The 115,343-nt window shown below is 64.0% G+C and carries 106 protein-coding genes (2 of these 106 running past the window's edge); 48 read left to right on the top strand and 58 right to left on the bottom strand.

Features of this window, described 5'->3' with window-relative positions:
- On the bottom strand, positions 1-530 hold the 5' portion of the coding sequence (locus FFS45_RS01260) for a glycogen/starch/alpha-glucan phosphorylase (RefSeq protein WP_137952855.1). 1,924 nt of this gene lie to the left of the window's left edge; only the first 530 of its 2,454 coding nucleotides appear in the window; it begins with the start codon at positions 528-530; its stop codon lies off the left edge, out of view.
- A gap of 341 nt (positions 531-871) precedes the next feature.
- Here FFS45_RS01260 and FFS45_RS01265 point away from each other — a divergent pair, with 341 nt between their 5' ends.
- Both FFS45_RS01265 and FFS45_RS01270 read left to right on the top strand, forming a co-directional pair.
- Entirely contained in the window at positions 872-1,099 is a 228-nt protein-coding gene (locus FFS45_RS01265; RefSeq protein ID WP_137952856.1) for a hypothetical protein, read from the top strand.
- 418 nt (positions 1,100-1,517) lie between these two features.
- On the top strand, positions 1,518-2,879 hold the full coding sequence (locus FFS45_RS01270) for an MFS transporter (protein ID WP_137953089.1): 1,362 nt from the start codon (positions 1,518-1,520) through the stop codon (positions 2,877-2,879).
- A gap of 20 nt (positions 2,880-2,899) precedes the next feature.
- Here FFS45_RS01270 and ltaE read toward each other — a convergent pair whose 3' ends face one another.
- Positions 2,900-3,907: a low-specificity L-threonine aldolase gene (gene ltaE, locus FFS45_RS01275; protein WP_137952857.1), complete on the bottom strand. Its 1,008-nt coding sequence runs from the start codon at positions 3,905-3,907 to the stop codon at positions 2,900-2,902.
- 213 nt (positions 3,908-4,120) lie between these two features.
- Positions 4,121-4,882, bottom strand: coding sequence for a peptidoglycan DD-metalloendopeptidase family protein (locus tag FFS45_RS01280; protein WP_137952858.1), 762 nt, complete (start codon positions 4,880-4,882; stop codon positions 4,121-4,123).
- A 314-nt stretch (positions 4,883-5,196) separates the two neighbouring features.
- Between FFS45_RS01280 and FFS45_RS01285 the strand changes: the two genes are divergently transcribed.
- Positions 5,197-5,517: a hypothetical protein gene (locus FFS45_RS01285; protein ID WP_137952859.1), complete on the top strand. Its 321-nt coding sequence runs from the start codon at positions 5,197-5,199 to the stop codon at positions 5,515-5,517.
- A 136-nt stretch (positions 5,518-5,653) separates the two neighbouring features.
- Complete coding sequence (locus tag FFS45_RS01290) at positions 5,654-6,397, top strand: DUF2968 domain-containing protein (protein WP_137952860.1); 744 nt, start codon at positions 5,654-5,656, stop codon at positions 6,395-6,397.
- A 182-nt stretch (positions 6,398-6,579) separates the two neighbouring features.
- Here FFS45_RS01290 and gndA read toward each other — a convergent pair whose 3' ends face one another.
- The 7 genes from gndA to FFS45_RS01325 all read right to left on the bottom strand — a co-directional run bounded on the left by gndA (position 6,580) and on the right by FFS45_RS01325 (position 13,432).
- Positions 6,580-7,989, bottom strand: a complete 1,410-nt coding sequence (gene gndA, locus FFS45_RS01295; protein ID WP_137952861.1) for an NADP-dependent phosphogluconate dehydrogenase — start codon at positions 7,987-7,989, stop codon at positions 6,580-6,582.
- 183 nt (positions 7,990-8,172) lie between these two features.
- Entirely contained in the window at positions 8,173-8,790 is a 618-nt protein-coding gene (locus tag FFS45_RS01300; protein ID WP_137952862.1) for a DUF938 domain-containing protein, read from the bottom strand.
- On the bottom strand, positions 8,791-9,396 hold the full coding sequence (locus tag FFS45_RS01305) for a pyridoxamine 5'-phosphate oxidase family protein (RefSeq protein WP_137952863.1): 606 nt from the start codon (positions 9,394-9,396) through the stop codon (positions 8,791-8,793).
- Between the two features lie 18 nt (positions 9,397-9,414).
- Positions 9,415-10,272 carry an NAD-dependent protein deacetylase gene (locus FFS45_RS01310; RefSeq protein WP_137952864.1) on the bottom strand — a complete coding sequence of 286 codons (858 nt, stop codon included), beginning with the start codon at positions 10,270-10,272 and terminating at the stop codon, positions 9,415-9,417.
- Positions 10,269-10,478: an oxidoreductase-like domain-containing protein gene (locus tag FFS45_RS01315; protein ID WP_249362524.1), complete on the bottom strand. Its 210-nt coding sequence runs from the start codon at positions 10,476-10,478 to the stop codon at positions 10,269-10,271. Before FFS45_RS01315 ends, FFS45_RS01310 begins: the two co-directional genes overlap by 4 nt.
- A 109-nt stretch (positions 10,479-10,587) precedes the next feature.
- A complete protein-coding gene (locus FFS45_RS01320; RefSeq protein WP_137952865.1) occupies positions 10,588-11,346 on the bottom strand; it encodes an SDR family oxidoreductase in 759 nt (252 codons plus the stop codon).
- Between the two features lie 109 nt (positions 11,347-11,455).
- Positions 11,456-13,432, bottom strand: a complete 1,977-nt coding sequence (locus FFS45_RS01325; protein ID WP_137952866.1) for an APC family permease — start codon at positions 13,430-13,432, stop codon at positions 11,456-11,458.
- Between the two features lie 367 nt (positions 13,433-13,799).
- Here FFS45_RS01325 and FFS45_RS01330 point away from each other — a divergent pair, with 367 nt between their 5' ends.
- The 4 genes from FFS45_RS01330 to FFS45_RS01345 are packed head-to-tail and all read left to right on the top strand — an operon-like array spanning position 13,800 to position 17,961.
- Positions 13,800-16,151, top strand: coding sequence for a TonB-dependent receptor (locus FFS45_RS01330; RefSeq protein WP_137952867.1), 2,352 nt, complete (start codon positions 13,800-13,802; stop codon positions 16,149-16,151).
- A gap of 37 nt (positions 16,152-16,188) precedes the next feature.
- A complete protein-coding gene (locus tag FFS45_RS01335) occupies positions 16,189-16,794 on the top strand; it encodes a MotA/TolQ/ExbB proton channel family protein (protein WP_137952868.1) in 606 nt (201 codons plus the stop codon).
- On the top strand, positions 16,791-17,189 hold the full coding sequence (locus FFS45_RS01340) for a biopolymer transporter ExbD (protein ID WP_137952869.1): 399 nt from the start codon (positions 16,791-16,793) through the stop codon (positions 17,187-17,189). The genes FFS45_RS01335 and FFS45_RS01340 overlap by 4 nt, the downstream gene beginning before the upstream one ends.
- Entirely contained in the window at positions 17,167-17,961 is a 795-nt protein-coding gene (locus FFS45_RS01345; protein WP_249362525.1) for an energy transducer TonB, read from the top strand. The genes FFS45_RS01340 and FFS45_RS01345 overlap by 23 nt, the downstream gene beginning before the upstream one ends.
- A 74-nt stretch (positions 17,962-18,035) precedes the next feature.
- On the opposite strand, the gene FFS45_RS01350 is transcribed toward FFS45_RS01345, so the two are convergent.
- Positions 18,036-19,445, bottom strand: coding sequence for a DUF2252 domain-containing protein (locus FFS45_RS01350; RefSeq protein WP_137952871.1), 1,410 nt, complete (start codon positions 19,443-19,445; stop codon positions 18,036-18,038).
- 443 nt (positions 19,446-19,888) lie between these two features.
- Between FFS45_RS01350 and gltS the strand changes: the two genes are divergently transcribed.
- Entirely contained in the window at positions 19,889-21,151 is a 1,263-nt protein-coding gene (gene gltS, locus FFS45_RS01355; protein WP_137952872.1) for a sodium/glutamate symporter, read from the top strand.
- 307 nt (positions 21,152-21,458) lie between these two features.
- Complete coding sequence (locus FFS45_RS01360) at positions 21,459-22,436, top strand: 2-dehydropantoate 2-reductase (RefSeq protein WP_137952873.1); 978 nt, start codon at positions 21,459-21,461, stop codon at positions 22,434-22,436.
- A 95-nt stretch (positions 22,437-22,531) separates the two neighbouring features.
- On the opposite strand, the gene FFS45_RS01365 is transcribed toward FFS45_RS01360, so the two are convergent.
- On the bottom strand, positions 22,532-23,983 hold the full coding sequence (locus FFS45_RS01365) for an aldehyde dehydrogenase family protein (protein ID WP_137953091.1): 1,452 nt from the start codon (positions 23,981-23,983) through the stop codon (positions 22,532-22,534).
- Entirely contained in the window at positions 23,983-25,314 is a 1,332-nt protein-coding gene (gene oxlT / locus FFS45_RS01370) for an oxalate/formate MFS antiporter (protein WP_137952874.1), read from the bottom strand. The genes FFS45_RS01365 and oxlT overlap by 1 nt, the downstream gene beginning before the upstream one ends.
- A 357-nt stretch (positions 25,315-25,671) precedes the next feature.
- On the opposite strand from oxlT, the gene FFS45_RS01375 reads away from it, so the two are divergent.
- Positions 25,672-26,619, top strand: a complete 948-nt coding sequence (locus FFS45_RS01375; RefSeq protein WP_137952875.1) for a LysR family transcriptional regulator — start codon at positions 25,672-25,674, stop codon at positions 26,617-26,619.
- Positions 26,620-26,715: 96 nt separating this feature from the next.
- The gene (locus FFS45_RS01380) at positions 26,716-27,027 is read left to right on the top strand and encodes a hypothetical protein (protein WP_137952876.1); all 312 of its coding nucleotides are present in this window, start codon (positions 26,716-26,718) and stop codon (positions 27,025-27,027) included.
- A gap of 70 nt (positions 27,028-27,097) precedes the next feature.
- Here the strand turns inward: FFS45_RS01380 and FFS45_RS01385 are convergent, their stop codons facing one another.
- From FFS45_RS01385 to FFS45_RS01410, 6 genes are all read right to left on the bottom strand, one after another.
- Positions 27,098-27,910, bottom strand: coding sequence for an NAD(P)(+) transhydrogenase (Re/Si-specific) subunit beta (locus FFS45_RS01385; RefSeq protein ID WP_137952877.1), 813 nt, complete (start codon positions 27,908-27,910; stop codon positions 27,098-27,100).
- Between the two features lie 36 nt (positions 27,911-27,946).
- Entirely contained in the window at positions 27,947-28,756 is an 810-nt protein-coding gene (locus FFS45_RS01390; protein ID WP_137952878.1) for a fumarylacetoacetate hydrolase family protein, read from the bottom strand.
- Between the two features lie 76 nt (positions 28,757-28,832).
- The gene (gene frc, locus FFS45_RS01395; RefSeq protein ID WP_137952879.1) at positions 28,833-30,080 is read right to left on the bottom strand and encodes a formyl-CoA transferase; all 1,248 of its coding nucleotides are present in this window, start codon (positions 30,078-30,080) and stop codon (positions 28,833-28,835) included.
- 24 nt (positions 30,081-30,104) lie between these two features.
- A complete protein-coding gene (locus FFS45_RS01400) occupies positions 30,105-31,868 on the bottom strand; it encodes a thiamine pyrophosphate-binding protein (protein ID WP_137952880.1) in 1,764 nt (587 codons plus the stop codon).
- Between the two features lie 402 nt (positions 31,869-32,270).
- The gene (locus FFS45_RS01405) at positions 32,271-32,990 is read right to left on the bottom strand and encodes a GntR family transcriptional regulator (protein WP_137952881.1); all 720 of its coding nucleotides are present in this window, start codon (positions 32,988-32,990) and stop codon (positions 32,271-32,273) included.
- Complete coding sequence (locus FFS45_RS01410) at positions 32,968-33,207, bottom strand: hypothetical protein (RefSeq protein ID WP_137952882.1); 240 nt, start codon at positions 33,205-33,207, stop codon at positions 32,968-32,970. Before FFS45_RS01410 ends, FFS45_RS01405 begins: the two co-directional genes overlap by 23 nt.
- Positions 33,208-33,682: 475 nt before the next feature.
- Here FFS45_RS01410 and shiA point away from each other — a divergent pair, with 475 nt between their 5' ends.
- Positions 33,683-35,002, top strand: a complete 1,320-nt coding sequence (shiA, locus tag FFS45_RS01415) for a shikimate transporter (protein ID WP_137952883.1) — start codon at positions 33,683-33,685, stop codon at positions 35,000-35,002.
- Between the two features lie 24 nt (positions 35,003-35,026).
- Here the strand turns inward: shiA and FFS45_RS01420 are convergent, their stop codons facing one another.
- Complete coding sequence (locus FFS45_RS01420; RefSeq protein WP_137952884.1) at positions 35,027-36,244, bottom strand: sensor histidine kinase; 1,218 nt, start codon at positions 36,242-36,244, stop codon at positions 35,027-35,029.
- Between the two features lie 332 nt (positions 36,245-36,576).
- Positions 36,577-37,272, bottom strand: coding sequence for a class I SAM-dependent methyltransferase (locus tag FFS45_RS01425; RefSeq protein ID WP_249362527.1), 696 nt, complete (start codon positions 37,270-37,272; stop codon positions 36,577-36,579).
- Between the two features lie 66 nt (positions 37,273-37,338).
- Between FFS45_RS01425 and FFS45_RS01430 the strand changes: the two genes are divergently transcribed.
- A complete protein-coding gene (locus FFS45_RS01430; protein ID WP_171029533.1) occupies positions 37,339-38,178 on the top strand; it encodes a helix-turn-helix domain-containing protein in 840 nt (279 codons plus the stop codon).
- Here FFS45_RS01430 and FFS45_RS01435 read toward each other — a convergent pair whose 3' ends face one another.
- The 11 genes from FFS45_RS01435 to FFS45_RS42195 all read right to left on the bottom strand — a co-directional run bounded on the left by FFS45_RS01435 (position 38,179) and on the right by FFS45_RS42195 (position 47,673).
- Positions 38,179-38,604, bottom strand: a complete 426-nt coding sequence (locus FFS45_RS01435) for a DUF3830 family protein (RefSeq protein ID WP_137952886.1) — start codon at positions 38,602-38,604, stop codon at positions 38,179-38,181.
- 115 nt (positions 38,605-38,719) lie between these two features.
- A complete protein-coding gene (locus FFS45_RS01440; RefSeq protein ID WP_137952887.1) occupies positions 38,720-39,481 on the bottom strand; it encodes an ABC transporter permease in 762 nt (253 codons plus the stop codon).
- Positions 39,478-40,407 carry an ABC transporter ATP-binding protein gene (locus FFS45_RS01445; protein ID WP_137952888.1) on the bottom strand — a complete coding sequence of 310 codons (930 nt, stop codon included), beginning with the start codon at positions 40,405-40,407 and terminating at the stop codon, positions 39,478-39,480. The genes FFS45_RS01440 and FFS45_RS01445 overlap by 4 nt, the downstream gene beginning before the upstream one ends.
- Before the next feature lie 171 nt (positions 40,408-40,578).
- Entirely contained in the window at positions 40,579-41,103 is a 525-nt protein-coding gene (locus FFS45_RS01450) for a PaaI family thioesterase (protein ID WP_137953093.1), read from the bottom strand.
- 103 nt (positions 41,104-41,206) lie between these two features.
- Entirely contained in the window at positions 41,207-41,812 is a 606-nt protein-coding gene (locus tag FFS45_RS01455; protein WP_137952889.1) for a GNAT family protein, read from the bottom strand.
- 146 nt (positions 41,813-41,958) lie between these two features.
- Complete coding sequence (locus FFS45_RS01460) at positions 41,959-42,324, bottom strand: response regulator (RefSeq protein WP_137952890.1); 366 nt, start codon at positions 42,322-42,324, stop codon at positions 41,959-41,961.
- 21 nt (positions 42,325-42,345) lie between these two features.
- Positions 42,346-43,305 (bottom strand): chemotaxis protein CheX, encoded by a 960-nt coding sequence (locus FFS45_RS01465; RefSeq protein WP_137952891.1) that lies wholly within the window; start codon positions 43,303-43,305, stop codon positions 42,346-42,348.
- 25 nt (positions 43,306-43,330) lie between these two features.
- Positions 43,331-43,870, bottom strand: a complete 540-nt coding sequence (locus tag FFS45_RS01470) for a hypothetical protein (RefSeq protein ID WP_137952892.1) — start codon at positions 43,868-43,870, stop codon at positions 43,331-43,333.
- Between the two features lie 11 nt (positions 43,871-43,881).
- Complete coding sequence (locus FFS45_RS01475; protein ID WP_137952893.1) at positions 43,882-44,604, bottom strand: methyl-accepting chemotaxis protein; 723 nt, start codon at positions 44,602-44,604, stop codon at positions 43,882-43,884.
- A 50-nt stretch (positions 44,605-44,654) separates the two neighbouring features.
- A complete protein-coding gene (locus FFS45_RS01480; protein ID WP_137952894.1) occupies positions 44,655-47,039 on the bottom strand; it encodes an ATP-binding protein in 2,385 nt (794 codons plus the stop codon).
- A 295-nt stretch (positions 47,040-47,334) separates the two neighbouring features.
- Positions 47,335-47,673, bottom strand: coding sequence for a hypothetical protein (locus FFS45_RS42195; protein WP_249362529.1), 339 nt, complete (start codon positions 47,671-47,673; stop codon positions 47,335-47,337).
- 135 nt (positions 47,674-47,808) lie between these two features.
- Here FFS45_RS42195 and FFS45_RS01490 point away from each other — a divergent pair, with 135 nt between their 5' ends.
- Together FFS45_RS01490 and FFS45_RS01495 are read left to right on the top strand one after the other, a co-directional pair.
- Positions 47,809-48,324 carry an arsenate reductase ArsC gene (locus tag FFS45_RS01490; RefSeq protein ID WP_171029534.1) on the top strand — a complete coding sequence of 172 codons (516 nt, stop codon included), beginning with the start codon at positions 47,809-47,811 and terminating at the stop codon, positions 48,322-48,324.
- Between the two features lie 200 nt (positions 48,325-48,524).
- Positions 48,525-49,532 (top strand): flippase-like domain-containing protein, encoded by a 1,008-nt coding sequence (locus FFS45_RS01495; protein WP_137952896.1) that lies wholly within the window; start codon positions 48,525-48,527, stop codon positions 49,530-49,532.
- A gap of 7 nt (positions 49,533-49,539) precedes the next feature.
- Here the strand turns inward: FFS45_RS01495 and FFS45_RS01500 are convergent, their stop codons facing one another.
- The 3 genes from FFS45_RS01500 to FFS45_RS01510 all read right to left on the bottom strand — a co-directional run bounded on the left by FFS45_RS01500 (position 49,540) and on the right by FFS45_RS01510 (position 52,397).
- Entirely contained in the window at positions 49,540-50,289 is a 750-nt protein-coding gene (locus tag FFS45_RS01500; RefSeq protein ID WP_137952897.1) for a glycosyltransferase, read from the bottom strand.
- 217 nt (positions 50,290-50,506) lie between these two features.
- Positions 50,507-50,998: a GNAT family N-acetyltransferase gene (locus FFS45_RS01505; protein ID WP_171029535.1), complete on the bottom strand. Its 492-nt coding sequence runs from the start codon at positions 50,996-50,998 to the stop codon at positions 50,507-50,509.
- Between the two features lie 79 nt (positions 50,999-51,077).
- On the bottom strand, positions 51,078-52,397 hold the full coding sequence (locus tag FFS45_RS01510; protein ID WP_137952899.1) for an Nramp family divalent metal transporter: 1,320 nt from the start codon (positions 52,395-52,397) through the stop codon (positions 51,078-51,080).
- Between the two features lie 204 nt (positions 52,398-52,601).
- Here FFS45_RS01510 and FFS45_RS01515 point away from each other — a divergent pair, with 204 nt between their 5' ends.
- From FFS45_RS01515 to FFS45_RS01525, 3 genes are all read left to right on the top strand, one after another.
- Complete coding sequence (locus FFS45_RS01515) at positions 52,602-53,615, top strand: beta-propeller fold lactonase family protein (RefSeq protein WP_137952900.1); 1,014 nt, start codon at positions 52,602-52,604, stop codon at positions 53,613-53,615.
- A gap of 52 nt (positions 53,616-53,667) precedes the next feature.
- Complete coding sequence (locus FFS45_RS01520) at positions 53,668-54,684, top strand: sterol desaturase family protein (RefSeq protein WP_137952901.1); 1,017 nt, start codon at positions 53,668-53,670, stop codon at positions 54,682-54,684.
- Positions 54,685-55,053: 369 nt separating this feature from the next.
- A complete protein-coding gene (locus FFS45_RS01525) occupies positions 55,054-57,246 on the top strand; it encodes a DUF6600 domain-containing protein (RefSeq protein ID WP_137952902.1) in 2,193 nt (730 codons plus the stop codon).
- 159 nt (positions 57,247-57,405) lie between these two features.
- Here the strand turns inward: FFS45_RS01525 and FFS45_RS01530 are convergent, their stop codons facing one another.
- From FFS45_RS01530 to FFS45_RS01540, 3 genes are read right to left on the bottom strand one after another with little or no spacing between them, the layout of a single operon-like run.
- Positions 57,406-58,161 carry a hypothetical protein gene (locus tag FFS45_RS01530; protein WP_349292306.1) on the bottom strand — a complete coding sequence of 252 codons (756 nt, stop codon included), beginning with the start codon at positions 58,159-58,161 and terminating at the stop codon, positions 57,406-57,408.
- Between the two features lie 45 nt (positions 58,162-58,206).
- The gene (locus tag FFS45_RS01535; RefSeq protein ID WP_137952904.1) at positions 58,207-59,118 is read right to left on the bottom strand and encodes a hypothetical protein; all 912 of its coding nucleotides are present in this window, start codon (positions 59,116-59,118) and stop codon (positions 58,207-58,209) included.
- A gap of 18 nt (positions 59,119-59,136) precedes the next feature.
- A complete protein-coding gene (locus FFS45_RS01540) occupies positions 59,137-60,111 on the bottom strand; it encodes a LysR family transcriptional regulator (protein ID WP_137952905.1) in 975 nt (324 codons plus the stop codon).
- A gap of 116 nt (positions 60,112-60,227) precedes the next feature.
- On the opposite strand from FFS45_RS01540, the gene FFS45_RS01545 reads away from it, so the two are divergent.
- Entirely contained in the window at positions 60,228-61,295 is a 1,068-nt protein-coding gene (locus tag FFS45_RS01545) for a tartrate dehydrogenase (RefSeq protein ID WP_137952906.1), read from the top strand.
- Here FFS45_RS01545 and ftrA read toward each other — a convergent pair.
- On the bottom strand, positions 61,292-62,242 hold the full coding sequence (gene ftrA / locus FFS45_RS01550; RefSeq protein ID WP_137952907.1) for a transcriptional regulator FtrA: 951 nt from the start codon (positions 62,240-62,242) through the stop codon (positions 61,292-61,294). The two genes, FFS45_RS01545 and ftrA, sit on opposite strands and share 4 nt — an antisense overlap.
- A gap of 97 nt (positions 62,243-62,339) precedes the next feature.
- On the opposite strand from ftrA, the gene FFS45_RS01555 reads away from it, so the two are divergent.
- From FFS45_RS01555 to FFS45_RS01565, 3 genes are all read left to right on the top strand, one after another.
- Positions 62,340-62,801: a rhodanese-like domain-containing protein gene (locus tag FFS45_RS01555; protein WP_137952908.1), complete on the top strand. Its 462-nt coding sequence runs from the start codon at positions 62,340-62,342 to the stop codon at positions 62,799-62,801.
- 71 nt (positions 62,802-62,872) lie between these two features.
- On the top strand, positions 62,873-64,942 hold the full coding sequence (locus tag FFS45_RS01560; protein ID WP_137952909.1) for an EAL domain-containing protein: 2,070 nt from the start codon (positions 62,873-62,875) through the stop codon (positions 64,940-64,942).
- A gap of 109 nt (positions 64,943-65,051) precedes the next feature.
- A complete protein-coding gene (locus FFS45_RS01565; protein WP_137952910.1) occupies positions 65,052-65,852 on the top strand; it encodes a hypothetical protein in 801 nt (266 codons plus the stop codon).
- A gap of 54 nt (positions 65,853-65,906) precedes the next feature.
- Here FFS45_RS01565 and FFS45_RS01570 read toward each other — a convergent pair whose 3' ends face one another.
- The 4 genes from FFS45_RS01570 to dapA all read right to left on the bottom strand — a co-directional run bounded on the left by FFS45_RS01570 (position 65,907) and on the right by dapA (position 69,037).
- Positions 65,907-66,335: a polymer-forming cytoskeletal protein gene (locus FFS45_RS01570; protein WP_137952911.1), complete on the bottom strand. Its 429-nt coding sequence runs from the start codon at positions 66,333-66,335 to the stop codon at positions 65,907-65,909.
- A 157-nt stretch (positions 66,336-66,492) separates the two neighbouring features.
- Positions 66,493-66,861 (bottom strand): hypothetical protein, encoded by a 369-nt coding sequence (locus FFS45_RS01575; protein WP_137952912.1) that lies wholly within the window; start codon positions 66,859-66,861, stop codon positions 66,493-66,495.
- On the bottom strand, positions 66,854-67,819 hold the full coding sequence (locus tag FFS45_RS01580) for a M23 family metallopeptidase (protein WP_137952913.1): 966 nt from the start codon (positions 67,817-67,819) through the stop codon (positions 66,854-66,856). Before FFS45_RS01580 ends, FFS45_RS01575 begins: the two co-directional genes overlap by 8 nt.
- A 360-nt stretch (positions 67,820-68,179) precedes the next feature.
- Entirely contained in the window at positions 68,180-69,037 is an 858-nt protein-coding gene (gene dapA, locus FFS45_RS01585) for a 4-hydroxy-tetrahydrodipicolinate synthase (RefSeq protein WP_137952914.1), read from the bottom strand.
- A 338-nt stretch (positions 69,038-69,375) separates the two neighbouring features.
- On the opposite strand from dapA, the gene FFS45_RS01590 reads away from it, so the two are divergent.
- The 3 genes from FFS45_RS01590 (at position 69,376) to FFS45_RS01600 (ending at position 72,840) form a co-directional block, all read left to right on the top strand.
- On the top strand, positions 69,376-70,668 hold the full coding sequence (locus tag FFS45_RS01590) for an aspartate carbamoyltransferase (RefSeq protein ID WP_137952915.1): 1,293 nt from the start codon (positions 69,376-69,378) through the stop codon (positions 70,666-70,668).
- A 379-nt stretch (positions 70,669-71,047) separates the two neighbouring features.
- On the top strand, positions 71,048-71,506 hold the full coding sequence (locus FFS45_RS01595; protein ID WP_171029536.1) for a helix-turn-helix transcriptional regulator: 459 nt from the start codon (positions 71,048-71,050) through the stop codon (positions 71,504-71,506).
- A 2-nt stretch (positions 71,507-71,508) separates the two neighbouring features.
- Positions 71,509-72,840: a type II toxin-antitoxin system HipA family toxin gene (locus tag FFS45_RS01600; protein ID WP_137952916.1), complete on the top strand. Its 1,332-nt coding sequence runs from the start codon at positions 71,509-71,511 to the stop codon at positions 72,838-72,840.
- A 6-nt stretch (positions 72,841-72,846) separates the two neighbouring features.
- Here FFS45_RS01600 and FFS45_RS01605 read toward each other — a convergent pair whose 3' ends face one another.
- Positions 72,847-73,938, bottom strand: coding sequence for a zinc-binding dehydrogenase (locus FFS45_RS01605; protein WP_137952917.1), 1,092 nt, complete (start codon positions 73,936-73,938; stop codon positions 72,847-72,849).
- Between the two features lie 93 nt (positions 73,939-74,031).
- Between FFS45_RS01605 and FFS45_RS01610 the strand changes: the two genes are divergently transcribed.
- From FFS45_RS01610 to FFS45_RS41540, 7 genes are all read left to right on the top strand, one after another.
- Positions 74,032-74,943 (top strand): LysR family transcriptional regulator, encoded by a 912-nt coding sequence (locus FFS45_RS01610; protein WP_137952918.1) that lies wholly within the window; start codon positions 74,032-74,034, stop codon positions 74,941-74,943.
- Between the two features lie 394 nt (positions 74,944-75,337).
- On the top strand, positions 75,338-76,039 hold the full coding sequence (locus FFS45_RS01615; RefSeq protein WP_137952919.1) for a 2Fe-2S iron-sulfur cluster-binding protein: 702 nt from the start codon (positions 75,338-75,340) through the stop codon (positions 76,037-76,039).
- A gap of 10 nt (positions 76,040-76,049) precedes the next feature.
- The gene (locus tag FFS45_RS01620; RefSeq protein ID WP_137952920.1) at positions 76,050-77,051 is read left to right on the top strand and encodes a xanthine dehydrogenase family protein subunit M; all 1,002 of its coding nucleotides are present in this window, start codon (positions 76,050-76,052) and stop codon (positions 77,049-77,051) included.
- Positions 77,048-79,306: a xanthine dehydrogenase family protein molybdopterin-binding subunit gene (locus tag FFS45_RS01625; protein ID WP_249362530.1), complete on the top strand. Its 2,259-nt coding sequence runs from the start codon at positions 77,048-77,050 to the stop codon at positions 79,304-79,306. Before FFS45_RS01620 ends, FFS45_RS01625 begins: the two co-directional genes overlap by 4 nt.
- Positions 79,307-79,488: 182 nt before the next feature.
- Positions 79,489-80,076, top strand: a complete 588-nt coding sequence (locus FFS45_RS01630) for a nucleotidyltransferase family protein (protein WP_137952921.1) — start codon at positions 79,489-79,491, stop codon at positions 80,074-80,076.
- A gap of 252 nt (positions 80,077-80,328) precedes the next feature.
- Complete coding sequence (locus FFS45_RS01635; RefSeq protein ID WP_137952922.1) at positions 80,329-81,051, top strand: PIG-L family deacetylase; 723 nt, start codon at positions 80,329-80,331, stop codon at positions 81,049-81,051.
- A gap of 16 nt (positions 81,052-81,067) precedes the next feature.
- A complete protein-coding gene (locus FFS45_RS41540) occupies positions 81,068-81,208 on the top strand; it encodes a hypothetical protein (protein WP_171029522.1) in 141 nt (46 codons plus the stop codon).
- A gap of 84 nt (positions 81,209-81,292) precedes the next feature.
- On the opposite strand, the gene FFS45_RS01640 is transcribed toward FFS45_RS41540, so the two are convergent.
- From FFS45_RS01640 to FFS45_RS01655, 4 genes are all read right to left on the bottom strand, one after another.
- Positions 81,293-82,360 (bottom strand): 2-aminoethylphosphonate aminotransferase, encoded by a 1,068-nt coding sequence (locus FFS45_RS01640; RefSeq protein ID WP_137953097.1) that lies wholly within the window; start codon positions 82,358-82,360, stop codon positions 81,293-81,295.
- Positions 82,360-83,535 (bottom strand): phosphonopyruvate decarboxylase, encoded by a 1,176-nt coding sequence (aepY, locus tag FFS45_RS01645; RefSeq protein ID WP_137952923.1) that lies wholly within the window; start codon positions 83,533-83,535, stop codon positions 82,360-82,362. Before aepY ends, FFS45_RS01640 begins: the two co-directional genes overlap by 1 nt.
- Positions 83,532-85,235 (bottom strand): phosphoenolpyruvate mutase, encoded by a 1,704-nt coding sequence (gene aepX / locus FFS45_RS01650; RefSeq protein ID WP_137952924.1) that lies wholly within the window; start codon positions 85,233-85,235, stop codon positions 83,532-83,534. Before aepX ends, aepY begins: the two co-directional genes overlap by 4 nt.
- A 146-nt stretch (positions 85,236-85,381) precedes the next feature.
- Positions 85,382-85,699 carry a hypothetical protein gene (locus FFS45_RS01655; protein ID WP_137952925.1) on the bottom strand — a complete coding sequence of 106 codons (318 nt, stop codon included), beginning with the start codon at positions 85,697-85,699 and terminating at the stop codon, positions 85,382-85,384.
- A gap of 751 nt (positions 85,700-86,450) precedes the next feature.
- On the opposite strand from FFS45_RS01655, the gene FFS45_RS01660 reads away from it, so the two are divergent.
- From FFS45_RS01660 to FFS45_RS01670, 3 genes are all read left to right on the top strand, one after another.
- The gene (locus FFS45_RS01660) at positions 86,451-87,992 is read left to right on the top strand and encodes a methyl-accepting chemotaxis protein (protein ID WP_137953098.1); all 1,542 of its coding nucleotides are present in this window, start codon (positions 86,451-86,453) and stop codon (positions 87,990-87,992) included.
- A gap of 228 nt (positions 87,993-88,220) precedes the next feature.
- Complete coding sequence (locus FFS45_RS01665) at positions 88,221-88,844, top strand: trimeric intracellular cation channel family protein (protein ID WP_137952926.1); 624 nt, start codon at positions 88,221-88,223, stop codon at positions 88,842-88,844.
- 138 nt (positions 88,845-88,982) lie between these two features.
- Positions 88,983-90,743: a penicillin-binding protein 2 gene (locus FFS45_RS01670; RefSeq protein WP_137952927.1), complete on the top strand. Its 1,761-nt coding sequence runs from the start codon at positions 88,983-88,985 to the stop codon at positions 90,741-90,743.
- Between the two features lie 91 nt (positions 90,744-90,834).
- On the opposite strand, the gene FFS45_RS01675 is transcribed toward FFS45_RS01670, so the two are convergent.
- Positions 90,835-91,611, bottom strand: coding sequence for a hypothetical protein (locus FFS45_RS01675; protein WP_137952928.1), 777 nt, complete (start codon positions 91,609-91,611; stop codon positions 90,835-90,837).
- A gap of 148 nt (positions 91,612-91,759) precedes the next feature.
- On the opposite strand from FFS45_RS01675, the gene gcvA reads away from it, so the two are divergent.
- On the top strand, positions 91,760-92,716 hold the full coding sequence (gcvA, locus tag FFS45_RS01680) for a transcriptional regulator GcvA (protein WP_137952929.1): 957 nt from the start codon (positions 91,760-91,762) through the stop codon (positions 92,714-92,716).
- A gap of 56 nt (positions 92,717-92,772) precedes the next feature.
- On the opposite strand, the gene FFS45_RS01685 is transcribed toward gcvA, so the two are convergent.
- Positions 92,773-93,873, bottom strand: a complete 1,101-nt coding sequence (locus FFS45_RS01685; protein ID WP_137952930.1) for a DUF484 family protein — start codon at positions 93,871-93,873, stop codon at positions 92,773-92,775.
- 546 nt (positions 93,874-94,419) lie between these two features.
- Here FFS45_RS01685 and FFS45_RS01690 point away from each other — a divergent pair.
- The 4 genes from FFS45_RS01690 (at position 94,420) to FFS45_RS01705 (ending at position 99,653) form a co-directional block, all read left to right on the top strand.
- Complete coding sequence (locus FFS45_RS01690) at positions 94,420-96,087, top strand: alkaline phosphatase family protein (RefSeq protein WP_137952931.1); 1,668 nt, start codon at positions 94,420-94,422, stop codon at positions 96,085-96,087.
- Between the two features lie 133 nt (positions 96,088-96,220).
- Positions 96,221-97,651: a cytochrome c peroxidase gene (locus FFS45_RS01695; protein WP_137952932.1), complete on the top strand. Its 1,431-nt coding sequence runs from the start codon at positions 96,221-96,223 to the stop codon at positions 97,649-97,651.
- A gap of 178 nt (positions 97,652-97,829) precedes the next feature.
- Entirely contained in the window at positions 97,830-98,087 is a 258-nt protein-coding gene (locus FFS45_RS01700; RefSeq protein WP_137952933.1) for a DUF2866 domain-containing protein, read from the top strand.
- A 132-nt stretch (positions 98,088-98,219) separates the two neighbouring features.
- Complete coding sequence (locus FFS45_RS01705; RefSeq protein WP_249362532.1) at positions 98,220-99,653, top strand: metallophosphoesterase; 1,434 nt, start codon at positions 98,220-98,222, stop codon at positions 99,651-99,653.
- On the opposite strand, the gene FFS45_RS01710 is transcribed toward FFS45_RS01705, so the two are convergent.
- Positions 99,650-100,288 (bottom strand): glutathione binding-like protein, encoded by a 639-nt coding sequence (locus tag FFS45_RS01710; protein ID WP_249362534.1) that lies wholly within the window; start codon positions 100,286-100,288, stop codon positions 99,650-99,652. The two genes, FFS45_RS01705 and FFS45_RS01710, sit on opposite strands and share 4 nt — an antisense overlap.
- Positions 100,282-100,662, bottom strand: coding sequence for a GFA family protein (locus tag FFS45_RS01715; protein ID WP_137952934.1), 381 nt, complete (start codon positions 100,660-100,662; stop codon positions 100,282-100,284). The genes FFS45_RS01710 and FFS45_RS01715 overlap by 7 nt, the downstream gene beginning before the upstream one ends.
- Positions 100,663-100,840: 178 nt before the next feature.
- Between FFS45_RS01715 and FFS45_RS01720 the strand changes: the two genes are divergently transcribed.
- Positions 100,841-101,752 (top strand): LysR substrate-binding domain-containing protein, encoded by a 912-nt coding sequence (locus FFS45_RS01720; protein WP_137952935.1) that lies wholly within the window; start codon positions 100,841-100,843, stop codon positions 101,750-101,752.
- Here the strand turns inward: FFS45_RS01720 and FFS45_RS01725 are convergent.
- Both FFS45_RS01725 and FFS45_RS01730 read right to left on the bottom strand, forming a co-directional pair.
- Entirely contained in the window at positions 101,749-102,375 is a 627-nt protein-coding gene (locus FFS45_RS01725; protein WP_249362535.1) for a 2-hydroxychromene-2-carboxylate isomerase, read from the bottom strand. The genes FFS45_RS01720 and FFS45_RS01725 overlap by 4 nt on opposite strands.
- Before the next feature lie 13 nt (positions 102,376-102,388).
- Positions 102,389-103,312, bottom strand: a complete 924-nt coding sequence (locus FFS45_RS01730; protein WP_249362536.1) for a CmcJ/NvfI family oxidoreductase — start codon at positions 103,310-103,312, stop codon at positions 102,389-102,391.
- Positions 103,313-103,998: 686 nt separating this feature from the next.
- On the opposite strand from FFS45_RS01730, the gene FFS45_RS01735 reads away from it, so the two are divergent.
- Positions 103,999-104,871, top strand: a complete 873-nt coding sequence (locus FFS45_RS01735; RefSeq protein WP_137952937.1) for an oxidoreductase — start codon at positions 103,999-104,001, stop codon at positions 104,869-104,871.
- Positions 104,872-104,881: 10 nt separating this feature from the next.
- Here FFS45_RS01735 and FFS45_RS01740 read toward each other — a convergent pair whose 3' ends face one another.
- The gene (locus FFS45_RS01740; protein WP_137952938.1) at positions 104,882-106,360 is read right to left on the bottom strand and encodes an HD domain-containing phosphohydrolase; all 1,479 of its coding nucleotides are present in this window, start codon (positions 106,358-106,360) and stop codon (positions 104,882-104,884) included.
- A 163-nt stretch (positions 106,361-106,523) separates the two neighbouring features.
- On the opposite strand from FFS45_RS01740, the gene FFS45_RS01745 reads away from it, so the two are divergent.
- Positions 106,524-107,312, top strand: a complete 789-nt coding sequence (locus FFS45_RS01745) for an alpha/beta hydrolase (RefSeq protein WP_137952939.1) — start codon at positions 106,524-106,526, stop codon at positions 107,310-107,312.
- Here FFS45_RS01745 and FFS45_RS01750 read toward each other — a convergent pair whose 3' ends face one another.
- A complete protein-coding gene (locus tag FFS45_RS01750) occupies positions 107,313-108,329 on the bottom strand; it encodes a LacI family DNA-binding transcriptional regulator (RefSeq protein ID WP_137952940.1) in 1,017 nt (338 codons plus the stop codon).
- A 224-nt stretch (positions 108,330-108,553) separates the two neighbouring features.
- On the opposite strand from FFS45_RS01750, the gene ptsP reads away from it, so the two are divergent.
- From ptsP to FFS45_RS01770, 4 genes are read left to right on the top strand one after another with little or no spacing between them, the layout of a single operon-like run.
- A complete protein-coding gene (gene ptsP, locus FFS45_RS01755) occupies positions 108,554-111,058 on the top strand; it encodes a phosphoenolpyruvate--protein phosphotransferase (RefSeq protein WP_137952941.1) in 2,505 nt (834 codons plus the stop codon).
- Positions 111,055-112,137, top strand: a complete 1,083-nt coding sequence (locus FFS45_RS01760; RefSeq protein WP_137952942.1) for a 1-phosphofructokinase family hexose kinase — start codon at positions 111,055-111,057, stop codon at positions 112,135-112,137. Before ptsP ends, FFS45_RS01760 begins: the two co-directional genes overlap by 4 nt.
- A gap of 7 nt (positions 112,138-112,144) precedes the next feature.
- A complete protein-coding gene (locus FFS45_RS01765) occupies positions 112,145-113,968 on the top strand; it encodes a PTS fructose-like transporter subunit IIB (RefSeq protein WP_137952943.1) in 1,824 nt (607 codons plus the stop codon).
- 55 nt (positions 113,969-114,023) lie between these two features.
- Positions 114,024-114,278, top strand: a complete 255-nt coding sequence (locus FFS45_RS01770; protein ID WP_137952944.1) for a DNA-binding protein — start codon at positions 114,024-114,026, stop codon at positions 114,276-114,278.
- A 61-nt stretch (positions 114,279-114,339) separates the two neighbouring features.
- Here the strand turns inward: FFS45_RS01770 and FFS45_RS01775 are convergent, their stop codons facing one another.
- Entirely contained in the window at positions 114,340-114,930 is a 591-nt protein-coding gene (locus FFS45_RS01775; RefSeq protein WP_137952945.1) for a YSC84-related protein, read from the bottom strand.
- Positions 114,931-115,276: 346 nt separating this feature from the next.
- Positions 115,277-115,343, bottom strand: partial view of a hypothetical protein gene (locus FFS45_RS41545; RefSeq protein WP_171029537.1) — the final stretch only. Its footprint extends 110 nt past the window's final position; only the last 67 of its 177 coding nucleotides appear in the window; the start codon falls outside the window, past its right edge — the gene reads right to left on this strand; it ends in the stop codon at positions 115,277-115,279.

Below are 115,343 nucleotides of genomic sequence, written 5' to 3' on the forward strand. Positions count from 1 at the left end.
CCGGCGCGCAGCCAGTAGTCCGGCGCCTCCACCTGCTCGCCATTCACGATCTGCTGGCGGAACATGCCGTACTCGTAGCGAATGCCGTAGCCGAAACCCGGAATGCCGAGTGTCGCCATTGAATCGAGAAAGCATGCCGCGAGGCGGCCGAGACCGCCGTTGCCGAGCGCGGCATCCGGCTCCATATCGGTCAACGCTTCCATATCCACGCCAAGGCTCGCTAACGCTTCGCGCATCGGCTCGTAGATGCCAAGCGCGAGCAGCGCGTTGGTAAACGTGCGGCCGATCAGGAATTCCATCGACAGGTAGTACACGCGCTTCACGTCCTGCTCGTACTGCAGGCGCGTGGTCGTCATCCAGCGCGCGACCAACCGGTCGCGTACCGCGAGCGCGGCAGCGTGCAGCCAGTCATGGGGACGGGCAGTGACGGCATCCTTACCGACGCCGTACATCATGCGGTTGGAAATAGAGCGCCGTAGCGCATCGACAGTACTGTTGAGCTGGTCGAACTCCAGATCCACGGCTGTCATCGAAGCCTCCGGTAAGAGCGACACAGCACACGCAAACCGCACAGTTGACGGACGGGAGGCGCGTGCCGGTCAGGCGGGTAAATATGCAGAGTAGGACATTTCCGATCTCCCGTCACCGGGACACCGGACCACCCACGCTGCGCGCAGAGTGGCTCGTATGGCCGCTCGCGGTCGCGCAAGCTGCCTCATGCCTCAATCAGGCACAGATACGGTGCAAGCACGCCTCAGGCGACCGGCTTGCCTGCACTAGTATGGAGGAAGAAGAAGGCATCTCCACGACCGTGCCAGCCGCATGCATAGGGCGCGCCAGCCTTCTTCATCGTGCCCCGACGGAGGTCGAGATGAACGCACAATCCATGCTTGGGATGTTCCACGCCCAGGAACTGCTGCTGGTCTCGCTGATTCGCGCGCTACCGCCGGAAGCGCGGCGCAGGATTGCCGACGAATTCCAGGAGCAGGTCGAGCTGGCCGAGGCGCCGCATCTGAGCGCCGCGCAGGAGCGCGAAACGACTGAGGCGTTCAAGGCGCACATTCGGAAGCTGTCCATTTTGCTCGCGTCTTTTAGCTGATCGGGCTGAATCCGGTTGACGGATCGGGCGTGGCAGACGAAGCTCGCGGCCCTCGTCGTGAGGGCTGGTTGACCCGCTGCGCATGATTTGCGCCCACTGCGGCGGGTGCATGGGGGTGGCGGGCGGGCTTGACCGTTAGTTGCGTTTTTGCGGCCCAAACCTGTACCCCAGAAGTACCGTGGCCTGCTCGGCCGCCAGCAGAATTCTGCCGGGTCTGTAACAATCACTCCATTCGCAGCGCGTCGGGGCGTCATGCCGGTCAATCGCCCACGCGTGTCCCTCAATCCGCGCGTTGGCAATCGATCCCGCGAGGCGCTAGTCAGCCCTCTCGCGCCGGAATGCACGCCAGCCGACGAGCAAGGCCTTGCCCGTGAACACCCCGCTTTCCCCCGACTACGCACCGCCTGACGACGGCCCCATGTCCGCCAGCAACCGCCGCGCGATGGCCGCCATCATGCTGGCCGTCGCACTCGCCACGCTCGACACCGCCATCGCCAATACCGCCCTGCCGGCCATCGCGGCCGATCTGCACGCCGCACCGGCGGCGTCGGTCTGGATCATCAACGCGTATCAGCTCGCGATGGTCGCCACCCTGCTGCCGCTCGCGGCGCTCGGCGATATCGTGGGACACCGGCGCATCTATATCAGCGGCATTGCCGTGTTTACCGTGGCATCGCTCGCCTGCTCGCTATCCGGGACGCTGCCGCTGCTGGCCGCGGCGCGCGTGCTGCAAGGCCTGGGCGCGAGCGCGATCATGAGCGTCAACACCGCCTTGATCCGCTACTTATACCCGCCGCACCGGCTCGGACGCGGGGTCGGTCTGAACGCGCTGGTGGTGGGCGTGTCGTTCGCGGTCGGCCCGACGGTGGCTTCGCTGATCCTCTCGCTCGGCACCTGGCCGTGGCTGTTCGCCGTCAACGTACCGCTCGGCGTGCTGGCGCTCGCCTTCGCGCTACCCGCCCTGCCGCAGACGGCACGCGGCACGCATCACTTCGACCGGGTCGCCGCGCTTCTCAACGTGATTACGTTCGCGGCGCTGATCTTCGCGCTAGGCGAAGCCGCCCAGCGCGAACCGGCGCAGTACGTATTGTGTGCAGCGGCGGTCGCCATTGTGTTCGGGATCCTGCTGATGCGCCGCGAAGCCGGGCACCCGGCGCCGATGCTGCCGGTCGATCTGTTCAAGTTGCCGGTGTTCGCGCTGTCGGCAGTGACCGCTGTGTGCTCGTTCGCCGCGCAGGGGCTGGCGTTCGTCTCGCTGCCGTTTTACTTCGAGGATGTGCTGCATCGCACCCAGGTGGAGACGGGCTTCCTGATGACGCCGTGGCCTGTGATCGTCGCGCTGGCGGCGCCGTTCGCCGGGCGGCTGTCGGACCGCTATCCGCCGGGCTTGCTAGGGGCGATCGGCCTGGCGGTGCTGTCTGCGGGGATGGCCTCGCTGGCGCTCTTGCCGGCGCATCCCCACGTGCTCGACATTGGCATCCGGATGGCGGTGTGCGGGGCAGGCTTCGGCTTTTTCCAGTCGCCGAACCTGAAAGCGCTGATGGCCAGTGCGCCACCCGAGCGCAGTGGCGGCGCGAGCGGCATTATCGCCACCGCGCGGCTGCTCGGCCAGACAACCGGCGCGGCGCTGGTGGCGCTGAGCTTCGGGATTGCCGGCCGGCATGGCCCGACGCTGGCGCTGACAGCGGGCGCGGTGTTCGCCGGGGCCGCCAGCATCGCCAGCGGCTTGAGGCTGTTCGCGCCTTCGCATCGCACGCCGGTGAGCGCGCAGGCGAAGTAAGGAAGCTGCGCGCCGCGCCGTCAGTGCGTGGCGAAGTAGCCTTTCACGGCCGCGACAAACGTGTCGATATCGGCACGCGAGACGTCCCTATGCGTGACGAAGCGTGATGCGTACAGCATCTGCGTCAGGATTCCGCGCTCCTTGAGCCACGCTTCCAGCGCTGCGCAGTGTTCGCGCGGAAACTGCACAAACACCATGTTGGTGGCGTGCGAGAGCACCTTGACCTGCTCGATCTGCCCGAGACCGGTGGCCAGATGCGCGGCGTTGGCGTGATCCTCGGCGAGGCGCTCGACGTTGTGATCGAGCGCGTACAGGCACGCCGCCGCCAGCACGCCGGCCTGGCGCATGCCGCCGCCCAGCACCTTGCGCCAGCGGTGCGCGCGCTGCAGCAGGTCTTTGCTGCCGACCAGCACCGAGCCCACCGGCGCGCCCAGTCCCTTCGAAAAACAGATGGAAACGGAATCGAACGGCACGCAAAGCGCCTCCACCGGCTGCCCCGAGGCGACCGCGGCATTGCAGACGCGCGCGCCGTCAAGATGCGTTGCCAGCCCGTACTCGCGCGCAAGGCGTACCGCTTCGGTCACGTAACCGGCCAGCAGCACCTTGCCGCCGATCGTATTTTCCAGCGCCAGCAAGCGCGTGCGCGCGAAGTGGTCGTCGATCGGCTTGATGGCTGCCTCGATCTTGTCGAGCGGCAGAGAGCCGTCGGCGGCGTTCTCGATCGGCTGCGGCTGGATGCTGCCCAGCACCGCCGCGCCGCCGCCTTCGTATTTGTAGGTGTGCGCCAGCTGGCCGACGATATATTCGTCGCCACGCGCGCAATGCGCCATCAAGGCAGCCAGGTTGCTTTGCGTGCCGCTCGGGAAAAACAGGCCTGCTTCCTTGCCGGCGCGCTCGGCCACGGCGGCTTGCAGGCGTAACACGGTCGGGTCGTCGCCCCACACGTCGTCGCCCACTTCGGCGGACGCCATGGCGGCCAGCATGGGCTGGCTAGGACGGGTGACGGTATCGCTGCGCAAATCGATCATCGGAACATCCTGTATGAGAACGCCTTGGCCGGAGAGCCGTTGTCGCCCGTCTCCGGTAAGGCTGGCGGTGCGGAAACCGACCAGTTTATTCAATTCCGATGCCGCTGAAAACCGGCCGAAATAAGGCCGCCGCCCTCGGTTCCGGTCGTCCGCCGTTGGTCGTCCGCCGTTGGCGGTGCGTCGCGTTGGCGCTGCGACCTTAGCCTTGCGCCCTCAGCCACCCACCTTCGGCAACCACGCCAACGGATCGACCGGATGTCCGTCCTGGCGCACCTCGAACTGGATCGAGCCGACCCCGCGGCTATCCGCGCCCACCTCGCCAATCGTCTGGCCTTGCGCGACCGCGTCGCCCTCCTTGACGAGCAAGGTGCTGTTCTGGCCATACGCCGTGATCAGCGAGTCGTTGTGTTTGATGATGATGAGCGGGCCATAGGCCTCGATCCCGCTGCCGGCGTACACGACGCGCCCGGCTGCCGCGGCCTTGACCGGATCGCCGATCCGCCCGCCGATCACGATGCCCTTGGTGCTGCCCGCCACGAAGGGTTTGAGCACGGGACCGCGCAGCGGCCACATCAATGCGCCCTGTTGCGCAACCGCGCCCGCGCCAGGCGTACCGGGAGCGCCAGGCGTACCGGGCGCTCCCGGCGCGCCGGCCACGGCCGGCGGCGGCGCCACCCGCAGCACCTGCCCCACCGTCACGCTGGCGTTCGGCGTAAGGCCGTTCCAGCGCGCCACATCCTGCGGGCGCTGGCCGTAAGCAGCCGCGATACCCGGCAAGGTGTCACCGGGGTTGACGCGGTAGTAGCCGGCCGCCACCGGCCCCGTCGCCGCGGCGTTCGTCTGATAGCCGCCCGGCGCATTGGAATAGGATTCGGGGGTCGAGCTCCACGGCGTAAGCGTGCAACCGCTGAACGCGGCCGCGAACAACACGGCCATCAGAACCTGCGAAGCGACACGATAGGACTTTTTTGTCATCTGATAATCCTCGACACGTGAGTCAATCAATCTTCAAGCGTCTGAAATAAGTCAGCCTTTACGCCAGCAGAAAGCGGGCCTGCGAGGCGGCACTTGTGCAGCGCAGCAACCCAACCCGCCCGGCCAATCCGCTCGCGCCATTATAGGGGGCGATGCCTGCCGGACACGCCGCCCGGGGGTGCGGGCGGCGGCTATCGCCATTAGTGTGACCATTGATTGCAACCGGCATCGCCTCGCCTATACTGGGTCTTGCTGACGCAAGGTACAGCAGGCGAACCGCTCGCCGCCATGGACTGTCCGTGAGGAGCTCGGGGATGAACAAAGCCACGTTTCTGGCCGTGCAGTTAAACGTTGAAGATGTCACCGCATCCCCGGGTTTGGTCGAGCTGCTCAATACCCACCTTGTGTTCGCAGCGGACGTCGCCGAAGCCGCCGACGCCCTGGTTCAGCTTGCCAGCATTGCCCGGCTGGCGAGCGGTGTTGAGGCGAGCGTGGAGATTCCCGCGCTGGCCCTCGAGCGCTTGCGCGAAGCGCTCGACAACCTGAGCGGCTACGACGAGTCGTGGCTGCTTGCGCTCGAACCGAGCAGCGAACTGTTCGACGACATCGCGCGTCGGCATCGCACGTTGCACTAGCTGCACTGCTGCGGGTTGGCGGCGCTGCCGCCTCACCCCTTCGCTTTCGTTCACCGCACGCACCGCCTTGCGGCCCGGCATGCTCCACCGTCGGCGCCGCCTGGCGGTACCGGGCGAGTCACTCTGAGGAACTGCCGTGAAAAGTCTCCTGAACCGACGCAGTGCATTGCTTGCCAATGGCCCCTCCCACCTCGTCCAGGTGGCCCACGACAATACAGCCTCGCCGCAGGATGAGCCACCCGCCCAGCTTGCCGCGGCACAGGCCAGCGCCGCCGTGCATGCGGAGCCGGCCGAACCCGCCCGGCCCGTCACCACCTTGCGGCCGGTACCGGTGGTGCCCTCGCAAGTGAGCGGGCGGGCCGTGCAGATGGCCGACACCACGGAAGTGGAATGGCTGGCCGAGGAAGAAGCCTTGACGCCGTTCCGCGTATTCCGAACTTTCGACTACTCGGTGAGCCTGTTGTTCCACGCGCGTGAACTGACGTATTACGTGGCGCTGTATCAGGACGGCACGCTGTGGCGCGCCCTGAAAGCGGCGGATCTGGACGCCGCCGAGGCCGCTTTCCATCACTTCGAGGAGCAGGCCACGCGCCTGTCCGAGGGTGAGACGCGCCGCGCCCAACTGGCGGCGCAAAACGAGCAACTGGCGCGGATGATCGCGCAGTCGGAGTCCCAGGCGGAGCGCCTGCGCTGCGACCTGCAACGCAACGCGACCCAGGAGCAGGCAGTGAGCGGCCGGCAGCATCAGGTGCGCAAGGAAGTCGCGCAACTGGAGGCGCAGCGCGTGGCGGCGCAAGCGCAATTGAACAAGGCGCACCGGCAGATTCATCAGCTCAACCTGACGAGCAATGAAGGCGTGCCGCATCTTCCGGGGCGCTGAGTTGACCTGAGTCGACCTGAGCTGAGCCGGATTGATCCGAGCTGAGCTGAACACCGGCCTCAGGCAACGCTTCGCCGTGCAAAAAACAGCCCGGTCCACCCCTCTGAGAGGTGGACCGGGCTGTCTGTCTGGCGAAACGGGCTTACTGCGCCCTGAAGCTTCAGCCTTCTGCGGTGCGGCGCTTAGGACCAGTTGGCGTGGAAGCTACCCGGCTTGTCGGTACGCTCGAACGTATGCGCACCGAAGAAATCGCGCTGCGCCTGCACGAGGTTGGCGGGCAGACGCTCGGAGCGATACGCGTCGAAATACGCCACCGCCGATGCGAACGCCGGCACCGGCACACCGGCCTTGACCGCGGCGATCACCACATCGCGCAGCGCCGCCTGATAGTTCGAGGCGATGTCATTGAAGTACGGATCGAGCAGCAGGTTGGCGATCGCCTTGTCCTTGGTGTAGGCGTCGGTAATCTTCTGCAGGAAGCGGGCGCGGATAATGCAGCCGGCCCGGAAGATCTTCGCGATCGTGCCGAAATCGAGGTCCCATTTGTACTCGGCAGAAGCGGCCCGCAACTGCGCGAAGCCCTGTGCGTACGAGATCACCTTGCTGAAGTACAGCGCGCGGCGCACCGACTCGATAAAGGCGGCCCGCTCGCCCTCGAACGCCTTGACGGCCGGCCCCTGGATGACCTTGCTCGCGGCGACGCGCTCGGTTTTCAGCGACGAGAGCACGCGCGCAAACACCGACTCGGTAATCAGCGGCAGCGGCACGCCGAGATCGAGCGCGTTCTGGCTGGTCCACTTGCCGGTGCCCTTTTGCGCTGCGCGGTCGAGGATCACATCCACCAGATCCTTGCCGGTCTCGTCGTCCTTCTTGCTGAAAATCTTCGAGGTAATTTCGATCAGATAGCTGTCGAGTTCGCCCTTGTTCCACTCTGTATAAACCGCGCCAAGTTCCTCGTTCGAGAGACCCACCACCTGCTTGAGCACCGAATAGCTTTCGGCGATCAGTTGCATGTCGCCGTACTCGATGCCGTTATGCACCATTTTCACGAAGTGGCCGGCGCCATCCGGGCCCATATAGGCCACACAGGGCTCGCCGTCCGGCGCCTTGGCGGCGATTTCCGTGAGGATCGGCGCCACCAGGTCGTATGCGTCGCGCTGGCCGCCGGGCATGATCGACGGGCCTTTCAGCGCGCCTTCCTCACCGCCCGAGACACCCGTGCCGATGAAATGCAGGCCGGCCTTGGCCAGTTCCTGGTTGCGGCGGATCGTGTCGGTGAAATGCGTGTTGCCGCCGTCGATCAGGATGTCGCCCTTGTCCAGCAAGGGTTTGAGCGAAGCGATGGTGGCGTCGGTCGGCTCGCCGGCCTTGACCATCATGAGAATGCGGCGCGGCTTTTCCAGCGACTCGACGAACTCTTCGAGCGTGAAGGTCGGCACCAGCTTACGGTCAGGAAACTCTGCGATCAGTTCATCGGTTTTCTCGCGGCTGCGGTTGTACACAGACACCGCATGGCCGCGGCTCTCGATGTTGAGTGCCAGATTGCGGCCCATGACCGCTAGCCCCACTACGCCGATTGTCTGTTTGCCCATTTGAATTCTCCAGATTCCGAAATGTCGAGACGCCGCGCCGCAAAAACCGTTGGCGGGGCGTCGAGGATGAAAGCATAAAAGAAATGTCTGATTGCCGCTTGTTTGCGCGCGGCCCGAATGGCCGGCACGCGCCTGCTGTCTGCCCGCCCGGCGTGCGAATACCCTTGAGACCCGCCCGGCGCGCTAGCGTTTCGTCAGCACCAGGCTGAAATTATTAGCGGGCATCGCGACCGGCTCGCCGAACCCGAAACCATGCGCCTCGCCCAGGGCCACCACGGTCTCCATGTCGCGCACGCCCCATGCGGGATTGCGGCTGCGCAACTGCTGGTCGAACGCTTCGTTGCTCGGCGCCGTGTGCGCCCCGTGACGCCGGTACGGCCCGTACAGATACAGTACACCCCCGCTGCCCAGCAGGCGCTGCGCACCGGCGAATAATGCCTGTGTGGCGCTCCAGGGGGAAATATGAATCATGTTGATGCAGACCAGCGCTTGCGCTGCATCAATGCCCCACGGCGTGCGCTCGACGTCCAGTTCGAGCGGCGCCCGCACGTTGGCAAGGCCGGCGTGAGCCGTCCATGCGGCAATCGAGGCGCGCGCCTCGGCGTCGGGGTCGCTCGGCTGCCAGCTCAGTTCAGGCAGCGCCGCCGCGAAGTGGATAACGTGCTGGCCGGTGCCGCTGGCAATTTCGAGCACGAGGCCGCTGGCCGGCAGCACGCCGCGCAGCACTTCGAGAATCAGCGCGCGATTGCGTTCGGCGGCGGGGGCGTGCTGGCGCAGCGCGGGATTAGAGGGATGGGGCATTTAGTAGAGGCTCGTGCGCATTCTCTCGACCAGCTCGATATCGTACGCGACGGCGTCGAAGGTCTCGCCGTTCAGGCGCCTGTGGATGGCCCCGGCGCTCGGCAGACGCGAGCGTTCTACGTGGCGCGTGGGATCCCACAATCTGGAGCGGGCCAGCGCCTTCGAGCAGTGGAAATACACCGCGTCGACGTCGACCAGCAGCACCGTGCGCGGCAGCTTGCCGTCGACGGCGAAGCTTTCCAGCAGCGCCGCGTCGGCGGAAATCCGGCCGCGGCCATTGACCCGCAGCGTTTCGCCGACGCCCGGCACCACGAACAGCAGCGCCAGATGCGGGTTGGCGATGATGTTGCGCAGGCTGTCGATGCGGTTGTTGCCGACCCGGTCGGGAAGCGCCAGCGTGCGCTCGTCGATGATGCGCACGAAACCCGGCGCGTCGCCGCGCGGCGAGCAATCGAGCCCTTCCGGCCCCGACGTGGCCAGCACGACGAACGGCGCGAATTCGATAAACGCGCGGTAGTCCTCGTTGACGTACGGAATTTCCTTGCGCAGCGAGCGTTCGTGCGGCTCGCCGTAGAGCTTCTCGAGTTGTTCGATGGTGGTCAGCATAGATATTCCTGGGTTGTCTCAGTCAGGCGCAAGACGCGCGGCCAGTCCGGTCAAGGTTTCGGCGCACGGCGCCGCCACTTTCAGCGCCAGCAGCGGATCGGCGCGCGTGCGGCCGAGATTGATCGCGGCCACGGGCTTGCCCATCTTTTGCGCCCACACGCAGAAACGGTAGCCCGAATACACCATCAGCGACGAACCAACCACCAGCATCGCATCCGCCGCTTCCAGCGCGCGGCTGGCGTCGTCGACGGTCGTGCGCGGCACGTTTTCGCCGAAGAACACCACCGCAGGCTTCAGCAAGCCGCCGCACGCCGGACAGGCCGGAATGCGAAAGCCGCCCAGATCGTGCCATTCGAGGTGGGCGTCGCCATCGGCGGCGGGCTCGGCGGCCACCTCGAGCAAGGCGGGGTTGTCGGCTTCGAGGATCTGCTGGATCGTGGCGCGGGCATGCCGCGTGCCGCAATCGAGACAGGTCACGGCGCCGATACTGCCGTGCAGTTCGATCACGTTGCCGCTGCCGGCACGCTGATGCAGGCCGTCGACATTCTGCGTCACGAGCGCCGGCACATGCCGGGCGGCCTCGAGCCGCGCCAGCGCCCGGTGCGCGGCGTTCGGCTGAGCCTGCGCAACCACCGGCCAGCCGATCATGCTGCGCGCCCAGTAGCGTTGACGCGACGCCAGCGAGCCGAGGAACTCCTGCAGGGTGATCGGCGGCGAGCGCTTCCACTCGCCGTTTTCGTCGCGATAGCCGGGAATGCCGGAGTCCGTGCTGATCCCGGCGCCGGACAGCACGAACAGATGCGGATGGCGCTGCACAAAGTCATGCAGTGCCTCCAATGCGGGCGTTTCAACGAGGGCGGGCTGAAGATCGGTCATGGGCGGGGGCGGCGCGCCTGCCATTCGGCGAGCGCCACATGATAGCGCTCGAGCGCTTCATCGTAGAGATCGAACACACAGGGATGGCAGCCGCTATGACAGCAGTCGTCCAGACCGGGCCGCACTGGCGGCACCGGGGCGGGGTCGTCGAGCAGGTCGGGCTGCGGTTTGGCGCGCAGTTTGCCCTTCGGCAAAGCTTGAGGCACGGCTACATCCGGGTGACATGGGCCAATCAGTATAAGTTGATCCGGCCCGCCGCGCGCAGCGCGAACGGTGAGCCCCCGTTTCGCGACGCGACACCGCGCTCCCCTCCCCTCAGCCGCGCCCCACAAACGGCATCTTGCTCGCCATGATGGTCATGAACTGCACATTGGCCGAGAGCGGCAGATCCGCCATATGCAAGACAGCGTCCGCGACCAGTTCGACATCCATCAGCGGCTCGACCGCGATCTCACCGTTGGCCTGCGGCACGCCACGCGCCATCCGCGCGGCCATTTCGGTGGCGGCGTTGCCGATGTCGATCTGGCCACAGCAGATATCGTAAGGGCGGCCATCGAGCGAGACCGATTTGGTCAGCCCGGTGATGGCGTGCTTGGTCGACGTGTACGCGATGCTGTTGGGCCGCGGCGCGTGCGCCGAGATCGAGCCGTTGTTGATGATGCGGCCGCCGCGCGGCGTCTGCGTTTTCATCAAGCCGAAGGCCGCGCGGGTGCAGAGAAACACCCCGGTCAGGTTGGTGTCGACCACCGCGCGCCAGTCTTCGACGCTGAGCTCGTCGATCTCGACGGGCGGAGCATTGCGGCCGGCGTTGTTGAACAGCACATCGAGGCGGCCGTAACGCTCGCGGATTGCCTCGAACAGAGCGGCGACGCTCGCGGCATCGCTCACGTCACACGCGTGCGCGAGCGCTTCTTCGCCGCGCTGCCGCGCCTCGTCGGCGAGCGCATCGAGCGGCGCCTGGCGGCGCCCTGTGAGCACCACGGTATAGCCATGCGCGAGCAGCCTGCGCGCCGTCGCGAGCCCGATGCCGCTGCCCGCGCCGGTTACCAGCGCGATCTTGTTGATTGCCGTCACAACGTGTCTCCTTGCGGATAAGCAGTACGTCCGCAACGTACCACGTCTGCGTTCCGGCGGCAGCGAAGCGCACCGGCCCGTTGCGCGCCGGCAAACACGGCAGACACGCTCAGCCCACGTTCATCGGCAACAGCACCATCTGCCTGCCCTGCTGATGCAGACGGGTCTGGATTTCGACGGGCGTCTGGTTATGCAGCCACGCGGTCAGGAAGTTGACCCGCTTGAAGATCAGCTTGCTGGCAAAGCAGACGCTGTTCGGAAACTCGTCCATGGTCGCGTCGGCAAGCTTCATAAACTCGATCACCGGGTGCGTGCCGAAGGCGATCCGCGAATCGGCTGCAATGCCATGCTGGCGGCAGAAACCGACGTAGTACGCAAGCGATGCCCCAATGGTCTGCTGCAAGCGCTGCAGGTGCTCTTCACCTTCGTAGCTCTTGGCATCCACCTCACCGACGGCGAGAAAGATGATGCTCTTGAAGTGGCCGGGAAACAGCCGGTTGACCCACAGCAGCGCATGCATGCTGGCACCGCGGTGCTTGCCCACCAGCAGGATGGCGGTTGGCCGCGAGGGATCGGGCTTGAGCAGCGCCGCGTCCTCCTGCGCCGCCACCGGCGGCGCGCCGGCAAACAATGCATCCTCCTTGGCGAGCTGCGCACGCGTATCGCTGTAATGCCGCTTGATAAGAAAGCACAGTGCAATCACAGCGCTCGTCACCAGCACGGTCAGCCAGCCGCCTTCAGTGAATTTCTCGATCAAGGTAATCACGAGCACCGCGCTGGTCACTGACAGCCCGAATGCGGACAGCACGAAGTGCCGCACCCATCCCGGCCCATCCTTGCGATGCTTCCACCAGTAGGTGCACAAACCCAGCAACGACATGCTGAATGTCAGAAACACGTTGATGCTGTACAGCACCACGAGGACGTCCACGTTGCCATGCGTCCAGATCAGGATGGCGAGACTGGAGACCCCCATCACGACAATGCCGTTCTGCCGCACGAGGCGCGTCGACAGATCGCGGAAATGCCGCGGCACCCAGGAATCGCCGGCCATGTTCGAGAGCACCGCCGGACCGTCGAGAAAGCCGGTCTGCGCACCGACCAGCAGCAGACCCGCTTCGAAGGCGAGTACGGCGGCCAGCAGTGCATGACGCGCGAACGCCGAGCCGAGACCGAGATGGTCGATCACACTGCCGAACACCACGGCGTTGAGCGTCTGCCCTTCGACCGGCGTGGCATGCCAGAGCATGTAGAGCAGGATGATGCCACCAGCGGTAAACGCCAGCGACGAGGCCATGTAGAACATCGTGGTCTTGCCGGCCGGCACGCGCGGTTCGGCCAGCATGTTGACGTTGTTCGACACCGCCTCGAGACCGGTATAGGTCCCGCCGCCCAGCGAGAACGCGCGCATCAGGAGCGCGACGACCACCACCGGCCCGAACGCATGCGACATGCTATGCGCTTCGCCAACGGCGTTGGGGACCACATGGACCAGATTGCTGCCATGCACGGCCACGCCATAGACGATCAGCCCCAGGTGCAGAACGACAAAGCCCATGAAAATCGGCAGCAGGACGATGATGGATTCCCGCATGCCGCGAAAGTTGAGACCGGTCATCAGCACGATCAGGATCAGTTCGGTCGCGAGCTTGAATTCCTGCGCACTCACCGGCAACAGGCTGAAGAACGCATCGACACCACTTGCGAGCGAGGTCGCTACCGTCAGCACATAGTCGACCAGCAATGCCGCGCCGGACACGAGGCCCGGACGTGGCCCAAGCAGCGCCGTCGCCACCCGGTAGCCCCCGCCGCCGGTCGGAAACAGCTCGATCACCTGGTTGTAGCCGAGCGCAATGATGAACACGGTCGCCGCGGTGGCAATGGCGAGGAACAGCGCCAGCTGGGTGTGCTGGCCGAGCGCGAGAAACGCCTCTTCCGGCCCGTAGCACGAGGAAGACAAACCATCGGCGCCGAGTCCCACCCACGCGAGTATCGGCGTGACCGCAATGGCATGGCGAGTACGGGGATCGAGCGGGTCGAGAGGCTTGCCGAAGAGTAGTTGCCACATCCTGTTCACTGCTGTCATGGCGTCTCCAGGCGAGAGTGATCGTCGGTGTTCTTCGCACTCGAAATGTAGGGCAGTTATCGGCCGTGTGCCAGTCGGCGTTACCCCAAACGCTTAAAAAGCCGCTATGCCGCCCGCCCAGACATGAGATTGCGTTGCGTCGAGCGCACGAGCCTTTCAACTCAATTTCAATTCGCCCTCCCAGGCGTACCCAAGCATGTCCAGTTGTGCCGCCGCGCGTGTGACTTCGCCACACAGGCAGTAATCCGTCATTGCGGAAACAATTTGTTATGTTATAACATCTCACAATTCACGCGCCGGGCCGGCCTCCACGACGAAGCCCACTGTCCGGCCCGGCAAGAGGATCTACCACCCGCACAACAAAAACATGAAACATCACACACTCATCTCGCGTGCTGCGTTACTGCTGTTTGCGCAGACGATTTCCCTGCATGTCCTGGCCGCCTCGGCAGGTGCGCCGATCACCGGCACCGTGACCGATACCCAGGGCCATGCAGTGGAAAATGCAGCCGTATCGATCCAGGATGCCGACGGCCATACGCTTGCGCAAACGCAAACCGGTCACGACGGCAGCTTCGCGCTCCCTGACGTTCAGCCGGGCACCTATGCGGTGACGGTGGGCGCGAAGGGCTTCGGCGCCAATACCAGCATCGCCACAGTCGGCGACAGCGCACCGGCGCCGCTGAAGGTGGCGCTCGAAAAAGGCAGTGCGATGGATGTCAACGTTCAGGCGCAGCGGCTCAATGTGGCCCGCAACGGGCTGCAGCCGGAAGTCGGTGCGAGCGTCTACCGCTTCACGCAAGCGGACATCCAGGCGCTGCCGCAAGGCGACAACACGCCGATCAACCAGGTCCTGCTGCAGGCGCCGGGCGTGGCCAACGATTCGTATGGTCAGCTCCATGTGCGCGGCGACCACGCCGATCTGCAATACCGCATCAACGGCATCATCATTCCCGAGCCGATCAGCGGCTTCGGGCAGTCGCTCGATACGAACATCGTCGATCAGGTCAACCTCATCACCGGCGCGCTGCCGGCCCAGTACGGCTACAAGACGGCAGGGATTGTCGACATCACCACCCGGTCCGGCGACCTCGGCAACGGCGGCGCGATCGACGTGTACGGCGGCAGCCACCAGACACTGCAAAGCAGCGCCGACGTCTACGGCTCGCAGGGACCGCTCAGCTACTTCTTCACCGGCACGCTCGGCGTGAACAACCTCGGCATCGAAGCGCCGACCTCCGACGGCAGTCCGCTGCACGACCATACGCGTCAGGGCAACGGCTTCGGCTACCTGTCGTACATCATCAACCCGCTGACCCGCGTGACGTTGATGGCCGGTACCGCCGCGAATCAGTTCGAACTGCCGAATACTCCGGGCCTGCCGACCAACTACACGCTGGCCGGGCAGACGACGTTCAATTCCGCCAATCTCAACGAGACCCAATCGGAGCTGAACAACTTCGGCGTGCTGGCCTTGCAGGGCACCAACGGCGGCGCGCTCGACTACCAGGTGGCGCTGTTCACGCGCTATACGCGCACCCAGTTCAATCCCGACCCGATCGGCGACCTGATGTTCAACGGGGTGGCTTCGAACGACTTCCGCAGCAACCAGGCAGAGGGCGTGCAGGCCGATACGACCTACCGGCTCAACGATGCGCACACGCTGCGCGGCGGGCTGTGGGTCGAGCAGGAGCACGCCGTCTTCAACGACAGCGTCGCGGTATTCCCGGCTGACGCCAACGGCAACCAGCTTTCGGATGTCCCGTTCAACATCAACGACTCGGGCGCCAGCACCGGCTATCTTTATAGTGCTTATCTGCAGGACGAATGGAAGCTCAACAGCAAGCTGACGTTGAACTATGGCTTGCGTTACGACGGCATGGACGAGTACGTGCATGCGAGCCAGCTAAGCCCGCGCATCGGCCTCGTGTTCCAGCCGACCAACGCCACCACGCTGCACGCCGGCTATGCGCGCTACTTCACGCCGCCGGACTTCGAGCTGGTCTCGGCGTCGACCGTCACGCGCTTTAACAACACCACCAACGCGAGCCAGGTGACCCAGGACAGCCCGGTGCAGCCCGAGCGCAGCCACTATTTCGACATCGGTATCACACAGCGCCTGACACCCGCGTTGACCGTCGGCCTGGACGCGTACTACAAGATCGCCTCGAATCTGCTCGATGAAGGCCAGTTCGGCACGGCGCTGATCTATACGCCGTTCAACTACCAGTACGGCCACGTCTACGGGCTCGAATTCACCACCAACTACAAACAGGGCAACGTTTCCGCCTATCTGAATCTCGCGTACAGCCGCGCCCAGGGCAAGAACGTCGATTCGGCACAGTTCAACTTCAGCGCGGCCGAACTCTCGTATATCGCCAGCAACTGGGTGTACCTCGATCACGATCAGCGCGTGACCGCTTCGCTTGGCGCGGCCTACGAACTCGGCAAGACCACCTTCACCGCGGACGCGATTGTGGGCAGCGGCCTGCGCAGCGGCTTTGCCAACACCGACAAGCTGCCGTGGTACGGACAGCTCAATCTCGCCGTGATCCAGCATTTCAACGAGCCCATTGTCGGCAAGTTCGAAGCGCGGGTCGTGCTGATCAACGCAATCAACAGCGTGTACGAACTGCGCGACGGTTCGGGCATCGGCGTCGAAGCCCCCCAATATGGTCCGCAGCGCGCCATTTACGCCGGCCTCACCAAGCGCTTCTGATAGCGCCGGCGCCGGAGCAACAGGAAGGAGTCTGAGCATGAACGACTGGACCAATCTCACCGACGCAGCGCGTCTGGGCGGCTGGGTGATCTATCCGCTGAGCGTGCTGGCTGTCATCGCGCTCGCCATCACGCTCGACCGCATCTATGCGCTCTGGCGGTTTGCGCGCATGCCTGCCGCAACGCAGGGCGCGCAGCTTCCCGGCAGCTTGCCGCAGCAGCACGCGTTCAGCCGGATTGGCCGCCTGTTCGACGACGCGCGCGCGCCGCTCTGGCGTATCGAAACGCGGGTTGAAGCCACCGCAGCGCAAATCGAGCGCGACATGAGCCGGGGTTTGTGGCTGCTCGAAACCATTGTCACGGCAGCGCCGCTGCTGGGTCTGCTCGGCACGATTGTCGGCATGATGCATTCGTTCAAGCTGATCGGCGGCGATGGTCTCGTGAATCCGTCCGGCGTCACCGGCGGCGTCGCCCAGGCGCTGATCGCCACCGCGATCGGTCTGGTGATCGCTCTCGTTGCGCTGTTTGCGTTCAACTTCTTTTCGCGCCGCATCGACCGTCTGATGGACGAACTCGAGTCGTTTGCCAACGAAGCGCTCAGCGACCTGCGTCTTGCCGGCGAACAGAGCGGACAGCCGTCATGAAACTGCGGCGCTCACGCCGCTCGAAACGCGGCCGCATCGAGATCATTCCGATGATCGATGTGATGTTCTTCCTGCTGGCGACCTTCATGCTGACTTCGCTCGCCATGCAGCGGCTCGACGCGGTACGGATCAACCTGCCGAATGGCCACGCCCAACCGATGTCGCAAGACAGGCCGCTAACGCTCTCCGTGAACCAGGCCAATCAGGTGTTTATCGATCAACAGCCGGTGAGGCTCGATCAGGTGGCGCCGACGATCGCCCGCCTGCTGCGCCCCGACGCCAACGTGGTGGTAGCCGCCGACGATCACGCCGCGCATGGCGTCGTCGTGCAGGCCATGCTGGCGGCCCGCCAGGCGGGCGCCGAGCACTTCCTTGTTGCCGTACATCGTGAGTAGCGGTTTGCAAAGGGTGTTGTCGCTCGCCGACCGGGAGCGGGTCAGGTTCGCGCTCGCGCTCGCTCTGGCTGGCGTGGTGTGCCTCGGGCTGCTGGCGCATTCGGTGGGCTGGCTGACGAGCCGCGAGTCTGCGCCGCCTGTGCCGAAGCCGATGGAAATGCAACTGGTCGAACTTGCGCCTGTTGTGCCGCCCGCCGCGCCACCCACGGCACCCACGGCACCCACGCCGCCCGCACCTGCCACGCCAGTCATGCATGCAGCGGCGGGGCCGGCCGCTACGAGACCCACATCGCGTCAGGCGCCGCTCACGCATGCGGTCCCGCCGCCTCGCGCACCCGCGCCGCAACCACACGAAGCAACCCAGGCCCCGGCCCCGGAGCCTGCCGCACACAACCCACCCGCGGCGCCTTCGACGCCGGCGCCCGCCGCCGTCGCGCAGGCCGCTTCGAGCACCTCAGCACCGTCGAGCGGCGCGAACTCCTCCGCGCCACCCGCGCCTTCCGGCAGCAGCCAGGCGCGCGCCATCTCCCAACCGGTGCCGGTGCTGCCCGACGATCTGCGCGAGCAGGGCTATCAGGTGACGGCAGTCGCGCATTTCAAGGTGCACGCCGACGGGACGTTCGAGGTGGAACTGGTCAAACCCACGCAAAATCCGCGGCTCAACCAGATCCTGCTGGAGACCTTGCACCGCTGGCGCTTCTTCCCGGCGATGGAAAACGGCCGCCCCGTTGAAAGCGACCAGGAAGTGCGGGTGCACTTCTCCGTAAGCTGAACGGCCGCGCGCAGCCGCTTCCGGCAGACTGCCTGGCAGACTGCTCCGCAAACTGCGCGGCAAACTGGTCAGGCCTACATGCGGAAATCCGCAGCCATGTCTTCGTCGCTGCGTGCTTCAAGCTCACCGTTGCGGCAGGCCTTCATGAATGCATCGTAGTCTTTCTCAACCAGGTCCGCGCAGGCGAACGCATAGTCGGTCAGCGCTTCGGCAAACTGGTCGCCACGGCCAATATAGGCGCTGATCTCAATCGCTTTGCCGCTCGCCTTGGCATGCGCACGCGCCATCACCCAGCCGCACAGTTTCGCGTAACCTTCGAGCAGGTCGTTGTCGAACAGCTCGATATTGGCGGAGAGCTTCATGTCGCGCAGTTGCCGGAAATAGAAATGACGGCCGGAAGGCCCGGTCGCCCAGCCGAGAAAAATATCGCTGGCCGCCTGCAGGACCCGCTGCCCACGCACCACGCGCTCGCCGTCGTGCTGCAAAGACGGTCCCCGGAAGTACTGCGCGATTACCGACTGGCGCGCTTCCTTGATCTGCAGGAAGAGCGGCTTGCCCATATGGTCGGTGCTCAGCAGCACCAGGCAGCGCGTGCCCACGCTGCCGACGCCCACCACCTTGAACACCAGATCCTGCGCCGAAAAATGGCTGAGCAGTTCACGCCGGTCGTGGTTGAGCGTTTTCAGATATTCGCCGTACATCGGGCCAATCAGCTTGCGCCAGTCGCCCAGCGTAAACCAGTCGTCTTCGGCTTCGAACATCGTGTTCGCGCCGTGTACGTGGAAGAGGCCCGGCGGCGCGTCACGAATCACCAGGTGATCGCCATCGTGCTCGCACATCTTGTCGAGCATGCTTTCCTGGGTGCGCCCAGCGGCCTTTTCCATCCCACGCCTGACCGCGCGGCGGCGTTCCGGCGTCAGCGCGGTTTCGGCCATGAGATCGAAGGTAATGCGCTCGTACCACAGTTCGAGGGCGCCGCACTGCGCGTAGCGCGTCATGCGATCGCGGTATTCGCTCATCGCCGTCATCACCAGATCGGCCGCGAAGCCGCGGCTCAGGCGCATATGCCGCGCCGCGACCACCAGGCTGGCGCTCAGACGTTTGAGATCCCACTCGAACGGCCCGAGCGCGACTTCGTCGAAGTCGTTCAGATCGAACACCAGTTGGCGTTCCGGCGTAGCAAAACCGCCGAAGTTCATCAGATGACCGTCGCCGCAGATCGGCAGCACGATGCCGGTGTCGGCAATCCGGCTCAGGTCGTGGGCCTGCAGGATCGCGCTACCGCGAAAGAACGTGAAAGGCGACACAGCCATGCGCCCGTAACGCAAGGGCACCAGTTTCTGCACCCGGCCTTCGCTGCTTTGCCTGAGCAGATCGATCGGGTTGCGATGGATCTCGCCGAGCGTCCGATGGCTCGAACGCTTGGAATGCTCGCGGGCCGCCCGGCCCCGGGCCTCCCGTTCCGCGATGCTGCTGGCTTTCATGCCCTTCTCCGTTATGGTGACTCGCCGTAGCCGGCATGGGCCGCAACCCTCGCCGATACCGTGCCGATGCGCCCTGGGTACAGGCACGCCGGATTGCACTGTTTGTTATATTTTCGAAGACTGCCTAACTGCCACGCTGGCAAGCGCCATCGCGTTGCCGTATTAAATCCTGTGAAGAAGGCGGGCGCAAGTGCCTGCGGGGCAGTACCCGCGCGCCGCGACGGAGCGGGCGGCAGAGGCGGCAGGTGAGAGAGCCGCTCCCGGCGGCGCAGTCCGAGCCGACAGCGTTTCCGCCAGGGCCGGGCGCCTCTTGCATGGCGGCGTGAGAATGTTCAAGATGGAGACCGCCCGCCCTGAGGCTGCCCGCGGGACATCGATCGCTCTGCGTCTGAACCAGTGTTGCACACGCGCTGTCACCCGCCAACCGCTTCACGAGGTCGCACATGAACATCGGTACCTACGGCACACTCGTCGCCGCCTCACTGGTCCTCCTGCTCGGCAACCGGCTGGTGACATGGATACCGCTCCTGCGCGCTTATACGATTCCCGAGCCGGTGGCCGGCGGTCTTGTAGCGGCGATCTTCCTGCTGGTGCTGCGGCTCGCCGGCAACGTGGAGGTGCGCTTCGATACGAACCTGCAGTCGCCCATGATGCTGGCGTTCTTCGCCACCATCGGCCTGAATGCCAATCTCTCCAGCCTCAAGCGCGGCGGCCCGCTGCTGCTGCGCTTTCTGGCCATCGTGATCGGCTTGCTGATTCTGCAGAACGCCGTCGGCATCGGCCTCGCCTACGTGCTCGGCGTCGACCCGCTGTTAGGCCTGCTGGGCGGCTCGGTCACACTGTCCGGGGGCCACGGTACAGGCGCGGCGTGGAGCAAGGTGTTCGCCGAACACCACGGCCTGCAATCGGCCACCGAGGCTGCGATTGCCTGCGCAACCTTCGGCCTCGTGATGGGCGGTATCCTCGGCGGTCCGGTTGCCAGGCGGTTGATGCGCCATGTCGTGGCTCCGAGCCTCACGGCCGATGCAACGTCCCCGCGCTCCGGGAATGATTCGCCTGTGGCCGCAGCCACGACTACAGTTGCCGCCACAGATACGCAGTCGCCATTGGCCTTCGAAGAGCCGAAAGCCGAGCAGGCAACCACGCCCGCCGCGTTCATCGCCACACTGGCTCTGATCGCCATCAGCCTCGCCGCTGGCGAGACGTTTGCGAAACTGCTTGCAGGCACAACCTTCGAGTTGCCGAGCTTCGTCTGTGTGCTGTTTGTCGGCGTGCTGCTGAGCAATGGTCTTGCGCTGGCCGGCAAGCCCGTGATCGAGCATGCCGTGGCGCTGCTTGGCAACGTAAGTCTTGCGCTGTTTCTCGCCATGGCGTTGATGACGCTCAGGCTCTGGGACCTGGCGGCGCTGGCGTTGCCCGTCATCTCGCTGCTGGCCGCACAGACTGTCTTGATGGTGCTCTATGCGAGCTTCGTCACCTTTCGCGTGATGGGCCGCAACTACGACGCAGTCGTGCTGGCCGCGGGCCACTGTGGCTTCGGGCTGGGAGCGACACCCACCGCGATCGCCAACATGCAGGCGGTCACGAATCGCTTTGGACATTCGCACGTGGCGTTTCTTGTCGTGCCGATGGTGGGAGCTTTCTTCATCGACATTGCCAACGCGATCGTCATCAAGGGCTATCTTGCACTGCCGCTTTTTCACTGAGCAACGCTGGCCGGTTTTTCATCATGGCGGACTACGCAAGGTCAACGCTGTGATGCTGGTTTCAAGGCGATCCATAACTCATTCCTAATAGATCGCCGCAGAAACTTTAACTATCTGAAATCCTGTCGGTCCCCTATGCTCGACCCATGATGCTATCCGGCTGCGTAATCGCGCATCCGGATGGCCACCAACGCAAGCCGCACGTGCGAGCCTGACGTACCAACCGGCAACCCGCCTTTCACTACCTTCACTACCTTCACCACCTTTACCACCTTTACCACCTTTACCACCATTAGGGACGAAAATCATGAAGATCTGTATCTTCGGAGCAGGCGCTATCGGCGTGCTGATGGGAGTTGAACTTGCACGTGCAGGCGCCGACGTAAGCTTCGTCGCACGCGGGGCCCATCTGGCCGCCATGCGTGAGCGTGGCGCGCGTTTGCTGATCGACGGCGAGGAGCACAGCGCGCGGGTACGTTGCACAGACGACCCGCGCGAGCTCGGCGTACAAGACTACGTCATCGTGACACTCAAGGCCCATTCACTGCCTGGCGTGGTGGAATCGATGCAGCCACTGCTCGGCAAACACACGGCGATCGTCACCGGCGTCAACGGCATTCCCTACTGGTACTTCTATCGGCACGGCGGCAAGTTCGCGGGCACTCGCCTCGCCAGCATCGATCCTGACGGCAGTCAATGGACCCGGCTCGGTCCCGAGCGCGCCATAGGCTGCGTACTCTACCCTGCGGCAGAGATCGTCGAGCCGGGACTCGTCAAGCATGTGTACGGCAAGAAATTCCCAATCGGCGAGCCGAGCGGCGAGCGCACGCCGCGCATCCAGCAACTTCACGAAGTCCTGCAGGCCGCTGGGTTCGACGCGCTGATCCGCGACAACATTCGCGATGAAATCTGGCTTAAATTATGGGGCAATCTGTGTTTCAACCCGATCAGCGCGCTGACTCACGCCACGCTCGACGTGCTCACCAGCGACCCCGGCACACGCGCGGTATCGCGCACCATGATGCTGGAAGCAAAGCAGATTGCCGATCACTTCGGCGTGCACTTCCGGGTCGACGTGGAAAGGCGGATCGACGGCGCCGGCGCGGTGGGGGCGCACAAGACTTCGACGCTGGTCGATCTGGAGAATCGTCGTCCGATGGAAATCGATCCGTTGCTCACCGTCGTGCAGGAGATGGGGCGTCTGGTCGGTGAGCCTACACCGACCATCGACGTCGTACTGGCGTTGGTGAAGTTGCGCGAACGTATCGCGCTACAGGGTGGATGATTTGCGCGTAGCCGATTCACTCCTGATTGCGAGCCGCCACTTGAAACCACAAAGCCGGACCCGGCGGGCCCGGCTGCCTCCCCTTCAGCCATGCCTTATTGATCGATCGAGAGCCACACCGCCTTGGGTTCGGTGAAGTTCTCGATCGCCACATCCCCATGCTCGCGGCCGAAGCCGGAGTCGCCGGCCCCACCCCACGGCAAGCGCACATCGGTGTACCCATAGGTGTTGATCCAGACGGTACCCGCCTTCAGCGCATGTGCCACCCGATGCACGCGGCCAATATCCGCACTCCACACACCTGCGGCCAGGCTGTAGAGCGTTCCGTTAGCAATCCGAATCGCGTCTTCCTCATCTTCGAAACGGATCACGCTCGCCACAGGACCAAAAATTTCCTCCTGGGAGATGCGCATTTCATGTTCGACGTTGGCAAACACCGTGGGCTCGACGAAAAATCCCCGCTGACCCAGTCGCGCGCCGCCGGTCACGAGTGTGGCGCCTTCGCCCTTGCCCACCTCCACATAGTCCAGCACCGTTTTCAACTGTGCGGCCGAGACCACCGGACCCATCGAGGTCTCGCGCGCCGCCGGGTCGCCCACCTTGATCGATTTCGCCCGTGCAGCGAGCCGCTCGACCACCTCGTCATAGACAGCGCGATGCGCCAGAATGCGCGAGCCTGCCGAGCACACCTGTCCTGTGTTGAAGAAAATGCCTGACGCGGCGGCCCGCACCGCGTTGTCGAGATTGGCGTCGGCGAAGATCACATTGGCCGACTTGCCGCCCAGTTCAAGCGTCACCCGCTTGAAGTTGCCCGCCGCCCCTTGCAGGATGCCGCGCCCCACCGAGGGCGAGCCGGTGAATGTCACCTTGTCGACCCCCGGATGAGCCACGAGCGCATCGCCGACCACGCGCCCTTTGCCGGTGACGATATTCAGCACCCCCGGCGGCACCCCGGCTTCCAGTGCAAGTTCGCCCACCCGAAGCGCAGTAAGCGGCGTAATCTCGGCGGGCTTGACGATCATGGTGCAGCCGCACGCGAGCGCCGGCGCGATTTTCCACATGCCGATCATCAACGGGAAATTCCACGGCACGATGGCCGCGACCACGCCGACCGGCTCACGTATCGTGTAGGTCAGCGCATCGGGCCGTACCGGGACCACCTGGCCTGTGATCTTGTCGCACCAGCCCGCATAGTAAGCAAGCGTGTCGATGGCGGCGGGCAGATCCTGGCGCTGCACGGCGGCAATCGGCTTGCCGCCGTCGAGACTCTCGAGCGTCGCCAGCTCCTCCTGGTGTGTGCGCAACAGATCCGTGAACCTCGCGAGGATACGGCCGCGTTCGGCAGCGCGCAGGGCATTCCACACTTTCAGCGCAGCGCGGGCCGCGCGCACTGCCGTGTCGACGTCAGCCACACTGCCCTGAGCGACGAGCGCAATCGGCTCTTCAGTTGCCGGGTTGATATCGACAGAGTATTCGCCGCTGCCGGGCGCGACGTGTTTGCCGTCGATCAGCAGGTCGTAGCGCTTGAGCTCGATATTCGTGTCCATCATGGTGCTCCTTGCTTTGAGGGATTAAGTTCAGCCGGACTGGCGGCAGCGGCAGCAGCGGCCGGTCGATTGCGCAAGCCGATCCAGCGGGCTCGCATGGGGGCAAGAATGAACCTGGCGGAAATGGCCGCGGCGATTGTCACCACGGCGGAGACGATAAACACCAGATTCCAGCCGCCCATCGTGGAAAGCACCGAGGCGAGCGGCACAAGTAACGAGGCCGTGCCTTTCGCCGTGTACAGCGTCCCGGCATTGGCCGCCGCGTACTTGCTGCCGAAGGTGTCCGCACAGATTGCAGGGAAGATCGAGAAAATCTCGCCCCAAAACAGAAAGATCAAGGCGGCGAAGGTCATGAACGCATACGGGTTGCTGCCGTATTCCATCAGCCCGAGCAAGGCCAGCCCTTCACCGGTGAAGATCATGAACATGGTGTTCTCGCGGCCCAGCTTGTCGGAGATAAAGCCGCATAGCGGACGCGTGAAACCGTTGCAGACGTTGTCGATCGAGAGCGTCATTGTCAGCAGCGGCAAGGTCATGCCGAAGAAGTTCATGGGTATGCGCGCGAGTCCCCAGTCCTTGGCGATGGGGCCTAGCTGCGCGGTCGCCATCAAGCCACCCGCCGCGACAGCAACAAACGACACGTAGATCACCCAGAACAGCGGAGTCTTGATCATTTGCCCCGGCGTGTAGTCGACCTTGGTGACGACGAGCTTCTTGCCTGGCGCGCGTGCCTCGCGCGCATTCGGTTTCTTCAGCAGCATCGCGAGGCCGAGCATGCAAACGCCCTGCAGAATGCCGAAGAAGAAAAAGGCGTGCTCATAGCCGGAGCGCACGATCATGCCGGCAATCGGGATCACGGTCACGGCGGCACCGGCGCCGAAGCCGGCGGCAGTCAGGCCCGCCGCGAGACCGCGCCGGTCCGGGAACCACTTCAGCGCATTGCCGACGCAGGTGCCGTAGACGCAGCCCGCCCCCACCCCGCCGACGACAGCCGCGACATAGAGTTGCGGCAAGACCGTCGCATACGAATCGATCACCCACGCGAGACCGGCGCACACCGCGCCACCGGCCACCACCGGACGCGGACCGAATTTGTCGACCAGCCAGCCCTCGATCGGCACCAGCCACGTCTCGGTCAAGATGAAGATCGAGAACGCCAGTTGAATGGAGGCGTCGCCCCAGTGGTGTCGCGAATTCATCGGCGTGACAAAGAGTGTCCACGCGTACTGCAGATTCGCGACCAGCGCCATGCACAGCATGCCAATGACAAGCTGGCACCACCGGTTGCCGCCGACACTGCGCACTGGCGTCTGCCGAGTGATTTCGTCCATGTGCCTTGTCTCCGCTATCTATTTAGAGCAGCCGGCCTTTTCACCGTGCTGTATGCAGCCCACCTTTTGGTTTCGACCCGAAAACGCACCACGGGTATATTTAATAATTACACTGCTTATTTCTCAGATTTAAATCAGGCAGCGTATCGTTATGAATTATTGCTTAATCAATGAGCGAACGAATCCCCGCCTTGTCAAATAGGCCATCCGCACACTTTTTTAAATCAGAACATATCAACCCGATAGCCACTCCTATCCAATCTGCCTCTTTATTCCAACCCATGCTAGGGTGATTGCCGAATTACGAATAATAAAAATTTGTTATTATGTCGATTCATCTTCGTTTATACATTGGCCATGACGATGAGAAACGCGACACTGCGGCAACTGAAGGTCTTCGAGACGGTGGCGCGTCATCTGAGTTTTTCGCGTGCGGCGGAAGAACTGCATCTGACCCAGCCTGCGGTTTCCACCCAGGTGCGCCAACTCGAGGAGCATGCGGGCCTGCCGCTCTTCGAGCAGCTCGGCAAGAAGATCTACCTGACGCCGGCCGGCACCGAGATGCTTCACTACAGCCGCGCAATCATCCAGCAGTTCCACGAAGTGGATGAGGCGATGAGTCAGTTGAAGGGCGTCTCGGGAGGCAAGCTGAATGTTGCCGTCATCAGCGCAGGCGATTACTTCTTCCCACGTCTGCTGGCCGAATTCACCCGGCGCTACGCCGGTGTCGTGCTCAACCTGGCGGTACATAACCGCGAAGAACTGCTGCATCGGCTCTCCACCAATCAGACCGACCTTGCCGTCATGGTGCGTCCTCCGCACGAGATGGACTCGACCAACGAGCCGTTCGCGCCGCATCCCTATGTGATTGTCGCCGCGCCGAACCATCCGCTCGCGCACAAGCGCAACATCAAGCTGAGCCAACTCGCGAACGAAGCCTTTATTGTTCGCGAGCGCGGCTCGGACACGTGGAATTCGATGCAAGAAGGTTTTGCGGGCCGGCTCGCCAGTCTGAAGATTGCCATGGAAATCAGCAGCACCGAGACGATCAAGCAGGCTGTGATCGCCGGCATGGGCATTGCGTTTCTTTCCGCGCACACCATCAGCCTGGAATTGCAGGTGGGGCACCTCGTGGTGCTCGACGTCGAAACCTTTCCGGTAATGCTCAACTGGTACGTCGTGCATCGGCGCAACAAACGTCTGCCGCCGGTAGCGGTCGCCTTCAAGCGCTTTCTGATGGACGAAGGGGCCGCTCTCATCGAGAAAATCACGCGTGTCACGGAACTGAGTGCGCATAAGCGATAGGTTATGGAAATCCAACAAAACTTTAACTATTGAGAATCCATCGTCGGTTCTATGCTTGGATCGAGTCATTTCACTCATTTGCATAGGAGTCCGATCATGAATCACACTTCGTTTGCCTCGCGTGCCGCCACCCGTACCGGCCACGTTGCTCCGGGCAGTTCCGACGACGCCCATCTGAGCGCCTATAACGCAGCCTTCAGCGACCTGGAGTTGGGGTTTCGCTGGGACCGCGACACGCTCAACGCGCTTCGTGAATTCGAAAGCGAAATTGCGCGTATCACCGCCTACGTCGCCCGGCACCACGCTCATCTTCACAAGGCTTATGACGCGGAGTTCCTTGCTCAACTCATCCTGCGCAAGAAAACCCAGTACTACTGCGAGTTCGCCCCCTTCGGCGAAAACTTCTAGCGTTTCGTCCTCGGCCCGGCCTTGCTACAGGCCGGGTACTATGCTGCTCCACGTACTGCGCGAACCCGGCTCACAACACAGAGCAGCGCCTCGTACGGTCTTTCATGCGCCCTTCCTCGCGCCGACGGCACCGGCCGCGCTGACACCCTATAGAACTGTGGGTGCCTCTGCGCCCTTGGCGGAACGCGCCGAAGCGCGGAGTGCCAGGCACGCCGTGCGTCTCGTCAAGCGGCGACCAGGATTGGGCGAAATCATCGTCGAACAGTGCGGGCATCTGATCGGCCGGCCAGTCGAAGTCTTCAAGCACGCACAGCACGGCGCTGCGGCGTACGATGCCGCAGCGAACCGTGGATCGCTGGCCGGACGCCGCAGCAAATCCGTAGCGACCGCGTGCGACGCCGGCGTTGATCATCAGATGCGCACCCAACGCGGCAGCAAGCAGGCTCATCGCCAACAGAACAGCCAGGCCGAACGATTGCGTATGCTCGATGACGAAGCCGTAACCCATCCAGATACAGAGAACGAACGCCGCCAGATTGACCACGCCGCCGCCCGGATGCAAAACGACGCGCGCAGTGAACCTGCCGCGCAATGCAAACCAGGCGATCGCCGACGCAGCAAAGATCAATGCGCCGGCAAACACGGTGAGATACAACTCGACGCGCGCCAGGTCCTCGCAGTACGCCGACGACAAATAGCGCACAAATCCCCCCGCCATTGCCGCCAACCCCACGGCACAACCGAGCAATGCAGCGCATTGCGGCCGGGCCAGAACGCTACGCCACTTCAATCGCTGCGTGAGACCGGTCAGCACGGCAGCGAGCAAAACCAGCAGCAGAACAGCGCTCCCCGCCCAAACGGTATTGCCTGATAACTCCGGCATGCGCGTTTCTCCTCGTGCGTTATGCCGCGGCCGCGCTCAGGCGGCGCTCGCTGTGCTCACTGCCGCAGCGGCATCCTGCGTTCCGGTCAGCCTGTTGCTTAAGGCGCCAATGCCCGCGATCGTCACCACCACGGTCGCACCCTCCTTGATCGAGCCGACACCCAGCGATGTGCCGCAAGCAATCACGTCTCCCGGTTCCAGCGTGAGATCGTGCGAGATCAGGCTGACCTGCTCGGCCGGCGAAAACACCATATCGGCCAACGGGTAGTTCTGCCGCTCCACACCGTCCAGTGTCGTCACCACCCTGCCCGACTGCCAGTCGAAGTCGGATACGATCGCCGGCCCAAGGCAGCAAAACGTGTCGAACCCTTTGGCCCGGCACCATTGCGGAAAATGCGGATTTTCGTTGAGCAGGTCGGCCGCCGTTACGTCATTGACGACGGTGTAGCCAAAGATGGACGCTGCCGCTTCGGCGAGACTCGCGTGACGGCAGCGCCGTCCAATCACGATACCGAGTTCGCCTTCGTAGACAATCTTGCCCGCGTAACTTGCCGGCCGCCGTATCGCTTCGCCCGCACCCACAACCGAACCGGCAGGCTTGAGCAGGAACAGAGGGTGCGCCGGCACCGGTTTATCGAGTTTCGCGGCGAGCGCGTGATAGTTGTTCCAGAGCGCGACGATCTTGCCCGGCGCACACGGTGCAAGCTGTGTCATGGCCCGCGTCGACAGCACTGCGCCGGTCGGCACACACTGATCGAGGCTTTCGTATTCGTGCAGATAGCCACCCTCGACACGGCCGAACACGATACCGCCGTCGCTCGACATGAAACGCATCCACGTATCCACAGCCCGCTCCTCAGTACATCCGGCGCCACCTGCCTTTCGCAAAAGCGGCGCCGTCCGCACAGGCAGAAAACATCGCTCAGATCGCGCCAGCCTCGCGCAGTGCGCCAATCTGCTCGCGCGAATAGCCGAGTTCGGTCATCACTTCGTCGGTATGTTCACCGAGCAGCGGTGAGCGTTTTACCTCGGTCGGGCTGTCCGATAACTTGATAGGATTGCCAACCGTCAAATATTTCCCGCGAACCGGATGATCGACCTCGACGATCGTGCCGGTCTTGCGCAGCGACGGTTCTTCAGCCAGCTCTTTCATCGACAGGATCGGACCGCACGGAATATCGTACTGGTTGAGAATCTGCATGGCCTCGAACTTGGTTCGCGTCATGGTCCAGCGTTCGATCTCCGCGAAGATATCCTTCAGACGCGGCAAGCGTGCGGCAGGCGTCGCGTAGTCGGGATCGGTGGTCCATTCTTCCTTGCCGATCACATGGCAGATCTTTGTCCACACCGGCGCCTGGGCGATGAAATAGATGTACGCGTTCGGGTCCGCTTCCCAGCCCTTGCACTTCAGGATCCATCCAGGCTGGCCGCCGCCCGACGCATTGCCGGCGCGCGGCACCGCTTCGCCAAACGTGCCATTTGGATACTGCGGGTACTCCTTCATCACGCCCGTGCGGTCGAGCCGCTGCTGGTCGCGCAGCTTCACGCGGCACAGGTTCAGCACGCCGTCCTGCATGGCTGCGAGCACCTTTTGACCACGCCCTGTCTGGGTACGCTGGTAAAGCGCCGTGACAATGCCAAGCGCCAGATGCAGGCCCGTGCCACTATCGCCAATCTGCGCGCCGGTCACGATTGGCGGCCCGTCGTCGAAGCCGGTGGTGGACGCCGCACCGCCGGCGCACTGCGCGACGTTCTCGTACACCTTGCAGTCTTCGTAGGGTCCCGGGCCGAAGCCTTTCACGGACGCCACGATCATCCTCGGGTTCAGCTCCTGAATGCGTTCCCACGTAAAACCCATCCGGTCGAGTGCGCCTGGCGCGAAGTTCTCCACCAGCACGTCGCACTTCTGGATCAGCGCTTCGAGCACCTGCTTGCCTTCCGGGTTCTTCGTATCGATAGTGACCGAGCGCTTGTTGTGGTTGAGCATTGTGAAGTAGAGGCTGTCCGCGTCGGGAATGTCGCGCAACTGCTCGCGCGTGATATCGCCTGCCCCTGCCCGCTCCACCTTGATGACGTCGGCGCCGAACCACGCCAGCAACTGCGTGCAGGTCGGGCCCGATTGCACATGCGTGAAATCGAGAATGCGCACACCGTCGAGTGCTTTAGCCATGCCGTATCTCCTTGTCCGCGAGGCTTACTTGTACATGGTCTGGTTCCTGGTACCCGGGGCATACTCACGCGGGTCCACCCAGATGTTCACCACGGCCGAGCGGCCCGTGCGATGGATCGCTTCCCGGGCGCGTTGCAGCGCCCCGGCGATGGCAGCCGGATCGCGAACTTCCTCACCGTAGCCGCCCAGCATTTCTGCAAACTTGCTGAACGGCACATCGCTCAGCAGGTTGCCGACGTTGCCGCGCTCGTCACCGTACTTGGCGAGTTGCCCATAGCGGATCTGGTTCATCGCCGAGTTGTTGCCGATCACGGCAAGGTACGGCGCGCCGAAGCGATTCGCGGTTTCCATGTCGAAGGCGGTCATGCCGAACGAGCCGTCGCCGTAATAGCAGAGCACTTCCTTGTGCGGATGTGCGAGCTTCGCAGCCAGCGCAAAACCAGTGCCGACACCCAGCGAGCCGAGCGCGCCGGGGTCCATCCATTGACCCGGGCGGCGCGGCCGCACGGCTTGCGCGGAGATGGTCACCACATCGCCGCCATCGCCGATATAAACCGTGTCGTCCGCAAGAAATGCGTTCAGTTCGTAGGCGACGCGATAAGGGTGGATTGGCGTGTTGGTGGATTTGAACAGCGGCATCAGCTTTTCGGTCGCGCTCGCTTCTGCGTCTTGCAGTTGCGCCATCCATTTGCGGCGCGCCTGGCGCTTGTCGTCCTTGAGACGCCCGCCTGCCGCCTGCAACACCGCGGCGAGAATCGCGCCCGGATCGCCGACCAGACCGAGATCGATGTCGCGGTTCTTGCCCACGGTCCGGTAGTCCATGTCGATCTGCACCAGCGTTAGCTCCTTGCTGATGCGCTTGCCATAACCCATGCGGAAATCGAAAGGAGTCCCAACGACAATCAGCACATCCGCGTTCGCAAACGCCTGCGACCGGGTCCGGTCGAAGTGATGCGGATCGCCCGGCGGCAGCAGACCTCGGCTCGCGCCGTTGAAGTAACCGGGAATATCCAGGCCGCGCAACAGCGCCACGGCTTCCTCATGACCGCGTGCAGTCCAGACCTGCTGGCCGTAGAGAATCGCGGGGCGCTCCGAATCGACCAGAATGTCGGCCAGTTTCTCGATGTCTTGCGGGTCGCCGACCGATTTCGTCGAGGCACGGTAGTGACCCGGTTGCGGCACCACAGCGCGCGTCAGTTCAACTTCGCGATCGAGCACGTCGCGCGGAATTTCCAGGTAAGCGGGGCCCGGCGCACCATTGAAGCACTCACGCGCAGCCATCGAAATCATGTCCGCGACCCGCTCGGTGCTCGGCACGCTAGCGGCGAATTTCGTAATCGGCGCCATGATGTCGACGTGCGGCAGATCCTGCAGCGAGCCCATCTTGTGCTGCGTCAGCGCGCCTTGTCCGCCGATATGCAGGACCGGGCTTTCCGAGCGGAATGCCGTGGCGATACCGGTCACCGCATTGGTACAACCCGGCCCCGCTGTCGTCACGACGCATCCCAGCTTGCCGGTTTGCCGCGCGTAACCGTCTGCCGCATGGGCCGCCACCTGCTCGTGGCGCACGTCGATAATGCGAATCCCCTCGTCGACACAGCCATCGTAGATATCGATGATGTGACCGCCGCACAGCGTGAAAATCGTGTCGACCCCTTCGTTTTTCAGCGCCTTGGCCACCAGATGACCGCCTGAGACGACCCCGGCGTTACGGGTCTTCTGCCTGAGCGTGTCTTCGGCCGTGGTGCTGGCTGCGACCTGGTTAGGGGATGAAACAACTGCGGACATAGTCGTCTCCCATGCAAGCGGGTTGCGGGTCACTCGGTTGTTCAACATTGCTCGACGGACGCGGCCGTTTCCCCAGTTCTTTCACCGGGCCGAAGCGACCTTTTCAATACGGTATGTGATATATCACATTCAATCAAGCATGATTTTCATCTGACAATTGAGATGAACTTTATGCGCTGAAGGCTTGCCTGGAGCGGGTTTCAGAGGGAGAGGCGCCGGCCGGCGCTCAAGAAAGCAAGGGAAAACACCGAGGAGGGAGACTTTCAGGTGCTTGTGATATATCAGGCACCCCATTTTGAGAACAAGCCAGGACGAAGGAACTCCGCATTACACGGACGGACGTGCAATGCGTTGGCGAGATTTCCGAATATCCGGTTGCTTACGCAGCCCGTTGCTGGCCGCTCAATCGAGAAAGTCGCAGTTCGCTTCGACAAACGCCGCGAGATCGAGCGAATGTTGGCGTGTGAGCCGCTCGGCCAGTTCGGTATCGCGCTTCTCCAGCGCCTCGATGATCCGCAGATGGTCGACGATCGAGCGCGAGGCGCGGTCGCTCTGCGAGATCGTCATGCGGCGAATTGCGCGGACGTGAATGAAGATGTTCTTGATCGTATCGAGGATGATCTGCGACTTCGACAACTCGACAATTGCCTGGTGGAAAGCAATGTTTGCATCGGAGTACTCGGCAATATGTTCGGCCGGCGTCGTGTCCTGGAAATTGTCGAACATGTGGCGCAGCCGGGCGATTTCCTCGTCCGTGGCGTGCAGGGTGGCAAGGCGGGCGGCCATGCTTTCGAGGGCCGCCCACATCTGGATCATTTCGACAATTTCGCGCTTGCTCTTGCGCACGATGTAGATGCCGCGGCGCGGCACCATGCGCAAAAAACCTTCCTGCTCGAGTAGCGTCATCGCTTCGCGCACCGGCGTACGGCTCACGCCCAGCGATTCGCTCAGCACACGCTCGTCAAGACGGAGTTCCTCGCGCGACTGATAGATGTCCGCATCGGCAATCGCCTGACGCAGCATCGCATAGGCCTGATCGCGCAAGCTTGCGCTCGCGCCGATCGGCTGCAACGACAAGGTCAACGGTGTAGCCACTGCTTCAGTTTGAAGTTCTGACGACATGCATCGCCTCTTGTTGAGCATGTGCAACCGGACGGGCGCCCGCCTGAACCCCATGTGGCGTGTCCACACCGGCCTGTTCACCCAGTCCGGCGAAGCGGCCATGTTGCGCCGCAAGCGCTGCGACCGGCTGCGGAATCCAGCGGGTCAGCAACACGGTGGCAGCCGAGCCCAAACCCACAACCGCCAGAGCCAGAAGCGCCAGAGGAACGAATTCCATTTGCAACTCCGAATGATTGAATGACCTTTGATCCCCCAATCATATGCTGCGCCGCCGCAAACATCAATATTTCGTATGTAGTATATCAATCGTCGTTGCGGCTTGATCGTAACATCAAGGTAACATGGCGGCCGCCTGGTGGCGTATATGCGGAATAAATAGCGCGGCCCTCACCACGTAAGCATGCGCTAACTCCAGCCTCCAGGGAATTCGGCGCCGGCGCGCCGCGGGTTGCGCGGGGAGGTCAACGCCTCGGTGTTAACGCGCAAAACGCGCGCTATGCGCGCACTTCCGCTCGCCAATCGCGCAGTTGACCTCAAACGCGGATTGTAGAAGGCGCACCACCTCATTATTCTTCGGGGAATCTTGCAGCGGTTGGCGCGCGGTAACCGGCCAATAACCGGCCAATAACCGGCGGCCTTCGCACCAGCCTCCACTGCGCTCCAGACATTCAGCATGGGATCGGAGACACCTCATGACCACAGCAGTATCGACAGCGGCCCGCCCCGGCGCCGCCAGTAACGCAAGCCGCGCCCGCCGGGCGGCGCTCGGCAGCTTTGTAGGCGCAGTGGTCGACTGGTACGACTTCCTGCTATACGGCATCGTCGCCGCGCTCGTGTTCAACACTCAGTTCTTTCCGCAGGTCAGCGCGGCAATGGGCACGCTCGCGGCCTTCGCGACCTTCGGCGTCGGCTTCCTGTTCCGGCCGCTCGGCGGCTTCATCTTCGGCCACTATGGCGACCGCCTCGGCCGCAAGCGCATGCTGGTGCTGACCGTCATGATGATGGGCCTCTCCACTGCGGCGATCGGCCTGCTGCCGTCGTTTCTCAGCATTGGCTGGTGGGCGCCGGTGCTGCTGGTGACGCTGCGGGCCATTCAGGGTTTCGCGGTCGGCGGCGAATGGGGTGGAGCGGCGTTGATGGCGGTGGAAAGCGCGCCCGAGAAAAAGAAAGCGTTTTACAGCAGCGGCGTGCAGGTCGGCTATGGCGTCGGTCTCGTGCTCGCCACGGGCCTCGTGTCGATCATCAGCCATTCGATGGACAACGCCACCTTCCTCGCGTGGGGCTGGCGCTTGCCGTTCCTGTTCAGCGTGGTGCTGGTGCTGATCGCGCTGTGGATCCGCTCGAACATGGAGGAGTCGAAGGAGTTTGTCGAGAAGGTGGTCGAAAAAGGCGCCGCGCGGCCGCGCCTGCCGATTGTCAAAGCCTTGCTCAAGCATCCGAAGGCGTTTCTGCTGATCATCGCGCTGCGCCTCGCGGAACTGTTCACCATGTACATCGTGACGGCCTTCGCGCTGAACTATTCGACCGCGAATCTCGGCATGCCGCGCACGTTCTTCCTCAACATCGGCCTGCTGGTGGGCGCGCTGAGCTGCGTGACGATCCCCTGCTTCGCGTGGCTTGCCGACCGCTTCGGCCGGCGCCGCGTGTATATGGTGGGTGCGCTGACCGGCATGCTAAGCGCAGTGCCGTTTTTCCTCGCACTCGAAGCGCGGGCGACGGCGTGGATCGTGATCTTCGCGGTGATGCTCGCGAACGTGGCGCACGACATGGTGGTGAGCGTGCAGCAGCCGATGTTCACCGAACTGTTCGGCACCGAGTACCGCTACAGCGGCGCGGGGGTGGGCTATCAGGTGGCGAGCGTAGTGGGAGGCGGCTTCACGCCGTTTATCGCTGTGGCGCTGGTGAGTCTTGCGGGAGGCTCGTGGCATCCGGTGGCGGCGTATCTGGGTGTCGGCTGCCTGATTTCGCTGGTGGTCGCCGCGCGCATGAAAACCGGTCGTGCGGCGGCATAGCGGCTAACGAGGGCGAGTGCTCCGTCACTCGCCCGCCCGAAGCTGCACCGGAAACCTGATCTCAAAGGTCGTGCCCTCCCCCTCGTGCGAGTCGAAACGGATCTGCCCGCCCAGCACCCGCGTCAACTCGCGGACGATCGCCAGCCCGAGGCCTGCGCCGGGAACGTCCTCTTCCGTCGCGCGTTCGAATTCCTTGAAGACGCGTTCCCGGTCCGACGGTCCGATCCCCACTCCGGTATCGGACACGCGCAGACGCCAGTGGTCGTCACCGTCCGCGCTCATCTCCAGCTCGACCTGGCCCACCTTGGTGTATTTCGCCGCGTTGGTCAGCAGATTGAGCGCCACCTGTTTCAGCTTGAGCCGGTTAGAGACGATCGTGCTCAAGCCGGCATCGAACGCATGCGTCAGGCGCAAGCCCTTGGCTTCGACAAACGGAGCGCACGAGGCCACCAGTTCGTCGAACAGTTCATGCAGGTTGAACGGCTCCACGACGAGGTGATTGGTATCGCCAAGCACCACTGAATATTCGACCAGCTCATCCACCAGTGCCTTCATGTCCGTGGCCTGGCGGTTGGCAAGCGCCAGCGCCGCTTCGACCTTGGCCGGCGCGCGTGACATCAGTTGCAGCGCCATTGAAAACACATTCAGGAAATTGCGCAGATCGTGCACGACGCTACGCGTGATCTGCATGCGCGACTCGTAAAGATCGCTGACGAGGCGCTGCTTCAGGGTGAGTTCGTGATTCGCGCGTTCGAGCCGGCCGGTGTAGTCGTCGATTTTGCGGTCGCGCTCGGTGACAACTTCGCGAATCGACATCAACGTGACGAAGCTGACCGCCTCGTCGATGAAGTGCCGCGCCCGCTCCTCGTGACGCCGTGTGAAAAACGGCCGCGATTCGCTGAACTGGACAATCTGGCCGGTCAGCATCTGGCGGAACAGATCGAGTTCGCGCACCAGCTCGTCGATGCGGTACCCCTGCCGCCAGCGCAGCTTGCCGTGCTTGCGTGCGTTGCGCTCGATCTCCGGCTCGACCTGATCGAGATCCTGATCTTCAAGCGCGCTGCAGATTTCCTCGAGAATGGCCGGGATGTGATCCGACAACTGCTCGTAAGTGAGCCGGTCGGCTTCGGTTAGCTCGGTGTCGTGGAAAACGGCCCTCATCCAGCGCTCGGTCAGGTTGACCTGATCCAGACGAAGGCTCTCGGCAAACGCGCGGAGTGGGCGTAATTGCGAATCGGGCATAAATCGGGGCCTGCCGCCGCGAAGGGGGGAAACATGAGAACCCGCCGGCACAGGCGGGACTCGCTCTATCACCTGCTGCGCCAGCGTATCACGCCAATCCGGGCCGTTGCCAATGCCTCACCGGATTCGACGGCGCCGGCCCGGCTCCGGTGGCTTCGCGCGGCCCCCGAATCGCGCCCTGGAGCATACTTCATATGATTGGCGCGTCGCCGCCCGCCGATAGCAGGTGGCGTGATTCCGTAGGCTTCACGGCCCGCTTTACAGCTCGCTCACGCCCCATTGCACGGCCGCTTGCACGGCCAGGCGGCCGCCAAGGGGTTGCCGAGCCGAAGTTATCCGCGCATCACAATCTGATTGGCATGGTAGTCCCCCAGCGCCCGGGTAAATAGCGACGTGCACAGGTAGCCATTACCCGGCTCCCGCACGTAGTCGACGAACGCCTGTGCGCCGGCCATCTCGCTGTTGTCCGCCGAGATCAGCGCCCCTGTCCGCAGGCGCGGCTCCAGAATCTTGAGCACGGGCAGATAGTCCGACTTGGCGCCATCCAGCAGCACGAAATCGATGACATCCGGACAGCCTTCGGCAAGCGTGTGGGTGGCGTCCCCGAGGCGAATTTCCACCAGATCGTCGAGCCCGGCCTCGGCCAGGTTCAGGCGCGCCTGGGCAGCCTTGTGCGCTTCAATCTCCGTGCTGATCAGCACGCCTCCACCGTTGTCGCGCAAGGCGGCGGCAAGAAACAGCGTCGACAGCCCGAACGAAGTGCCGTATTCGATCACGCTGCGTGCGCCGCTGCTGCGCACCAGCAGGTAAAGCAGGTTGCCCATGTCCGGCGTCACCGGCATGTAGGCGTCGCGCATGGCGCGATAGAATCCGGCATCGGCTTCGCTGCCGAAGCCGTCACGCTGGGCGGCCTGCCGGACGAGCGGGTCGACACGTAGCGTCTCGGCGTATAACCTGTCGAGCGTCGCCTTGACTCTGCCCGTTGTAATAGTGGCAATTGAAGGCGTCGCAGTCATTTGGGTGGTCACAGTTCACTCCCGTAGTGGATAGAGCTGTGATCGTGTTCCATGCGTGCGCTTCGGGATTGTAAATACGTGACATCGCGCCTCGCCACCGTACAGCCCTTGAAGAGCTATCACCTGCTGCATGCAGCGGTGAGCGGCGCCGCGGACGCGCACGGGGAAGCCGCCCTGCTCGCACGCTCGATGCGCAGCGTGGTGGCCGGATTCGTCGAGCATGACGTTTACGCCGAGGCCGCGCAGGCAGCGGCCCGCTCGTTGCGTGCAGGACAAAGGACGCGGCGCCTCGCGCTTGGCTTTGCCTGCGACGCCAACCCGCTCGCAGCCCTGCTGTTCGGCGCCAGCGAGAGCACCGAGTTCGAGCGGCGCTGGAACGCCCTCAACCGGCTCGCCAGGCTCGGCGTCCGGACCCACCTGGAAAGCAACGCCAGCGGACCGAGCTTGCGCCGGCAGCCGCACATCGCGGCGGCCGATTCAGCATTCAGAGCGGAGTTAGTCGAGCAGTGCATCGAGGCTGCACGTTCGTGCGCCCAGCAGCGTCCAGCAAGCGCGGACCGGCCTGATCATCTGCTGAGCCTCGCGCGAGCGCTGGCGCCTCCCGCGAGCGCCGCAGCCGATGTAACCGGCATGCTTTACGAAGAGCCCGCCACCGAACTGCTGGACGCGGCGGCCCAGCTAGGCTGCGCGCCGCGTACGCTGCAGCGCGACCTGGGCCGGCATGGCCTGACCTTCGGCCTCGTCAAACAGGCGGTGCGCCTGACCATCGCGGGCTACCGGCTGCGCAACCTCGATGAATCCATTACGGCAACCGCGCACGCCGCCGGCTTCTTCGATTCGGCGCATCTGAACCACGCGTGGGAAGCCGCCTGCGATATCGCGCCCTCGGTGTACCGGACGCTCGCAGGCCGCCTCTGATCAGATCTGTTCGAACAGCACGTCTTGCGCGCCTTCCCACAGCACCTTGGTGCCGAGTTCGCGCAGATGCTCGTTGCCTTCGACAACCGTGAGGAAGTGATTGCCGGCCAGTTGCCCCATCTTGCTGGCGAAGCAGCATGAACCATAGGCGAGGATGATCTCGGTTTCGCTGTAGCCGCCGGGATAAAACAGAATGTCGCCGACCGACGGATGGCTCGTATGGTTTTCGAACCCCACCGCCGTACCGTTGTTTTCCAGCTTGAAGTCGCCGAGCGGCACCCAGCAGCCTTCGCCGCTCCAGCGCACGTGAATCAGCTTCTGGCGATACGGTAGAAGCTTGAGGAAGGCGGCCACCGTCTGCGGTGCATCGGGATGGGTTTCGGCGATAAATTCGTGGCCGCAGGAGGTAATGCGAAGTCGGGTCATGATGTCTGTCCGCGAGGTCTGGTTGAACGGGATGGTCGGCCGGGCATCATTGTCCCGGCCCGGGCGCGGCGCCGACAGAGACAGTTTCGACACCACGGGTCAGGCCAGTTGATGGCTAGCTCTTCAGACGGTACCCCGTCTTGAAGATCCACGCGACAATCGCCAGAAACACGGCCAGAAACAGCGCCGTCATGCCGAGACTCACGCCTACATCCACATCCGCCATGCCGTAGAAACTCCAGCGAAAGCCGCTCACCAGATACACGATCGGATTGAACAGGGTCACGATCTTCCAGAACGGCGGCAGCATATCGACGGCGTAGAAGCTCCCGCCGAGAAACGTCAGCGGTGTAATGATCAGGAGCGGCACGAGTTGCAGCTTCTCGAAACTGTCCGCCCAGATGCCGATGATGAAACCGAACAGGCTGAACGTCACGGCTGTGAGGAGCAGAAACAGGATCATCCAGAACGGATGCAACACCTGCAACGGCACAAACAGGCCGGCGGTCGCGAGAATGATCAGCCCCAGCAGGATCGATTTGGTTGCGGCCGCACCGACATAGCTCACCACGATCTCGAGATAGGAGACCGGGGCGGACAGCAGTTCGTAGATCGTCCCCGTGAACCTCGGAAAGTAAATCCCGAACGAGGCATTGGAAATGCTCTGCGACAACAGCGACAGCATGATGAGGCCCGGCACGATGAACGCGCCGTAGCTGATGCCGCCCACTTCCTTGATGCGCGAGCCGATTGCCGCGCCGAACACGACGAAATACAGCGAGGTGGAGATCACCGGCGCAATGATGCTCTGCATCAGCGTGCGCCAGGTTCGCGCCATCTCGAACTTGTAGATGGCGCGGATTGCGTAAATGTTCATTGGTCACCTCTTAGCAGGCTGACAAAGATGTCTTCGAGCGAACTCTGCGTGGTCTGCAGATCCCTGAAGCGGATGCCTGCCTCATCCAGCGCCTTCAGCAAGGCAATGATGCTGTTGCGCTCGCGCTCTGTGTCGTAGGTATAGATCAGCTCGTTGCCGTCGCCGGAAAGCGCAAGGCGATATTCCGCAAGTTGCGCGGGCACCTGCTCGAGTGGCTTTTCGAGTTGCAGCGTCAGTTGCTTCTTGCCGAGCTTGCGCATCAGTTCGGCCTTCTCCTCGACCAGCATGATCTCGCCACCGTTGATCACACCGATCCGGTCGGCCATTTCTTCGGCTTCGTCGATATAGTGGGTGGTCAGGATGATCGTCACGCCGCTCGCGCTGAGCGAGCGCACCAGTTGCCACATGTCGCGCCGCAGTTCGACGTCGACGCCGGCGGTCGGCTCGTCGAGAAACAGCACACGCGGTTCATGCGAGAGTGCCTTGGCGATCAGCACGCGCCGCTTCATGCCGCCCGAGAGCGTGATGATCTTGTTGTTGCGCTTCTCCCATAGCGAGAGATCCTTGAGCACCTTCTCGATGTAGGCGGGATTGGACGGCTTGCCGAACAGCCCGCGGCTGAACGACACCGTGGCCCAGACGGTTTCGAAGGCGTCCGTGGTGAGCTCCTGCGGCACGAGGCCGATCAGCGAGCGCGCCGCCCGGTACGCGGTGCCGATATCGTGACCGTCCACCACGATCGAGCCTTCGCTCGGCCGCACGATGCCGCAAATGGTGCTGATCAGCGTGGTCTTGCCGGCGCCGTTCGGCCCGAGCAGCGCAAAGATCTCGCCACGGCGGATAGCCAGGTTGATGTTTTTCAGCGCACGGAAACCAGAGGCGTAGGTCTTGGAGAGATTCGTGACGGAGACGACGGTAGGCTGCATGGAGGACACGGGTGCGGACGCTGGCGTCGGTTGAGTGTGCCGGGCCGCAGCCCGGAAGGATGATCCGGAATCCATGATGACCCTCGAAATATAAAGGAAAGCGTCCGGGCGCATGCGCGCGGCGACTTGCCCCGGCATTCGCGGGGCGAGCGCGCGTTGCAGCGCGTCACGTTAACGCTGGGGAATCTCGAACACCAGACAGGTCGTCGTACCGTGCGCATACAAGGTGCCGTCAGCACCGACCAGCCGCGCCTCGGCGGTGGCCAGTTGACGGCCGCAATGAATCACCTTGCCTTCCGCACGCACCCGTCCCACACGAGGCGTCAGCGCCTTCACGTAATTCACGCTGAGTTCGGCCGTCGTATAGCCGCGGCCGGGCGGCATCAGGGTGTGCACGGAGCAGCCGAGCGCCGAATCGAGCAAGGTGGCTACCCAGCCGCCATGAACCGTGCCGAGCGGGTTCAGATGCTGCGCGAGCGGCCGGCCCTGGAAGACGGCGCGGCCTTCGGTCACCTCCATGAGGGTGAAATCGAGTGTCTTCGCAATCGCAGCGTAGGGTATTTCGCCGCTCAGCATGGCCTGCAACACTTCGAGGCCGCTCTTGCCGGCAACCTGTTCAGGACTTGCCAACCCGGGGCCCGGGCCGGCTTCCATGCGCGCCAACACCTCCGCCTCCTCGGCCAGCCATGTCTCCATCACCTGTTCTGATGTCAAATAAGTTCTCCGGTTTTATCGCCGCGGCTGCGATTGCCGCATCGATTGCGGTATCCATCGCCAGCTTCGCGCGGAGCAGCGCCGCTTAGCCCTGCCGGCGCGCTATCTTCTGCTCCAGGCCGGCGCGCACCTCCGGCCATTCGGTGTCAATGATACTGAAGCGCACGGAATTGCGCTTACGACCGTCCGGCATGATGCGTTCGTTGCGCACAATACCTTCCTGCTTTGCGCCGAGGCGCAGAATCGCGGCGCGCGATTTCTCGTTCAGCTCGTCGGTCGTAAACTGGACGCGCACGCAGTCCATCACCTCGAAGGCGTGGCGCAGCAGCAGGAATTTGGCTTCGGTATTCACGGCCGAGCGTTGCACCGATGCGGAAAGCCAGGTATGGCCGATTTCAAGCTTGCGGTTGTGGCGGTCGATTTTCCAGAAGCGCGTGCTGCCGACCACGCGGTTGTCTTGGCGCCTGACAATGGCGAACGGCATCACGGTGCCGGCGCTGCGTGCGGCCAGGGCACGCTCGATAAAGCGCGCCATGGTGTCGGCGCTGGGCACGACCGTGAGCGTGAGGTTCCACAACTCGCCGTCGGCGGCCGCGGCGATCAGCGCCTGTTCGTGAGCAGGTTGCAGCGGCTCAAGCACGACGTGAGAGCCGCTGAGAACGGGTTGCAGATTGATTTCATCGTCAGCCATGCGGGGGCGTCCTCGATTCGAAAGCGCAAATAGTCAATGATGCGCCGAATCAGCCGCACGGGTGCGTTTTAAAGGAAGGAGCGCGTGATACGCAGGGCGTGCGGCGGCGGACAGCCGCTGCACAGCCCGATACAACCCTATGCAGCTTAGCTTGCCAGCTTCCTGAACGTTTCCAGCACGGCGTCGCCCTTGAACGGCTTGACGATCCAGCCTTTCACGCCCGCTGCCTTGCCGCGTTCCTTCATGGCCGGGCTGCTTTCCGTGGTCAGCATGATCACGTTGACCGTGCTGTTGCCGAGCTCGCCGCGAATCTTTTCGACCATCGTCAGGCCGTCCATGTTCGGCATGTTGACGTCGCTGATCACCAGCTTGATGCCCGGGCTGCCCTTGAGCTTGGTCAGGCCGTCCTTGCCGTCCACTGCGGTATCGACTTCCAGGCCATTCTTTCGCAGGAAGCCGGCTACCTCGTCACGCACGGTGCTCGAGTCATCCACAACCAGAATTTTCGACATGTCTGTTTCCTTTGGCATCAATCAAAATAAATCGAGTTCACCGGCGCCCACGCTGTCGTCGGCGCTCTGCTCGAATTCCTGAAAGTCTTCCGGCGACCAGCTCAGGCTGAAAGCGAAGCGCTGATGCAGCTTCACCACCCGCCCCGACTGTTCATCCGTCAGCCGGTACGTGAAGCACAAGTGCGGGCTTTCCGAACCGAACGAGATGTATTTCTGCTTGTGGTTGATCAGGAGCGGCACCTGCACCTGGCTGTGCGACAGGCCATTCGCGTCGCCCACATAGCGGTTCCTGAACGCGCCCCAGATCATGTTGGTCAGCTCGCCAAGCAGGCTGTTCAGATCGCGGAAGTCCGCCGCTCCTTCCGCCATTTCGCGCCGGCTGAGCAGATCGAGAATCGGCTGCTCGGCCGCCTGAATCATCATGTAGCCGCGGCACCACGAGCTTTCCAGCGGAATCAGGCTGAACACTTCGCCGAAAATAACGCGGTCGCGCACAATGCAAGGGGCATCCGTCTCCACGCTCAGATCGCTGAACAGGCCGCTCAGCACCGTACTCGTCAGTTCTGCAATGCCGCGCACCAGCGCGTTCGGATATTCGCGATTAAAAATGTACTCGTCGATCACCTTGCGCAGCGACGCCGGGTCGCTTGCGACGTACGCCCCGCACACCACCGCATCGAGTGCCTCCGGCAAACCGTCACGTGCCGCGCTCGACTCGCGGCGGATGATGATCGGCAGTTCGGGACGCTCCGCGTGAATCCTGAGCGCAATGGCCGTGCTTTCCTCGATCGATCCGCCGTAGCTTTCGGACACGAGAATCGCACCCAGATCGAAGTTCGAGCGTAGCGCGGAGGCGAGGCGACTCTTGCTCACCTTCAGGCCAACCAGATTGTTCTCGTCGCAGAAATTCCTGATCGCTTCCACGTGCGCCGGACAATCCTCAAGGACCAACACCTTGCTGACTGGCTTGTTCTCGTTCATCTTGTTTCCCTGCTTCCTGCGTGTTTCAAAACAGCTCGAGTTCACCACTGGTATCTTCGACTGTGCTCGTTTCGGCGACAAAATCGATCGGCGCATGGGCACACACGCAGATCGTCGCCCCTAACCTGACCGAATCATTGATCGAGACGGCATACGACGCCAGAAACTCCGGCTTGAGCGCCTCCATATACGGCATGCAGCGCGCGCTCAGCACATAGGGCGTCGACATGCCCAGATCCGGGAAGTACTGGAGCATTTCCTGATTCACTGCTCCACAACACAGATTGCAGATCTCCAGAAAGACTTCCAGGAACGGGCGTTCCGACTCCTCCTTGACGAAGTAGTGCTGGGTCGCCTCGCCCTGGTCGAAATGGAGAATCAACAGCAGCCGGAATGCAATGCCGGAAATCGTCAGGACCACCAGGTCGGCATTGGGCAGGCTGTGCGCGCCATGCGCACCAGCCGGCACAATCTCGCAGACGTCGCTCGTATCGAGCGTCAGGCGCGACTTGACCGCCCTGGAAACGATGCGTTCGAAACTGTCTTTCGCATGCGCACTGATCACGTGGAAGCCTGCTAGTGGAGCGTTGCTTGAAACTGGTTCGCCAGCGACTCGACGCTGGAAAGCGAAGCGGCAATCATCTTGCCGCCCGCCTGGATGTCCTGGAAGGTCGCCGTGGTGGTCAAGTCGTTTCTGTGCAGGCTGTCACGGTAGCTCTTCGAGAGTTCTTCAGAGCGCGCGGCAAGCGCCCGCACTTCGCTCGCCACCACCGCAAAGCCGCGGCCCGCCGTGCCCGCGCGGGCTGCTTCGATCGACGCGTTCAGCGAGACGATCACCACGTGGCGCACAATCGACGACAGCTCGCGATTCTTCGTGTGCATGTCCTGGTTCTGCGTCATCAGCGAAATCATCTGCTCGTGCCAGCGCTCGAACGTACCAGCCAGGCCTTTGAGCCGCGCCGCTTCGGCCGCGAGTTGCGCAGCCTTTTGCGCCAGCTGGTCCTTGCCGTCGAGCGCGGCTTTCAGTTCCGCGCGCACTTCGTCGGTGCTCTGCGCCTGAGCCTTCAGATCGTCGCGCAACTGCTCGAGCATGGCTTCCAGATCCTGCGTCTGCTGCTCATGCAGCGCGATCTGCTGGCCTTGTTCCGCGCTCGCCTTCTCGAGCGCCTCCACCTGGCGATCCGCTTCGGAGCGCAGGCGGTACAGCGCCTTGGCGCTTGCCAACCGGTGCGCGGCCAGCGCCACGAGAGCGGTGACGACGCCGCCTGCCAGGGCGGCTACAAGATACTGTTGAATCACAACCAATCCTTCCGAATACCCATCGCAGCGATGAGGGTTGAGTGAGCCGCTCAATCAGCCATCGTATCGAGCTGCAGTTCGTCTGCGTCGCCGCGCGCGCCGATGCCGGCAGTGTCAACCACGAGCGTTTCCGGCAAGCTCACGATGGTCTGGAACTGGCGGAAATCGGCGCCCTGGTGGTCGTCGGTGAAGCGCAGGGCAATGCTGCCGTGCTCACGCGCGAGGAAGTCGCGCACCGCGTCCATGCCGACGCCGCGGCCCGATACTTCGGTAACCTTATCGGCTGTCGAGAAGCCCGGGCGGAAAATCATTTCGGCGATTTCCTCGTCGGTGAGCGACTGGTCTGCGGCAATCCAGCCCTTCTCTGCTGCCATGCTGCGAATCCGCTTGAGCGCGAGACCCCGGCCGTCGTCGCTGAGGGTGATCTGCAATGCCCCGGCGTCCACACCCACGTCAATGCTGATTGCCCCCGCAGCCGGCTTGCCTTGTGCCGTGCGCACGTCGGCGGCTTCAAGACCGTGGTCCACCGAGTTGCGCAGCAGATGCATGAAGACATTCTTCAAGGGGCCGCCCGCTTCGCGGCGCAAGCGGTAGCCGTTCTCGCCAATCCGCACGGCCGGCGCTTCCTTGCCCAGTTCCCGCGCCAGCGACGGCAGCGACTCGAGCACACCGGACAGTGCCTCGCCCACGCTTTCCGTGCCCAGCAGGCGCAAGGCCTGGCGCACATTCGCGCGCATCGATTGCAGCGCATGCAGGTCGTCGGCCTTGGCCGCTTCGAGCAGACGCAGGCTCTCCTGGATATGCGCAATGTCGACCATCAGGAAGCGCTCGGCGCTCTCGCGGCGGCTCGCGGCCTTGCGGCCCAGGCTGACCTCGCTGATGGTCGCGTAGCTTTCGATCGCGGCGCGTACCCGTGCCAGTTCCTGCATCAGGCTGTCCTGATCCCACGCTTCGAGCGCTTCTTCCGAGTGGCGCAGATCGTGGTAGCGCTGCTCGGTCTCGTGCACGATGTTGGTCAGGTGCTGCAGGTTGTAGGTCCGCGCATTACCCTTGATGGTGTGCATGTTGCGGAACAGCTCGGCAATCGCTTCGCGGTCAGCTTGCGAATGCTGGCGAATGATGCGCTCGTTCTCGTTGATAAAGCCGGCCGAGCTTTCGATGAAGTGGTGGAACTTCTCCTCGCTCACCGCGAGAATTTCGCCGATCATTTCAAGCTGGCGCTTCTGCTCGCCCGCTTCCGCTGCCAGCTTGCGCAGTTCGGTGACATCGCGCACGCACAGCATCAGGCGCACGATCGTGTCGTTGTCGTCGGTAATCGCCGACCAGTTCAGGTCGAGAATCTTCACGCGGCCATCGGGCATGCGCTTCGAGATTTCGGTGATCAGCAGGTGTTCGTTGAAGGCGAAATTGATCGCGTCTTCGCCAAGGCAGGCGTAGCTCGCGGCATCGACTTGCGAGAGGATGTCCGCGCCGAGGTCGGTATCCGCAAACACCAGGTCCATCAGGCTGCGGCCGGCGATGTCCTTGGTCTCGAAGATCGCTTCCAGATACGCCGAGTACTCGGAGTGGATCACCGCGCCTTCCACCACCGTCAGAATGCCCTGCTGCATGTTCTGCAACATCGCCTGAATGTCGGCGGTCTTCTGCTTGAGCTGCAACGAGCTTTCCTGAATCTTCTCGATCATGCCGTTGAAGGCCACGATCGAATGACCGATTTCGTCCATCCGGCCCACCGGCACGCGGCGCGTGAAGTCCTGGCTGGAGGCGATCTCGCTCATCATCTCCTGCATGCGGGTAAGCGGGCGCGTGATCTGGCGATACAGCAGCGAACCGATCGAGGTCAGCAGAATGATCGCAATGCCGGTGACGATGGCAATCGCGGTGGTTGTCGTAGCGAGCGTGCCGTTCAGCGTGGTGATGGCCTCGTCCTTCTCGCGGTTCTTCTCGATGCGCAGCGTCTCGACGATGCCTTCGAGCTCATCGCGGTACTGGGCCACGTTCGCAAACAGATAGGCTTGCGCCAGATCGTTCTTGCCCTGGGCTTTCATCTTGGCCGTGTCGTCGATGGCCGAGAAGTAGTTCTGGAGGCTGTCGGCAGCCTGCGCGACAAGGCCCTTCTGCGCGTGGCTCGCGGCGTCGCGCGCCTGCAATGCCAGGGCCTGCTGCAGAGTGGCCTTCTTCTTATTGAGCTCGTCCTGTGCCTGCGCGACGACATTGCCGTCCGGCGCATAGACCAGCGTCATGATGGCGAGCTGCACGTCCTTGACCTGGGAGACCAGATCGGCGGAAGCCAACGCGCTAGGCACGACCCCTTCCGTCACCTTCTTGACCTCGACGGCGCTGTGCCGCGTCTGGTAGACCGCATAGCCGCCAATCGCGGACAGTGCGACGAACATCAAGATTACCAATAGCGTAATGCGATGACGGATAGTCATTTGTGCAAATCCCCGGGGTCTAACGTGCGTGTCGCGCTCTTCATGAGAGCTGCCCGGCCTTGTTAAGCTGGCCGTATTGTTGAGCGCCACGATTATCGGGGATGGTATGTGACCGATCGATGACTAAAGATAGTGCCCTGATTTAAACGCCTAAGGAAAGCGAAAGAAATAAAGCCTAATTATTGCGAGTCCTGGATACACGGCATTTGAATAAAAAATTTCCTAAAGTTTTCTTAATTGATGCCGTTAACCCCTGCCCACTTGATGAACCGATCGTCCGCGCGCCGATCGAAAACTAGTTGAGCACCTTGAGGTGACGCCACCTCACATCCATGTCTTTAAGCAGCGCGATATAGCTGACAGCACGCTCAGTGCCAAGGCTCGCACTCGCGGCCTCATTGGTCTCATTCCACAATCGCTCGAAGCGATTTGCCGCCTCGACTCTCGCGAGCGGCTGATTCAGCAACACCACGAATGCAAAAGACAACTCTTCCACGCTTCGATGCATCTGCGAATGCACCGATATCAATTCAGTAAAGTGATTCAAACGGTCCTCAAGCGATAACATACGACTGAATATGCCATTCCATGCAATAGACGGCATCCGCAAAATTGCCAGGCGAATCGCTTGCACGCCCACCCCGGCGGCGCGCGTGCCACGTCAGATCGAATGCCCTTGTTTGGGTCATGCGCCTGTCATCGACACGCAAAACTCTTCTCGCAAAATTCTCAACAAAGATTGTCACCAGAATATTACGGGGGTGCTTCGATGAGCCGGAAATGCAATGTGTTGTTCCTGTGCCGCGCCAATTCGGCGCGTAGCATCATGGCCGAAGCGCTGCTGCGCGAACTCGGCGCAGAACGTTTTGAAGCCTTCAGCGCCGGCATCGAACCGGCCGATGACGTGCATCCACTCACCCTCGCGCAACTGCGTCCCACCATGGGCGATCTCGGGAAAGTGCGGCCGAAGAGCTGGAGTGTCTATACCAAAGCGGATGCACCGGTCATGGATGTGGTGATTGCGATGTGTGAAGAAGCGGGCGAAGCACACGCGCCCGCGTTTCCCGGCAAGCCGATCTTCTGCCAGTGGAATTTCGCCGACCCGCTTGAAGCCAGCACGGACGACGGCGAGCAAAAGCGCGTTTTCGAGCAGGTGTTCCGGCAGATCCTGCGGCGCATCAGCGTATTCGTTGCGCTGCCGCTGCATTCGATGAAGGCGGCGGAGCAACGTCTCGCCGTCAACGCCATGGACGAGCACGCGCCGCCCTCGGTCGCCGTCGATTGAGGGCGGCGGCACTGACTTAAAAGGTTCATCCAGGCGACCTAGCATGACACGTTTGCATTCACGGAGCGGCCGTCCGGCATTCCTGCATTCTGCATGCTTAATTTACGCCCTTGCGAACGCCAATTCCTGACGACCCACGCGTACGCGGCGCCGGCTCCGCGTCCCCTGCCCCCGCCGACTCGCGCGCCGGGGCGAAGCTGATGACCCGGCTCCATGTCCGTCATGCAGCCACCATGCTCGCCATACTCGGCGTGGCACTGGCCATGGGAGCCCCCTTCATCCTCGGCGCGCATGCCGTGTTTGCGGGCTTGCGCAACATCCCGCTGCAGATCTTTGCCGTGCTGGCGGCAAGCGCCGCGTTGAGCGCCGCCGCGAAGGCCGGCAAGCTGCATCTCATGCAGACAGCACTCGGCCTGCGGCTGCGCTTCATGCGCACGCTCACCCTTACCGTCGTCACCGATTTCGCCTTCCTTGTGTCGCCGCTCGGCGCAGCGGGCTATGGCGTGAACATGGGTTTGCTGCAGCGCGCCGGAGCGTCGTGGGCGCTCGCCACGACCGTGGTGGGCGCGGACCAGGCGCTCGACCTGACGTTCTTTGCCATCGCCGTGCCGATTTCGCTGCTGCTCGCGCTCGGCCCGCTGACCCAGGTCACGCCGAATTTCCCGCTACCGGTTGTTCTCAGCACCCTGGCGGGCCTTGCGCTCGCCGGGCTCGTGCTGTGGTTCTGCCGGCGGCCCGCAGCGGCCGCACTCGACGCCGCCAGCCGCCGCATTCTGTGGCTGAGGGCCCGGCGGGCGCGCTGGAACAGGTTCCGCCAAAGCGTGGGCCGGCAATGGGTGCTGCTGCTCACCGGGCCGCGCTGGCGCCTCGCCGCGCTGCTGGTGTTGACCACGCTGCAATGGCTGCTGCGTTACAGCGCGTTGTGGTTCATCCTGGAGGAACTCGGCTACCGGCTGCCGCTCGGTTTTGTGCTGGCCGTGCAAGCCGTGGTGTTGCACGCCGCGCTCTGGACCGGTGTGCCGGCCGGCGGCGGCGGCGGCGACCTGGCGCTCGCGGCCGCGTTTGCGCCCTGGGTGCCGCGTGCGGCAATGGCGACCGCACTGGTGCTATGGCGCTTCGCGACGCTCTATTGCCCGCTGCTGCTCGGCGCCGCGGGCTTTATCGCACTTGCATGGCGACGCCGTGCCGGCTTGCCGATGGCCCAGTAGAGGCGCCTCACGCTGCCGTATCGCGCGGCTTCCTGATGCGCACCGAGAGCCGCGCGCGGCCCGGATGATCGACCCGCAACGCAAATAGCTGCAGCGTTTGCGAAATCAGCGCAAGCGGATAGGTGACCTTCAGCAGATCCGCAATCATGCGCCATTCCGCTCGCACCCCCTTCCAGTAGCCCAGCTTTTCCGTTTTGCGGGCTTGCGTGACATGCGGCCAGTGCGTCACCGCAATCGAGAGCCGGCGCGCAATGATGCGCCGGTTCATGAACACCTCGATGCCGAAGCGCGGCAAGCCGTGAATTTCCTTGAGCGATTCGTCGAGCAACTGCTTCCTGACCACACGCTCGCCGGATACGAAGTCGAGGCCGATAAAGCGGAAAATCAGCAGGCTGTTTTGCCGCAGGCTCAGGCTCACGTCTGCACGGCCGCTCAGCACAGGCGCGGCCAGCCCGCTGATGTGGTCCGGCGCCAGCCCCTTCAGATCGGCATCGAGCAGCATGAGCCACTCGTTTTCGGCCGCGGCAATACCTGCTGCCATGGCCGCGCTCTTGCCACCGTTTTCGGCACATTCGATCAGTCTGACCGAGGGGAAACGCCTGACCACCTCGGCGGTGCCGTCAGTCGAGCCGTCGTCGACGACGATGACTTCGCTGAGCAGCGGATGAACCGACGCCACCGCCAGCACAGCCGCAATGCGCGGTGCTTCGTTGTAGGCGCAAATGATGCACGAAACTCGGTGACCTCTGGATGGCATAGAAATAGTCGTCGTAGTGCGGGAAGAGGAGCAGCCCGATCATGCGGCCGTCGAGCGGGCAAAAATCGGTCTTCAGGATGGACCAGCACCCGATTCTGACCGCGCTTGGCAGGCGTGTCATCTGTTTCAGGACTGCGCAGCAGGGGATCACATGAAGAAGTCGTGCGCGTGACAAAGCCGCCATTTTTGCCCTGTCAATAACGCCTGTTCAGGACACTCACACTGCCGTTTGCGAGGCGGGCTGCAGCGCATACAGAACATCGGGACAGCCTTCTTCGTTCTCGCTGCCGTCGCCGAAAGCCAGCGCCACGAAGCCGTGCCGCTCGTAAAACCGGCGGGCGCGCGCGTTCTCCGCAAAGCAATGCAGATGCACCGGCAAACGCGTGTTCGAGGTCACGAGGGCAAGCAGGCGCGCGCCGACGCCATGACCGACCCACGGTGGCAAGACATAAAGCTGGTCGAGCCACAACACGCCATTGGCCTCGGAGGTGGCCACCATCCCGACGATCGATCCTTGTGTATCGGCCGCCACGGTCACGCCGCCGGCCGGGATCAACCAGTCCGCGATCCAGCGGCACACCGCGTAGTCGGAATGGGCGAGCGGCGCGAAGGGCATCAGTTCCTTGCGCGCCCTGAGAAAGACTTCCGTCATGCCACCGAGGTCGTCCGCCGTTGCGGCACGCGTGCTGATTTCCAGATTGGGCTTCATGGTGAGGCGGATTCTATAAGAAGACGTGGCTCTCAAGCCTGCCCGCTGCGCCATTCCTGACGTGCAACTGCGCTGCCCCTCAGCTGGGTAGTCCCGGCACATCCACACCGAACGTTTGCAGCAACAGCACCACGTTCAACACCAGCACCGCAATTGCCGAGACTACGGCGGCGAGCGTCATCGCCAGCCCGCTGCGATAAGCGCCCATCACATGCGTGCGGCAGGTGAACCAGACCAGGGCGGCCATCGGCACCGGCAGCGCAAAACTCAGCACCACCTGGCTGATGACGAGTGCATGCGTCGCGTTGACCCCCAGTCCGACCACGACAAACGAGGGCGCCATCGTGATGACACGTCGCAGCCACAAGGGAATCTGAAAGCCGACGAAGCCCTGCATGATCATCTGCCCTGCCATCGTGCCGACCACCGAACTGGAGAGGCCCGAAGCGATCAGCGACAGCAGGAAAATACCTGCCGCACCGATGCCGAGCAGCGGAGCAAGCGTGTGATAGGCCGATTCGATTTCGGCCACCTCCGGATGCCCTGCGTGAAAAGCCCCTGACGCCATGATGACCATCGCCATGTTGATCAGGCCCGCAATCGTCAGTGCAATCACCACTTCGATGTTCGAAAATCGCAGCAGTTTGCGCCGCTCGCCTTCGTTGCGAGCGCTCGCGCGGTGTTGCGTGAGTCCCGAATGCAGAAACAGCGCGTGCGGCATGACCGTGGCGCCGATGATCCCGACCGCAATCGTCACAGCGTCCGCGTCGGGCAACTGCGGCTTGAACAGGTGGCCGAAAACGCTCGGCCACGCGACCGGGGTAATGAACAGCTCCGCCAGATAGGACAGGCCGATGATGCCCACCAGTGCGCCAATCGCGAGTTCAAGGGGCCGGAAGCCGGCCTTCTCGAACAGCAGCAGGGCATACGTGACGACAGCAGTCACGATCATGCCGGCGAGCAAGGGCATATGAAACAGCAGCGCGAGGCCGATCGCACCACCCAGAAACTCGGCCAGATCGGTAGCCATTGCGGCAATTTCACTCACCACCCACATGGCGTAGACGAGCGGCGCCGGAAAATTTTCGCGGCATAATTCGGCGAGATTGCGGCCCGTGACGATGCCAAGTTTGGCTGAGAGCGCCTGAAACAGCATCGCCACGATGTTGGCGAGCAGTACCACCCATAGCAGGGCGTAGCCGTACCGGGCGCCGGCCTGGATGTTGGTGGCGAAGTTGCCCGGGTCCATGTAGGCGACCGAGACAACCACGGCCGGCCCCGCAAACGGCAGCACCATGCCCATGCCGCGGCGGCGGCCCTCCAGCACCTCGCGGATCGCCTGGGTGGTACGCCCGGTAATGGTTCCGGATGCGGCTTTGTCGCGAACGCGTTCGTCCATTTGCGCCTCGTCGGGTGGCCGCGGATCGCAAAAGATCGCATCCGCAGGCATTTGATCGGCCCACGCGTGCTAATTTCTCACATTTGCCGAAAGCGTGCGTCATCGGAAACCATGCGCGAGGCGTTAACCCGTGTGCAGCCACGCTGCGTTTCCAAGAAGGCACAGCTTTTCGGTGTCGCTTTACACCTTCGGATAATTTACAGAATGCCTTACTCGCCGGTTACATTGCTTTCGAGAGCAACCCTGTCTGCCGCGGTCGTCTTCTCTCTGATCGGCCACCTGAATACCGCTTACGCCGCCGACCGGGTCATCGTGCTCGACTCGGGCGAAGCCGAACTCTCGCTGATCGACGAGGCCACCCACAAAGTGGTGGGCACCGAGCCGACCGGCAAAGAACCTCACCATCTGATGATCACGCCGGACGGCAAGTCGCTGATCGTCGCCGATTCCGTCTCGAACAACCTGATGTTCCTCGACCCGCACACCGGCCAGGTGCAGCGCACGGTGGAAGATATCGAAGACCCGTATCAGCTTGGCTTCTCGCCCGATCACAAGTGGTTTGTCACGGCTGCGCTGCGCATGGACCGCGCCGACATCTACCGCTATGACGGCACGAACATGACGCTCGTCAAGCACATCCCGCTCGCGAAGACACCGAGCCACATGACCTTCGCCTCCGACAACCGCACCGTGTTCATGACGCTGCAGGACTCCGGTGAGCTCGCCGCCATCGACCTGCCCACGCAGACCGTGCTGTGGAAAATGCACGTGGGCAACGAACCGGCCGGCCTCTGGATGACGCCGGGCGACAAGTACCTGCTGGTCGGCATGACCGGCGAAGACGACGTGACAGTGGTGGACTGGCACAAGCAGCAGATCGTCAAGAAGATCCACACGGGCCGCGGCGCACATAACTTCCGCAACCTCGACGACGGCAAGCATGTTGCCGTCACCAATCGCGTCGACAGCACCATCAGCCTGATCGACTACACCACGCTCACCAACTCCGGCGACATCACCGGCCTGCTGCCTGGGCCGGACGACATGGAACTTACCCCGGACAAGCGCTATCTATGGGTGGGGTTCCGCTTCGCCAAGCACGTCGGCGTGATCGACCTGACCACGCGCAAGCTGATCGACACCATTGCGGTGGGCCGCTCGCCGCACGGCATCTATTTCGACAACCGCGCACCGGTTATTGCGCCGAACCCGGACTAAGCACGGTCTGCTGAAACAGCCATTGCCTGACTAGCCATTCACGAGGATTCCGATGTTCCATGAAATCGTCGCGCAGCTCGACAACATGGTGTCTGCGCTGCAAACGCTGCTTTATATCGACGTGGTGCAGCCGTTTTTCTACCGCTTCGGCCTGATGGGCTACGACGAAGACACCTACGACGCACTGTACTGGGTGATCATCGGCGTGCTCGAAATCATCATCACCTATCTGACGCTGCGGCCGCTCGAGGCGCTGCGTCCCGTCGAACAATGGAAGGACCGCAAGGCGCTGCGCGCGGATGTGATCTACACGTGGATCGCCAAGCTCGGCATCATCAACATTGCGTTCTTTTTCCTGCTCCAGCCGTTGTTCGATCACTGGCAGAGCCTGATCTCGATCTACGACATCCCGAACATCGACATCGACAGTCTCTGGCCGGGCGTCACCGATCAGCCGATCGTCTCGTTCCTGATCTACCTGGTGGTGCTCGATTTCGCCGGCTACTGGTATCACCGCTGGCAGCATCGCTTCGGCGTGTGGTGGGAACTGCATGCGGTGCATCACAGCCAGCAGCAGATGTCGTTGTGGAACGACGACCGCAACCACTTTCTGGACGACATCATCCAGGCAGCGTTTTTCGCGGCAATTTCGCTGTTTATCGGCGTGCAGCCCACGCAGTTCGTGGTGCTGGTGGCCGTCAGCAACTTCATGCAGAGCGTGCAGCACGTCAATGCGCGCCTGCCGTATGGCTGGCTGCTGGAGCGCATCATCGTCAGCCCGATCTTTCACCGCCGCCATCATGCAGTGGGTTACGGTCATGAAGGCACGGCTTACGGCTGCAACTTCGGCGTGCTGTTTCCGTGGTGGGACATGATGTTCCGTACGGTGTCGTGGAACCCGGCGGTCGAACCGACCGGCATCCGCGACCAGTTGCCGCCGCCGCACGGCGACGGCCGCCCCTACGGCAATGGCCTGCTTGCGCAGCAATGGCTGGCGTTCGTGCGCATCGTCGACCGCGTGCGCGGCAAGCGGGCCTATGCGCCCGGCACCATCGACGCAGCAAACTGATGCCTCTGCGCCGGGCGGGCTCCCGCCCGGCGCATCTCTTTCCGCTCCCCCGCGCTACAAAACCCCACCGCATAACCTGACAATCTCGCGTGCCGCGCAGTACCCACGGCTCCATTACGCGATGATTGCACGTCCTTACAAATTCTCCCGCCAGGCGTTCCGACCTTACAGGAACGAATCCTGCTCCTCGCAAAGCCGTGCCGGCGTGCGTATGCAACCTCTATGCAGCGCTCACATTTCGTTGCAAACTCGCGTCCCGGTTACACCGCGAATGTCATCCGCTGCTATGTTCGCGGCGTTAGCCAGTTGGACGTACCCATAAGGGCCGCCTTTGAGCCTGACAAAATGAAACCTTCGGAGCAGCCGACAATGACAACCGTCTTCCACCGCTTGCGCGCTACCGCGATCTCAGTCTCTGCCGTTCTCGCCATGATTCCGCTCACGGGCGTAGCCCAGGTGCCGTCGCCGACGGCTCCCGCTGCGGCAGTGTCCGGTGGCGACCCGCCCGATCGGGTCGCCCGTCTGAACTATTTTGCCGGCACTGTGACACTGGAGCCGGCCGGCCTGACCGACTGGTCCTATGCCGTCCTGAACCGTCCGTTGACGACCGGCGACCAGTTGTGGGCCGACGCCAACGCGCGCGCCGAACTGCATGCCGGCTCGACCGCGCTGCGCCTCGATCAGCAGACCGCCCTCGACATCGTCAATCTCAACGACACGACCACCCAGTTGAAGGTCACGCAAGGCACGCTGTCCGCCCATGTGCGCGCACTGCCGGCCGGCCAGAACTTCGAGATCGACACGCCGAACGTGGCGCTGGTCGCCACCGCGCCGGGCCTGTTCCGCGTCGACGTGGCGCCCGACGGCAGTTCGACGACCGTCACGGTGCGCAGCGGCAATGCAACGCTGTACGGTGACGGCGGCTCGTTCCAGATGAGCGCGGGCCAGCAGATCCAGTTTGTCGGCGTCAATCTGCAGCAGCAGGCAGGCGGCTCGGCGCCGGCGCTCGACGCCTTCGACCAGTGGGTCGCGAGCCGCGACCGCGCGGAAGACAACTCGGTTTCGGCGCGCTACGTATCGCGCGAAATCCCCGGTTACGAAGACCTCGATGCCAACGGCACGTGGCGCAGCGACCCGACCTACGGCGAAGTGTGGGTGCCGACAGTCGCCGTATCGGCGGGCTGGGCGCCGTATCACGCCGGGCACTGGGCATGGATCGCACCGTGGGGCTGGACGTGGGTGGATGACGCACCGTGGGGCTTCGCGCCCTTCCACTACGGCCGCTGGGCGTACGTCGACCGTGCCTGGGCATGGGTGCCGGGTCCGGTTGTCGTGACCCAGCCGCCGGTGTATGCGCCGGCGCTGGTGGCCTTCGTTGGCGGTGGCGGCGGCGGTGGCGCGCATTGGGGCGTCGACCTGGCCATCGGCGGCGCGATTGGTGCAGGGGTGGCGTGGTTTGCGCTCGGACCGGGAGAACCGTGGCATCCGGCGTATCACTACAGCCCGACGTACTACAACCGCATCAACAACGTGAACATCACCAATGTTCACAACACGACGATCATCAACAACGTCACCAACATTCACAACACGTACATCAACCAGAGCGCGCCGGGCGCCATCACCGCAGTGCCGGCAAACGCCTTCGTGCGCGGCGAGTCAGTCGCGCAGGCAGCGCGTCCGTTCAATGCCCAGGCCCTCGCGCATGCGCAGATCGGTGCCGGCGCGCCGGCCATCGCCCCGGTTCAGCAAAGCTTTGCTGGCGCGTTGCGTCCGGCTAACGTCGGTGCACCGGCCGCGCTCGCGCAGCGTCAGGTCGTGGCCACCCGCCCGCCGGTCGTGCCGCCGGCCTATCACGACACGCTCGCGCAACGCTTTGCTGCGAGCGGCGGCAAGGTAGAAGGCGTTGGCGCACCGGTAGTGCGCACGACGGCGCCGGCGGCCTTCGCTGCCGTGAGCCATCCGGGCACGCCGGGCGCCGTGGCCGCTCCGGCAGGCTTCCATGTGATTAACCGCGCCGAAGCTCACCCGGTCGGTCCGCAGGGTGCACCGGGACGCGGCAACGAAGCGCAAGCGGGTCACGCGCCGAACGCGCCCGAACAGCAGGAGCACGCACCGAGCGCCGCCGCGCAGAGGCCACAAGCCGAAGAGCAGCAGCATCCGAACGAAGCTCACGAAAACGCTGTGCCGCGTCCGCAAGGCGAAGCCGAGCATGCGCAAGCGGAAGAGCACAACGCCCGGCCGGCCGAAGAGAATGCTCAGGCGCCGCGTGCACCGGAAGGTGAACACGCGCAGCCCGAACATGCTCAGCCGGAAGCGCAGCATGCGCCTGAAGCGGAGCACGCACCGCAAGCGGGTGGCGCCGAACCGCAACGCGCAGAGGAAGCCGCGCCGAAGCAACACGCGCAGCAGCCTGCTCCGGCGCCGCATGCCAACCCGCATCCGGCACAGCACGCCAATCCGCACCCGGCACAGCATCCGGCGCAACACCCTCACCCGCAGCAGCATCCGGCGCCGCAGCACAAGCCGGAAGGTGATCATAAGGACGAGCATCCGAAGTAAATCGGACTGAGCGCGTCGCGGCTGCCCGCCCTGCTGCGGGCCGCCGCATGAAGTTGCACATGCCGTCTCGCAGCTGTCGCGAGGCGGCGCATTCCCTCCCTTGCGCCGCTCGCGCAGACACGCCCCCTCCAGCGCAACGAACCCTGAATCGACTCCGGTTCAGCGTGGGTTCAACGATTGCGCCGTGCTCACCAGATTGATCGGATTCACCCGGATGATCCCGCCGCGCGGACTGTCGATGTCCGCAATCAGCGCGAACGAGGTTGCCACCACCAACGGCAATACCGCCAGCAGCGTCAGTCCCAGTTTCGGCGTGCGTGCGCCATAGCCGACCAGCAGGTTGCAGCCCACCGCAATCGCCACCATCAGCCCCCACGCGGCAATCGGAATGCGATTCCACCACGCCGCCTGGGTGTAGCCCTGCGAGTTCAGCACATCGTTCATGCCGGCCACCGCCAGCGCGGCGACGGGTGTCGGCTGAGCCGCGGCAGCGTCGCGCACGGCAGCCCACAGGCCGCCTTGCAGCTCAGTAGTAGTCCTGTTGATCTGTTCGAGCTCCTGAGCATCGCGGGTCTTGTAGAACTTCACGCGCTGTTCGAGATAGCGCGTCAGCAGGACGCGCACCTGCTGCGCCTGCGCGGCAGGCAGGAGATCGGCGCGCACGAATTCCGTGCCGATGGCGTTGGCCTCTTCTTCCTCGAGATTCTTGCGTTGATCGTAGCGGCCCACTGCCATCGAAAAGCTGAAGCCGATCATCAGCGCGAGCAGCGTCAGCGTCGCGGCCTGGACGACGTTGAAGTCTTCCCGAGACTCCGTCGTCAGCGCTTTTACCTTTCTGAGCAGGTTTGCCCCGATCCACGACGACAATGACATGGCCACCAGCGACGACAAAAACACGACCGATGGATAGTCCATTGCATTCTGCATACGCTCACCTGGATAGAGAGTCGGGACACAGGCTTAAGAGCCCGTCTTTAGATAATATCGGCCGTCGGCTGTCACCTTCGGACCGAAGCCGCATGCATTGACGGAACCGTGCGTCGCCACATCGAGCGTCTCCGGTTCGGTAAGGCGGAACTCCAGCAGGCATTTGTCCGCATGCCCGTCGAAGGCAGCGAGGTTGGGCAGCTTCGTGGTGGCCTCGAACGGCACGCCGGCCGGTTCATCGGAGACCACCACTCGCGCAATGCCGGCGAAGAAACGCACATTCGCGCTCAGTGTGCCGGTGCTTGCCACCGGCTCGCCCTTGCTGCTGACCGTCGGATAGAGAAAGTCCGCGGCGAGCCGGTAGACACCGCGACGGCCTTTGACGGGCGTGAGCGACACGCTGCTCCATGCGCCCAGTTTCAGATAACGCGCAAAGCGCACGCCGGATGCAGGCAGGCCCTGCACGACCTCCTTGTCGGCGATGCGGGCAAGCCGCTGTTGCGCAACGTCGACGGCGCGGCCCAGCATCAAGTCATCGGGCGCATCCTTGCCTAAGCCTGCGGCAGTGCGATAGTAGGCGCGGGCGTTCGAGAATGCCCCCAGGCTGGCCTGCACGTCGCCCTGATGCACCAGTGCCATCGCAACGCGCGCGTGGGCCGAGCTGATCGCCTTGGTTGAATTCTCCTCTTCGGCTTGCAAGGTGGCAGCGTCGGCCAGCATCGACTCCATATCGACCAGCGCTTGCGCATCCTTGATGCGACCCGCATCGAGCGCTTCCACACCGAGCGCTGCACATGATGCATTGGTGCGGCACTGCACATCCTTGCCGGCCAGCACGTAACGACGGTATAGCTCGGCGCGCGAGCCGCTATCGAACGCCTGGCCGATAGCGAGCGAAGGCACTAGCACGGCGATAGCAGCAACGACGAAAGGGTTTGCACGCATGGATGGAAACGATGGTAATCACGTACTCGATAAGGAAGGTCTCGCGTGGGCGCGCCCGCTGCGCGGGTGCGTCTTCACAGGTTCATGCCCTGTCAGCGATGCTGACAGAAAATCGACGAATGCGCGAACCCGTGCCGAAAGTTGTTGATGCGGCGAGTACACCGCATAGATATCCGCACCGGGCGTTCGGTACTCGGGCAGCACATGGACCAGCGCGCCTTCGCGCAGAAAGCCAATGACATCCCATTCAGCGCGCATCAGGATGCCGTGCCCATCGAGCGCCCAGCGCACGGCGATCTCGCCGTCGTTCGTGGTGAGATTGCCCTTGACCCGCACGGTCTGCGTTTTCTGCGCCGCACCGCGACCGCTCGTCAGACGCCATACAGCGTGGCCGTCATCGCCCTGGCGAATGCCGATGCAATTGTGCTGGGCGAGTTCGGCAGGACTACGCGGCGCGCGATGCAGGGCCAGGTAGGACGGTGCTGCGCACAGCAGGCGCCGGTTCGGCGCGATGCGCCGGGCGATCACCCGTGCGTCGGGCGGTTCGCCGAAACGGATGCATACGTCGAAGCTGTCGTCGCTCAGCGCCGGCGGGTCCGCCGACAACTGCAACTGCACCTCCACTTCAGGGTAAGCCCGCACGAAACGCGAGATGACTGGTGCGATGTGACTGCGTCCGAAGCCGAGCGTAGCGTTGACGCGCAATAGCCCTTTGGGCATGGCGCGCGCACCGCCGAGCAACTGCGCCAGTTCGTCCATCTCGCCAAGAATGCGGCGCGCGTGGGCAAGGTAGAGCTCGCCTTCCGGCGTGAGGCTCATGCGCCTCGTGGTGCGATTCACCAGCGCCACACCGGACCTCAGTTCCATCTGCGCGAGGTGCTTGCTAACCGCTGCCGTGGACAGGCCCAGTTCGCGCGCCGCAGCGCTCAAGCTGCCGCAGCCTGCGAGGACCGAAAAGAAAGCCAGATCGTCTGCCTGAATGGGGGACGTCACGGGCGCACCGGATTCTTAACCTGTGGTTAAAGGCGATTTGAGTCTAGCACCGTTCTCTAGTCTCTCTACGCCATTACCATGCAATCCGTTGACGAATTTTTGTGGAGCGGTGCAGCATGAAAACCTATCGCATTGCCACTATTCCCGGCGACGGCATTGGCAAGGAAGTCGTACCGGCCGGACGCCGGGTACTGGAAGCGCTTGCTGCGCAAGACGCGGCCTTTCGCTTCGAATTCGAGAACTTCGCATGGGGCGCGGACTACTACCGCGAACATGGCGTGATAATGCCCGCCAATGGACTCGACGCATTGCGCGGCAAGGATGCCATTCTGTTCGGTTCGGCGGGCGACCCGCAGATTCCCGATCACATTACGCTGTGGGGCTTGCGCCTGAAAATCTGCCAGGGCTTCGACCAGTACGCGAATGTGCGCCCGACGCGCATCCTGCCGGGCATCGACGCGCCGCTCAAGCGTTGTACGCCGGCGGACCTGGACTGGGTGATCGTCCGGGAAAACTCCGAAGGCGAGTATGCGGGTGTCGGCGGCCGTGCGCATCAGGGCCATCCCATTGAAGTCGCCACGGATGTGTCGATCATGACGCGTGCGGGTGTCGAGCGCATCCTGCGATTTGCCTTCCGGCTGGCACAGTCGCGTCCGCGCAAGCTGCTGACCGTCGTGACAAAAAGCAATGCGCAGCGGCACGCCATGGTGATGTGGGATGAGATCGCCGCGCAGATCGCCGTGGAATTTCCCGACGTGACGTGGGACAAGGAACTTGTCGATGCGGCCACTGCGCGCATGGTGAATCGTCCGGCCTCGCTCGATACGCTGGTCGCCACCAACCTGCATGCGGATATTCTCAGCGATCTGGCTGCTGCGCTGGCGGGCAGCCTTGGCATAGCGCCGACTGCGAACCTCGATCCGGAGCGGCGCTATCCGTCGATGTTCGAGCCGATCCACGGCTCTGCATTCGACATCATGGGCAAGGGGCTGGCCAATCCGGTGGGGACGTTCTGGTCAGTCGTGATGATGCTCGAACATCTCGGCGAAACGGCGGCCGCGCGGAAAGTGATGGCGGCAATCGAAGAGGTGACGGCGGATCGTGGCTTGCATACGCGTGATCTCGGAGGGGAGGCCACGACCGAAGAGGTCACCAGAGCGGTGTGCGCGCGGGTGGGGAGTTAGCCAAACTTCTTCCGATACGCCCCCGGACTCGTCAGCGCAATCCGCCTGAAATGCCGCCGCAGTGATTCCTCGGAGCCAAACCCGGCGGTCTGCGCGACGCGCGCCATCGGCATTGGCGGCTGCGCCTCCAGCAGTTCGCGCGCAATCGCCACACGCTCGCGCACCAGCCATTCATACGGCGCCATGCCGGTTGCGTCGTGAAACTGGCGCTGCAGCGTGCGCGTGCTCATTGCCGCATGCTCGGCGAGCGACCGCAAGGTATGCGGCAAGGCCGGATTGGCCCGTACCCAGTCCATCAATCTGGCCACCCGGCCACCCTCGTCAACGGGCATGGGCCGCGGCACGAACTGCGCCTGGCCGCCCTCGCGATGCGGCGGCACGACCAGCCGTTGCGCCACCCGGTTGGCGATCGCGCTGCCGTGATCGCGCCGCACCAGATGCAGCAGCATATCGAGCCCGGCGGCCGACCCGGCCGAGGTCATCACCTGCCCCTCATCGACATACAGCGCATCCGTTTGCACACGGAGTTGCGGATAGCGCTGCTGCAACTTGTCGGCATAGCGCCAATGGGTGGTCACGGTTTTGCCGTCGAGAACGCCGGCCGCTGCAAGCACGAACACGCCAGAGCAGATCGAGCACAGCCGCGCGCCACGCCGGTACGCCGCACGAATTCTCGCCAGCAGCGCAGCGGGTGGCAGTTCGTCGGCATCGCGCCAGCCCGGCACAACTATCGTCGCGGCGCGATCGAGCAGCCTCAGCGAGTGCGGCGCCGTCACGGTGATGCCGCCCGCGGCGCGCAACGGCCCCGGCTCAGCCGCGCAGACGGCGAAGCGATACCAGTCGCGTCCGAGTTCGGGCCGCTCGAGCGCGAACAGTTCGGTGACGCAACCGAATTCGAAGGTACAGAGCCGGTCGTAGACCAGCGCGACGACGAGATGATCTTGCATGGCGTGATGTTACCGGAGATTGACAATAACGCCACTTCTGCCAATACCGGCCGTCCGCAACAATGAAGGCTCATCGAACCCACCCAGGAGCCTTGCCATGCCGTCTGCTGACGAACTCGCCCCCACCAACGCCGTGACGGCCATCGCCGCGGCCGACAGCGCCGCCGCCCTCACGCATTTCGCGGCATCGCTGCGCTTCGAAACCGATTGCTCCGATGTGTTTGCCGCACTCGCCCAGGTGACACCCGGTTTCGTGCTGCTCGACGTGCGCAGCCCGGCGCTGTATTCACAAGGACATATCGCCGGCGCCATCAATCTGCCGCACGGCAAGATCGTGGCATCCAAGCTCGTGGATTACCCTGAGAACACGCTATTCGTCACCTATTGCGCCGGGCCGCATTGCAACGGCGCCACCCGTGGCGCACTGCGTCTCGCGCAACTCGGGCGGCCGGTAAAGTTGATGATTGGCGGGATCACGGGCTGGCTCGACGAGGGTTTCGGATTGACCGCAGCCAGCACCCACGCGGGGCCACGCGAAAACCAGGCGCTTTCCCGGTAAATTCATTAAACAAATGCTGCCAGCGGTCGATAACCAGTTGAGCCGTCTCCCCTTATACGGCTGGACTAAACATGCTTGGCACATACAACTTATGGCTGGTGGCGGTCTCGTTCGTCGTCGCAACGCTCGCGTCGTACACCGCCCTCGACCTCACCGGACGCATCTCGCTGCTGGCATCGTCACGACTGCGGCACGCGTGGCTGGCAGGCGGCGCAGCCGCCATGGGCGTCGGCATCTGGTCGATGCACTTCATCGCCATGCTGGCGCTATCACTACCGATTCCGCTCGGCTATGACTTTACGCTGACCGGCTGCTCGCTCGCCATCGCGGTGGTCGTGTCGTACCTGGCCCTGCTCGCCACCACCCGGGCACGGCTGACGCCCGTTCATCTCGCAACCGGCAGCGTGCTGATGGGACTCGGCATTGCGGGCATGCACTACACCGGCATGGCCGCAATGCGCATGCAGCCCGGTATCGACTACCAGCCGGCCTGGTTCGCCGGCTCGATTGCGATTGCGGTCTTCGCCTCGATGGCCGCCTTGCTGATAGCCCGCCGGCTGCGCGACGACGGCGAGCGCAACGTCACGCTTGCGCGCTTTGGCGCGGCGCTGGTGATGGCCGTGGCAATCAGCGGCATGCACTATGCCGGCATGGCCGCGGCGCACTTTCCGGTGGACGCGATCTGCGGCGCCGCCCATGGCGTCAATACCGAGTGGCTGGCCACGGCCGTGATCCTGTTCACCTTTGCGATCCTGATCGTCACGCTGATGCTGTCGCGCTTCGATGCGAGGACCAGCTTCCTTGTGAGCGCCGTCTCCAGCCTGAACGGCCAGATCATGCGCCTCGCCACGCTCGACACCCTGACCGGCCTGCCGAACCGCGCCACGCTCACCGAGCGGGTCGACAGCGCGATCGAACTGGCGCGCCGCCGTCACAATAGCTTCGCGATCCTGTTTATGGATCTGGACGGTTTCAAGACCATCAACGACTCGCTCGGCCATTCCGCCGGCGATCAGTTGCTGAGCACCTTTGCCCAGCGCCTGCAGGCCTGCGTCCGCGCCACCGACACTGTGGCGCGGCTGGGTGGCGACGAGTTCGTGGTGCTGTCCGAGAATCTGGCGTCGCGCCAGGACGCGCGGCTGATTGCGGAAAATGTGCTGGAGCGCATGCGCGAGGGCGTGTGGAACGACAACGAGCCGTTGCAGGTGATGCCAAGTATCGGCATTGCACTGTTTCCACAGGACGGCGACTCGGTCGACACGCTGCTCAAGCACGCCGATGCAGCGATGTACGAAGCCAAGCGCGCGGGACGCAGCACCTACCGGTTCTTCGAAGCCAGCATGAACGAAGCGGCAACGCGCACGCTGCAGATCCAGCATGCGCTGCACGAGTCGTTGACCGCCGGCTATTTCACGCTCAATTTCCAGCCCAAGTTTCGCGGCGACAGCAATGAACTGGCGGGGGCCGAGGCGCTGATCCGCCTTAACCACCCGCTCCTCGGCACGCTGGCGCCGATGGAATTCATTCCGATTGCCGAGCGCTCCGGTCAGATCGTGCAGATCGGCTACTGGGTCGTGCGCGAAACCTGCCGGCAGATCCGCCGCTGGATGGCCGACGGCCTGCCAGCGATGAAGGTGGCGATCAATCTGTCGCCGCGCCAGTTGTCCCAGCCCAACCTGGTCTCGAGCGTGCTCGAGATCGTGCAGGACGAACAGGTGACATGCGATCGCATCATGTTCGAGATCACCGAAACGGTGGCCATGCAGGACGCGCCGCGCACGATCGAGATGATCCGCGAATTTCACGCGAGCGGCTTCGAAATCGCCATTGACGATTTCGGCACCGGTTATTCGAGTCTTGCCTACCTGCAGCGCTTCCGTGTCAAGCAACTGAAGATCGACCGGTTTTTCACCAACGGTCTGGATGACCAGGGTCCGGAGGGTACGGCGATCGTCTCGGCGATCATCGCGCTCGCGCATTCACTCGACATGGACGTGGTGGCGGAAGGTGTCGAAACGGCCTCGCAGCTCGGCAAGCTCAAAGCCATGATGTGCGACGAGATGCAAGGCTTTTTACTCGGTAAACCGCTGGAGGCAGAGGCCTTCAGCTCATTGCTCAAGCAACGGATGGCGGCGGTCTAGGCGGTATGCCGACAGGTGAATCAGCCAATCAATCGAGCCGCCGACGCTGGGCGGCAACTATTTTTTACCGACGCGTTGCAACAGACAGGCTTTGCCCGCTGGAGACTTCATGAGATTCGATGTTGCGACGTTCAATTCGCTTTGCCTGATGACGTTCCTCTGCAGCGCAATCGTTTGCATGGCACTCTCGCGCATCTTTGAGCGCGTCGCGGCATTCCGCTACTGGACCGCCGCGTTCTTTCTGATGAGTGCAGCGGCCGCATGCTTCGGCCTGCACGCGGTGTGGCCGACCAGGCTGCTGCTGATCGCCACCGCGGTGCTGGGCCTGCAATCGCGCATCCTGGTGTGGAGCGGCACGCGTGTGCTGTTCGGCGCGAGCGTGTCGCTGCGCGTGGGTTTCGCGATCACCGCGCTGTTCTGCGTGCTGTTCGCACTGGCGCACAAGCTGAACGCGCCGCCCCTGTGCCGGGCCGCGCTGCTGACACTGTTCTTCCTGCCGTGCCGCGCGCTGACGCTTTATGAGGTATGCCGCCGACGCCGCCCGGACCTCGGTCCGGCGCGCGTGCTGGTGGCGATCGCCAGCGTGATTGCAAGCCTCAATGCGGCCGTGCCGCTCACGCTGGTGCTGATGAACCGCGGCAACCTGTCGCTCCTGCTCGGCAACCCCCAGACCACCTCCGCAGTCTACGCGGTGGTGTTTGCCGGCGATCTGCTGCTGATCATCGGCTTGATTGTGCTGGCCTTGCAGTATCTGATCGTCGAGCAGGGGATGCTTGCCAATCTCGACAGGGAAGCCGCACAGCGGCCCGCACCGCTCAACCCTGTGCTGCTCGACGATGCGCCTGAAGTGCCCGGGCTGCCGGATCGGGGCGCGCAGGGGCCGCGAGCGTCCCTGCCGGATCTCACCTGAATTCATTGGGTGTGATGCAGCTCAACAGCAGGCACCGCGCAACACTTCAGGCACTTAGAGCGGCCGGGGTTCGGAATCGCCCACATCGCCGCCAATCAGGGTAGGCGCCGCGGGCGCCTCGCGCCGCGTCAGCTTGCCGTCCACGGAGGCGCCGCAGTCCATGCGCAGTTGCTGGTAATAGATGTTGCCGGTCACATGCGCGTTGGGCTGCAGTTCGACGAAGTGGTCGGCAATCACGTCGCCGACGATCTTGCCGTTCACCACCACGTCATAGCCATGCACATTGCCCTCGATCGAGCCACGATCGCTCAGCACGAGCAAGGTCTGCGTGCCCGCCTTGCCGGTGACGTTTCCGCGCACATGGCCGTCCATCCTCAGGCCTTCGCTGAATTCGAGGTCGCCGGTCATGCGCACGTCATGGGCAATCAGGGTAGCAAGTTTGGTGTGCTGAATGCTCGCGGATTTCTTCTTGTTGTTGAACATAAGTAGTCTCTAACGGGAATGGGAAACGTTTGTCGCATCTTGCCGGGCCGCGCGACGTGCGGGTCTGGATAGTGCCTGAGTCATGCCTGAGCCATGCTTGAGTCGTGCTTGACCCGTACTTCAGTCCTCCGTGACGCAGCGCTCTTCGCCGCAGTGCTCAGTTGCGCTTCTGGCTCTGGCCGCGCAGAAACAGCAGTTCGCTATTCAGGCGGCTCGCATCGGCGGCCGAGGCGTCGGCGGCCTTTTGCACGGCTGCCCGCGCGGTGGACTCCTGCGCGAGCGCGAGCCGCGTGCGTTCGAGCTCGGCTTGCACGCCATCCGGCGAGACCTTCAAGCCCGCGCATTGCGCCGGCAGCATGGCGTGCTGCGACGCATACCAGAGCATCCCTGCCGCACCCATTGCCACGCCGCAAACCAGGACGGCGATCCAGCGGGCAATGCGAACGGTGCGCGAGCGCACCGGCTGCAGCGCATAGGTGCGCTGCGTGAGACCGTCCGCGATGCGGGCCGAACGAAGATCAAGCATGAGCATTGGCGCCGAACAGCGCAAGATAGGCAGCGGGATCGACCGCCGTTCCATTCACCAGTACTTCGAAATGCAGATGCGGCCCGGTCGAACGACCCGTCGTGCCGATGTCGGCCACATGCTGGCGCGGCAGCACCAGTTCGCCTTCATGCACGAGAATGCGTGAGGCGTGACCGTAGCGCGTGATAAGGCCATTGCCATGGTCGATTTCCAGCGCGTTGCCGTAGCCGCCTTTCGGCCCCGCGAAAATCACCCGGCCACCGGCTGCGGCAAGAATCGGCGTTCCGGCCGGCGCCACCAGATCGACGCCCGGGTGAAAGCTGAGCTTCTGCGTGAACGGATCGATGCGATTGCCGAACGGCGAACCGAAGCGCGCGCCCTCGACCGGCATCCGGCCGGGAAAGGCGCTAAACGCCACTTCGTGCAGGTCCGTCTCGTGCTCGAGTGCGGAGATCGTGGCGTTCATGCAATCGAGCTGCTGCCGGGTCGAGGCGGCGTCGCCGCGCGAGGGCCGCGCATTGCGTTCAATGCAGGGTCGCGGCGGCAAGGACGGGCCGCCTTCGCCGTCCGCGTCGGACGTATCCTGATCCGCCGGATCCCCCGCCTTGGCCGGTACGCGCGGCGGTGCTTTCGGCGTGTTCAACCGGGCTTCGAAATCGCGCAGGCTGCCGACTTCAATCGTCAAGCGCTCGATGCGCGGCTCGATCTGCGCCATCGTGGCGCTCAGCTTGCCGAGTTGATCGATTGCGTAGTCGTGCTCGACGCGGTTCACGGCCAGGCTGCCCGATCCTGCTGCGCCATGGGCGGGTAAATGCAAGCCAATCGCGACGCCCGCCGCGAGAGACAGCACCGAGGCGCCGAGGGCAGCGGCAACCGCGATTGCCCGCGCGCGGCGCCGGGTGACAAAGCGGATCTCGCCGCTGCTGAGCTGGCTGTGCGCACCGAGAATCGACGACATCAGACGCTCCCGCTCTGCGGCGCGCAACACAGCGCGGACTCATCGCGGCGCGCACGGACACCGCCGGCAGGCGGGACGGGGGACAAGTTGGCAGCGAAGGGACTAACCGGCATGCAGCGTAAGTCGGACAACTGCCGACGCAGTATGAAAGACAAGGGCGCAAATTATCCCCTCTCACCGCGAGTCTTCATCTCAAATTGGCAGGCGCGCAAGGCGAGCCGAACCAGCCCCTCCCGCCATACTCTGATCGGGTGCGTATCGAGAAACAGCCGGGCTTTGACGGCGCGTTTTACGCCGTCCGGGCCCGCTCATATTACATAGGATTCCAAATCTATCTATATCGTCGTGGCGGTCTTGCGTTCAGGCCGCCAGCAATTGACGCAGATGCTCATGCAGTTCGTCCGACGCACTCGTCATCGGCGCACGCAGCTCGTCGCGGATCAATCCAAGGCCCGCCAGCGCGGCCTTCACAGGACCAGGATTCGGCTCCGAGCAGAGTGCCCGGATCAACGGCGCGAGCGAGTGAAAAATCGCTCGTCCCTCGTCGAGCCGTCCTGCCTTGAGCGCTCGGTACAGCGCCACGAAGCGCTCGGGCTGCACGTGCGCCGACGCCGCAATCGCGCCGCTGCCGCCCATGCACAGTGTGTTGAACAGATTGATGTCGTCGCCGGCGAGCACCTGCAGGCGGCCGTCGAGGATCAGCGCGAGCGTGGTGTCGAGCGATCCGGCGCAGTCCTTGACTGCCTGGATCCGCGGATGTGCGGCCAGGGTCAGCAGGGTCGCGAGTTCAAGACGCACGCCGGTGCGATACGGGATGTCGTACAGCACGACCGGCTTACTGCTGAGGTCGGCCAGGCTCGTGAAATGCTCGATCAGGCCCGCTTGCGAAGGCCGGATGTAGTAAGGCGCCGAAATCAGCACGCCCGCTACCGGCAACTCGTTTAACTGCGCAATGCGTGAGCGCAGGCTCGCGGCCTGATTGCCGGCCACGCCCGCCAGCACCGGCAGCGCGCCCGCCTCGGCGAGGATGGTCGCGAGCACCGCATCCTGCTCGGCGGCCTCGAGCGCCGCCGGCTCGCCGGTGGTGCCGAGGGCGACGAGACCCGCTACGCCCGCTTCGGCATAGACATGCACCAGCCGCCGCAACGCGGCGTGATCGACAGCGCCGTCGGCGAACGGCGTGACAACAGGAACCCAGATACCCGAAAAAATAGACATGACTTAACCTCGAACGCGACCGTATCGATTCCGTTCAGCCTGGCGAGGAAGGGGTCAAAAGCGGGAGGTAAAACGCGAGCCCTGGATGACTGTTCCGTCGCACATCTGACGGAACAGCAGGCTCCGGTCAGATGAGCAGCTGTTTTTTGGCTTTGGCGCTAACGGCCGCGCAGGCAGACGCCACGCTCGCGAGCGCGAGGCGGGTTGCGGTTGAGCGGAGCAGTTGGCCGGTTTCCATGGCCAGCAGTGTAACACCAGTCGCAAAATTGCTTGACTTCTCCTGCCGTCAATCTAATATACGCAACGCGTACATTAACCCTATCTAAAAGGTGACCCGCATGAGCGTCCCGCAACAAGCCTTCCTCCGCGACGCCATGCGCCGCCTCAACATGACCCGCGACACCTTCGCCAGCCGCATCGGTGTGTCGCGCCGGGCTCTGGACACGTGGCTGCTGCCCGACGACTCGCAGGAATCGCGGGCCATGCCGGAGATCGTCGAGCGCTTCGTGTCGGAAATCGTGGTGCACGGCGAGCCAGGCGAAAACTATACGCAAAGCGTAGACTCGCAGTCGCTCGCCAGCCAGATGCTGTTTGAAGGCAAGCCGCAACTGCTCTCGGTGGACCAGTTCTCGCGCGATTCGGTCGAGGCCCTGTTCCGGGTGGCGGACATCATGCAGCCGATTGCCCGGCGCCGCAAAATCTCCCGCGTGCTGGAGGGCGCGGTGCTCGGCAACCTGTTCTTCGAGGCGAGTACCCGCACACGCGTGAGCTTCGGCGCGGCGTTCTGCCGGCTGGGCGGCTCCGTGTGCGACACCACCGGCTTCACGTTTTCGTCGATGGCCAAAGGCGAGTCGATCTATGACACGAGCCGGGTGATGAGCGGCTATGTGGACGCCCTTGTGATCCGCCATCCGGAGCAAGGCTCGGTGGCCGAATTCGCACGCGCCACCAACGTGCCGGTGATCAACGGTGGCGACGGCCCCGGCGAGCATCCGAGCCAGGCGCTGCTGGACCTGTACACCATCCAGCGTGAATTCTCGCGCCTCGGCAAGATTGTCGACGGCTCGCATATCGCGCTGGTCGGCGACCTCAAGTACGGCCGCACCGTGCATTCGCTGGTCAAGCTGCTGGCGCTGTATCGCGGCATCAAGTTCACACTGATCTCGCCGCCGTCGCTGGAAATGCCTGGCTATATCGTCGAGCAGATTTCGCGCAACGATCACGTGATCGAGCAGACCCACGACCTCAAGGCAGGCCTGCGCGGCGCCGACGTGGTGTACGCCACGCGCATCCAGAAAGAGCGTTTCGCGGACGAATCGTTCGAAGGCTATACGCCCGACTTCCAGATCAACCAGGCCCTGGTGGACAGCGTGTGCGGACTCGACACGCTGATCATGCACCCGCTGCCGCGCGATAGCCGGCCGGGCGCAAACGACCTGAGCGTCGACCTGAATCACGATTCGCGCCTCGCCATCTTCCGCCAGACCGACAACGGCATCCCGGTGCGGATGGCGATTTTCGCGGTGCTGCTCGGCGTCGAGAAGCTCGTCCAGCATTCGATGCGCGATGCGGCCTGGCGGCCGCCGGTCTACCTCGGCCCGGACGATGCGGTGTTTCACGGCATCGATTAAGTGAAATGACAAGCGGCGGCCCGCTCCAACCGGGGTTGGCCGCGCTCCGGGCAGAGTGAGTCCGCTGCTTGAGGCACGTCTTCATCCGCCGCGGATAGGCTGCAGATAGGCCGCGGATGGGCCACTCGAGTCGCGCGGTCCCATAGCCCGGGCGGCCCCTGATTACCCCTGCTAGCCCCGCATTAGCCACGGCGAAAGGCTTGGCCCGGCTTCCCTCACATGGCACACGGATACAGGCTATTTCCTGTATTTGGCATTTACAGCCAATTTCCTGTATTTTAAATTTACAGCCTATCGTTTGTATTCGGCAAATACAGACGATATACTGTTTTTGCCATTTACAGCCCATACCCTGTTTTTGCGCTCACCGGAGCTCGCCGTGGACTATCCCGTCAAAACCCCCCGCCAACTGCGCCCGCTCCTCGTGGGCTTCCGCAAGGCGGCAGGGCTCACACAGGCGCAGGTGGCGGCCCGCCTGGGGGTCACCCAGCAGACCTATGCCCAGCTCGAAGCGAAGCCCGAATCCGCCAGCATCGATCGGCTATTCCGCGTTTTGAAGATCCTCAAGGCCAGTATCGTTCTGACCCAGGCGGCAGCGGCCCCGGCGATGCACGCCGCCCACACGCCCGGGCGGGCTGCGCCAGTCAAGCCAACGGCCAAGGCGGCGCAGGGCGGTGCAGCGAAAAAGCGCGGAACCCTCTCGCAGGCAACGCCGCCAGCAAGTGCAGCGAAGACCGGCTCCACATCCGCGAGCGGCCGGGGAGCGCCGAAGCCGGCCGCCGCACGCAAGCGGGCCGCTCCGCCCGGCGCTGCCACCAGGAAGCGGGAGGACTGGTAACAATGGGCCGCCGCGCGCACACCAAAAGCCTGAATCTCTGGATGAACGGCCTGCCCGTGGGAGCATGGGAGACCACCCGGGACGGGGAAAAGCTGACCTACTTCGAAGACTGGATCGCGGACGAGCAAGGGCGACCCCTTTCGCTCTCGCTGCCTTTTACGGCCGGCAACCAGCCCTATCGGGGGAAGGTCGTGTCGGACTATTTCGATAACCTGTTGCCCGACAGCCGTGCGATCCGCGAGCGCATTGCCGGGCGCTACAAGACCGGCGGCACGTCGCCTTTCGAGCTGCTGGCCACGCTGGGTCGCGACTGCGTTGGTGCTCTCCAGATGCTGCCACCCGACGAAACACCCGACGATCTCGAGCAGATCCGCGCCCGTCCATTGAATGAGGCGGACGTCGCCCTTCTGCTGCGCGAAATTACCGCGCCGCCCCTGCCGGGCCAGCACGAACCGATCGACGACCTGCGCCTGTCGATCGCCGGTGCGCAGGAAAAGACAGCGCTTCTGAGGCACGACGGCCAGTGGCTCCTTCCAGAAGGCAGCACACCGACCACTCACATCCTGAAACTACCGCTTGGCCTCGTCGGAAACATGCGCGCCGACATGCGCACCTCCGTGGAAAACGAGTGGCTGTGCTCGAAGATCGTGGCCGCGTATGGTTTGCCTGTCGCCAACTGCGAAATCGCTACCTTCGAGGACCAGAAAGTGCTCATTGTCGAGCGCTTCGACCGCAGGCTCGCGAGCGATCATTCCTGGATCCTGCGGCTTCCGCAGGAAGATATGTGCCAGGCAACCGGCACGCCCGCGGAGGCGAAGTATGAATCGGAGGGTGGTCCGGGAATCCAGAAAGTGATGGAAGTGCTGGCCGGTTCCGAGCACGCTGCAATCGACCAGCGCAATTTCTTCATGACGCAGATGGTCTTCTGGATGCTCGCCGCAACCGACGGTCACGCGAAGAATTTCAGCATCGCCCACCTGAAGTCGAACGCCTATAAGGCCACACCGCTTTATGACGTTCTTTCCGCGCACCCGATCACCGGCGCCGGCGCGAACCGGCTTCCCGCGCGCCGGGTCAAGCTTGCCATGGCGGTACGAGGCAAGAACGCCCACTACCTGATCCATGAAATCCGCCGCAGTCACTGGATTGCGCAGGGCCAACGCGTGACGCTGGCCCCGGCCGATGTCGAAGAGATGATTACGGCCTTGACGGATATGACCGAGGAAGTCGTCGCACAGGTAGCGGCGCAGTTGCCGGCCGGCTTCCCCCGGGATGTATCCGATGCGATCTTCGCGGGGCTGCTGCGGCAAAGCACCAGGCTCGCCGGCCAGTAGGCTTCTTCATCCTCCCCAGGCCTGCCCGGCCGCCGAACCCACCACCGTGCATTGCAGTCCCGCCATCTCACCGGCCGCGTCGATCGCCTCCTCCAGATCGGCGAATGAATACGATTTCAGCTCCACTGCATCCAGTGAGATTTGCCCCGACGCAACCAACGCCACCAGCGCGAGATAGTCAGCGCGCGTGTACATGAAGTGGCCGATCAACTCCCAGTTGTTCAGCAGCATCTCCTGATAGGCAATCGGCAAGTCCACCTGCATGCTGCCCATCAGCACCAACCGGCCACCCCGGCGCAAACTGCGCAAGGCGGCGAGCGTCGCGTGGGGATCGCTCGCCTGGCCAACCATGTCGAAGGCGAGATCCGCGCCGCCGCCCGACGCAGCGCGAATCGCCGCAGCGTCTTGCGCCACGTCGCCGGACAACACAACCGGAACCACCCGCCCGCGCCCCTGCTCGACGAGCGCCTGCAGCGGCTCCACCCGCCTGCCGAGCGCGACCACCCGGCTCGCGCCCATGGCGAGCGCAGCCAGCACCGCTGCCGAGCCGAAGTAACCACTCGCGCCGTTCACCACCACCGTCTCGCCAGCGGCGAGACGGCCGCGACGCAAGCCGCCGAACGGCACCACAAGCTTGGCGAGCACGGCAAGCCGCGCGGCAGGCGTGCTGTCGAGGCCGTCCAGCGCAATCAGCGTCGCCGCCGGGAATTCAGCCAGTTCGCGCCATGTGCCGTGCGGAAACTCGGCCAGCAGCGCAGGGCTGTCGGCACTGATCGCCGTCAGGCCGAGCAGCGCCTGGGCCGGTTCGCGCACCGTTTCGTCCGCGATCCAGTAAGGGTTCACGGCCACTCGCTGACCCACGCGGAACGCCACCACACCCTCGCCGAGCGCCTCCACCCGGCCCACGCCGTTGGTCCCTGGCGAAAACGGTCCCGGCGGATACGCATAGGGCAGCTTGCCCATGATGTAGTTGCGCGTGTAACTGAGGAGCGGCACCGCTTCCATACGCACCAGCACCGCCCCACGGCGCGGCTGCGGCTGTGCGACCTCGCGCAGGGCGAGCGGTTGACCGGGCTGATCGAGCATCCAGGCTTTCATGTCTGACTCCAGAAGAGAGGTTGGGTGAACGCTTGAACTCTAGCGAGCGGCTACGTATTCTTGAAATCAATTACTGGAATGCGACCCATCAATATGATTGATCTTCGCGGTATCGACCTGAACCTGCTGGTTTCGCTCGACGCCCTGCTGGCCGAGTCCAACGTCACCCGCGCCGCCGAGCGTCTGCATCTGACGCAGCCGGCCGTCTCGACGCAGCTCGCGCGGCTGCGGCAAATCTTCGGCGACCCGCTGCTGATCCCCGCCGAAACCGGTCGCGGCATGACGCGCAGCGCACGGGCGCTGACCCTGATGGAGCCGTTGCATGCAGCGTTGAAGAACCTTGAAGTGGTGGTGCGCCACCAGCCGGCCTTCGATCCGCATGCCGATACGCGCCGTTTCGTGATCGCCGCCAACGACAACGCCACCTCCGTGCTCGGCCTGCCCTTGATGGAGCGGCTGCCCGAACTGGCCGGGCCGCGCGTGCGCATCGCCTTCGTCGTGGCCGATCAGCCGTCGGTGGCCGAGCGCCTCGAACGAGGCGAGATCGATCTGCTGCTCGGCTCGGAGCGGATGGTTCCCGCCTCGATGAAAGCTCGCAAACTGCACGACGAGCGCTTCGTGTTCGCGCAGCGCAAGGGGCATCCGCGCGGCACAGCACCGCTCGACCTGGAGACGTATTGCGCGCTAGACCATGTGCTCGTGTCGACCAGCGGCGGCAGCTTCCACGGCTTCATGGACGAGCATCTCGACGCACTCGGCCGTGAGCGGCGCGTCGCGCTTTCGGTCCAGCATTTCACGCTGGTGCCGGAGCTACTGGCGAATTCGGATTATGTGTCTACCCTGCCCGCGCGCTTTGCCCGGCGCCATCTCAACCAGCTCGACCTTTTCGAACTGCCGTTCGAAGCGCGCGGCTTCACCCTGTTTCTCGCGTGGCATCCGCGCAATCATGTCGATCCGGCGCTAGTATGGCTGCGCGAAACGCTCACGGAACTAGCCGCGGCATAAGCTCTTTTAGTCTGCATGCCTTATCAATAAGGCGGTATTCAGGCTTGCGGCACCGGCCTGAGTACCCTCTCTCACACCTGGCTGCAACCGCAGCGTCAGCCCCGCATATCGCACAAAACAGTGTTTCGGTTTTGACCCGATATACGGCGTCTGATCATCGCTCACATTGCGTATAGTTAATCGCAACGTGCAGTCATGCTGCGTGGTGCCCGCTTGTGTACGCTTGTGTCCGCTCGTGCCCGCCTGTCCTCGCTAGCCGCTTTCTGTCCCGCGCGGTTTCGCCCTGTCCGGCCGCCGCCCACACGAGCCGCCAGGCACCGCTGGGGCATCGAAATTGCTTGACCCTTGGTTGTCAGCGCATTGCATCGGCCTTTCATGGAGCAAACAGAACGTTATGTCCAGGAATCGAGTCCCCCCGGGTTCGGACGAAGAACCCATCAGCCCCAGCCAACCGTCGCGCCGGCGCTTCCTGCAATCCGCTGCGGCCGCCGCGACCGTCGGCGTCGCGCCGCATCTGCAGGCGCAGACCCAGCCCGCCGCGGCGCCGCCCGCCGAAGCCCGCACGCCTGAGCCGCCACGGCCCGTCACGCTCAACATCAACGGCCGCGCCTACACGCTGCAACTGGAACCGCGCGTGACATTGCTCGATGCGCTGCGCGAATACGCCGGCCTGATGGGCACGAAGAAGGGCTGCGACCGCGGCCAATGCGGCGCATGCACGGTGCTGGCGAACGGCCGGCGCATCAACTCGTGCCTCACGCTTGCGGTAATGCACGAGGGCGAGGCGATCACAACCGTCGAGGGTCTGGCCAGCAGCGGCGTGCTGAGTCCCATCCAGCGCGCCTTTATCGAACATGACGCGTTCCAGTGCGGCTACTGTACGCCGGGGCAACTGTGCTCCGCGACCGCACTGCTGAGCGAGTTCAATAGCGGCACGGCCAGCACCGTCACCGCCGATGTACGCAGCCGTCCCGTGCAACTCTCCGACGACGAAATCCGCGAACGCATGAGCGGCAATATCTGCCGCTGCGGTGCGTATGCGAATATCGTCGCCGCCGTGCGCGCCGTGCACGGCGGCGACACTGGCAACGCCTAGGGGGCCCGGCATGGACGCGATCTCCTATGAACGCGCTGTGGACGTCAGCAGCGCGCTGCGCGCGGCGCAGCAACCCGGCACGATGTTTATCGCCGGCGGCACCAATCTGCTGGATCTGATGAAAGGCGGCGTGGAGCGGCCCGTGCACCTCGTCGATATCACGCACTTGCGCGGGCTCGACACCATCGGCACGCTGCCCGACGGCGGCCTGCGCATCGGCGCGCTGGTGCGCAACAGCGACGCGGCCAATCACGCGCTCGTGCGCGAGCCTTATCCCCTGCTCTCGCAAGCGTTTCTGGCGGGCGCTTCGCCGCAGTTGCGCAACATGGCAACGGTGGGCGGCAATCTGATGCAGCGCACCCGTTGCGGCTACTTCTACGACACGGCCTTCACGCAATGCAACAAGCGCCAGCCAGGCAGCGGCTGCGCGTCGATAGAAGGGCAAAACCGCACACATGCGATTCTCGGCGCCAGCTCGCAATGTGTCGCCGTGAACCCATCGGACATGAGCGTGGCGCTCGCGGCGCTCGATGCCGTGGTGCGCGTAAGCGGTCCGCGTGGCGAGCGCACGATTCCGATCGGGGAATTTCACCGCCTTCCTGCTGACCGTCCGGAGGTGGATACGACGTTGCAACCGGGCGAACTGATCACGGCGGTCGACCTGCCGCCCCCGCTCTTTAGCGACCATTCCCACTACCTGAAAGTGCGCGATCGCGCGAGTTACGCGTTTGCGCTCGTCTCAGTGGCCGCAGCCCTGCAAATGGACGGCAACACCGTAAAGAGCGCCCGGATTGCGTTAGGCGGCGTCGCCCATAAACCATGGCGTGCGAGCGTCGCAGAGCAGATGCTGAGCGGACAGCCGCTCACCGATGCAAGGCTGCGCGCTGCCGCCGCGGCCGCGGTAGGCGAGGCGCAGCCGCTCAGCGGCAACCGCTTCAAGGTGCTGCTCGCGCAACGCTCGATCGTGCGCGCCGTGAATCAGGCTGCCGGACGGACGGGAGAGGTCGCATGACTACGAATATGAGCACGGATACGGGTACGAGCACCCCACTGGTCGGCCAACCGATGGACCGCACCGACGGCCTGCTGAAAGTCACCGGCGAAGCCCGCTACGCCGCGGAATTCCCCGAGGCGCGCATCGCGCATGCGGTGCTGGTGACGAGCACGATCTCGAGCGGCAGCATTGCGTCGATCGACGCGAGCCGGGCGCAATCCATGCCGGGCGTGCTGCTGGTGATGACGTATCAGAACGCGCCGCGCCTGCCTAACGGCGGACGTCCGCCACAGGCGACGCCGGCCAGCCGTCATCTGTCGCTGTTGCAGAACAATCAGATCAATTACAGCAACGAGCCGGTCGCCGTGGTTGTCGCCGATACGCTGGAACGCGCCACCGATGCCGCGCAGCAACTACGCATCGCCTATCAGGCCACGCCCGGCACGCACGACTTCACCGGCGCCAAGGCAAACGCGCACGCGCCGATCACCCCGCAGGGCCGCCAGACCGACACGCAGCGCGGCGATTACGCTGCGGGCCTCGCCAGCGGCAACGTTCACATCGACGCTGTCTATACGACACCCATTGAACATCACAACCCCATGGAGCCGCACGCCACGATGGCGCATTGGGATGGCCCGCAACTGACGCTGCACGACTCCACCCAGGGCGTGAGCGGTACGCGCGGCGCCGTGGCGATAGCGCTTGGCGTCTCGCCCGACAACGTGCGCGTGATCTCGCCGTTCATCGGCGGCGGTTTCGGCAGCAAGGGCTCGTCGTGGTCGCATGTGGTGCTCTGCGCGATGGCCTCGAAGCAGACCGGCCGGCCAGTGCGCCTCTCGTTGACGCGCCCGCAGATGTTCGGTTCAGTGGGCGCGCGTCCGCGTACCGAGCAGCATCTCGTACTCGCCGCGCAGCACGACGGCACGCTCACCGCCATGCGGCACGACAGCATCTCCAACACCTCGATGTTCGAAGACTGGACCGAGACCTGCTGCATGGTCACGCGCATGCTCTACGCGGTGCCGAACCAGGTGACGACGCACCGCCTCGTGCAGCTGAACCTGGGGACGCCCACGTTCATGCGTGCGCCTGGCGAAACAACCGGCTCGTTCGCGCTCGAATCCGCGATGGACGAACTCGCGTGGAAACTCAGGATGGACCCGGTCGCGCTGCGGCTCAAGAACTACGCCGAGGTCGATCCGCAGGAGAACAAGCCGTTTTCGAGCAAGGCGCTGCGTCAATGCTACGAGATTGGCGCCGAGAAAATCGGCTGGTCGCGGCGCACGCCGACACCGCGTTCGATGCGCTCCGGCCAAACGCTGATCGGCCTCGGCATGGGAACCGCCACCTACCCCGCCAACCGCGGCCCGGCGGCGGCGATTGCGCGCATCCTGCCTGACGGGACCGCGATGGTCGCCTCGGGCACGCAGGATCTCGGCACCGGCACCTACACCGTGATGACCCAGGTGTCCGCCGACGCGCTCGGCTTTCCGCCCGAAAAGATCCACTTCGCGCTAGGCGATTCGACCCTGCCGCAAGCGCCAGGCTCAGGCGGCTCACAGTCGGCGGCGAGCGTGTCGCCGGCGGTGCACGACGCCTGCACGCAGGTGCGTAACCAGTTGATCTCACTCGCGCTGGCCGACAATGCGTCGCCGGTGCACGGCCTGCAACCGTCCGATGTGACCGTGGAGAACGGCTGGGTCGTGAGCCGCGCGAATCCGTCACTGCGCGACCCCGCCGCTGCGATTCTCGCACGCGCCGGCGGCAAGCCGATCGACGCGGTGGTGAGCGTGAAGCCCGGCCAGGAGCGCAGCGAGTATTCGCTGCATTCGTTCGGCGCGGTGTTCGCGGAGGTCCATGTCGACGCGGAGCTCGGCACGATCCGGGTGCCGCGCATCGTAGGTGTGTATGACATCGGCCGCGTCCTCAATCTGAAAACCGCGCGCAGCCAGATGATGGGCGGCATGGTGTGGGGCATAGGCGCCGCGTTCGAAGAAGACACGCTGCTCGATTCGCGCTATGGCCGCTTCGTCAACATGAATCTCGCCGAGTATCACGTGCCGGTGAATGCGGATATCGGCTCGCTGGATGTCACGTTCCTGGACGAACCCGATCCTCATATCAATTCGCTGGGCGTCCGGGGCATCGGCGAGATTGGCCTGACCGGCGTGGTGGCCGCGCTGGCGAATGCGGTATATCACGCCACCGGCGTGCGGGTGCGCGATTTGCCGATCACGCTCGACAAGGTGATGGCAACGACGCAGGTTTGACCCGGCCACGCTGGCGCGCCCAGGTCAAGCCGCGGAAACACAGGCAATGAACATCCGCGCGAGCGCAAGGCGCGTCCGCGCGGGCTCTCTGCCGCCCGCATCCCGCCTCCAGGCACATTGCCGCTTGCCTGCGCGCCGGTTGCGCCGCACAATCGGCCTCATCCCCTCTTCAGGTGCCGCCCATGGCCTACGCCTCGCTCGCCACCGGCGTCCTGCTGGCCGCCGGTTACGGGTCGCGATTCGATCCGGCCGGCCACCACAACAAACTGCTTGCCCGCATGCCGGATGGCGGCATCGTCGCCCACGAGGCCGCGCATCGCCTGCTGCTTGTCGTGAGCCACGTAATCGCCGTGGTGAGACCCGGTTCGGAGGCACTGGCCCACATGCTCAACGAAGCCGGTTGCGACGTGGTGTTTTCGGCCGACGCCGAACGCGGCATGGGCGCGAGCCTCGCCGCGGGCATCGACGCGAGCGCCGATTCGGAAGGCTGGATTGTCGCGCTCGCCGATATGCCGCGCATTGCCGTCTCCACCGTGGAAGCCGTGGCGCGCACTCTCGACGGCGGCGCATCGATCGTGGTGCCGTTCTATCAGGGTCAGCGCGGACACCCGGTCGGCTTCAGCCCCGAGCACTACGATGTCTTGCGGGAACTCGACGGCGACACCGGCGCGCGAGCCTTGCTCGCCGCCCACCCGGTCACCCGGCTGGATCTCGACGATCCGGGGATTCTGCGCGACGTGGACACACCGGAGGATTTGCGCGGAATGTGAGCGCGGCGTCCCGCTCCCGCTCAAGGTAAGCCGCTATAGCAACCACGTTGCATGGGGCCGGAGTAAGCGTGCGCCGGCAACGATGAACGTTTGGAGAAAGGCCGAAGGAAACCTCGCCGGGCAGGCACGGGCTTTGCGAACAGGCAGACGTTGCACGCAAGCCGCGCCAATACCGACTAAGCTTGGGTGACGCGTCCCGGTCGTCATGCCGGAAGCAGCGTCCCGCGCCAGCCCGAACCTGAAGCGATTCTCATGAGCGAAACCAGCCCGCGCCTCTTTGTTGTCTCGCCCCATTTCGACGACGCCGTATTCAGTTGCGGCGCGTTGCTCGCCACCCATCCCGACGCCGTAGTCTGCACCGTCTTCGCGGCGGCGCCCGAACCGGATATGCAAACTGAATGGGACCGCAAGGCCGGTTTCGCGAGCGCTCATGAGTCGGTCAATGCGCGCACGCTGGAGGACAACCGCGCGCTCGAGTTGCTCGACGCGGTGCCCGTAAGGATGCCGTTTCGCGACAGCCAGTATCTGGACTCGCCGTCGATCAGCAAGCTGGCGGCGGCACTTGAAGAAACCATTTACCGCTCGACCGCGAACACGCTGGTGATGCCGCTTGGCCTGCACCACGCCGATCACGCGCTGGTGTACGACGCCTGCTGCGAAATCCTGCCGCGGCTATCGCATCTCACCTGGTTTGCCTACGAGGATGCGATCCACCGCCGCCAGCCGGGCGTGGTCGAAGCCCGCCTCGAGGATCTGGCGCAACGCGGCATTCTGGCGACGCCGGCGCACCCCTCGGTCGATCACAGGATAGATGCCGAACGTCAGGCGTTTTTAAAGCGCGAGGCGGTCTATGCTTATGAGAGCCAGTTACGCGCATTCGGGCCGCATGGCTACGAAGACGTCTTTCGCGCCGAACACTACTGGCAGTTGAGCGTGTCCCGCGCAGCGGGACGCCGCTCCACTCACGCGAGGTGACGTCATGATTTGCCGCATGCATACCACTCCGATTCCCGACCCGCTTGCGGACCCGACGCGCGATCCGGAGGGCGAACCCTTCGTGCCGCCCTCACCCGGTCATCACAACGACGAACCGCAACGGCCCGAGGGGCCGCCGGACAAAGACCCGGTGTGAAGCGCCACGCATCGTGTGCGCGCTGCACGGCGCCGCCACACAGGTGACGAACGCGGCTCAGGCAGCACGCAGCACGCCGCAGCTTTAGCGTGTCAGTTCGGTAAAACCTTGCAGCAGACGCTCGACATCCGCAGCATGGATATTGCCCATGGTCGAGATGCGGAACAGTTCCGCCGACAGGCCGCCTTGCCCCGCGTAGATGACAAAACCGCGCGCCTTCAGGGCATCGTGCAGTTGCACATAGCTGATGCCGGTGGGCAGCCGGTAAGCGCGCAACACCACGGACGATTGCTCCGGCGGCAGCACGCTCGCCATCCCACGCGCGGCGAGGCCCGCGCGAGCCTGCTCGGCAAGCGCGGCATAGCGCGCGTGACGCGCCTTCCAGCCGCCTTCGTCTTCGAGTTCACGCAACGCTTCGACGAGCGCGTAATAAGCATGCACCGACGGCGTAAACGGCGTATTGCGCTGATCCTGCAGCCTGGCGAGACGCCCGAGGTCCAGATAGTAGGTGCGGCTCGCCGCCTGCGCCAGCGCTTCGCGCCGGACCACCACAAACGACGCACCCGGCACGCCATGCAGACACTTGTTGGCGGTGGCCGCCACTGCGGCAATCGTACTATCGGCGAAATCGATCGCTTCGGCGGCGAAGCTGCTCACGCCATCCACGAGCAGGCGCACACCGCGCTCGCGGCAGACCGCAGCCAGCGCCTGCAGATCGTTCAGGCGGCCCGTGGTGGTTTCGTGATGAATCACCGCCACGTGCGTAAAGCCCTCGCCGGCGTCGAGCCGCGCGGCAATCCGGCCGAGGTCGGGCGCCTGCATCCAGTCGTGCTTGAGCGCTTCGTGCGCAATACGGTACTGGCTGGCAATCTGCGTGATGCGCTCGCCGTACACGCCGTTCTCGATCACCAGCAGCTTGCCGTTCTCCGGCACGAGACCGGCGATCATGCTTTCGACCGCGGCCGTACCCGAACCCGTCATCAGCACGGCTTGCCATTCGGCAGGATCAAGCTCATAAATCCGCAACAGGCGCGTGCGCGCTTCTTCCTGCAGATCGAAAAACTCGCTCTCGCGGTGGCACAGGTCCGGTTGCAGCAGACTCTGGCGCACGCGCTCGGTCAGCGTCACCGGGCCGGGATTGAGCAACAGCATCATTGGGCTCCTTGAGCGGTGCCGATGTGGCGCATCAGGCGCGTCTTCACGTCGGGCGGAGTAATGGTGGGGCGCGGCAAGCCATCGGGCGTGCCGCGACGGATCGCGAGACGCACGAAACGCGGACCGCTCACTCGCGGCGCGTCGAGGACTTCGTCGAGCACGGCCAGATCGTCGCTTTCGAGCGCCGATGCGTAGCCGCATGCGGCCGCGACGCCGGCAAACGACACCTGCGCGGAGACGGTCGCCTGGCCGCCGGTCGAATCGTGCGCACCGTTGTCGAGCAGAACGTGCGTCAGATTGCCTGGACCGTACGCGCCGAGGGTAGCGAAGACGCCCATGCGCATCAGTGCGGCGCCATCGCCATCGATAGCGACCACGTGCAGGTCGGGACGGGTCAGCGCGAGACCGAGCGCGAACGGCGTCAGGCAGCCCATCGAGCCCACCATGTACAGCTGGTTCGGGCGGTCGTCGAGCGCATACAGTTCACGGCCGCAAAAACCGGTGGATGCCAGCACCACCGTCGATTCAGGCGGCGTGTGTGCGATCACCCGCTGCAAGGCGGCCTGCCGCGACGGCAAGGCATCCGCGGTCACACCGCGCCACTGCGCTTGCGGCGCGCACGGCGTGCGGCGTGCCACGCTCTCGCCCTGTTTCAACTCATAGGGCGCGACACTGCCTTTCTGCATGACGAGCGCGTACGGGCGGCCGGTCTCGTCCATATGAGCGATCGCACGATCGAGCGCCGGACCGATCGCGTCCGCCTCCGTCGGGAACGTCTCCCACGGAATCTCCATGGTGTCGAGCATGGCGGGCGTGACGGGTCCCATCAGCGCATGCTGCGGCTCGTCGGCAACGCCGGGCTGGCCGCGCCACGTGACGATCAGCAGCTGCGGCAGCCGGAACGTCCAGGTCAGCGACGTCAGCGGGCTGACGGCATTGCCGAGGCCCGAGTTCTGCATCATCGTGACGCCGCGGCGGCCGTTCTGTGCACCGAGTGTAACGCCGGCGATCAGCGCCACCGCATCGCCCTCATTGGCCGCCGAGACGTAATGCAGCGACGGGTCTTGCAGCACGTAGTTGATGAACGGCGTGAGGTACGAGCACGGCACGCCGGCATACCAGTCGAAGCCACGCGCGCGCGCCGCTTCGACAAACTGTGCAGCCTCGATCATTGCGCCTCTCCGCCAGCGGCGCCCGAGGCGAGCGGCGTTTGCGCATGGGCGAAATCACCGGCACGGCGGAAATCTTCGAGGTCGTTGACACCGCGCCAGTGGCCGTGCACGTATTGCACTTCGATCGCCTCGCCGGCATCGATCAGCGCGTTGAGCAGCGTGGGCATATCGAGCTTGTCGAAATCCGGACGCGCGCGCAGCGTGGCAAGCACAGCTTGCAGACGCTCACGCCCTGCGCCGCGCACGTTCAACAGGCCGACCCAGCGGCCGTCCGGCTGCCCGGCCCCACTCGAAGCGTCTTGTTGCAGCTCGCTCGAGACGCGCTTGAGCAGCACCTTGTTGCCGAACAGGCCGCGATCGTCCGGCGCCGAGCACCACGCGAAATCGCGCACGCTCTTATTGACCGACTCAGTCGGCGACGAATCGACCACGACGCTAAACGGCGCTTCGCTTTCGACCAGATCGCGCACGATATAGCTGCGGAACAGCAGGTCGCCGTAGGAGATGACCGTGTCCGACTTGAGCGCATCGACGGCGCAGGCGAGCGACGCCAGTTCGCCGGTTTCCGCATGCCGCTCGTTGACGACCAGCTTGATGCCGGCGGTTTCGATGGCATCGGCGCGATAGCCGCCGACCACCGTGATGTCGTTGACGCCCTGCTTCTTGAACGCATCCACCAGCCAGCGCAACAGCGGCTTGCCGGCGATCGGCAGCATGACCTTGGGGCGATCCGCCGTCACGGCTTCGAGACCCGCGCCGCGGCTGGCGGCGAGCACGACGGCCGAAGCCGAGGCACGCGAAGCCGACAGATAGCGGTTTTCGGCTTCCGAGTATTCGTCGGCGTCCTGCAGACGGAAAATTTCGTTAACCGAAGCAATACGGTCTTCGACGTCGACGAGCGTCTCGCTGGCGTGGATTTCCTTGGCGACGGCCTGCATGGCGGAGGTCGAAGCGCGGATCAGATGATTCGCCCAGATGACGGTGCTGATACCCGCTTCGCGGAACACTTCGGTAGGGGTGCTGTAGTACTTGGTCGGCACGATCACGAGCGGTCCGCGGCCGGCCCATTCGCGGGCGAATTCGAGAATCTCGTCGGGGCGCGACAGCTTGCTGTGAATCAGGATTGCGTCGGCGCCGGCCTGACGATAGGCCTCGGCGCGGCGCAGCGCCTCGTCCATGCCCCAACCGGCGATGAGCGCCTCGACGCGCGCGACGATGGAGAAATCCTCGTCGGTCTGGGAGTCTTTACCCGCTTTGATCTTGCCGCAGAACTCGTCCATTTCGGCGAGGGGCTGACGTTCGCCGTTGATGAAGCTGTTGGTTTTGGGGAACTGCTTGTCTTCGATACAGACGCCGGCGATGCCGCGTTGTTCGAGCTTGCGCACGAGCCGGCGAACGTTGTTGAAGTTACCGTAGCCGGTATCGCCATCGAGGAGGATGGGGAGATCGCTGGCGTCGGCCATGAATTCGAGGTTATCGACGACCTGGGTCCAGCTTGCCTCGTTGTTGTCGCGCACGCCGAACTGGGCGGAGATGGCGAGACCCGAGGCCCAGATGCCCTTGAAACCGGCTTCGCGGACAATCCGCGCGGAGAGGCCGTTGTGGGCCTCCATGATGAATTCGAGCTGGGTGCTGGTGAGCATCTGACGCAGACGGCTGCTGCGCGAGGCGGAGACGAAGGCGGGTTCGCGGGCGTTCATATTCGTGGTTGCTCCTGCGTGATTGCGTGAGCGGCGGTTTTTGTTTGCCGCAGGCGCGGTGTTCGGGTTTTTCATTGGCCGCGCGGCACGGGACGGTCATGGTTGTTTCATGACTGCGTCACTCGGGTGTGCTGCGGCCTTGGATGTTAAAAGTAAGTGACTATAGCGGATGGTTGCGGTTTTCGCTTTTTGGATGTGATTTTTTGGCGATTTATGCTGAAATGTGGTGTTTTTTGTCTTTTCTTATATTTCTCTAGCTTCGTTGGTTTAGGGCTTTCTTTTTTGGCTTCGCCTGGGTGGTTTTTATTTTTTGTTTCTGGTTTTATTCTGTATTTTTTTGGTTTTATTTTGGGGTTGGCCTTTCCTTGTTTTGCTTCTGGTCTATTAGCGTTGCCCCTGTGCGGGGCGGCACCTACTTTTCTTTGCCGCCGCAAAGAAAAGTAGGCAAAAGAAAGCGGGCTCACACCGCTAGCCTTTAGGTGTCCACCACTGGAATTAATTCGAAGTGGTCCGAGACAAGACCATCTCTCGCATTTCCCCCGTTAGTGACAAAGCATTCATTCATCCTGCCCGCACACTACGTGCGCGGCAGTCAGGTCATTCAGGGGGGATTGGGCATGCCTCTTGAGGAATGGCCCCACCAGTTCAAATGCACCTATGCCAGCCTGCATGTGGAAGTTGCATTGAAACCAGTGCAAAACATAACGGAGATGCTTGAATTGGCAGGAAATTGGCATCCCACGAACGCATGAAGAAGGGGTTATGTCTGTCGGCGGGGCGCGAAGCGCGACGCTGGAGCGGATGAGTCCTTTGTCACTAACGGGGAAAATGCGAGAGATGGTCTTGTCTCGGACCACTCCGAATTAATTCCAGTGGTGGACATCTAAGGGCTGGCGGTGTGAGCCCGCTTTCTTTTGCCTACTTTTCTTTGCGGCGGCAAAGAAAAGTAGGTGCCGCCCCGCACAGGGGCAACGCTAATAGACCGATAACACAACAAGGAAAGGCCCCCCCTAGGAACACCAACCAAACATCATAAGAAAAACCCAAAACCAAACCATTAATCAGACAAAAAAGAAAAACCAAAAAACTAGGGTTTCCCCTTGCTACGCAAAAAACCCACCTCAGCCGTTAAACAGCATAGCCACAGTCTGTAGCCCGCAGCAGGCGAAAAACCCCCGAAGCAACCCCAAAGATGGAACCTGCCCTATGCAAACCATGACCTTGAACAAAAAACTCGGGTCGATGATCGTCGTGCTATGGATCGGCATGATCCTGATCGGCGGCTTCGGTGCGTGGCAAAACCGCGCCACCATGATCTCTGAGCGCCGCGATCAGCTCACCGCTGTCGTCCAGCAGTCCATCAGCATCGTCAACCACTACTACACGCTGTCCCAGCAGCACACCCTCGCCGAACCGGACGCCCAGAAACAGGCCCTCGCCGCGCTCGCGTCCGTCCGCTACGGCACGGACGGCTACGTCTCGGTAAGCAATTCGCAGTCGATCATGCTGATGCACCCCATCAAGCCCGAACTCAACGGCAAGGACATGTCCGGCTTCACCGACCCCGCCGGCAATCATCTGTTCCTCGATCTCGTCAAGGCCGGCAACCAGGTCGGCGGCGGCTTCTACAACTATCTGTGGCCCAAGCCCGGTCACGATCAGCCAGTCGCAAAAACAACCTACGCACTGCGCTTCGCGCCCTGGGACTGGAACGTCACGAGCGGCATGTATATGGACGACGTCCAGCAAGCCTTCTACTCCAACCTGCTGGTCTGGCTCGCCATCACCGTCGTGCTCGGCGGCATCGCCAGCATCGTCATGATGCTCGTGCTGCGCAGCGTGCGCCGGACCCTCGGCGGTGAGCTCGAAATCGCCGTCGTCGCAGCGCAACGCATGGCTACCGGCAATCTCGCCGTGGGCGTGCCGGTCAACCAGCGCGACACCGGCAGTCTGCTGCATGCCCTGCATACGATGCAGTCCTCGCTCGTCGAAACCGTGTCGCGCGTGCGCACCGGGACCGAAAACATCAACATCGGCGCCACCGAAATCGCTGCCGGCAACACCGATCTCTCGCAACGCACCGAACAGCAGGCCTCCGCACTCGTCCAGACCGCGTCGAGCATGGATCAGATGACCGTCAACGTGAAGCAGAACGCCGAGAGCGCCAACCAGGCCGCGCAGCTCGCCGGCCAGGCTGCGGATGTCGCCACGCGCGGCAGCCGCGTCGTCGACGACGTGGTCCGCACCATGGGCGAAATCACCCATAGCTCGCGGCAGATCGGCGACATCATCGGCGTGATCGACGGTATCGCCTTCCAGACCAACATCCTCGCGCTCAATGCGGCCGTTGAAGCGGCCCGCGCCGGAGAACAGGGCCGCGGCTTCGCTGTCGTCGCCGCGGAAGTGCGCAGCCTCGCCCAACGCTCTGCCACCGCCGCCAAGGAAATCAAGGCGCTCATCGAAACCTCGACGCACACCGTCGAGGCCGGCGCGTCGCTCGTCGCCAACGCCGGTTCGACGATGGGCGAGATCGTCCAGTCGGTGCGCCGCGTCAACGAAATTCTCGAGGAAATCAGTCACGCCTCGCGCGAACAGAGCGCCGGTATCGAGCAGGTCAATCGCGCCGTCGGCGAGATGGATCAGGTCACGCAACAGAATGCGGCGCTCGTCGAACAAGCGGCCGCTGCGGCGCACTCGCTGAAGGATCAGGTCGGCGTGCTGCGCGAGGCGATCTCGAGTTTCGCGCTGCCGGCCTGAACGGCTGAGTTGGCGGCACGTTTGGCGGCACGTCCCACCGCAGGAGCCGCTGCCCACGCGCACAACGCCGGCAGCGGCAAGCAACCTAAGCAGAATTTGGCCTCCCCGAATTCTCCTTAACGAATTTTCATCCTCGCTCCGCGCTTCGCATAATGGCCCCTTTTCACGCGCCAGCCGCCCGCTCCACCAGGGAGCGGGCGGCTGGCGCGGCGACGAAGGTTTTCGGCCATGCTGCTCCACACCCTCTATCTGATCGCGATCGTCGCTGAAGCCATGTCCGGCGCATTGATGGGCATGCGCCGCGGCATGGACCGCTTCGGCCTGTGCCTCGTCGGCACCGTCACCGCGCTGGGCGGCGGCACGGTGCGCGACGTCCTGCTCGGCCACTACCCCCTTGCGTGGATCTCGCATCCAGATTACGTTCTTATTACAATCACGGCTGCAGCGGCTGCCGCGGCCGGCGCCAAGTGGTTGCGCAACCTGCAAGGGCTGTTCGTGAGCGTCGATGCGATCGGCCTGATCGCGTTCACCATCATCGGCTGCGATATCGCCGTCACGCTCGGCGTGAGCCCCTTGATCGTAATGCTGGCGGGCGCGATCACTGGCGTGTGCGGCGGAATGCTGCGCGATCTCTTGTGCAACGAGATGCCATTGGTGCTGCGCCAGGATCTCTACGCCAGCATTGCCTTAGGGGCCGCGGCACTCTATCTGGGCCTGCAGCACACCGGCTTGGCGCAAGGGCCGGCCTCGCTAGTGGTGCTGGTCAGCGGCTTCACCGTGCGCATGCTGGCCGTGCGTTTTCGCTGGCAGCTCAAGGTCTTCACCGCCGCCGATACGGGCGGCGCACACTAACCCGGCGCACGCCCAGCGCGTGCGCCGCCGTACAAGGAGCACGCTCGGGCAGCGTCGAGCGGATGGATGGCCGGCCCAGCAGCATTGCCGGCTGCCGCCAGTTGCCGCAGGTCATCTCCGCTGCCCGTATCCGCATTCATGATCCAGAAGAAAAAATCGCAGCCGCACGACCCGTATGCGCCGGTCGCCAAAAACCCCGTGCTTGCATCGACTCTGCCGATGTGGCGCTCAAAATTCGTCATCCTGCTGGTGTTCGCGGCCTTCGGGTCGCTGGCGGCACGTGCCTTCTGGATCCAGGTAGTCAATCAGGATTTCTACGTCGGACAGGGCCAGAAGCGCTATCAGCGCACCATCGAACTCGATGCGACGCGCGGCCGGATCGTCGACCGCAACGGTTCGATGCTGGCGGTCAGCCTCGCGACGTATGAAATCTGGGCCACGCCCAAGCTGCTCGACGCGGTGAATTTCGCGCCGCTCGCTACCCTGCTTGAAGTGCCGCTCGCCGAGCTGCGCAGACGTCTCGCCGCCGACAAGGCGTTCGTGCTGCTCAAACGCCAGGTGGACGCAGACACCGCGAGCCGAATCGACAAGCTGGGGCTTGCCGGCATCACGCAGATCGCCGACTCGAAGCGCTTCTATCCCGAAGGCGAATCGGCCGCGCACGTGGTCGGCTTCACGGATATCCAGGATCAGGGCCAGGAAGGTGTCGAACTCGCCGCCAACCAGCAACTGAACGGCGAGGCCGGGCAACGCGAGGTGATCCGCGACCGGCTTGGCCGGGCGGTGTCGGACACGCGCCCGCTCGTGCCGGCGCATAACGGCGCGACGATCCGCCTGACGATCGACCGGCGCATCCAGCAACTGGCCTACGCGCAACTGAAGGCGGCGATTGCAAAGCACAGCGCGGAAGCCGGCAGCGTGGTGGTGCTGGACGCACGCAACGGCGAGATCCTCGCGCTGGCAAACTACCCGAGCTTCGATCCGAATGACCGCACCCGGCTAAGCGGCAAGCAACTGCGCAATCGCGCGGTGGTCGATACGTTCGAACCTGGGTCGACGATCAAACCGGTGGTGGTGGCGCTCTCCATGGACAAGGGCAAGGTCGGGCCGCAGAGCCTGATCGATACGTCGCCCGGCTGGTACAAGATCGGACCGGCGGTGATTCACGACACCTCGAATCATGGCGTGATGACCGTGGCGGAAGCCGTGCAGAAGTCGAGCAACATTGCGCTCGCCAAGCTCGCGCTGAACCTGCCCGCCGAGACCATCTGGAACAAGTACCAGGAATACGGGCTGGGCCGGCGGCCCGAGCTGACCTTTCCCGGTGCCGCGGCCGGCAAGGTGCGGCCGTTCAGGCGCTGGCGTCCCATCGAGCAGGCGACGATGGCTTACGGCTACGGCTTGTCGGCTTCGCTGCTGCAGCTCGCGCAGGTCTACACCGCCTACGCCGGCGACGGCACGCTGCATCCGGCCCGCCTGCTGCTGGCAGACCCGCTCGATCGCGAGATGGGTGGTGAGGCCGGTGAAACCGATGATGGGCCACTTGCGGCCGGCGCTGAACACGCAGTGACGACGCCCGCCACCGCGCGTGCCATCCGCGAGATGCTCGAAATGGCAACCGGGCCGGGCGGCACGGGACGAGCCGCCGCGGTTGAAGGCTACCGGGTGGGCGGCAAAACCGGCACGGCGCGCAAACAGATTGGCGCGACGTACGCGAAGAACCGCTACCGCGCGCTGTTCGTCGGCATGGCGCCGATGAGCAATCCGCGCCTGATCGTGGCCGTGATGATCGACGACCCGGCCGGGCGGGCATTCTACGGCGGCACGGTGGCCGGCCCGGTGTTCGGCGCGGTGACCGGTGGTGCGTTGCAGTTGCTGGGAGTGCCGCCGGACGCGTGAAGGTCAGGCGGCGATTCCCGGCGAGCGCGCCGGCCAGACAGGAGGCAGCGCTTTGCGCCGCGTCCACACCCTTGGCTCACGCTCACTCCATTCACTCGCCAGGCACGGCGACCGGAAGACGCATCCGGTACAACGAGACCGCCTGTATGGCGAGCGTGCAGAGAATCGCGCAACCATAAGCGTCAAACAGGCTCAGGCGCGTCAACGTCAGGCTGAGCACGTAGAAAAACGCGGCAAAGCCCGCAAGTCCGGCCGCCATACCGCGCATCAATTGCTGCGCCGCTGCGTGGCCGATCATGCGGTGAGCGAAAACCGCAAGGATGATTGCCATGAACGGGAAGGACGCCAACACACCGCTCGTTTTAGGCCCGACATAAGGCGCAATCAACGTCACACTGACTACAAGGCCGGCAATGAGCACCATGCGCGAGGGCAAGTCCCACCAGGGCGGATCGAGCCTGCCGGCTCTGGCGGCGTTCACGGGGATGAAGTTCAGCGCGAGCACGACGGCCAGAATGGCAATCAGAAACAGGCTGGTCTCCGGCAGCGCGCTCAATTGCAGAAGGCCGGCCACGATGGAAAACGTCGCGCAGGCGCCCGCCAGGGCCACGGGCCAGCCCACCCTCGCCAGTCTGCAATAGACAAAGCAAAAGGCGGCTTGCGCAGCCGTCGCGACAAGCGAGCCCGCCGTAGCCTGGGCCGCGAAGGCCGGTCCATGCTCCAGCGCCAGGAACACCGAGATGGGTCCCGAGGTGAGCGGCAGCCCCACCACAAACCCGCCAATCGCTTCGCCCCAACGGCGAACCGCGAGCGATGCAGCCAACAGCAACAGCGGCGTGACGACGAGTTTGAAAACAAGAAGATCCATGATTACCGAAACAACCTTGAGAGTGCCAACCTTTGAGGGACGCGCGGGGCGCCCCGCGGCTGCCTGCAAATATTGAGGGCGGCGATCCTGGCTGACAAACCATTTGTCGTCATATAATGCGTGAGTACAACTCACACGTATCGTCATTGTGTTCGACCGGCTTCCCCCTCTGCAAACGCTGCGCGCCTTCGAAGCAACCGGGCGGCTGTTGAGCATGACGCTGGCAGCGCAAGAGCTGCACGTCACCCACGGCGCAGTGAGCCGGCACATCAAGACGCTCGAAAATCACCTGGGCGTTGCGCTGTTTCAGCGCCTCACCCGGCGTATCGTCCTGACCGAAGCCGGCGCCGAATTTCTACTGGCTGTTACCCGCGCACTGGCGGAACTGACGAAGGAATCCGAACGCCTTCGGGCCCACGACACGGTGACGCGCCTGAAAATCAACGCCAGCGTTTCCTTCGCGAACAAGTGGCTCGCACCAAGACTGCATCGGCTGAAGGCCCTGCACCCGGAACTCGACGTCCACCTTGACGTGACCGACACGCATGTCGATCTGAACGACGGCGAAGCGGACGTAGCCATCCGTTACGGCAGCGGCCGTTATCCGCGCGTCCTCGCCGAACGGATTCTGGAAGAAACTGTGACTCCGGTTTGCAGTCCTGACTATCTGGCAAAAATGGGCGGATTGTCTTCCGTGGCGAGTCTTGCGAGTTGTACCCTGCTGCACGAGGACCGCATGCTGGCCAACTGGGAGCAGTGGTTTGCGCTAGCGGGTGTAAACAGCGATCGCAGTGGCCGCGGTCCGGCCTACAGTCATGGGAGCCTCGCCATCGAGGCGGCGATTCGCGGCGAAGGCGTGGCGCTGGGGCGCAGCGTGATCGTGGCGGACGACATTGCCGCCGGACGTCTGGTTGCGCCGTTTCCGCAGTTCTGTCTCAAGGCTGAGCGGGGGCATGACCTCGTCTATCGCATCGGAAGCCGCCACGACCCCAAGGTGTGCGCGTTGCGCGACTGGCTCGCTGACGAAATCCGGCTGTTTCTCGCGCAGGCGGACTCGTCCCCAGACGCCGCCCGGCACCCTGGCTTCGCTGTCGAAAGGAGTTAGCGCTTTAGCGCTTACTCCTGTCCCATGCAAGGCGGCCAACTCAACTCAAGGTTGAATCAATCCGCCCCTTCCTCCATCACTTCCACCCTGTTCCGTCCGTTATTCTTCGCGAGATACATCGCGCGATCCGCCGCCTCCATCAACGACTGCCCCAGTTCGGCCGCGTCCATCGCCCCGCCGACAATCGTACGGGCCGCGACGCCAATCGATACTGTCAACGCAATCCGCTCGCCGTTGTCGTCCTGCAGATTGAGCAGTTCGACCGCATGGCGCACGCGCTCGGCGGCGATCAGCGCATCGGAGCGGTCGCCTTGCAGCAGCGCGGCGAACTCCTCGCCGCCGTAGCGAGCCAGCGTGTCGCCGAGCCGCACCTGCTGCCGTACACACGCCGCCACCGCCGCGAGCGCCCGGTCGCCGGTGAGGTGGCCATAGGTGTCGTTGATACGCTTGAAACTGTCGACGTCGATAAAGAGGCACGCCACAGGCAGCGCGTAACGCGCCGCGCGCTGGATCTCCTCGCGCATCCGCTCGTCGAAATAGCGGCGATTGGCGAGGCCGGTCAGCGAATCGGTCATGCCGAGCTGCTTGAGCCGCTCGCGGTGCGCGACATTGTCGAGGCTCGCCGTCACGATACTGGCGAAGCGTTCGAGAATATCGGTCGCCATCCCCTCGCCGAAGCGAGCCGGGTCCTGGCTGCCGAGACACAGATAACCGGATGCCTTTTCGCCGGCCGTCAGCGGCAACACGATCGCGCTGGCCGGCACCGCGCCGTCGCCGAAAAACGTCACGCGCGACGCCTCGTCCATCCCGCTTACCCGGCCAAGCCAGGGCCGGCCCGCAGCGCATAGCCGCGAGGCCGCCAGGCCTCCTTCGCGGCTGGTTCTCAGGTTGTGCAGGTCGAGCGAGCGCAGCGCGCCCGGCTCGAGCAGATCGCGCAGCATCGGCGCGCGGTCGTCGAGCCACACGCTCACGCTTGCCAGCGCGAATTCCTGCGGCAAGTGGACAAACAGCGTATCGAGGAAAGAGGCGAAATCCTGGGCACCGATCAGGCGTAATTCCACATCCTGGAAGCGCCGCAGCGTGCGCTCGTTGTGCTGCACGGTATCGACAAGCGCGCGCAGGCGGTCGGAAAGTGGCGTTTGGGCGAGATTGGTCACGTTAGCAATGAGACAGCCCTAGGGCAAAACGGGGTCGGCGGCCCCAACCGCTTTAATAACGGCCATTTTTACGCAGTCTTGAGGGCCGGGTCGCGCCAGCGGCAGGGGCCGCCGCTGATGAAACGGTACAACCCGGTGCATTGACGCGTTCATTTAAAGCCGCTTTAAAACTATTCCGTTTTTGCAAAGCAAAACGCCATTAAGCAGTCGCCAGGCGAAATCATTTCAAGCAATTCGCATCGTTGTGAAACAAAAGTGACTTGAACAGCCGCCTGACTCAATGCAGCACACATAGGGGACCCACAGCCGCCAGCAGCGGCCCTCAGCCGTCTTCTTACAGTTTTATTTCTTTAAATAATACAAACGAAAGCTGACCGTCTCCATACATTCATACCCAAATGGTTCAATGCGGACGCTTCACATCACGTCCCCTAAAGGTCTGCACCCTTTCGCGCAGTGTGAGCGTGGCCAACGTCAGCGCTTAACGCAAAGCCGGTGCCAAAGACCCGAACAACGAAAAACCACCATCTTTGGGAGTCACGTTAAATGTTGCGTCGAGCCTTGATTGCAATCCCCAGCGCCGGGTTGGCGCTCGCTTTGTTTGCCTGCGGCGGCGGCAACAAAGTTTCGACAACGCCCCAGGACGCGCTGACAACCGCTACCCCGATCAAGCACCTGGTCGTGATCTATGGCGAAAACATCTCGTTCGACCACTACTTCGGCACCTATCCGAATGCCACCAACCCGAGTGGCGAGCCGGCTTTCAAGGCAGCGTCGGGCACGCCGACGGTCAACGGTCTCACGGGCACGCTGCTGACCGCGAACCCGAACTCGACCAACACGCTGAACGGCACGGGCGCAGCTAACCCGTTCCGCCTCGACCGCACGCAAGCCGCGACGGCCGACCAGAACCACGCTTATACGCCCGAGCAGCAAGCCTACGACAACGGCCTCGCCGACCTGTTCCCGAAGTACACGGGTAACGGCACGAGCGGCGGCGCCGGCGCATTCGGCACGACCGGCCAGGTGATGGGCTATTTCGACGGCAACACGGTGACGGCGCTGTGGAACTACGCGCAGAACTTCGCCATGAACGACAACGCCTACACGACGGACTACGGTCCTTCGACGCCGGGCGCGCTGGACGTAGTATCGGGTGAAACCAACGGCTTCCAGATCGTCAAGACGACCAAGCAACCCTCGACGCTGGCCAAGTCGTCGTACTACATCAACGACGGCCAGGGCGGCCTGACGCTGATCGGCGACGTCGATCCGGCCAACGACCTGTGCTCGAGCACGACCGACACGGGCATGCTGACGAGCAAGAACATTGGTGACCTGCTGAACGCACAGGGCATCACGTGGGGCGGCTTCATGGGCGGTTTCAACCTGACCGAAACCAACTCGAACGGCACCACGGGTTGCAAGCGCAGCACGCTTGCCACGGCAGTTGGCGCCGCCACGGCCGACTACGTTCCGCACCACAACTGGTTCCAGTACTACGCCTCGACGGCCAACCCGAACCACACGCGTCCGAGCTCGACAGCAGCGATCGGCTCGAGCCTGGAAACGGACGGCAAGACGGCAGAACCGGCTAACCACCAGTACGACACGGACGATTTCTTCGCCGCAGTTCAGGCCGGCAACTACCCGTCGGTGAGCTTCCTGAAGGCACCGGCAGCGCAAGACGGCCACGCCGGCTATTCGGACCCGCTCGACGAGCAGATGTTCGTGACGAAGGTCGTCAACTTCCTGCAGCAGCAGAAGGACTGGGCGAGCACCGCCGTGATCGTGACGTATGACGATTCGGACGGCTGGTACGACCATGCCTACACGACGCCGACGCACGCATCGTTTGACAGCCAGGCTGACCAGTTGAACGGCTCGGGTGTTTGCGGCACGGGCACGGCGCCGGCCGGCGTGAACGGCGGCGCAGCCAACGGCCGTTGCGGTCCGGGCACGCGCATTCCGATGGTGGTGATTTCGCCGTGGGCCCAGGTCAACTACGTCGATCACACGCTGGTCGACCAGACTTCGGTGGTTCGCTTCATCGAAGACAACTGGCTCAATGGCACGCGCCTCGGCGGCGGTTCGTTCGACTCGACCTCGGGCAGCATCATGGGCATGTTCAACTTCAGCGGCAGCGGTACGAATCCGACCCTGTACCTAGACGAGAACCTGGGCACGCCGGTCTCGACCCCGCCGGCTCTCTAAGCAGACTCAGCGGACCCCGCTCCAGGCGAGTTTCTCGCCCGCGGAGCGGGTAGTTGCGGTGCCGTGTTGCAGCCCTTGCGGGCGGCAACACGGTTTTCATTTTTCTGGTCGCCTCAGCGTAGTGAATCGAAACATGACCGAGCTTTCCACCTCGCCTCTGAAGACCCCTCCCCTCAGCGAAAAACCGGCCCGCCGCGGCACTCGCCTGCTCCTCTGGGGACTTGTCGGCATCGTTGTCGCAGCGATCGCCTTCAGCGCATTCGCCGTCGTTTTTCCCGAAAAGACGCCCGACTCAGTGGGCGAAATCGTCGAGAACCTGACCGGCGCGAATCCGCATCCGATCGTCCTGCAGCGCGCGCCCACCGCACCGCTCAGCGCCGTGGCACTGCTTGGCAAACAGCTCTTTTTCGATCCCGCGCTGTCGGCGTCCGGGCGCCAGTCGTGCGCCTCGTGCCATAGTCCCGATCATGCATACGGCCCGCCCAACGACCTCGCCGCGCAACTCGGCGGACCGCACCTGACGCTCCAGGGCTATCGCCCGCCGCCGTCGCTGATGTACCTGAACCGCCAGCCGAACTTCAGCATCGGCCCGGACAGCGGAGAAAACGACGACCCGGTCAGCGTCGCGCAGCTCGCCACGCAAAACGCCGGCGTGCAGAAAGCGCAAAAGACCGCCGGCGCCGCGCCCGCCGCCCCGCAAATGGTGCCGCAAGGCGGCATGTTCTGGGACGGACGCGCCGACACGCTGCAGCAACAGGCTTCCGGTCCGATGATGAACCCCGTCGAAATGGCCAACACGAGCATCGACGAAGTCGCGCAAAAGCTGCAAAAGGCGCCGTACCGCGACACCTTTACCCAGTTGTTCGGACCGAACATCTTCAAGGACTCGCGCCTCGCGGTTGCCGAAGCCATGTTCGCAATTGGCCGCTACGAGTTCGAAGACAATTCGTTCCATCCGTACACCAGCAAGTACGACTACTGGCTGGAGGGCAAGGCGCGCCTCACGCAGACCGAGCTACGCGGCCTGCGCCTGTTCAACGACCCGGACAAGGCCAATTGTGCCGGCTGCCACCTCTCGAAGCCGAGCCGCGACGGTTTTGCGCCGATGTTCACGGACTTCCAGTACGAAGCGCTCGCTGTACCGCGCAATCCGGCGCTACAGCAGAACAAGGACCCGCATTTCTTCGACATTGGCATCTGCGGTCCTTTCCGTACCGACCTGACCGATCAGAAGCAATACTGCAGCATGTTCCTCACGCCGACGCTGCGTAATTCGGCCACCCGCAAGGTGTTCTTCCACAACGGCGTGTATCACACGCTCGACCAGGTCATGACGTTCTACAACGTCCGCAATACCGATCCGGCGAAGATCTATCCGCGCGGCCCCGACGGCAAGATCCAGGTTTTCGACGACATTCCGCCGCAATATAAGGCCAACGTCGATTTCACCGACGCCCCGTTCGATCGCAAGTTCGGCGACAAGCCGGCCATGACCGATCAGGAAATGCGCGACATCATCGCGTTTCTGCAAACGCTTAACGACGGCTACGACGTCAATCGTTAACTTCTGTACGGACCACGCCTTTCCGGCGTGGTTTTAAGTCTGGCTTAATTCTTCCCTGCAACTATGGCGCTCAACATCCCCTGTTGAGCCGCCTGAGTATCGGCGGCGTTTTTTTAACCGAGGGGTGCCGCCGGCGCATCGCACGATGCAGCGCCTTCCTGCGAGGGAACCACACACCATGGTTGAAGATACGGTATTCGAACATCTGCGGGCCATGCCCGAGCACGATTGGGTGCGCCAGATTCAATCCTGCACGGTCTCCGACCCGCTGCAGCCTCCGTGGGGACGCTCATACCGGCTGGTCGAATGGACGATGAAGCACACGCCCGATTCATGCCGCCGCGTCGTCCCCGCCGAAAGCACGCCGCTTGAAATCGCTCAGGCTGTGGTTTCGCATGTTCCGGGGCGCCGCTTCTGCCAGCACGGCGAGAGCTGACTCGATCGTCATGGCGTCACGGTTCTGCAAAATTTCCGGCTTTTCATATACTGCAGGCAGGATGTGCGCCGTGTTTGCTTCGCCGTAGACTGCGGCGCATGCCTGCCCCCACATCATCCTGGGAGTGCTCGCGTGGCCGCCAAAGCGAAGTCGAAATCAGCAGAAACCAAGTCCCGCCGCAAATCGTCCACTACTTCAGCCAGCACCGAGTCGCTGGCCGATTCCGCCGTCACCTCGAGCAGTTCGTCGGCGCTCGCCCCTCGCGAGCTGCAGCAGCCCGTCTTCTCGCAACCGGAACCCACGGCCGATCCGACCGTCTTTCGCGTCCGTCACCCTTCCGACAAAGACGTCTACAAGGAAATCGACAAGCTCAACGCGGAGCACAAGCTGTTTCCCTTGCCGTTTCCGCCCCCGCGCGGCGGGACTGAACCGCAACTGACACTCACCGAGGTGCTGGGCGGCAACAAGGACGCGGTGAAGCAGATCGAGAAGCGCGGCCAGATGGTGTTTCATTCAACCGGCGATTGCGGCAACACCAAGGGACCGGCCACGCAAAACGAGGTGGCCGACAAGATGACGGCGGACTTCGTCGAAGCGGACCCCAAGGAAGTGCCGCAGTTCATGCTGATGCTGGGCGACGTGGTCTACGACTTCGGCGAAGGCAAGTACTACTACGATCAGTTCTACGAACCCTACCGCGACTACCCGGCGCCGATTCTCGCGTGCGCGGGCAATCACGACGGCATGATCTCTCCCGAAGCGCATGCAACGAGTCTCGCGGCCTATCTGCGCAACTTTTGCGCTGAGGGCTTTGTGGTCACGCCCGATGCCGGTGGCCTTTCGCGCACCGCGCAAATTCAGCCCGGCGTGTTCTTCACCTTCGAAGCGCCGTTCGTGCGCGTGCTGGTGCTCTACAGCAATACGCTCGAAGACCCAGGCGTGATCGCCGACAACAAGCACGTTGGCGAATCCCAGCTCGCTTTTCTCGAGGCGGCGCTCAAACGCGTCAAGGCTGAGAAGTATCGGGGTGCGCTGCTGATTGCCGACCATCACCCGCCCTACACCGTGTCCCGTCACGGCTGGAGCGTCAAACTGCTGGCGCAGATCGATAGCATCTGCGAAAAGACCGGTGTCTGGCCGCATGCGTTCCTGTCGGGGCACGCGCACAACTATCAGCGCTTTACGCGCACCCGTGGCGCCGACGGCACACAGATTCCGTACGTGGTGTGCGGCAACGGCGGCCACGGTCTGGCGAAACTCACCAGACACGGCGAAACCGCACTGCGCGTGCCGCAGGTGATACAGAAGGCCGGCAAAAGCACCGACGAAGTGGTGCTGGAGAACTACGACGACGTCAATTTCGGCTACCTGCGGATCATCGTCAACGAGGCGCAACTGCGCATCGAGTATCACTCGGCAAGCGACGGCGTGAACGCCAAAGCGCCCAACGACTATGTGACGGTCGATCTGCACAGCCGCATGATCGGCCATTTCACCGCCACAGATCTTGGCCGTCCCAAGGCGGGAGCGGAACTCAGGGCGCTCATGAAAAAGCAGAAGGCCTAGCGCGCTCGCCGTGCGACTTCGTCCTTGTAGAGAGCCTGTTCCTCCGACAGCGCCTCGGCGACGCTCGCACGCGCCAGCAACCGCCTGAAGTAAGCACTAACCGCCGGCCATTCCGCCAGACCCACGCCGGTAAAGGACGCCCAGTTGAGCACGGCCAGCAGATAGGCATCTGCTACGCTGAAACGGTCGAGCAAATAGTCGTTGACGGCGAGGTGCTTCTGCAAGATGCCGAGCCGCAGCGCGGCCTTATCCCGCGCATAACGCTTGACCTCCTCCGGCGCGCGGCGATCGAGCAACGGAACGAACACCGCCTTATGCAGTTCCGTGCCGATAAAACCCAGCCACTGCTGCAGCCTGGCGCGCTGCAACGTGCCGGCCGGCGGAGCCAGTTGCGCCGCAGGAAAGCGATCGGCGACGTAAGGCAGAATCGCCGTGTTCTCGCTCAGCAGCCAGCCCTCCTCCGTACGCAGCACGGGCACCTGTCCAAGCGGGTTGATCGGATAAAAATCGGAGCCGTCGCGCAACTGCTTCAGCGTGGTGTCGACCTGGATATATTCGACGTGCGCGCCCGCCTCGTACAAGGCGATGCGAGTGCCGAGCGAACACGCCAGCGGGGCAAAGTAGAGGCTCAGCATCGCGCGGCTCCCAGCGGCGCGCTCGCGACAAGACGCGGCATCAGCGCCGGATTGGCGTTGTCGAGGCAGGTAGCGGCAATCGACACGTATTCGCCGCCCGTTGCATCCATCACGCCGCGCCCGAAGGTAGCGGCCCCACAGATCCGGCAGAACAGATGGTGGCCGCCGCCCGTGCCGAACTGGTAGTCGCCGAGTTCGGATTCGCCGGCCAGCAGGCGAAAGTCCTCCGGCTTGACCAGCGTCTCCGAGACGCGCTGCCGCGCGCAGATCCAGCAATTGCAGCGGCGCCGGCCGCCGTTCGCGCTGTTCAGGTCGATATCCGCCTCGAATCGTACTTTGCCGCAATGGCAACTGCCCTGGTAAGTCTTCTTCATGGCTAAATCTCCGCAACCGCTGATGGGAAAGGCTTTCACGTCATGTTGAGGGTCATTCTAGGGAGGGGCTACTGCCAGCGTGCTGTCAGTAGGAAAGCGGCTCGCGCTCCGGCCGGTTGCGCCCTGCAAGGGCGTATGCTCCAATCAGTCCACTTCGTGCTTCACATGCGTGGTAGGAATGTCAACTCCACTCGTCCGCCTTCCCTCGCTGGACCTGATTCGCGGCTTTGTCGCGGTTGGCCGGCGCATGAGCATTACGCTCGCCGCGCAGGATCTGTGCGTGACCCAGTCGGCCGTCAGCCGCCAGATCCATGCGCTCGAAGAGCGGCTCGGCGTCAGGCTGCTGGTGCGCGGCCATCGCGCCATCGCCTTCACCGCCGAGGGCGAACGGCTCTTTCGTAGCGCGGACGGGGCGGTGCAACAGATGCAGGACGTGCTCGCCGAAATCACCGCAAGCGGGGTGCCACGCCCCGTCACCTTGAGCGCCAGCATCGGCTTTACGGGGCTGTGGCTGCTGCCGCGGCTCAGCCGCTTTCAGCAGCTTCATCCCGGCGTGGATGTGCGGGTCAGCGCCAACAACGGCCTTGTCGACTTGCGTCGCGACGGCATCGATCTGGCGATTCGCTACACCTCGCCTTCGCTTGCGCCCGCCGGGGCACTGCGGCTGTTCGGCGAATCGGTTGCGCCAGTGGCGCATCCCTCGCTTGGCATCAAAACGCTGCGCTCGGGGCGTGCCATCGCCCAACACGCCCTGCTGGAGTTCGACGATGCTCACCATCATTGGCTGCAGTGGCACGACTGGCTGGCCGCGCACGGATTGCAGCGGGCGCGGCCGCAAGGCATGCTGCACTTCAACCAGTACGACCAGGTGATCCAGGCGGCACTCGCGGGCCACGGCATTGCGCTCGGCCGGCTCGAACTGATTCAGCCCCTGCTCGAAACGCAACAGTTGATCCAGCTTGCGCCCGCACTGCAAGCGAGCGATACGGCCCATGCGTACTGGCTGATTCATGCGGACGGCGAGGCGCGCGACGAAGTGCGCCAGGTCGCGGCATGGATCGAAGCCGAGGCGCAGGCGGGCGGCGCTTAGTCCGCCGGGCGGGCGGCGAACGCCAGCGCTTCGTCCAGCCGGTCATTGCCCCAGAACATCTCCGCGCCGACAAAGAACGTCGGTGCGCCGAACACGCCTTGGGCTCGCGCCTGCGCAGTCTGCTCGCGCAATTTCAGCTTGTTGTCATCGCCCAGTGCGTCCGCGATGAGCTGTTGCGCGGGCAAGCCGAGCTGCGTCAGCACCTCGCTCACGGCCTGCGGCGAATCGATGTCGCGGTCCTGCGAGAAGTTCAGCAGCATCACCGCGCGGCAGAATGCGCCGATCCAGGGTTCGTCGGCGCCGCGCAGCGCCACTCGCAACGGCAGCAGGGCACGCCGCGGAAAGACCGTCGGCTTGCGCCACGGCAGCGCATATTTTCTGCACTGCCGCTCCATGTCCTTCCAGACATACTCGCCCTTCTCTTTCTGCAGCACGAACGGCGACGTTTCATAGCCCAGCGCCTGAAACACCGGCGCCAGCAGGAAGGGCCGCCAGCACACCGTCACCCGATGCATGGCCGCTTGCGCCTCGATGCGCATCACGCTCAGATAGCTATAGTTGCTGCCGAAGTCGAACCAGAAATCGATGGCACGCTGAGTCTGATCGGGTACCGGTGCAGTCATGGGGCAGGCTCCTTCATTCATACACGACCAGACAGCGCAATTCGATACTCTCGCGGCGCGGCGCATCCACCGGCCGCTGCGGATGATCAAAAGCCGCATGCAGTGTGAAGCGCGCCACGCCGCTCAACTGCGCGTCGTACTGCTTGAACACCAGCGCCTCATGCCGGTCCATCGCAGAGAAATAGGCCCAGCGGTGCAGCGGCGAATGACGTGCCACGTAGATTTCGCCGGTGCGGCGCGGGTAGAGCACGTCGCTGCATACCAGATCGGCCGCCAGCACGCTGCGCGCATCGCAGACGGCAAGCGGCGTATCCAGCACCGGCGCTTTGATCGAACGCCAGATGTTGACGATACTGTAACGCCGCACCTTCGCAGCCAACGCAGTGTCGGTCAGAACACGGCCCAGGCGGCTGCGCCCGGAGGCTTCCGTGTAGTCGTTATGGATGCGCCCGTTGGCCGCCGCGACGCCATCCTCGCCGCGGCGCCCGAAGCTCAGCGCCGCGCCTTGCGGTTCGCGCCGCCGCACCAGATGGTCGAACACGTATGCACGTTGAGCGCCGGTCACGGCGAGTGCGAGCTCGGCCGCTTCGGGGTAGTAGATCTCGCGGACCGCGCCTTCGTCGAAGAAATCCTTGACGGCGCTCGGCGCGTCCCGAAGTTCGAAACCCTCACGGTCGATCGAAGTGCCTTGCGGCAGCCCGCGTGCATCGGTAATCGGCATGTCGTGCGGGTCATAGGCGCAGTTTTCGCGCGGCACGCCAGGCGGTGGGTCGTAGGCGTAGCTGACCGGCCGTTCATGCGTGGCGGCGAGGTAGCTCAGGCTTGCGACGATCACAGGGCGTTCAGGGCATTCAGGGCGATCGCCGGGGCCAGACGGCACGGGCGAGCCCGCGGCGGCGCTGCGCAGATGAGAAGGTGTTTCGACAAAGGAATCCATGGACGCTCCAGATAAAGGGCCGTCCGCGCCGGCGCTAGCAGGGAAGCTGCGCCTGTCGAACTGCCTGTCTCGTCATTGAAGCGAATCCATGCGCATGTCTCAAACGACATTTCGGTGCAGCTCGCATGAGTCGATGGAATGCGATGGTGAATTTTTCTTCGCCTACTAATGCCACACAACGCCTATAATTTGCAATTGTTGACAGTCATCCGACGCGCGTCGGCCTATGATCGCTTCATCAGTTCACTACGGATATGGATACCACCATGGCTTACCCATATGACCTTTTGACCGCAGCCGGCCTGTTAATCGTCGTCGTATCTTCGTCGATCCTGCTGGCGCTGCGCTAACTGCCCTCCTGCGCCGCGCTCCATCCCCCCACCTTGTGGCACCGCGTTCACGCGGATTCGCCAGATCAGCGACAATGGATTGGCTGACATGCCGTCCACACAGACTCCCGAGCCGCGCAAGCCCCCCTTCTCGCGCTTGCAGCAACTCGACACGCGCCTTACGTAACCACACGGCGCAGGCGGCTCCTCGCAGCACGCGGCGAGGATGAACCGGAGCGGTCCGGCACGCTATTAGCAACGCTCAGCAACCGTCACCCATGTGCTCTTCGCGGCGCGGCATGCCGCCCGGCACATGCATCCTCTTTTGCCCTTGCAAAACGAACAGGAGTTTCCAAAATGATGAATCGAGACAAGCCCGTCTGGCTGATCACTGGCTGTTCCACCGGCTTCGGCCGCGAACTGGCGAAACTCGTGCTGGAACGCGGCTGGCGCGCGGTGGTGACCGCACGGGATGCATCGAAAGTGGCGGACATCGCCGAGGGTCACGGCGAGCGCGCACTCGTTGTGCCGCTCGATGTCACGAAGCGCGACCAGATCGACGCCGCCGTCGCTCGCGCCACCGAGCATTTCGGTCGCGTTGACGTGCTCGTCAATAACGCCGGCTACGGCTACCTGGCCGCCATTGAGGAAGGGGAAGACGCTGCCGTGCGCGAGATGTTCGAGGCCAACGTGTTCGGCCTCGTCGACATGACCAAAGCCGTGCTGCCGGTCATGCGCAAGCAGCGCAGCGGCCTGATCGTCAACGTATCGTCGATTGGCGGCCTCACCAGCTTTGCCGCGACCGGCTATTACCACGGCACCAAGTACGCGGTGGAAGGCATTTCCGAGTCGCTGGCGGTCGAAGTCAAGCCGCTCGGCATCGGTGTGCTGATCGTCGAGCCCGGCCCGTTCCGCACCAACTGGGCAGGTCCGTCGATCAAGCAATCGGCGACCCGGATCGACGACTACGCCGCCACCGCGGGCGAACGCCGCAAGCAGACCGCTGCGCGTAGCGGCAACCAGGCGGGCGACCCCGTGCGCGCGGCGCAGGCGATCATCGACGCCGCGCTGTCGGACACGCCGCCACTGCGCCTTCTGCTCGGCAAGGCCGCATTGGAACTGGCGCGCAAGAAGCTCGATTTCCTGCGCAACGATTTCGACGCGTGGGAAGCGACCACCGTGGGCGCGGATTTCCCCGAAGGCACGAGCAAGCAGACCGCGCCGCTGTGACCGCGTGAGTTCAGATCAACCCGAGCGTCGACGCTTTCAGCGTAGCGGCGGCCCGGGTTGAGCAGTCGAGCTTGCGAAACACGCTTTCCACGTGCGTGCGCACGGTGCTTGGACTCATCTGCAGCACGCGGGCAACTTCCTTGTTGCTCGCGCCGAGACTGATATGCCGCAAGACTTCGGCCTCCCGCGGCGATAGCAGCGAGGCGCGCGCGGGCCGGGCGCGATCGGCGGCGCCCGCTTCGCGGCCGTCCGCCTCTCCCGACAACACCGCACGCACGGACTCGGCATCGAAACGCCCTTTGCTCACCTCGTCGCGCAGCACGTCGGCCGCTGCCTCGGCGGACATCGCCTCTCGCCAGGGCCGCGGCGAACGCAGCGCCACCCAGCATGCTGCCGCAGCCAGTACGCGGGCTTCGGCCCCAAGCGCTGCGCCTGCCACACCACGGAAATAGCCACTGCCGTCGAGCCGCTCATACGCTTGTGATGCAAGCTCGGTCTCGCGGGCAAAGGCATCGATCTGCTTGCCGGCGCGCGCAGTCCAGTAAGGCACGAGGCGCACCTTTTCCCACGCGGCAGGTGACAGGCGTCCGGGCGTGTCCCAGATCGCATTCGACACCGCCATGCGTCCCATGCCGTGCAGCAGGCCAGCCAGATAGGTCCGGCGCCGGGTCTCCCCGTCGAAGCCGAGCTGAATGCAGCCTCCTGCCGCCGCCTCGGCGACGCGCCGCGAGTAACCGGCCATCCACGGCAGCTTCAGATCGATCACGTCCGCGACGATCTCGGGCGCCGTGCCTGGTTGCAGCGGCAGCGCGTCCAGCGGCTCGTCGCGGCCCTCCGCGCTCTCCTGCTCCAGTTCGCTCAACCAGCCGCCGCCGTGCGCGCAGACGAGGCGCGCCAGGGCGTCCGGATAGTGGCGCCCGGCCTTCTGCCCGATCAGCTTTTGCGCGGCCTCGAAACCGTAGACGCGGCTGAGAATCTCCAGATCGCTCGCGAGCGCGACCACGAACACCGCTTCGGGCACCTGCGCGCCGCCGAGCCGCTCGGGAAATCCCGCGCCGTCCCAGCTTTCGAAGATGTGCCGCAGCGACGCCTGGGTGACATCGTCGAGACCCAGCATGCGGGCGATTTCCCCCGACACTTCGCAGTGAATCTGCACAAGCGGCTGGATGGCCGCCTCGAGGCGCCCCTGCGCTTCGGCTTCGCCGCCCCAGCCGGGCCGCATGGCAAGCATCGCCGCGCGGCTGCCGATGTCGTCGCCGAGCCAGTCGGCAAAACCCGCTGCATTAGCCGTGCAACCGGACCAGCGCAGCAGCGACACTTCCCGCACCACCCGGCATTGCGCGTCGTCACGGCCGCCTTCGGCGGCGAGCCGCGCCGCCAGCCAGCTGGTGCGCAGCGAGTGGTCCGTCGGCTGACCCATGCTGAGGTCGCCAATAAAGGCCAGCGCCTTCACGGCATCCAGCACACCGATTGTTGAAGCATCTGCCATAGGTATCGCCCTGTTTCCGTTGAACCCGCGCGCCGTCGCGCGTCGCGGGATTACGCCAGCGCCTCGGTCATTTGACCGATACAGGCGCGCGCGGGATCAGCGCATCCTTCAGTCCGCGGTCTGACTGCGCAGTCAGACCGATTTCCCAACGAGGACCGATATTATGAATACCCTGTTCAAAAAGTGCCTGGCCGCCACGCTGATGTTCGGCAGCCTTCTGTCCATCAGCGCGCTGACGCCTGCCGCCGCCGCTCCCGCCGACGATCTGAAGGGCAAGAATGTCGTGCTGGTGCACGGCGCGTTTGCCGACGGCTCGAGCTGGGACAAGGTGATTCCGCTCTTGCAGGCAAAGGGCCTGCACGTCGTGGCGGTACAGAATCCGCTCAGTTCGCTCGACGGCGACGTGGCCGCCACGCGCCGCGCCATCGAGCAGCAGGACGGCCCGGTGATCCTGGTCGGCCACTCGTGGGCCGGCGCGGTGATCACGCAGGCGGGCAACGACGACAAGGTCAAGGCGCTCGTCTATGTGGCGGCGTTCGCGCCGCAGAAGGACCAGTCGATCAACGACATCCTGAAGGGCAAACCGGCGCCGGTGTGGGCGCCCGCGCTGCAAAAGGACTCCGCCGGCTATCTGACGCTCTCGACCGACGCGATCATCCACGACTTCGCGCAGGACCTGCCGGTTGCACAGGCCCGTCTCGTCGCCGCGACGCAAGGCCCGTGGTTTGCCGGCTGCACCGACGACAAGGTGACGCAACCGGCCTGGCAAAGCAAGCCGTCGTGGTTCGTGCTGACGCAGAAGGACCGCATGATCCCGCCGGAACTGCAGGCTGCGATGGCCGCGCAGATTGGCGCGACCGTGGTCAAGGTGGATGCGAGCCACGTGGCGATGCTGTCGAAGCCGGCTGATGTGGCGGCGGCGATCATCGACGCGGCGCGCACGGTCAAGTAGCTAGCCGCCCGCCGGCACCGCACGCCGCCCGGTCGAGCCGCGTATCACCAGTTCGCCGGGCAGCACCAGCGTGCGGGTCGACATGGACGGATCGGCCAGCCGCTGCATCAATAGCTGCATCGCGTTCTTGCCGATCTCGTAGACGGGCTGCGCAATCACAGTCACGCCCGGCGAGACGAGCTCCGTCCACGCGTCGTTGTCGAAACCGGCCAGCGCGACTTCAGAAGGCGTGGCGCTGGCCGCCCACTTTGCCCTCATCGCCCGATAAGCGCCGAGCAGCAGCAAGCCGTTGCTCGCCACAATCGCATCGGGCCGCACGCCGGGCTCGCCCGCCAGCCACGCGCCGACATGCAGCAGCGCGCTTTCCGGATTCGGCTCGACGAACTCGGCCTGCGCCGGCAGATCATGCCGGCGCAGCGCCTCCATGAAACCTTCGTGCCGCTCACGGCCTGTGGTACTGGCATTGCCGAACAGGCCGGCAATGCGCCGGTAGCCGCGTTCGACCAGATGCTCGACGAGGCGCGCCGAGGCGTCGCGATTGTCGAGCACCACCGCGTCCGCGCTGCCTGCCGGCCCGGCGCGGTCGATCATCACCACCGGAAAGTCATAGGCCTGGGCCTTGAAGCGCTGCGCGGCGTCGTGGGTCGGCGAGTAGATCACGCCGGTCACGCGCTCCTCCTCCATCAGCCGCAGATACATGGCCTCCTTCTCGGGATTCTCGTCCGTGTTGCAGAGGATCACGCGCAAGCCCTGCTGATACGCGGCATCTTCCACCGCGCGGCTGACCTCGGTAAAGAACGGGTTGCGCACATCCGAGACGATCAGGCCAATGGTCGCGGTGTCCCCCGAACGCAACCGGCGCGCCGCCGCGTTGGGCCGGTAGCCCAATTGCTCGATGGCGCTCAGCACGCGTTGCCGCACCGCGTCGCGCACCGGGCCGTTATTCGACAGCACACGCGAAACCGTGGTGACCGACACCCCTGCCGCCTGGGCAACATCCTTGATTCGTAGATTCATGAAAGTGGTATCGATTCCTTATACCGATCGGTATTTTCCCTGGATTCTATTTTTATCTGAACTACGGCCGTCCCACGCCCAACACTTGAGGCGCGGCCCTCCCAGACCATTCTACCTGGCTTTGCGCCGATCTCATTGATTTTCGCCAGGGGAGCGAAAGCTTGACTCTCAATGTGGTATCGATTCCAATACGAACACTTTAACGATTCGATCCAGGAGACGCGATGCCGTCGCTGCTTACCGCAGAGTTGGTCCGACTCAACGCCCGCGCCAGCTCGAAACACGACGCGATTGTCCAGGCGGGCGAGTTGCTGGCCGCTGCGGGTTTTATCGAGCCTGGCTATCTCGAGAGCCTGCACGGCCGCGAGAAAGTCTCGAACACCTACCTCGGCAACGGCGTCGCCATTCCGCACGGCATGCAGGAAGACCGTCACCTGATCCGTCGCACGGGCGTGGCGGTGTTGCAATTGCCCGAGGGTGTCGAGTGGCACGACGGCGAGCGCGCCAAGCTGGTGGTGGCCATTGCCGCACAGTCCGACGAGCACATCGCGCTGCTGCAACGTCTGACGCGCCTGATCGGCGATCCGCAGCAACTGCACACACTGGTCGAAGCACGCGAGCCGCAGATTCTGGTCGACGCATTGAACGGCACGGCCGAAGCGCATGTCAGCGTTGTCCGCTCCACGCCGGCCGACTTCGAGCAGCGCGTCGAACTGGTGCTCGACTACCCGCACGGTTTGCACGCCCGGCCCGCGAGCGCCTGGGTCGCGACCTCGAAGCGCTATCAGGCTGCCTTGCGGGTGCGTAACGGCGATGTTGCCGCCGATCCGAAGAACCTCGTCAGCCTGCTGCAACTCGGCGCGACCGCGCATGCGAAACTCGTGCTGTCCGCGCAGGGCGTCGACGCGGTGGATGCCCTCGCGGCCCTGAAGCGGACCATCGAAGCGCTCTCAGCCGAAGAGCATGAGCGCGCCGCAGCGGCCCGCGCCCGCCGCCAGAAGGCACAACCGGTACTGTGGACGCCGCTCGATCCCGCCGATGTCTTCGAAGGCGTCAGCGCCGGCCCCGGTTTCTCGATTGGCCCGGTGCGCGTGCTGCGCGCCACACAACTGGAAATCGAGGACCGTCCCGGCAACACCGTCGAAGCCACTCATCGGCTCGACGACGCGCTGCGCAACACCGCGAACGAACTCGAAGCGCTCGCCCGCGAAACCTCGGCGCGTCTCGGTGCGGCAGAGGGCGAAATCTTCGCCGCGCACCGCGAACTGCTGAACGACACCGAACTGCTGGGCCACGCCGCGCGCCTGCTGCTCGACGGCCACGGCGTGGCCTGGTCGTGGCATCAGGCGGCCGAGCAACAGGCTGCCCGCCTCGCGGCCCTGCCCGATCCGCTGCTGGCCTCGCGCGCCACCGACTTGCGCGACGTCGCGCGGCGCGTGCTGAAACATCTTGGCGAAGACGTCGCCGCACCGGCGCGCCTCGACACGCCCGCCATCCTGATTGCCGAAGACCTCACGCCGTCCGACACCGCGATGCTCGACCCGGCCGTGACCCTCGGCTTTTGCACGGTGTCCGGCGGCCCGACCTCGCATACCGCGATTCTCGCCCGCACGCTCGGCGTGCCGGCCGCCGTCGCCTGCGGCGCGGGGTTGATGCAGATTGCCGACGGCAGTGAAGCGGTGCTCGACGGCACTTCGGGGCGTCTGTATGTCGGCGTGTCGCCCAACGACCGCGAGCGCGCACGGCAGACGCAATTGCAACTCGCCGGGCAGGCCGAGCGCGCCGCCGCCAATCGCGCACTACCCGCCGCGACGCTCGACGGCCACGTGCTGGAGATCGGCGCGAACATCACGCGTCCGGAGCAGGTGCGCGACGCGATTGCCAACGGCGCGGACGGCGTCGGCCTGATGCGCACCGAGTTCCTGTTCCTCGAACGTCACGACGCGCCGAGCGAAGACGAACAGTACGATACCTACCGCCGCATGATCGAAGCCAGCGGCGGGCGTCAGTTGATCATCCGCACGCTCGATATCGGTGGCGACAAGCAGGTGCCGTATCTGAACCTGCCGCACGAATCGAATCCATTTCTCGGCGTGCGCGGTGTGCGTCTGTGCCTGCGCCGCCCCGACCTGTTCATCCCGCAGCTGCGAGCGCTCTATCGCGCCGCGAAGGAAGGTCCGCTGTGGATCATGTTCCCGATGGTCTCGACGCTCGACGAAGCCCGCCAGGCGATCGCGCTCGCGGAAACCGTGCGCGCCGAACTCGACGCGCCCAAGGTGCCGCTCGGCATCATGGTCGAAACGCCGTCGGCCGCCGCGTTCGCGGATCACTTCGCGGCGCTGGTCGACTTCTTCTCGATCGGCACCAACGACCTGACGCAATACGTGCTGGCCGTAGACCGCGAACATCCGGAGCTCGCGCGCATGGCTGAGAGCCTGCACCCGGCCGTGCTGCGCATGATCAAGCAGACCGTCGACGGCGCGCGGCGCCATCGAAAGTGGGTCGGCGTATGCGGGGGTCTCGCGGGCGATCCGCTCGGCGCGTCGATTCTCGCGGGTCTCGGCGTCGATGAACTGTCGATGAGCGCCCGCGATATCCCCGCCGTGAAAACGCGGCTGCGCGGCGCACGACTCGATGCGCTGCAGGCGCTGGCCCGGCGCGCGCTCGATTGCGAAGACGTCGAGGCCGTGCGCGCGCTCGACAACGCAGAGATCAAGGCCGCCGCATGAACACCGTTGTGACTGTCACGCCGAATCCGGCGCTCGATCAAACCGTGTGCGTCGAAAACCTCGCCCTCGGCGAAGTGAATCTCGCCGCCTCGCTCGAATTCAATGCGGGCGGCAAAGGCGTCAACGTGGCCGGGTGCCTCGCCGACTACGGCATCGAGACTATCGCCACGGGCCTGCTCGGCTCGGACGATGCGACCGCCTTCGATGCGATGTTCGCCGAGAAAAACATCGTGGACCGTTTCGTGCGCATCGCCGGCCGGCCGCGCATCAACGTGAAGCTGGTGGATAGTGCACGCCACGAAACCACCGACATCAATGTGGCCACCTCACTCGCCACCTCGTTGCCGACCACGGCCGACGTCGAAGCGCTGGAGCAGCGCATTGCCGAGCTGGCCGTAGCGGGCCGCTGGTTCGTGCTGGCGGGCAGCCTGCCGCCGGGCGTTGAGGCGTCCTTTTACCGGCGCGTGACGCGGGCCTTGCATGCGGCCGGTGCGCGTGTCGCGCTGGACACGAGCGGCGCGCCGCTCGCCGATGCGCTCGCCGCCACCGACGCCGAGGAACTGCCTGACCTGATCAAGCCGAACCGGGCCGAACTGGAAGCGGCGCTCGGCCGCACCTTCGCGGACGAAGACGCGCTGGTCCAGGCGGCCTGCGAACTGGTGAAGCGCGGCATTGAGTACGTCGTGGTGTCGCTCGGCGAGCGCGGCGCACTGGGCCTCACGCGCGCCGCGAACGTCTCAGGCGCGTCGAATGCATCCCCCGCCGCCGACGGCGCGGCCGACAGCGCGGCCAGATACGCAGGCTGGCACGCCGCGCCGCTGCGCGTGCCCGTCGCCAGCACCGTCGGCGCCGGCGACGCACTTGTGGCAGGACTGATCGCGAGCCTCGTCGAAGCGCGCCCGTGGCACGAACTCGGCCAGCGCGCCACCGCCTTCGCCGCCGGCAAGCTCGCGCGCGTCGGCCCGCATCTGCCGGACCACCCGACCCTCGACGCCCTCGCCGCGCGGGTCCAGGTGGCCAGCTTCAACGTTGCCGCAGATGCGCGGCACGTCACCCCACACCAAGCCGTACCAACCTGAGAGAGCCATGGACAAGCTGATTGGACTGGTGTCGTCCCCACAACAGAGCGCAACGCCGGCCGTCGCGGCGCAAGCGCTGAACCGCGCCGCACAGAAACGCGGCGCCACCCTCGCCGTCGAAACGCGTAGCGCGCTCGGCGTGCAGGATCCACTCACGGTCGCACAGATCGCCACGGCGCACAGTGTGCTGATTGCCGCCGACGCCGGTGCCGAGGTCGACGAAACGCCCTTCGCGGGCAAGACCATTCACCGCGTGTCGCTCGACGATGCGATCCGTGAGGCCGACGCGGTGCTGGCGCGCGTGGCAAGCCTTGCTGCAGTCAATGCAAGCGCAGCGCCGCAAGCGGCAACCTCCACGGCGAACGCAGCCCCGCGCACGCTAAAGATAGTGGCGATCACCTCGTGTCCTACCGGCATCGCCCACACCTTCATGGCCGCTGAGGGCCTCGCGCAAGGTGCGAAGTCGCTCGGCCACGAGATTCATGTGGAAACGCAAGGCTCGGTCGGCGCACAAAACCGCTTGAGCGACGAGCAGATCGCTGCCGCCGACCTCGTGGTGATCGCCGCCGATACCCAGGTCGACAAGAGCCGCTTTCGCGGCAAGCGCCTCTATGAAACCGGCACCAAAGGCGCTATCGGCAAAGGCGCGGCGCTGATCGAACGGGCCATCGCCGAAGCGCAGATCGAAGGCGGCGCGGGCGGCGTGCAGTCCGCGCCGCAGCAATCCGGCGCGGCCGCGGGTACGGCCCTGGCCGATCAGGTCGCGGCGGCCAAGAAGCAGCGTTCGGCGAAGTCGTCCGGCCCATACCGGCATCTGATGACCGGCGTCTCGTTCATGCTGCCGTTCGTCGTCGCGGGTGGCCTCCTGATCGCCATTTCGTTTGCGCTCGGCGGCATCTATGCCTTCGACGACGCGCACAAAGGCACGCTCGCATGGGCGCTGTTCCAGATCGGTGCGAAGTCGGCCTTTGCGCTGATCGTGCCGGTGTTGTCCGGGTACATCGCATACTCGATTGCCGACCGGCCCGGCATCACGCCCGGCATGGTGGGCGGCATGCTCGCCGCGAGCCTGGGCGCGGGCTTTCTCGGCGGCATCATCTCGGGTTTCCTCGCGGGTTATACCGCACTCCTCATTAGCCGCAAGCTGAAACTGCACCGCAACCTCGAAGGCCTGAAACCGGTCCTGATCATTCCGCTAATGTCGACGCTGGTGGTCGGCCTGTTGATGATCTATGTGGTGGGCACTCCGGTGGCCAGCGCACTGCATGGCCTCGAGAACTGGCTGCGTTCGATGCAGACCGGCAGCGCCGTTACGCTCGGCCTGCTGCTCGGCGCGATGATGGCCTTCGACATGGGCGGTCCGGTCAACAAGGCGGCCTATGCATTCAGCACCGGCCTGATCGCAAGCCAGGTCTATACGCCGATGGCGGCGGCAATGGCAGCAGGGATGACGCCGCCGCTCGGCATCGCGCTCGCCACGTGGATCTTCCGCAACCGCTTTGTGCTGGATGAACGCGAAGCGGGCAATGCAGCAGCCGTACTCGGCATGGCATTCATTACCGAAGGCGCGATTCCGTTTGCAGCCCGCGACCCGATGCGGATCATTCCGGCGTGCGTGGCAGGCTCGGCGATTACGGGCGCGATTTCGATGGCCGCAGGCGTGGAACTGAAGGTGCCTCACGGCGGTATTTTCGTGTTGCCCATTCCGAATGCTGTCACGCATCTTGGCATGTACGTCGTGGCGATCGCGGTTGGAACGCTCGTCACCGCGGTGGCGGTCGGCTTGCTGAAACGCCCGCTCAGCGCGGGCGCCGCCGTTGCCTCGGCCTGAGCGCAGGTTGCCCCTCGGCCCCGAACGTTCAACTCTGCGCAGCGGCACGGTCGTCATGACACACGAGCACAGCGAGACGTATAGAGGCTACCGGATACGGGTAGAAGGCGTCCCGGGAGACGGCCACGGCCTGAAGATTCGCCGCACGCTCGCACGGCAACTGGGCGATCATCATGCCGCCCGTTACGAGCACGAAGCGCCCGGCGTGCACCCGGCAGACGCGCTTGACGACGCCTTTGCTGACGCGATCCGCGACGCACGTGAAGCGGTAGACCGCCTGCTCGGCGGCTGGCATTCTGCGTACGCTTAGGTAAAGAGCGACGCAGAACGTGAAAGCCGTGGGACGGTCATGGGTTGACCGTCCCCCCCGCTCAGATCACCAGACGCGAGATCTTCGAGCCTTCCAGCGAGACACCCGCCATCAGCCCTGCGTTGGTCAGCACAAAGGCCTGTACCGGGCTCGTTGCGGTCGAGGTGTCGATATCGCCGTTCGCCCCCACCTTGACGACCGCCACGGTCGCATCCGCACCCGCCGCCCAACCCTGGCTTTCGCGGAATTTATTGAGCGCGTCCTGCGTCATGAACAGGAACACAATCGCCTTGGATTGCGCACCAATCTGCAGACCGAAGGATCCCGCAGCAATGCTGTAGTAACCGGTGGTTCGCCCTGCCACGCGCAGTGCGCCCTGCCCGTACTGACCGCCCACCCAGAAGCCGGCGGCGATAACCGAGGGGAACACCAGCACGCCTTGTGCCTTGGAGAGGAGCTCGCGAGAGCCGTGCACGGTGTCATATAGGCGGGACAGTGTCGAGTCGACCCCGGCGTTGATGGTCTGACGCTTGCCCGCGTCGGTAGACGAGCCGGTGTCGGAGGACGGCGGAGTCGTCGTGCAGCCAGCTAGCGCGAGACCTGTCGAGGCAAGCGCTGCGCTTGTCGAGAGAATAAATTGTCGGCGACGCATGGTGGATTCCTTCTCTTATGTGAATGGGACAGTTGAGCCGCGGCCAACCGGGACAACAATTACCGGTAGCGGCACCCGATCTGGTCTTTGTTCATGTACCCTCCCTGAACGGTAAGCCTGTCATTCGCAGCTACACCCGTAGTCGCAAAATGCGGGCCACGTCGCCCCATGGCTGCCTGCGCAGGCGCCAACAGGCAATCGGGCCGCTCAAGGCGGGGCTAAGAACAAGGAAAGAGACGAAGAAGAAGGCGTGTAGCGAAGTGCGGGCTTCAAACGCCCAGGCAGGGAAAAAATGACATACACCCGGTATGTCTTACGCGGGGGCTTGCAGTGATGGCCGGCTTCGCTAGCGTCGCGGCCGGCGGTTCTTCCAGTTTTGCACCAGCAGCGCCACCATGCCGCCTAAGGCCAGC

The sequence above is a fragment of the Burkholderia sp. 4M9327F10 genome, assembly GCF_005503145.1.
Classification (GTDB): domain Bacteria; phylum Pseudomonadota; class Gammaproteobacteria; order Burkholderiales; family Burkholderiaceae; genus Paraburkholderia.

Coding starts and splice junctions, on each gene's coding strand:
- FFS45_RS01305 (WP_137952863.1), bottom strand. CDS start 9,396: ATGCTGACCACCATCGAACAACTCGAGAAGCTCTACGGCGAGCCGCAC.
- FFS45_RS01740 (WP_137952938.1), bottom strand. CDS start 106,360: ATGGCAGATGCTTCAACAATCGGTGTGCTGGATGCCGTGAAGGCGCTG.
- aepX (WP_137952924.1), bottom strand. CDS start 85,235: ATGAACGCCCGCGAACCCGCCTTCGTCTCCGCCTCGCGCAGCAGCCGT.
- FFS45_RS01700 (WP_137952933.1), top strand. CDS start 97,830: ATGGTTGAAGATACGGTATTCGAACATCTGCGGGCCATGCCCGAGCAC.
- FFS45_RS01720 (WP_137952935.1), top strand. CDS start 100,841: ATGTCAACTCCACTCGTCCGCCTTCCCTCGCTGGACCTGATTCGCGGC.
- FFS45_RS01375 (WP_137952875.1), top strand. CDS start 25,672: ATGACGATGAGAAACGCGACACTGCGGCAACTGAAGGTCTTCGAGACG.
- FFS45_RS01455 (WP_137952889.1), bottom strand. CDS start 41,812: ATGGCTGACGATGAAATCAATCTGCAACCCGTTCTCAGCGGCTCTCAC.
- FFS45_RS01625 (WP_249362530.1), top strand. CDS start 77,048: ATGACTACGAATATGAGCACGGATACGGGTACGAGCACCCCACTGGTC.
- FFS45_RS01745 (WP_137952939.1), top strand. CDS start 106,524: ATGAATACCCTGTTCAAAAAGTGCCTGGCCGCCACGCTGATGTTCGGC.
- oxlT (WP_137952874.1), bottom strand. CDS start 25,314: ATGGACGAAATCACTCGGCAGACGCCAGTGCGCAGTGTCGGCGGCAAC.
- FFS45_RS01760 (WP_137952942.1), top strand. CDS start 111,055: ATGAACACCGTTGTGACTGTCACGCCGAATCCGGCGCTCGATCAAACC.
- FFS45_RS01500 (WP_137952897.1), bottom strand. CDS start 50,289: ATGCCATCCAGAGGTCACCGAGTTTCGTGCATCATTTGCGCCTACAAC.
- FFS45_RS01580 (WP_137952913.1), bottom strand. CDS start 67,819: ATGTCGTCGATTCTCGGTGCGCACAGCCAGCTCAGCAGCGGCGAGATC.
- FFS45_RS01710 (WP_249362534.1), bottom strand. CDS start 100,288: ATGCTGAGCCTCTACTTTGCCCCGCTGGCGTGTTCGCTCGGCACTCGC.
- FFS45_RS01300 (WP_137952862.1), bottom strand. CDS start 8,790: ATGCCCCATCCCTCTAATCCCGCGCTGCGCCAGCACGCCCCCGCCGCC.
- FFS45_RS01385 (WP_137952877.1), bottom strand. CDS start 27,910: ATGCCGGAGTTATCAGGCAATACCGTTTGGGCGGGGAGCGCTGTTCTG.
- FFS45_RS01490 (WP_171029534.1), top strand. CDS start 47,809: ATGAGCCGGAAATGCAATGTGTTGTTCCTGTGCCGCGCCAATTCGGCG.
- FFS45_RS01280 (WP_137952858.1), bottom strand. CDS start 4,882: ATGACAAAAAAGTCCTATCGTGTCGCTTCGCAGGTTCTGATGGCCGTG.
- FFS45_RS01570 (WP_137952911.1), bottom strand. CDS start 66,335: ATGTTCAACAACAAGAAGAAATCCGCGAGCATTCAGCACACCAAACTT.
- FFS45_RS01445 (WP_137952888.1), bottom strand. CDS start 40,407: ATGCAGCCTACCGTCGTCTCCGTCACGAATCTCTCCAAGACCTACGCC.
- FFS45_RS01615 (WP_137952919.1), top strand. CDS start 75,338: ATGTCCAGGAATCGAGTCCCCCCGGGTTCGGACGAAGAACCCATCAGC.
- FFS45_RS01515 (WP_137952900.1), top strand. CDS start 52,602: ATGCCTTACTCGCCGGTTACATTGCTTTCGAGAGCAACCCTGTCTGCC.
- FFS45_RS01380 (WP_137952876.1), top strand. CDS start 26,716: ATGAATCACACTTCGTTTGCCTCGCGTGCCGCCACCCGTACCGGCCAC.
- gltS (WP_137952872.1), top strand. CDS start 19,889: ATGAACATCGGTACCTACGGCACACTCGTCGCCGCCTCACTGGTCCTC.
- FFS45_RS01460 (WP_137952890.1), bottom strand. CDS start 42,324: ATGTCGAAAATTCTGGTTGTGGATGACTCGAGCACCGTGCGTGACGAG.
- FFS45_RS01715 (WP_137952934.1), bottom strand. CDS start 100,662: ATGAAGAAGACTTACCAGGGCAGTTGCCATTGCGGCAAAGTACGATTC.
- aepY (WP_137952923.1), bottom strand. CDS start 83,535: ATGATCGAGGCTGCACAGTTTGTCGAAGCGGCGCGCGCGCGTGGCTTC.
- shiA (WP_137952883.1), top strand. CDS start 33,683: ATGACCACAGCAGTATCGACAGCGGCCCGCCCCGGCGCCGCCAGTAAC.
- frc (WP_137952879.1), bottom strand. CDS start 30,080: ATGGCTAAAGCACTCGACGGTGTGCGCATTCTCGATTTCACGCATGTG.
- FFS45_RS01400 (WP_137952880.1), bottom strand. CDS start 31,868: ATGTCCGCAGTTGTTTCATCCCCTAACCAGGTCGCAGCCAGCACCACG.
- FFS45_RS01365 (WP_137953091.1), bottom strand. CDS start 23,983: ATGGACACGAATATCGAGCTCAAGCGCTACGACCTGCTGATCGACGGC.
- FFS45_RS01435 (WP_137952886.1), bottom strand. CDS start 38,604: ATGACCCGACTTCGCATTACCTCCTGCGGCCACGAATTTATCGCCGAA.
- FFS45_RS01285 (WP_137952859.1), top strand. CDS start 5,197: ATGAACAAAGCCACGTTTCTGGCCGTGCAGTTAAACGTTGAAGATGTC.
- FFS45_RS01600 (WP_137952916.1), top strand. CDS start 71,509: ATGGGCCGCCGCGCGCACACCAAAAGCCTGAATCTCTGGATGAACGGC.
- FFS45_RS01560 (WP_137952909.1), top strand. CDS start 62,873: ATGCTTGGCACATACAACTTATGGCTGGTGGCGGTCTCGTTCGTCGTC.
- FFS45_RS01525 (WP_137952902.1), top strand. CDS start 55,054: ATGACAACCGTCTTCCACCGCTTGCGCGCTACCGCGATCTCAGTCTCT.
- FFS45_RS01360 (WP_137952873.1), top strand. CDS start 21,459: ATGAAGATCTGTATCTTCGGAGCAGGCGCTATCGGCGTGCTGATGGGA.
- FFS45_RS41540 (WP_171029522.1), top strand. CDS start 81,068: ATGCATACCACTCCGATTCCCGACCCGCTTGCGGACCCGACGCGCGAT.
- ptsP (WP_137952941.1), top strand. CDS start 108,554: ATGCCGTCGCTGCTTACCGCAGAGTTGGTCCGACTCAACGCCCGCGCC.
- FFS45_RS01670 (WP_137952927.1), top strand. CDS start 88,983: ATGATCCAGAAGAAAAAATCGCAGCCGCACGACCCGTATGCGCCGGTC.
- FFS45_RS01750 (WP_137952940.1), bottom strand. CDS start 108,329: ATGAATCTACGAATCAAGGATGTTGCCCAGGCGGCAGGGGTGTCGGTC.
- FFS45_RS01605 (WP_137952917.1), bottom strand. CDS start 73,938: ATGAAAGCCTGGATGCTCGATCAGCCCGGTCAACCGCTCGCCCTGCGC.
- FFS45_RS01330 (WP_137952867.1), top strand. CDS start 13,800: ATGAAACATCACACACTCATCTCGCGTGCTGCGTTACTGCTGTTTGCG.
- FFS45_RS01545 (WP_137952906.1), top strand. CDS start 60,228: ATGAAAACCTATCGCATTGCCACTATTCCCGGCGACGGCATTGGCAAG.
- FFS45_RS01505 (WP_171029535.1), bottom strand. CDS start 50,998: ATGAAGCCCAATCTGGAAATCAGCACGCGTGCCGCAACGGCGGACGAC.
- FFS45_RS01270 (WP_137953089.1), top strand. CDS start 1,518: ATGTCCGCCAGCAACCGCCGCGCGATGGCCGCCATCATGCTGGCCGTC.
- FFS45_RS01420 (WP_137952884.1), bottom strand. CDS start 36,244: ATGCCCGATTCGCAATTACGCCCACTCCGCGCGTTTGCCGAGAGCCTT.
- FFS45_RS01735 (WP_137952937.1), top strand. CDS start 103,999: ATGATGAATCGAGACAAGCCCGTCTGGCTGATCACTGGCTGTTCCACC.
- FFS45_RS01590 (WP_137952915.1), top strand. CDS start 69,376: ATGAGCGTCCCGCAACAAGCCTTCCTCCGCGACGCCATGCGCCGCCTC.
- FFS45_RS01325 (WP_137952866.1), bottom strand. CDS start 13,432: ATGACAGCAGTGAACAGGATGTGGCAACTACTCTTCGGCAAGCCTCTC.
- FFS45_RS01555 (WP_137952908.1), top strand. CDS start 62,340: ATGCCGTCTGCTGACGAACTCGCCCCCACCAACGCCGTGACGGCCATC.
- FFS45_RS01765 (WP_137952943.1), top strand. CDS start 112,145: ATGGACAAGCTGATTGGACTGGTGTCGTCCCCACAACAGAGCGCAACG.
- FFS45_RS01565 (WP_137952910.1), top strand. CDS start 65,052: ATGAGATTCGATGTTGCGACGTTCAATTCGCTTTGCCTGATGACGTTC.
- FFS45_RS01620 (WP_137952920.1), top strand. CDS start 76,050: ATGGACGCGATCTCCTATGAACGCGCTGTGGACGTCAGCAGCGCGCTG.
- FFS45_RS01465 (WP_137952891.1), bottom strand. CDS start 43,305: ATGAACGAGAACAAGCCAGTCAGCAAGGTGTTGGTCCTTGAGGATTGT.
- FFS45_RS01770 (WP_137952944.1), top strand. CDS start 114,024: ATGACACACGAGCACAGCGAGACGTATAGAGGCTACCGGATACGGGTA.
- FFS45_RS01440 (WP_137952887.1), bottom strand. CDS start 39,481: ATGAACATTTACGCAATCCGCGCCATCTACAAGTTCGAGATGGCGCGA.
- FFS45_RS01310 (WP_137952864.1), bottom strand. CDS start 10,272: ATGACCGATCTTCAGCCCGCCCTCGTTGAAACGCCCGCATTGGAGGCA.
- FFS45_RS01640 (WP_137953097.1), bottom strand. CDS start 82,360: ATGCTGTTGCTCAATCCCGGCCCGGTGACGCTGACCGAGCGCGTGCGC.
- FFS45_RS01730 (WP_249362536.1), bottom strand. CDS start 103,312: ATGGATTCCTTTGTCGAAACACCTTCTCATCTGCGCAGCGCCGCCGCG.
- FFS45_RS01480 (WP_137952894.1), bottom strand. CDS start 47,039: ATGACTATCCGTCATCGCATTACGCTATTGGTAATCTTGATGTTCGTC.
- FFS45_RS01690 (WP_137952931.1), top strand. CDS start 94,420: ATGTTGCGTCGAGCCTTGATTGCAATCCCCAGCGCCGGGTTGGCGCTC.
- FFS45_RS01695 (WP_137952932.1), top strand. CDS start 96,221: ATGACCGAGCTTTCCACCTCGCCTCTGAAGACCCCTCCCCTCAGCGAA.
- FFS45_RS01450 (WP_137953093.1), bottom strand. CDS start 41,103: ATGGAGACATGGCTGGCCGAGGAGGCGGAGGTGTTGGCGCGCATGGAA.
- FFS45_RS01575 (WP_137952912.1), bottom strand. CDS start 66,861: ATGCTTGATCTTCGTTCGGCCCGCATCGCGGACGGTCTCACGCAGCGC.
- FFS45_RS01520 (WP_137952901.1), top strand. CDS start 53,668: ATGTTCCATGAAATCGTCGCGCAGCTCGACAACATGGTGTCTGCGCTG.
- FFS45_RS01630 (WP_137952921.1), top strand. CDS start 79,489: ATGGCCTACGCCTCGCTCGCCACCGGCGTCCTGCTGGCCGCCGGTTAC.
- FFS45_RS01530 (WP_349292306.1), bottom strand. CDS start 58,161: ATGGACTATCCATCGGTCGTGTTTTTGTCGTCGCTGGTGGCCATGTCA.
- FFS45_RS01535 (WP_137952904.1), bottom strand. CDS start 59,118: ATGCGTGCAAACCCTTTCGTCGTTGCTGCTATCGCCGTGCTAGTGCCT.
- ftrA (WP_137952907.1), bottom strand. CDS start 62,242: ATGCAAGATCATCTCGTCGTCGCGCTGGTCTACGACCGGCTCTGTACC.
- FFS45_RS01725 (WP_249362535.1), bottom strand. CDS start 102,375: ATGACTGCACCGGTACCCGATCAGACTCAGCGTGCCATCGATTTCTGG.
- FFS45_RS01665 (WP_137952926.1), top strand. CDS start 88,221: ATGCTGCTCCACACCCTCTATCTGATCGCGATCGTCGCTGAAGCCATG.
- FFS45_RS01335 (WP_137952868.1), top strand. CDS start 16,189: ATGAACGACTGGACCAATCTCACCGACGCAGCGCGTCTGGGCGGCTGG.
- FFS45_RS01775 (WP_137952945.1), bottom strand. CDS start 114,930: ATGCGTCGCCGACAATTTATTCTCTCGACAAGCGCAGCGCTTGCCTCG.
- FFS45_RS01495 (WP_137952896.1), top strand. CDS start 48,525: ATGACCCGGCTCCATGTCCGTCATGCAGCCACCATGCTCGCCATACTC.
- FFS45_RS01405 (WP_137952881.1), bottom strand. CDS start 32,990: ATGTCGTCAGAACTTCAAACTGAAGCAGTGGCTACACCGTTGACCTTG.
- FFS45_RS01265 (WP_137952856.1), top strand. CDS start 872: ATGAACGCACAATCCATGCTTGGGATGTTCCACGCCCAGGAACTGCTG.
- gndA (WP_137952861.1), bottom strand. CDS start 7,989: ATGGGCAAACAGACAATCGGCGTAGTGGGGCTAGCGGTCATGGGCCGC.
- FFS45_RS01660 (WP_137953098.1), top strand. CDS start 86,451: ATGACCTTGAACAAAAAACTCGGGTCGATGATCGTCGTGCTATGGATC.
- dapA (WP_137952914.1), bottom strand. CDS start 69,037: ATGTCTATTTTTTCGGGTATCTGGGTTCCTGTTGTCACGCCGTTCGCC.
- FFS45_RS01340 (WP_137952869.1), top strand. CDS start 16,791: ATGAAACTGCGGCGCTCACGCCGCTCGAAACGCGGCCGCATCGAGATC.
- FFS45_RS01510 (WP_137952899.1), bottom strand. CDS start 52,397: ATGGACGAACGCGTTCGCGACAAAGCCGCATCCGGAACCATTACCGGG.
- FFS45_RS01675 (WP_137952928.1), bottom strand. CDS start 91,611: ATGGATCTTCTTGTTTTCAAACTCGTCGTCACGCCGCTGTTGCTGTTG.
- FFS45_RS01410 (WP_137952882.1), bottom strand. CDS start 33,207: ATGGAATTCGTTCCTCTGGCGCTTCTGGCTCTGGCGGTTGTGGGTTTG.
- ltaE (WP_137952857.1), bottom strand. CDS start 3,907: ATGATCGATTTGCGCAGCGATACCGTCACCCGTCCTAGCCAGCCCATG.
- FFS45_RS01610 (WP_137952918.1), top strand. CDS start 74,032: ATGATTGATCTTCGCGGTATCGACCTGAACCTGCTGGTTTCGCTCGAC.
- FFS45_RS01635 (WP_137952922.1), top strand. CDS start 80,329: ATGAGCGAAACCAGCCCGCGCCTCTTTGTTGTCTCGCCCCATTTCGAC.
- FFS45_RS01350 (WP_137952871.1), bottom strand. CDS start 19,445: ATGAAAGCCAGCAGCATCGCGGAACGGGAGGCCCGGGGCCGGGCGGCC.